The sequence below is a fragment of the Paucisalibacillus globulus DSM 18846 genome, from assembly GCF_000482485.1.
In the GTDB taxonomy this organism is placed as follows: domain Bacteria; phylum Bacillota; class Bacilli; order Bacillales; family Amphibacillaceae; genus Ornithinibacillus; species Ornithinibacillus globulus.
The window spans coordinates 1-115343 of the sequence record NZ_AXVK01000020.1; the positions used below are offsets into that span (position 1 = coordinate 1).

124 protein-coding genes, 1 other RNA gene, 2 pseudogenes and 1 riboswitch (1 of these 128 running past the window's edge) are annotated in these 115343 nt (G+C 34.4%); of the genes and pseudogenes, 30 read left to right on the forward strand and 97 right to left on the reverse strand.

Annotated features, from left to right (window positions below; genetic code table 11):
- From K332_RS0105070 to K332_RS0105125, 13 genes and pseudogenes are all read left to right on the forward strand, one after another.
- Positions 1-266: IS3 family transposase (locus tag K332_RS0105070; RefSeq protein WP_026906482.1), on the forward strand; the 266-nt coding region annotated here is incomplete at its 5' end.
- Positions 267-397: 131 nt separating this feature from the next.
- Positions 398-922, forward strand: a complete 525-nt coding sequence (locus K332_RS0105075) for a GrpB family protein (protein WP_026906483.1) — start codon at positions 398-400, stop codon at positions 920-922.
- A 143-nt stretch (positions 923-1065) separates the two neighbouring features.
- Positions 1066-2091 (forward strand): ROK family transcriptional regulator, encoded by a 1026-nt coding sequence (locus K332_RS0105080; RefSeq protein WP_026906484.1) that lies wholly within the window; start codon positions 1066-1068, stop codon positions 2089-2091.
- 30 nt (positions 2092-2121) lie between these two features.
- Complete coding sequence (locus K332_RS0105085) at positions 2122-3330, forward strand: MFS transporter (protein ID WP_026906485.1); 1209 nt, start codon at positions 2122-2124, stop codon at positions 3328-3330.
- A 47-nt stretch (positions 3331-3377) separates the two neighbouring features.
- On the forward strand, positions 3378-3758 hold the full coding sequence (locus K332_RS0105090) for a VOC family protein (protein WP_026906486.1): 381 nt from the start codon (positions 3378-3380) through the stop codon (positions 3756-3758).
- A gap of 95 nt (positions 3759-3853) precedes the next feature.
- The gene (locus K332_RS0105095) at positions 3854-4411 is read left to right on the forward strand and encodes a sugar O-acetyltransferase (protein ID WP_026906487.1); all 558 of its coding nucleotides are present in this window, start codon (positions 3854-3856) and stop codon (positions 4409-4411) included.
- Positions 4412-4585: 174 nt separating this feature from the next.
- The gene (locus K332_RS0105100) at positions 4586-5155 is read left to right on the forward strand and encodes a DUF2087 domain-containing protein (RefSeq protein ID WP_026906488.1); all 570 of its coding nucleotides are present in this window, start codon (positions 4586-4588) and stop codon (positions 5153-5155) included.
- 109 nt (positions 5156-5264) lie between these two features.
- Positions 5265-6491, forward strand: coding sequence for an MFS transporter (locus K332_RS0105105; protein WP_026906489.1), 1227 nt, complete (start codon positions 5265-5267; stop codon positions 6489-6491).
- A gap of 174 nt (positions 6492-6665) precedes the next feature.
- Positions 6666-7102, forward strand: a pseudogene (locus K332_RS21940) (NUDIX hydrolase).
- 230 nt (positions 7103-7332) lie between these two features.
- The gene (locus K332_RS0105115) at positions 7333-8583 is read left to right on the forward strand and encodes an MDR family MFS transporter (protein ID WP_026906490.1); all 1251 of its coding nucleotides are present in this window, start codon (positions 7333-7335) and stop codon (positions 8581-8583) included.
- Positions 8584-8785: 202 nt separating this feature from the next.
- Complete coding sequence (locus K332_RS24165; protein WP_281170904.1) at positions 8786-9010, forward strand: hypothetical protein; 225 nt, start codon at positions 8786-8788, stop codon at positions 9008-9010.
- A gap of 309 nt (positions 9011-9319) precedes the next feature.
- Entirely contained in the window at positions 9320-10117 is a 798-nt protein-coding gene (locus K332_RS0105120; RefSeq protein ID WP_026906491.1) for an LAGLIDADG family homing endonuclease, read from the forward strand.
- Between the two features lie 22 nt (positions 10118-10139).
- Positions 10140-10511 (forward strand): hypothetical protein, encoded by a 372-nt coding sequence (locus K332_RS0105125; protein WP_026906492.1) that lies wholly within the window; start codon positions 10140-10142, stop codon positions 10509-10511.
- Positions 10512-10680: 169 nt separating this feature from the next.
- On the opposite strand, the gene K332_RS0105130 is transcribed toward K332_RS0105125, so the two are convergent.
- On the reverse strand, positions 10681-11748 hold the full coding sequence (locus K332_RS0105130; protein WP_026906493.1) for a citrate/2-methylcitrate synthase: 1068 nt from the start codon (positions 11746-11748) through the stop codon (positions 10681-10683).
- Between the two features lie 110 nt (positions 11749-11858).
- Between K332_RS0105130 and K332_RS0105135 the strand changes: the two genes are divergently transcribed.
- From K332_RS0105135 to modB, 3 genes are all read left to right on the forward strand, one after another.
- Positions 11859-12737, forward strand: a complete 879-nt coding sequence (locus K332_RS0105135) for a LysR family transcriptional regulator (protein WP_026906494.1) — start codon at positions 11859-11861, stop codon at positions 12735-12737.
- 76 nt (positions 12738-12813) lie between these two features.
- A complete protein-coding gene (gene modA / locus K332_RS0105140) occupies positions 12814-13599 on the forward strand; it encodes a molybdate ABC transporter substrate-binding protein (protein ID WP_026906495.1) in 786 nt (261 codons plus the stop codon).
- Positions 13580-14260: a molybdate ABC transporter permease subunit gene (gene modB / locus K332_RS0105145; RefSeq protein WP_156914143.1), complete on the forward strand. Its 681-nt coding sequence runs from the start codon at positions 13580-13582 to the stop codon at positions 14258-14260. Before modA ends, modB begins: the two co-directional genes overlap by 20 nt.
- A gap of 79 nt (positions 14261-14339) precedes the next feature.
- On the opposite strand, the gene K332_RS0105150 is transcribed toward modB, so the two are convergent.
- A complete protein-coding gene (locus tag K332_RS0105150; RefSeq protein WP_026906497.1) occupies positions 14340-14915 on the reverse strand; it encodes a DUF4256 domain-containing protein in 576 nt (191 codons plus the stop codon).
- A gap of 294 nt (positions 14916-15209) precedes the next feature.
- Positions 15210-16742 (reverse strand): FAD-dependent oxidoreductase, encoded by a 1533-nt coding sequence (locus K332_RS0105155; RefSeq protein WP_026906498.1) that lies wholly within the window; start codon positions 16740-16742, stop codon positions 15210-15212.
- A gap of 124 nt (positions 16743-16866) precedes the next feature.
- Between K332_RS0105155 and K332_RS0105160 the strand changes: the two genes are divergently transcribed.
- Positions 16867-17139 carry an acylphosphatase gene (locus K332_RS0105160; RefSeq protein WP_026906499.1) on the forward strand — a complete coding sequence of 91 codons (273 nt, stop codon included), beginning with the start codon at positions 16867-16869 and terminating at the stop codon, positions 17137-17139.
- Positions 17140-17178: 39 nt separating this feature from the next.
- Here K332_RS0105160 and K332_RS0105165 read toward each other — a convergent pair whose 3' ends face one another.
- The 7 genes from K332_RS0105165 to K332_RS0105200 form a co-directional block, all read right to left on the reverse strand.
- Positions 17179-17418 carry a ferredoxin family protein gene (locus tag K332_RS0105165; protein WP_026906500.1) on the reverse strand — a complete coding sequence of 80 codons (240 nt, stop codon included), beginning with the start codon at positions 17416-17418 and terminating at the stop codon, positions 17179-17181.
- A gap of 328 nt (positions 17419-17746) precedes the next feature.
- Positions 17747-19117, reverse strand: a complete 1371-nt coding sequence (gdhA, locus tag K332_RS0105175) for an NADP-specific glutamate dehydrogenase (protein ID WP_026906501.1) — start codon at positions 19115-19117, stop codon at positions 17747-17749.
- Between the two features lie 388 nt (positions 19118-19505).
- Positions 19506-19709: a DUF6501 family protein gene (locus K332_RS0105180; protein WP_026906502.1), complete on the reverse strand. Its 204-nt coding sequence runs from the start codon at positions 19707-19709 to the stop codon at positions 19506-19508.
- Positions 19710-19751: 42 nt separating this feature from the next.
- Positions 19752-20705 (reverse strand): peptide-methionine (S)-S-oxide reductase MsrA, encoded by a 954-nt coding sequence (msrA, locus tag K332_RS0105185; protein WP_156914144.1) that lies wholly within the window; start codon positions 20703-20705, stop codon positions 19752-19754.
- Positions 20706-20777: 72 nt separating this feature from the next.
- Complete coding sequence (gene vrrA / locus K332_RS23195; protein WP_169727348.1) at positions 20778-21230, reverse strand: VrrA/YqfQ family protein; 453 nt, start codon at positions 21228-21230, stop codon at positions 20778-20780.
- 198 nt (positions 21231-21428) lie between these two features.
- A complete protein-coding gene (locus K332_RS0105195) occupies positions 21429-24542 on the reverse strand; it encodes an AAA family ATPase (protein ID WP_026906504.1) in 3114 nt (1037 codons plus the stop codon).
- Position 24543: 1 nt separating this feature from the next.
- Positions 24544-25695 (reverse strand): exonuclease SbcCD subunit D, encoded by a 1152-nt coding sequence (locus K332_RS0105200; RefSeq protein ID WP_026906505.1) that lies wholly within the window; start codon positions 25693-25695, stop codon positions 24544-24546.
- Between the two features lie 200 nt (positions 25696-25895).
- On the opposite strand from K332_RS0105200, the gene K332_RS0105205 reads away from it, so the two are divergent.
- Complete coding sequence (locus tag K332_RS0105205) at positions 25896-26216, forward strand: YolD-like family protein (RefSeq protein WP_051359354.1); 321 nt, start codon at positions 25896-25898, stop codon at positions 26214-26216.
- 49 nt (positions 26217-26265) lie between these two features.
- On the opposite strand, the gene K332_RS0105210 is transcribed toward K332_RS0105205, so the two are convergent.
- The 6 genes from K332_RS0105210 to K332_RS0105235 all read right to left on the reverse strand — a co-directional run bounded on the left by K332_RS0105210 (position 26266) and on the right by K332_RS0105235 (position 29709).
- The gene (locus K332_RS0105210) at positions 26266-26487 is read right to left on the reverse strand and encodes a YozE family protein (RefSeq protein ID WP_026906507.1); all 222 of its coding nucleotides are present in this window, start codon (positions 26485-26487) and stop codon (positions 26266-26268) included.
- Positions 26488-26588: 101 nt separating this feature from the next.
- Positions 26589-27326 carry a twin-arginine translocase subunit TatC gene (gene tatC / locus K332_RS0105215; RefSeq protein WP_026906508.1) on the reverse strand — a complete coding sequence of 246 codons (738 nt, stop codon included), beginning with the start codon at positions 27324-27326 and terminating at the stop codon, positions 26589-26591.
- 324 nt (positions 27327-27650) lie between these two features.
- Complete coding sequence (locus tag K332_RS0105220) at positions 27651-27857, reverse strand: twin-arginine translocase TatA/TatE family subunit (protein ID WP_211237403.1); 207 nt, start codon at positions 27855-27857, stop codon at positions 27651-27653.
- A gap of 20 nt (positions 27858-27877) precedes the next feature.
- Positions 27878-28081: a twin-arginine translocase TatA/TatE family subunit gene (locus tag K332_RS0105225; protein WP_026906510.1), complete on the reverse strand. Its 204-nt coding sequence runs from the start codon at positions 28079-28081 to the stop codon at positions 27878-27880.
- A 158-nt stretch (positions 28082-28239) separates the two neighbouring features.
- Positions 28240-28740 (reverse strand): dihydrofolate reductase, encoded by a 501-nt coding sequence (locus tag K332_RS0105230; RefSeq protein ID WP_026906511.1) that lies wholly within the window; start codon positions 28738-28740, stop codon positions 28240-28242.
- 12 nt (positions 28741-28752) lie between these two features.
- Positions 28753-29709: a thymidylate synthase gene (locus K332_RS0105235; RefSeq protein WP_026906512.1), complete on the reverse strand. Its 957-nt coding sequence runs from the start codon at positions 29707-29709 to the stop codon at positions 28753-28755.
- A 135-nt stretch (positions 29710-29844) separates the two neighbouring features.
- Here K332_RS0105235 and K332_RS0105240 point away from each other — a divergent pair, with 135 nt between their 5' ends.
- Complete coding sequence (locus K332_RS0105240; protein WP_026906513.1) at positions 29845-30843, forward strand: C40 family peptidase; 999 nt, start codon at positions 29845-29847, stop codon at positions 30841-30843.
- Positions 30844-30950: 107 nt separating this feature from the next.
- Here K332_RS0105240 and K332_RS0105245 read toward each other — a convergent pair whose 3' ends face one another.
- From K332_RS0105245 to K332_RS0105255, 3 genes are all read right to left on the reverse strand, one after another.
- Entirely contained in the window at positions 30951-31235 is a 285-nt protein-coding gene (locus K332_RS0105245) for a hypothetical protein (protein WP_026906514.1), read from the reverse strand.
- A gap of 286 nt (positions 31236-31521) precedes the next feature.
- Complete coding sequence (locus tag K332_RS0105250) at positions 31522-32115, reverse strand: HD domain-containing protein (protein WP_026906515.1); 594 nt, start codon at positions 32113-32115, stop codon at positions 31522-31524.
- A complete protein-coding gene (locus K332_RS0105255) occupies positions 32115-33785 on the reverse strand; it encodes a formate--tetrahydrofolate ligase (protein ID WP_026906516.1) in 1671 nt (556 codons plus the stop codon). Before K332_RS0105255 ends, K332_RS0105250 begins: the two co-directional genes overlap by 1 nt.
- 346 nt (positions 33786-34131) lie before the next feature.
- Between K332_RS0105255 and K332_RS0105260 the strand changes: the two genes are divergently transcribed.
- A complete protein-coding gene (locus tag K332_RS0105260) occupies positions 34132-34332 on the forward strand; it encodes a cold-shock protein (RefSeq protein ID WP_026906517.1) in 201 nt (66 codons plus the stop codon).
- 101 nt (positions 34333-34433) lie between these two features.
- Here the strand turns inward: K332_RS0105260 and K332_RS0105265 are convergent, their stop codons facing one another.
- The gene (locus K332_RS0105265; RefSeq protein WP_026906518.1) at positions 34434-34952 is read right to left on the reverse strand and encodes an isoprenylcysteine carboxyl methyltransferase family protein; all 519 of its coding nucleotides are present in this window, start codon (positions 34950-34952) and stop codon (positions 34434-34436) included.
- Positions 34952-36037: a type III polyketide synthase gene (locus tag K332_RS0105270; RefSeq protein WP_026906519.1), complete on the reverse strand. Its 1086-nt coding sequence runs from the start codon at positions 36035-36037 to the stop codon at positions 34952-34954. Before K332_RS0105270 ends, K332_RS0105265 begins: the two co-directional genes overlap by 1 nt.
- Before the next feature lie 242 nt (positions 36038-36279).
- On the opposite strand from K332_RS0105270, the gene K332_RS0105275 reads away from it, so the two are divergent.
- From K332_RS0105275 to K332_RS0105285, 3 genes are read left to right on the forward strand one after another with little or no spacing between them, the layout of a single operon-like run.
- Positions 36280-36417, forward strand: coding sequence for a cytochrome c oxidase subunit 2A (locus K332_RS0105275; protein WP_026906520.1), 138 nt, complete (start codon positions 36280-36282; stop codon positions 36415-36417).
- A gap of 28 nt (positions 36418-36445) precedes the next feature.
- Positions 36446-36949 carry a cytochrome c oxidase subunit II gene (locus K332_RS0105280; RefSeq protein ID WP_026906521.1) on the forward strand — a complete coding sequence of 168 codons (504 nt, stop codon included), beginning with the start codon at positions 36446-36448 and terminating at the stop codon, positions 36947-36949.
- Complete coding sequence (locus tag K332_RS0105285; protein ID WP_036688160.1) at positions 36949-38637, forward strand: b(o/a)3-type cytochrome-c oxidase subunit 1; 1689 nt, start codon at positions 36949-36951, stop codon at positions 38635-38637. Before K332_RS0105280 ends, K332_RS0105285 begins: the two co-directional genes overlap by 1 nt.
- A gap of 553 nt (positions 38638-39190) precedes the next feature.
- Here the strand turns inward: K332_RS0105285 and K332_RS0105295 are convergent.
- The 7 genes from K332_RS0105295 to K332_RS0105320 form a co-directional block, all read right to left on the reverse strand.
- The gene (locus K332_RS0105295) at positions 39191-40687 is read right to left on the reverse strand and encodes a carboxypeptidase M32 (protein ID WP_036688161.1); all 1497 of its coding nucleotides are present in this window, start codon (positions 40685-40687) and stop codon (positions 39191-39193) included.
- A gap of 2 nt (positions 40688-40689) precedes the next feature.
- Positions 40690-41829 carry a THUMP domain-containing class I SAM-dependent RNA methyltransferase gene (locus tag K332_RS0105300; RefSeq protein ID WP_026906524.1) on the reverse strand — a complete coding sequence of 380 codons (1140 nt, stop codon included), beginning with the start codon at positions 41827-41829 and terminating at the stop codon, positions 40690-40692.
- Positions 41830-42044: 215 nt separating this feature from the next.
- Positions 42045-42423, reverse strand: an RNA gene (rnpB, locus tag K332_RS23540) — RNase P RNA component class B.
- A gap of 60 nt (positions 42424-42483) precedes the next feature.
- Positions 42484-42795: a cell division regulator GpsB gene (gene gpsB, locus K332_RS0105305; protein WP_026906525.1), complete on the reverse strand. Its 312-nt coding sequence runs from the start codon at positions 42793-42795 to the stop codon at positions 42484-42486.
- Between the two features lie 154 nt (positions 42796-42949).
- Positions 42950-43348: a cytidine deaminase gene (locus tag K332_RS0105310; protein ID WP_026906526.1), complete on the reverse strand. Its 399-nt coding sequence runs from the start codon at positions 43346-43348 to the stop codon at positions 42950-42952.
- Positions 43349-43419: 71 nt separating this feature from the next.
- Positions 43420-43770 (reverse strand): DUF1798 family protein, encoded by a 351-nt coding sequence (locus tag K332_RS0105315; protein WP_026906527.1) that lies wholly within the window; start codon positions 43768-43770, stop codon positions 43420-43422.
- A gap of 105 nt (positions 43771-43875) precedes the next feature.
- Complete coding sequence (locus tag K332_RS0105320) at positions 43876-44082, reverse strand: hypothetical protein (protein WP_026906528.1); 207 nt, start codon at positions 44080-44082, stop codon at positions 43876-43878.
- 139 nt (positions 44083-44221) lie between these two features.
- Here K332_RS0105320 and K332_RS24270 point away from each other — a divergent pair, with 139 nt between their 5' ends.
- The gene (locus tag K332_RS24270) at positions 44222-44323 is read left to right on the forward strand and encodes a spore protein (RefSeq protein ID WP_211237404.1); all 102 of its coding nucleotides are present in this window, start codon (positions 44222-44224) and stop codon (positions 44321-44323) included.
- A gap of 67 nt (positions 44324-44390) precedes the next feature.
- Here K332_RS24270 and K332_RS0105330 read toward each other — a convergent pair whose 3' ends face one another.
- Complete coding sequence (locus K332_RS0105330; protein WP_026906529.1) at positions 44391-45341, reverse strand: DUF2515 family protein; 951 nt, start codon at positions 45339-45341, stop codon at positions 44391-44393.
- A gap of 106 nt (positions 45342-45447) precedes the next feature.
- On the opposite strand from K332_RS0105330, the gene recU reads away from it, so the two are divergent.
- Together recU and K332_RS21950 are read left to right on the forward strand one after the other, a co-directional pair.
- The gene (recU, locus tag K332_RS0105335; protein ID WP_026906530.1) at positions 45448-46044 is read left to right on the forward strand and encodes a Holliday junction resolvase RecU; all 597 of its coding nucleotides are present in this window, start codon (positions 45448-45450) and stop codon (positions 46042-46044) included.
- An 88-nt stretch (positions 46045-46132) separates the two neighbouring features.
- On the forward strand, positions 46133-48823 hold the full coding sequence (locus K332_RS21950) for a PBP1A family penicillin-binding protein (RefSeq protein ID WP_051359355.1): 2691 nt from the start codon (positions 46133-46135) through the stop codon (positions 48821-48823).
- A 287-nt stretch (positions 48824-49110) separates the two neighbouring features.
- On the opposite strand, the gene nth is transcribed toward K332_RS21950, so the two are convergent.
- From nth to K332_RS0105405, 12 genes are all read right to left on the reverse strand, one after another.
- Positions 49111-49773 (reverse strand): endonuclease III, encoded by a 663-nt coding sequence (nth, locus tag K332_RS0105345; RefSeq protein ID WP_026906531.1) that lies wholly within the window; start codon positions 49771-49773, stop codon positions 49111-49113.
- A complete protein-coding gene (locus tag K332_RS0105350) occupies positions 49773-50459 on the reverse strand; it encodes a DnaD domain-containing protein (RefSeq protein WP_026906532.1) in 687 nt (228 codons plus the stop codon). Before K332_RS0105350 ends, nth begins: the two co-directional genes overlap by 1 nt.
- 114 nt (positions 50460-50573) lie before the next feature.
- Positions 50574-51866: an asparagine--tRNA ligase gene (gene asnS, locus K332_RS0105355; RefSeq protein WP_026906533.1), complete on the reverse strand. Its 1293-nt coding sequence runs from the start codon at positions 51864-51866 to the stop codon at positions 50574-50576.
- Positions 51867-51912: 46 nt separating this feature from the next.
- Positions 51913-53097 (reverse strand): pyridoxal phosphate-dependent aminotransferase, encoded by a 1185-nt coding sequence (locus K332_RS0105360; protein WP_026906534.1) that lies wholly within the window; start codon positions 53095-53097, stop codon positions 51913-51915.
- A gap of 15 nt (positions 53098-53112) precedes the next feature.
- Positions 53113-53634, reverse strand: a complete 522-nt coding sequence (locus K332_RS0105365; protein ID WP_026906535.1) for a cell wall elongation regulator TseB-like domain-containing protein — start codon at positions 53632-53634, stop codon at positions 53113-53115.
- Between the two features lie 434 nt (positions 53635-54068).
- Complete coding sequence (gene dinG / locus K332_RS0105375; RefSeq protein WP_026906536.1) at positions 54069-56849, reverse strand: ATP-dependent DNA helicase DinG; 2781 nt, start codon at positions 56847-56849, stop codon at positions 54069-54071.
- Between the two features lie 50 nt (positions 56850-56899).
- Positions 56900-57898 (reverse strand): biotin--[acetyl-CoA-carboxylase] ligase, encoded by a 999-nt coding sequence (locus K332_RS0105380; RefSeq protein WP_026906537.1) that lies wholly within the window; start codon positions 57896-57898, stop codon positions 56900-56902.
- The gene (locus K332_RS0105385) at positions 57874-59076 is read right to left on the reverse strand and encodes a CCA tRNA nucleotidyltransferase (RefSeq protein WP_036688163.1); all 1203 of its coding nucleotides are present in this window, start codon (positions 59074-59076) and stop codon (positions 57874-57876) included. The genes K332_RS0105380 and K332_RS0105385 overlap by 25 nt, the downstream gene beginning before the upstream one ends.
- A gap of 60 nt (positions 59077-59136) precedes the next feature.
- Positions 59137-60258, reverse strand: a complete 1122-nt coding sequence (gene bshA / locus K332_RS0105390; protein ID WP_026906539.1) for an N-acetyl-alpha-D-glucosaminyl L-malate synthase BshA — start codon at positions 60256-60258, stop codon at positions 59137-59139.
- Complete coding sequence (mgsA, locus tag K332_RS0105395; RefSeq protein WP_026906540.1) at positions 60255-60671, reverse strand: methylglyoxal synthase; 417 nt, start codon at positions 60669-60671, stop codon at positions 60255-60257. Before mgsA ends, bshA begins: the two co-directional genes overlap by 4 nt.
- A gap of 17 nt (positions 60672-60688) precedes the next feature.
- The gene (gene dapB, locus K332_RS0105400) at positions 60689-61477 is read right to left on the reverse strand and encodes a 4-hydroxy-tetrahydrodipicolinate reductase (RefSeq protein ID WP_026906541.1); all 789 of its coding nucleotides are present in this window, start codon (positions 61475-61477) and stop codon (positions 60689-60691) included.
- 3 nt (positions 61478-61480) lie between these two features.
- Positions 61481-61828 (reverse strand): nucleotide pyrophosphohydrolase, encoded by a 348-nt coding sequence (locus K332_RS0105405; RefSeq protein ID WP_036688166.1) that lies wholly within the window; start codon positions 61826-61828, stop codon positions 61481-61483.
- A gap of 212 nt (positions 61829-62040) precedes the next feature.
- Here K332_RS0105405 and K332_RS0105410 point away from each other — a divergent pair, with 212 nt between their 5' ends.
- Positions 62041-62913 carry a YitT family protein gene (locus K332_RS0105410; protein ID WP_026906543.1) on the forward strand — a complete coding sequence of 291 codons (873 nt, stop codon included), beginning with the start codon at positions 62041-62043 and terminating at the stop codon, positions 62911-62913.
- 636 nt (positions 62914-63549) lie between these two features.
- Here K332_RS0105410 and K332_RS0105415 read toward each other — a convergent pair.
- The 34 genes from K332_RS0105415 to prsW all read right to left on the reverse strand — a co-directional run bounded on the left by K332_RS0105415 (position 63550) and on the right by prsW (position 92546).
- The gene (locus K332_RS0105415) at positions 63550-64233 is read right to left on the reverse strand and encodes a zinc metallopeptidase (protein ID WP_026906544.1); all 684 of its coding nucleotides are present in this window, start codon (positions 64231-64233) and stop codon (positions 63550-63552) included.
- A 68-nt stretch (positions 64234-64301) separates the two neighbouring features.
- Positions 64302-64577 (reverse strand): sporulation protein YpjB, encoded by a 276-nt coding sequence (locus K332_RS0105420; RefSeq protein ID WP_169727349.1) that lies wholly within the window; start codon positions 64575-64577, stop codon positions 64302-64304.
- A gap of 53 nt (positions 64578-64630) precedes the next feature.
- On the reverse strand, positions 64631-65212 hold the full coding sequence (gene lhaT, locus K332_RS0105425; protein WP_026906546.1) for a lipoprotein heptaprenylglyceryl N-acetyltransferase LhaT: 582 nt from the start codon (positions 65210-65212) through the stop codon (positions 64631-64633).
- Positions 65213-65294: 82 nt separating this feature from the next.
- Entirely contained in the window at positions 65295-66080 is a 786-nt protein-coding gene (locus tag K332_RS0105430) for a menaquinol-cytochrome c reductase cytochrome b/c subunit (RefSeq protein WP_026906547.1), read from the reverse strand.
- A gap of 16 nt (positions 66081-66096) precedes the next feature.
- The gene (qcrB, locus tag K332_RS0105435) at positions 66097-66771 is read right to left on the reverse strand and encodes a menaquinol-cytochrome c reductase cytochrome b subunit (protein ID WP_026906548.1); all 675 of its coding nucleotides are present in this window, start codon (positions 66769-66771) and stop codon (positions 66097-66099) included.
- Between the two features lie 6 nt (positions 66772-66777).
- The gene (locus K332_RS0105440) at positions 66778-67293 is read right to left on the reverse strand and encodes a QcrA and Rieske domain-containing protein (protein ID WP_026906549.1); all 516 of its coding nucleotides are present in this window, start codon (positions 67291-67293) and stop codon (positions 66778-66780) included.
- Between the two features lie 138 nt (positions 67294-67431).
- On the reverse strand, positions 67432-67890 hold the full coding sequence (locus K332_RS0105445; protein WP_026906550.1) for a DUF2487 family protein: 459 nt from the start codon (positions 67888-67890) through the stop codon (positions 67432-67434).
- 92 nt (positions 67891-67982) lie between these two features.
- Complete coding sequence (locus tag K332_RS0105450; RefSeq protein ID WP_026906551.1) at positions 67983-68558, reverse strand: ReoY family proteolytic degradation factor; 576 nt, start codon at positions 68556-68558, stop codon at positions 67983-67985.
- 32 nt (positions 68559-68590) lie between these two features.
- The gene (locus K332_RS0105455; RefSeq protein WP_026906552.1) at positions 68591-69838 is read right to left on the reverse strand and encodes a tetratricopeptide repeat protein; all 1248 of its coding nucleotides are present in this window, start codon (positions 69836-69838) and stop codon (positions 68591-68593) included.
- Between the two features lie 38 nt (positions 69839-69876).
- Positions 69877-71172 (reverse strand): 3-phosphoshikimate 1-carboxyvinyltransferase, encoded by a 1296-nt coding sequence (gene aroA, locus K332_RS0105460; RefSeq protein ID WP_026906553.1) that lies wholly within the window; start codon positions 71170-71172, stop codon positions 69877-69879.
- A complete protein-coding gene (gene aroB, locus K332_RS0105465; RefSeq protein ID WP_026906554.1) occupies positions 71173-72252 on the reverse strand; it encodes a 3-dehydroquinate synthase in 1080 nt (359 codons plus the stop codon).
- On the reverse strand, positions 72253-73419 hold the full coding sequence (gene aroC / locus K332_RS0105470) for a chorismate synthase (RefSeq protein WP_026906555.1): 1167 nt from the start codon (positions 73417-73419) through the stop codon (positions 72253-72255). It abuts the gene before it with no gap.
- Positions 73420-73550: 131 nt separating this feature from the next.
- Positions 73551-74327: a CheR family methyltransferase gene (locus K332_RS0105475; RefSeq protein ID WP_026906556.1), complete on the reverse strand. Its 777-nt coding sequence runs from the start codon at positions 74325-74327 to the stop codon at positions 73551-73553.
- A gap of 259 nt (positions 74328-74586) precedes the next feature.
- The gene (gene ndk / locus K332_RS0105480; RefSeq protein ID WP_026906557.1) at positions 74587-75033 is read right to left on the reverse strand and encodes a nucleoside-diphosphate kinase; all 447 of its coding nucleotides are present in this window, start codon (positions 75031-75033) and stop codon (positions 74587-74589) included.
- 83 nt (positions 75034-75116) lie between these two features.
- On the reverse strand, positions 75117-76088 hold the full coding sequence (hepT, locus tag K332_RS0105485) for a heptaprenyl diphosphate synthase component II (protein ID WP_026906558.1): 972 nt from the start codon (positions 76086-76088) through the stop codon (positions 75117-75119).
- A gap of 36 nt (positions 76089-76124) precedes the next feature.
- Positions 76125-76829, reverse strand: a complete 705-nt coding sequence (gene menG / locus K332_RS0105490) for a demethylmenaquinone methyltransferase (RefSeq protein WP_026906559.1) — start codon at positions 76827-76829, stop codon at positions 76125-76127.
- Position 76830: 1 nt separating this feature from the next.
- A complete protein-coding gene (locus K332_RS21955; RefSeq protein WP_169727350.1) occupies positions 76831-77514 on the reverse strand; it encodes a heptaprenyl diphosphate synthase component 1 in 684 nt (227 codons plus the stop codon).
- Positions 77515-77663: 149 nt separating this feature from the next.
- Complete coding sequence (gene mtrB, locus K332_RS0105500; RefSeq protein ID WP_026906560.1) at positions 77664-77879, reverse strand: trp RNA-binding attenuation protein MtrB; 216 nt, start codon at positions 77877-77879, stop codon at positions 77664-77666.
- A 187-nt stretch (positions 77880-78066) separates the two neighbouring features.
- Positions 78067-78339: an HU family DNA-binding protein gene (locus K332_RS0105505; RefSeq protein WP_036688170.1), complete on the reverse strand. Its 273-nt coding sequence runs from the start codon at positions 78337-78339 to the stop codon at positions 78067-78069.
- 569 nt (positions 78340-78908) lie between these two features.
- Positions 78909-80387, reverse strand: coding sequence for a stage IV sporulation protein A (spoIVA, locus tag K332_RS0105510; RefSeq protein WP_026906562.1), 1479 nt, complete (start codon positions 80385-80387; stop codon positions 78909-78911).
- A 223-nt stretch (positions 80388-80610) separates the two neighbouring features.
- The gene (locus tag K332_RS0105515; protein WP_026906563.1) at positions 80611-81330 is read right to left on the reverse strand and encodes a hypothetical protein; all 720 of its coding nucleotides are present in this window, start codon (positions 81328-81330) and stop codon (positions 80611-80613) included.
- 19 nt (positions 81331-81349) lie between these two features.
- The gene (locus tag K332_RS0105520) at positions 81350-81547 is read right to left on the reverse strand and encodes a DUF2768 domain-containing protein (protein WP_026906564.1); all 198 of its coding nucleotides are present in this window, start codon (positions 81545-81547) and stop codon (positions 81350-81352) included.
- Between the two features lie 410 nt (positions 81548-81957).
- The gene (locus K332_RS0105525; RefSeq protein WP_026906565.1) at positions 81958-82218 is read right to left on the reverse strand and encodes a stage VI sporulation protein F; all 261 of its coding nucleotides are present in this window, start codon (positions 82216-82218) and stop codon (positions 81958-81960) included.
- A gap of 61 nt (positions 82219-82279) precedes the next feature.
- Positions 82280-83317 (reverse strand): NAD(P)H-dependent glycerol-3-phosphate dehydrogenase, encoded by a 1038-nt coding sequence (locus K332_RS0105530; RefSeq protein ID WP_026906566.1) that lies wholly within the window; start codon positions 83315-83317, stop codon positions 82280-82282.
- Between the two features lie 12 nt (positions 83318-83329).
- On the reverse strand, positions 83330-84640 hold the full coding sequence (der, locus tag K332_RS0105535; protein ID WP_026906567.1) for a ribosome biogenesis GTPase Der: 1311 nt from the start codon (positions 84638-84640) through the stop codon (positions 83330-83332).
- 76 nt (positions 84641-84716) lie between these two features.
- Positions 84717-84902, reverse strand: coding sequence for a capping complex subunit for YIEGIA (locus K332_RS0105540; RefSeq protein WP_026906568.1), 186 nt, complete (start codon positions 84900-84902; stop codon positions 84717-84719).
- 3 nt (positions 84903-84905) lie between these two features.
- Positions 84906-85796 carry a YIEGIA family protein gene (locus K332_RS0105545; RefSeq protein ID WP_026906569.1) on the reverse strand — a complete coding sequence of 297 codons (891 nt, stop codon included), beginning with the start codon at positions 85794-85796 and terminating at the stop codon, positions 84906-84908.
- A gap of 63 nt (positions 85797-85859) precedes the next feature.
- Positions 85860-86441, reverse strand: a complete 582-nt coding sequence (locus K332_RS0105550; RefSeq protein ID WP_026906570.1) for a YphA family membrane protein — start codon at positions 86439-86441, stop codon at positions 85860-85862.
- 102 nt (positions 86442-86543) lie between these two features.
- On the reverse strand, positions 86544-87677 hold the full coding sequence (gene rpsA / locus K332_RS0105555) for a 30S ribosomal protein S1 (protein WP_026906571.1): 1134 nt from the start codon (positions 87675-87677) through the stop codon (positions 86544-86546).
- A 229-nt stretch (positions 87678-87906) separates the two neighbouring features.
- Positions 87907-88578: a (d)CMP kinase gene (gene cmk / locus K332_RS0105560; RefSeq protein ID WP_026906572.1), complete on the reverse strand. Its 672-nt coding sequence runs from the start codon at positions 88576-88578 to the stop codon at positions 87907-87909.
- A 63-nt stretch (positions 88579-88641) separates the two neighbouring features.
- Positions 88642-89304 carry a flagellar brake protein gene (locus K332_RS0105565; RefSeq protein WP_036688174.1) on the reverse strand — a complete coding sequence of 221 codons (663 nt, stop codon included), beginning with the start codon at positions 89302-89304 and terminating at the stop codon, positions 88642-88644.
- A gap of 93 nt (positions 89305-89397) precedes the next feature.
- Positions 89398-90738 carry a germination protein YpeB gene (gene ypeB, locus K332_RS0105570; protein WP_026906574.1) on the reverse strand — a complete coding sequence of 447 codons (1341 nt, stop codon included), beginning with the start codon at positions 90736-90738 and terminating at the stop codon, positions 89398-89400.
- A gap of 12 nt (positions 90739-90750) precedes the next feature.
- Entirely contained in the window at positions 90751-91683 is a 933-nt protein-coding gene (gene sleB / locus K332_RS0105575; protein ID WP_026906575.1) for a spore cortex-lytic enzyme, read from the reverse strand.
- 227 nt (positions 91684-91910) lie between these two features.
- Positions 91911-92546, reverse strand: coding sequence for a glutamic-type intramembrane protease PrsW (prsW, locus tag K332_RS0105580; RefSeq protein ID WP_026906576.1), 636 nt, complete (start codon positions 92544-92546; stop codon positions 91911-91913).
- A gap of 138 nt (positions 92547-92684) precedes the next feature.
- Here prsW and K332_RS0105585 point away from each other — a divergent pair, with 138 nt between their 5' ends.
- Complete coding sequence (locus tag K332_RS0105585) at positions 92685-93656, forward strand: asparaginase (RefSeq protein WP_026906577.1); 972 nt, start codon at positions 92685-92687, stop codon at positions 93654-93656.
- Between the two features lie 78 nt (positions 93657-93734).
- Here K332_RS0105585 and K332_RS0105590 read toward each other — a convergent pair whose 3' ends face one another.
- The 7 genes from K332_RS0105590 to K332_RS21960 all read right to left on the reverse strand — a co-directional run bounded on the left by K332_RS0105590 (position 93735) and on the right by K332_RS21960 (position 101270).
- Positions 93735-94715, reverse strand: a complete 981-nt coding sequence (locus K332_RS0105590; RefSeq protein WP_026906578.1) for a YpdA family putative bacillithiol disulfide reductase — start codon at positions 94713-94715, stop codon at positions 93735-93737.
- A 511-nt stretch (positions 94716-95226) separates the two neighbouring features.
- Positions 95227-96510, reverse strand: a complete 1284-nt coding sequence (locus K332_RS0105595; protein ID WP_026906579.1) for a Glu/Leu/Phe/Val family dehydrogenase — start codon at positions 96508-96510, stop codon at positions 95227-95229.
- Positions 96511-96681: 171 nt separating this feature from the next.
- Positions 96682-97263: a genetic competence negative regulator gene (locus K332_RS0105600; protein ID WP_026906580.1), complete on the reverse strand. Its 582-nt coding sequence runs from the start codon at positions 97261-97263 to the stop codon at positions 96682-96684.
- Between the two features lie 502 nt (positions 97264-97765).
- Positions 97766-98101, reverse strand: coding sequence for a hypothetical protein (locus K332_RS0105605; RefSeq protein ID WP_026906581.1), 336 nt, complete (start codon positions 98099-98101; stop codon positions 97766-97768).
- 1 nt (position 98102) lies between these two features.
- Positions 98103-98678, reverse strand: a complete 576-nt coding sequence (locus K332_RS0105610; RefSeq protein ID WP_051359357.1) for a CPBP family intramembrane glutamic endopeptidase — start codon at positions 98676-98678, stop codon at positions 98103-98105.
- On the reverse strand, positions 98675-100210 hold the full coding sequence (locus K332_RS0105615) for a RecQ family ATP-dependent DNA helicase (protein WP_026906583.1): 1536 nt from the start codon (positions 100208-100210) through the stop codon (positions 98675-98677). The genes K332_RS0105610 and K332_RS0105615 overlap by 4 nt, the downstream gene beginning before the upstream one ends.
- Complete coding sequence (locus K332_RS21960; protein ID WP_051359358.1) at positions 100203-101270, reverse strand: YpbB family protein; 1068 nt, start codon at positions 101268-101270, stop codon at positions 100203-100205. The genes K332_RS0105615 and K332_RS21960 overlap by 8 nt, the downstream gene beginning before the upstream one ends.
- 134 nt (positions 101271-101404) lie before the next feature.
- On the opposite strand from K332_RS21960, the gene K332_RS0105625 reads away from it, so the two are divergent.
- Positions 101405-101659, forward strand: coding sequence for a ferredoxin (locus tag K332_RS0105625; protein ID WP_026906584.1), 255 nt, complete (start codon positions 101405-101407; stop codon positions 101657-101659).
- 18 nt (positions 101660-101677) lie between these two features.
- On the opposite strand, the gene K332_RS0105630 is transcribed toward K332_RS0105625, so the two are convergent.
- From K332_RS0105630 to K332_RS0105690, 13 genes are all read right to left on the reverse strand, one after another.
- Positions 101678-102187, reverse strand: coding sequence for an ECF transporter S component (locus K332_RS0105630; RefSeq protein WP_026906585.1), 510 nt, complete (start codon positions 102185-102187; stop codon positions 101678-101680).
- A 5-nt stretch (positions 102188-102192) separates the two neighbouring features.
- Complete coding sequence (locus K332_RS0105635) at positions 102193-102627, reverse strand: DUF4430 domain-containing protein (RefSeq protein WP_036688178.1); 435 nt, start codon at positions 102625-102627, stop codon at positions 102193-102195.
- A 159-nt stretch (positions 102628-102786) separates the two neighbouring features.
- Positions 102787-102966, reverse strand: a riboswitch (cobalamin riboswitch).
- Between the two features lie 48 nt (positions 102967-103014).
- Positions 103015-104784: an ATP-binding protein gene (locus tag K332_RS0105640; protein WP_026906587.1), complete on the reverse strand. Its 1770-nt coding sequence runs from the start codon at positions 104782-104784 to the stop codon at positions 103015-103017.
- Entirely contained in the window at positions 104784-105494 is a 711-nt protein-coding gene (locus K332_RS0105645) for a response regulator transcription factor (protein WP_026906588.1), read from the reverse strand. The genes K332_RS0105640 and K332_RS0105645 overlap by 1 nt, the downstream gene beginning before the upstream one ends.
- A 179-nt stretch (positions 105495-105673) precedes the next feature.
- Positions 105674-106867 (reverse strand): c-type cytochrome biogenesis protein CcsB, encoded by a 1194-nt coding sequence (gene ccsB / locus K332_RS0105650; RefSeq protein WP_026906589.1) that lies wholly within the window; start codon positions 106865-106867, stop codon positions 105674-105676.
- 21 nt (positions 106868-106888) lie between these two features.
- Entirely contained in the window at positions 106889-108607 is a 1719-nt protein-coding gene (gene resB / locus K332_RS0105655) for a cytochrome c biogenesis protein ResB (RefSeq protein ID WP_026906590.1), read from the reverse strand.
- Between the two features lie 17 nt (positions 108608-108624).
- Complete coding sequence (resA, locus tag K332_RS0105660) at positions 108625-109203, reverse strand: thiol-disulfide oxidoreductase ResA (protein ID WP_026906591.1); 579 nt, start codon at positions 109201-109203, stop codon at positions 108625-108627.
- 51 nt (positions 109204-109254) lie between these two features.
- Complete coding sequence (locus K332_RS0105665; RefSeq protein ID WP_026906592.1) at positions 109255-109998, reverse strand: pseudouridine synthase; 744 nt, start codon at positions 109996-109998, stop codon at positions 109255-109257.
- A 99-nt stretch (positions 109999-110097) separates the two neighbouring features.
- A complete protein-coding gene (locus K332_RS0105670) occupies positions 110098-110628 on the reverse strand; it encodes a spore maturation protein (RefSeq protein WP_026906593.1) in 531 nt (176 codons plus the stop codon).
- Position 110629: 1 nt separating this feature from the next.
- Positions 110630-111214 carry a nucleoside recognition domain-containing protein gene (locus K332_RS0105675; RefSeq protein ID WP_026906594.1) on the reverse strand — a complete coding sequence of 195 codons (585 nt, stop codon included), beginning with the start codon at positions 111212-111214 and terminating at the stop codon, positions 110630-110632.
- Position 111215: 1 nt separating this feature from the next.
- Positions 111216-112316 carry a D-alanyl-D-alanine carboxypeptidase family protein gene (locus K332_RS24670; RefSeq protein ID WP_026906595.1) on the reverse strand — a complete coding sequence of 367 codons (1101 nt, stop codon included), beginning with the start codon at positions 112314-112316 and terminating at the stop codon, positions 111216-111218.
- 402 nt (positions 112317-112718) lie between these two features.
- Positions 112719-113309: an SMC-Scp complex subunit ScpB gene (scpB, locus tag K332_RS0105685; RefSeq protein ID WP_026906596.1), complete on the reverse strand. Its 591-nt coding sequence runs from the start codon at positions 113307-113309 to the stop codon at positions 112719-112721.
- Positions 113305-114048: a segregation/condensation protein A gene (locus K332_RS0105690; RefSeq protein WP_026906597.1), complete on the reverse strand. Its 744-nt coding sequence runs from the start codon at positions 114046-114048 to the stop codon at positions 113305-113307. The genes scpB and K332_RS0105690 overlap by 5 nt, the downstream gene beginning before the upstream one ends.
- A 157-nt stretch (positions 114049-114205) precedes the next feature.
- Here K332_RS0105690 and K332_RS23545 point away from each other — a divergent pair, with 157 nt between their 5' ends.
- Positions 114206-114295 (forward strand): YjcZ family sporulation protein, encoded by a 90-nt coding sequence (locus K332_RS23545; protein ID WP_084287759.1) that lies wholly within the window; start codon positions 114206-114208, stop codon positions 114293-114295.
- 130 nt (positions 114296-114425) lie between these two features.
- Here K332_RS23545 and K332_RS21965 read toward each other — a convergent pair.
- Together K332_RS21965 and K332_RS0105705 are read right to left on the reverse strand one after the other, a co-directional pair.
- Positions 114426-114792: pseudogene (locus K332_RS21965) on the reverse strand (GNAT family N-acetyltransferase).
- Between the two features lie 314 nt (positions 114793-115106).
- On the reverse strand, positions 115107-115343 hold the 3' portion of the coding sequence (locus K332_RS0105705) for a site-2 protease family protein (RefSeq protein WP_026906598.1). The gene runs 225 nt beyond the window's last position; only the last 237 of its 462 coding nucleotides appear in the window; its start codon lies beyond the right edge, outside the window — the gene reads right to left on this strand; the stop codon is at positions 115107-115109.

A 115343-nucleotide genomic window follows, 5' to 3' on the forward strand; every position in this document is an offset into this window, starting at 1 on the left:
AATACACCTCACATGGATTTAAACGGAGGATTGATGAAGCAAAAATGACACACAGTATGTCTCGTGTAGGTAAATGCATTGATAACGGTCCAATGGAATCGTTTTGGGGGACGCTGAAATGTGAGAAGTATTATTTACATAGGTATGAGACTTTTGAGGAACTTAAAAAAGCAATAGATGAGTACATCTACTTCTACAACAATGAAAGATATCAAGAACGATTAAACGGCCTTAGCCCTAATGAATACAGAGCTAAAGCCGCTTAAGTCCTTTTTTATTATTTCCACTGTCTACTTGACAGGGGGCAGTTCATTATTCGGTCGCTTTTTCTTATATTTATCATTATTATTAGTAGTGGTAACTTGTAGAGCCCATTTACTTTAAAGGAGGACTTATGATGAAAGTTAGACTTACAGACTTTAGTCAAAAGTGGATAGAATTATTTCAGGCAGAGGCAGAATTTCTAAAGAATATTTTCGGTGATGAAGTAATTCAGTTTGAACATTTTGGAAGTACCTCTGTTCGAGGATTAAAGGCAAAACCCGTAATTGATATGATGGCTATTGTTAAAGACATCCATATCATTGATACGTTTAATGAAAAGATGCTATCACTTGGTTATGATGTTGCTGGGAAATGGGGCATTAAAGGTAGAAGGTTGTTTCGAAAAGGAGGAATTAACAGAACACATCATATTCATTTTTATCAAGTAGACAACCCCGAAATAAAACGCCATTTAATTTTTCGCGATTATCTTCGTTTACACCCAGAAGAAGTAGCAACGTATAGTAGTTTTAAAGTAGAACTTGCTCAACGATTTGAAACCACGAGTGAATATAGCCCTGCCAAAAAAGACTTTGTAAAGGAGCTAGAAAAGAGAGCACTCGATTGGCACAGAAAACGAAGTGAAAATGCCACCTAAATTGAACAGTTCATATACAGATTGTTTTCCCTAAAATTATATGATATGGTGTAAACACAACTTATTAAATAACTTTAATAAGTTATTTATTTAGCACTTATTAAAATCCTTTAATAAGTCTGTTTTTATAGGAGGTGTATGACTTGGAACCAGGTATTAACTCAAAAAAAAAGGCGATCCTTAGCGGCATCCGGAAATCTCTTTTAGAACTTGGTAGTGCAACAAAAGTTGAACTCAGTGATAAATTAGCAATCAGTTTTCCAACCATTAGTAAGTTTCTAACACAAATGGAGAGGGACGGAGAAATTACCTCAGTTGGACTAGATGAGTCTAGTGGAGGAAGAAGAGCTAAAAGGTATACTTATAATCCAGAACATATGCTTGGACTAGCTATTTTTTTAGAAAATAACGAGACTAATTTTACTATTTTTAATTGTTTAGGAGAAGTAAAGGAACAGGGAAGCGGTCCAAGTGTACTGGTGGATGATGGATTAGAATTATTAACCAAACATATTGAAAAAATCATAACTACATATCCAAAGATTTATTCGATTGCAATAGGAGTTCCTGGGTCCGTTGACAATGGTCGAATATTTTTCATACCAGGCTACGAACAGTTCCATCACGTGGATTTAAAGGGATATTTTGAGAACTACTTTTCTTTACCTGTAACCGTTGAGAATGATATGAATGCTGCGGTTCTTGGATTCAACAATAGTAGAAGAATGAAAGAAAATCAATCTACAATCTATTTGTATTTGGGTCAAAATGGTCCCGGCGCTGGTTTTATGATTAATGGTGACGTAGTAAGAGGGAGTACCTTTTTTGCTGGAGAGGTTTCATTTATTCCACAGTATAATAACAAAAACTTCCGTCAAGCTTTAGAACGTGAAAATGGACCAAAGTCAGTAGCCATTAAAACGGATAAACAGATTGATGCAATTAGTAGATTAGTAGCCTCTTTTGTCGCTATCATTAATCCACATACTATCATTTTTAGTAGGGATGAAATAGAAGAGAAGTCATTAAATAAAATTTCAGTGGGTAGCACGAAATATATCCCGACAGAACATCTTCCAGAGCTGACAATCAGTGATTGGAAGCAAGATTATTTATATGGATTACAAAGTCTTGGACTCGATCTCATGTTGAATGAAACAATTGATTAATCAAAATACACGAATAGACGAGGTTATTATATGACAACATTCCTATTAATTATTATTTATTTGGCTTTTATCAGCTTAGGTTTACCTGATTCCTTACTTGGTGCAGCGTGGCCAGTTATGCAATCGGATATCGGGGCACCACTTGAGACTGGCGGTATCCTTTTTATGACGATTTCAGCTGGTACCATTATTTCTAGTTTAATTAGTGGAAAAGTACTTAAAAAGTTTGGGACTGGTAAAGTTACATTTGTTAGTGTTCTAATGACTGCTACTGCTTTATTAGGATTTTATTTTGCTCCATCGGTTGCTTGGTTAATCGTATGTGCTATTCCGCTTGGATTAGGAGCAGGCGCTATCGATGCAGGATTAAATGACTATGTTGCTACTAACTATAAGGCACACCATATGAGTTGGTTACATTGTTTTTGGGGTGTTGGAGCTACGCTTGGACCAATCATTATGGCACAGTTTATTTTAGAAGGAAATGCTTGGAGAAATGGATATTTTGTTATTGCTGGTATTCAGTTTGCATTAGTTTTTATCCTACTCTTTACATTACCTTTATGGAAAAAAGTGAAAAACAGCTCCAATACTCCTTTAGATGAGGAAACTGAATCAAAAGATGATGAAGATGATACGGATATAAAACCTTTACAAGTAAAGGGTGTAAAATTGGCTCTTGTATCCTTCTTATTTTATTGTAGTGTTGAAGCAACAATGAACCTTTGGGGAGCTAGTTTCTTGGTAGAAATCAAAGGGATAAGCCCTGCAACCGCTGCCGGCTGGGTATCTTTTTACTTCGCTGGGATAACAATTGGTAGATTGATAACTGGTTTTGTTACTTTTAAAACAACGAACCGAACACTTATTCGCTCAGGGCAAATTATCGCATTAACTGGTGCTATTATACTACTATTACCTTTACCAACTACATTCTCACTTATTGGCTTTATTATCGTTGGACTTGGGTTAGCACCAATATTTCCTTCTATGTTGCATGAAACGCCAACAAGATTTGGTAAAAGACATTCACAAACCATCATGGGCTATCAAATGGCTGTAGCTTATACAGGCACAACATTCATGCCACCGCTCATTGGGTTCTTTGCATCTCAATCAACCATAGCGATATTCCCAATTTGTATCGTTATTTTTGTTATAGCAATGCTTCTAAGCTCAGAGAAGTTGAATAAATTACTAAAGGATAAGGCTTTAATAAAAAGTACAACAGCAAATTAATTGTTTAAAGTATGGACAAACTAATAAAAGGGAGAGTACTAGATATGATGAGCATTGAACATGTGGCAATTTGGGTTAGAGATATGGAAGCTATGAAGACTTTTTATGAAGTATACTTCCAAGCAAAAACGAACGCAAAGTATCATAATAAAGATAAAGAATTCGAATCTTATTTTCTAACATTCGATGGAGGTGCGCGTTTAGAAATCATGCGTAAGTCTGGTATCGATAACCCTCAACAGAGTGAATCGATTGGTTGGGCTCATATCGCAATTTCTTTAGGTAGCAAGGAGTCTGTTAACCAAAAAACAACCCAATTAGTAAATGATGGTTATCATCTTGTTAGTGGACCTCGTTTAACTGGAGATGGGTATTACGAAAGTGTGGTAGAAGATCCAGAAGGTAATCTTCTTGAATTAACCGTGTAATCAAATAGTATGAAATCTCATTACTACAGTTCAATGACATAAATAGATAGCTAGATTTTTATATATTATTTATCACTCGGAAAGTAGGTCATAAAATGAAAACAGAAAAGGAAAAAATGTTGGCAGGAGAAATGTACAACCCTGCTGACCCAGTACTATTAAAGGATCGTGAGGAAGCAAGACGGAAAGTTAGGATATATAATCAGACATTAGAAACAGAATCAGAAAAGCGATTAAAGTTATTAAAGGAATTACTTGGTTCAACAGGAGAAAACATGTCTATGGAACCAAATATAAGATTCGATTATGGCTACAATACACATGTAGGCGAAAACTTTTACGCAAACTTTGACTGCACTATTTTAGATGTTTGTGAAGTGCGTTTTGGGGATAATTGTATGTTAGCTCCTGGGGTACAAATTTATACAGCGACACATCCAATTCATCCTGCTGAACGTAATTCTGGCAAAGAATATGCGAAACCAATTACCTTTGGAGATAATGTTTGGATAGGAGGAAGTGCAATAATTAACCCTGGAGTTACAGTGGGGAACAATGTTGTTATCGCGTCAGGAGCAGTAGTAACGAAAAACATACCAGATAATGTTGTAGTAGGTGGAAATCCTGCAAGAATTATTAAGGAAATTGATTGATAGCTATATTAGAAAAGGATTATACTACTACGAACGAATACTGAGTCTAAAAGGTAATCATTAATTTTGATTATCTTTTTTGTTTGTCTAAAATTACTATTCGAACAATTACCTATTGTTATATATATCTAATTAGATTATAATCTAATTAGATAATCTTTGGAGGTATCATTCATGCAATTAGATCGGATTGTAAATTTTCATAAAACGGTTGGGGATAAAACAAGGATTAAGATTATTGCTTTACTTCAGGATGGACCGTTACACGGGCAAGCACTGGCAGGAAAACTCGGATTAACACCACCGACAATTTCGTATCATGTTACAAAATTAAGAGAAATTGACATTATTTATCAGCGACGTGATAAAAACACGATTTACTTTCATTTAAATGAAAAGAAGCTTGAATCGTTGGCTCATGCGATTTTAAAGATTGGAGGAGAAGAAATGAATTCGTTAGAAATTTCCAATGAAGACAAATATAAAATCATTACTAATTTCTTTGATGATAATGGTAGACTGAAAAATATACCAGCACAACGTAAGAAAAAGCTGGTAGTGCTAGAGCATCTTGTAAAAGGCTTAAAAATTGGTCAAATTTATCAAGAAAAAGAGATAAATGAATATATTAAGCAATTTCATGAAGATTATGCAACCATACGACGAGAATTCATCATGTGTTATTTTATGACTAGGCAAAATGGAGAGTATGAATTAAATCCAAAGGAGATGTGGTTGATTTAAGTAATACATTATAGAACAATTTCAACCATCCATGACTTCTTGGTTCTAGTCAGTCATGGATTTCCTTACGACTACTAATTAGATAACAATCAAAGTAGGTGAGTAAGTTATGAATAACTGGATAGCCTGGAAGCAAGAGAAAAATTATCAAAAGTTGTTTTGGGCGGCTACAGTAAGTGGAATCGGAAATAGATTTACGCAAGTAGCAACACTTGCGTTATTATATCAAGTGACTGGTTCAAGCTCTGTAATTGGAATTTTCTTTGCCATACGCTTCATTCCTTTTTTATTGGTGGCTCCTATTGGGGGAATGCTTGCTGATCGATTTTCGAAAAAAAAATTATTAATAACAATTGATTTAATTCGAGTTCCATTTGCTATTGCTCCAATTTTCGTTCAAGGATCAGAACATATATGGATTATTTTTAGTAGTGCCTTTTGTTTAGCCTTAGGAGAAGCATTATATTCTCCGACCAGAATGGCATCGATACCAGCAATGGTTAAGCAGGATAAATTACTGTATGTTAACGCAATAGAACAGATTATGGTTGGTGGAGTACTTGTATTAGGTTCAAGTTCTGGTGGTTTGATTTCCTATTTATTTGGATTACATATTCCTTTTCTTTTGGATGGCGCAAGTTTTCTATTTTCTGCCTTACTCTTATCAAAGATTTCTCTACCAACAATAGTCGAAAGCAAAGTAAACTTTCGTAAGATACATTTCCATAGGACGTCGACCAATAAACTGATATTAGGATCCTCTGCATTAATCACATTTTTGATTATCGAATTGACTATGCCACTTGCTAATGGCATTGATAATGTGCTGATGAGTGTTTATGCGCTTGATATTTTTCAATTGGGAGAGTTAGGTGTCGGATTGATTTATGCCTTTTTAGGATTGGGCTTTGTATTAAGTTCCTTTCTATCTAATTTTCTTAAGAAAAAGTTAGTTACACTTATTGTTATTTTCATAGCACTAGAGGGGATAGGCCATCTATTATTAAGTGTGGTTCCGACGTTTACTCTAGCATTGCTAGCTGTATTGTTCATTACATTTGTTGGAGGGATAAGTAATATCTGCTTATCTACCATTACGATGAAAATCGTTCCAACATCCATGCATGGTACATTTTTCGGTTTAACAACCATGGTATCCAATTCCTCTTTAGGTATTTCGATGGGAATAGCAGGATTACTATTAGAGATTTTTGAGCCACGGGTATTAAGTTTATTTGTGGGAATAACCTATTTACTATTTACGATTATCTATGCCATTTTACTTTTGCAGATTGATTTACTTGTTGAAAAGAGGAATCTAAGAAGGGCCTTGTAGTTATTCCTTGAAACTTGAAGAGATGCTTGAAGTTAATAGAATTATATATTATTTTTAGTGTAAACGTATTTCATAATAAATAGTTTCTAAATATTAGCAAGAACCCAAAGTAATATTTAAGTAATCTTTTGATAAATATTTAAAGATTACTAGACTCAAGGGAGGGAATGAAAGATGAAAAGAGTAGATGTAGCTTATGTACTTATTTACGATGACCATGGAGAAAATATATTAATGGTGAAAAACAAGGGAAATGGCCCTCGTACTACACACTTCCAGGTGGGGCAGTAGAAGTTGGAGAAACACTTGAAGAAGCAGCAATCCGTGAAGTTAAAGAAGAGACTGGGTTAAACGTAGAAATAGAAGGAGTTTTCGCGGTAAGTGAAGCATTTATGGAAGAAAGAGGTCACCATGCGATTTTTTTTACGTTTAAAGGAAGAATTATTGACGGTCAAATAGAGATAGCTTTTCCGGAAGAAATTGAAGAAGTCATCTGGATGGATGCTGAAGAAGCATTAAAATATGCCTACATACCAAGTAAAGTAGGTGTGGATATAAACAATATATCAATGATACCTTATATTATCAGAGGAAAAGTTATTCATAAATAAAACAAATAGCTCCTCTGCCAGCAGTGGTAGGGGAGCTATTTGTTTTATATTTTTCAACGATAAGAATGTACGTTCTGTTTATATGACAATTAAATTAAAGTTGTCTTTTAACAAATCTTTATAATATTAGTATAAATGATTTTTAAATATAAGTCTATATTTTCCGAAAAAAATATTTTATTGTTAAGTATACCTGAAGAGGAAACCAACGTATGAGGAGAAATGTAACTTTGAAATGGTTAACATGGGATATCAATTTAAAAACTAGGCTTTTTGGAGAAACATTATTTAACATGTTGTTTTGGATGTATTTCCCATTTCTTACGATTTATTTTAGCGAGGAATTGGGATTGGTCGAAGCTGGTATTATGATGACTGCACCATCCATAATTAGTATAGTTGGTGGAATGATTGGGGGCTATATAGCTGATCAATTCGGAAGACGTAAAATAATGTTAGTGGGATCATTTATACAGACAACATTCTTTGCATTGTTTGCACTTTCTTTTTCACCTTGGCTAGATTATGTAGCATTCATCGGTATTAGTCTTGGAAAATCTTTCTATCGACCTGCTAGTTCTGCGATGGTAGCTGATCTTGTACCTGATAAAGAAAGGCGTAGTGTGTTTGCAACCTTCGCCTCAGCAAATAATCTCGGGGCAGTTTTTGGTCCAATCATAGGTGCAGTTTTATTTTTTCAATATCGTAGCGAGCTTTTATGGACTTGTACTGCAGTTACGTTTCTTTATTCAGTTGCCATTTTGTTTATTATTAAGGAAACTATGCCGAAGCAAGAGAGGGAGGAGGTACCAAGCAAAACACTGGCTACGGTTGTAAAATTACAGTTTATCAATTACTTTATCATACTTAAAGATAAGGTGTTCTTTCTTTACATACTCGGAGGTATCTTTATAACTGTTTCAATCATGCAATTGGATCTTTATTTAGCTATATATGTTAGGAATTTCGTACCTGCTCAGGAACTGATTTCAATAGGCAATTGGTCAATCATGCTAAGTAGCGAGGAAGTCTTTGGTTGGATGATTGGATTAAATGGACTTTTGTTTGTTTTATGTATCATTCCTATTACTAAGATACTTGAAAAGTGGAGCGATCGAAATTCACTCATACTCGCAGCTTGCTTATCTGGAATTGGTATGTTCTTAGTTGGCTTTACAACAAGTGCGTGGTTACTTTTTGTGTTAACAATCATTTTAACGATTGGCGAGATCATACATGGTCCAGTTGTGCAAAACTTTGTAAGCAAGTATGCACCAATTAATGCACGAGGGCAATATATGGCAGCATCTAATCTTCAATATTCTTTGGGTAGGTTTATTGCTCCTTTATCTGTTATACTATCGGTTTCGTTTACTCCAGTTTTGATTTTTGGTTTTATAATGTTCTGTGCTTTGGTTAGTGCATTTGTTTATGTATTAATGTTTAGAAATATTCCAGAGAACAAGACTGCGAACCTTTAAAATAAGCATAAAATTCCCGCAATTCTCTTGAACACAAACGCTGGTTCTTATAATGAATATTAAATGATGTTAATATAATGATGAACAAGAGCGGAATCTCTTTTAGAGAAATGAAAAATCTTCTTGGTATATCTGGATGCGCAATACATAAGGAAACAATCTACTGGCCAACCACGAAAATACAAAGGATATTGAAAATGGCATTAATGAACGTGATAAAAAACCAATAAGCGCAACGGCACTTAACTTTATGGGTGAAAATTCAAAGGGAATATTTATTATCCTTAATACACCTGGGAGGCTATGGTTCTTTTCTGATAAAATATCTGCCGTATATCCACTAGAAATAATTACTTCAAATCATGGTAAAGTCTTGGTTAATTCAGACGGAATAGTTGATATCTTTGTATCCGAAAATATACTATAATCAATACGTGAAACAGAGGATTGCTACATAAAGGATTAAATCCGGTAGTGAAAGTATTTTCTCATCAACTTCACTTTACCAAAATCAAGTAATGTGCTATATTATCACTATGGAACATTTGTTCTAACTAATTATGGGGAAGTCGTTGTGGAAATAAAAATCAATTTATAAACATTAAATCATGATTTTCTTTGACCGCACGGAACAGTGTTATTAGATGGCCAATTAAGGATTATTTAAATCATATACTATAACAGATATTTATTTCATATGCTCAATAAAATTAATTTATTATAAAGGAGCAATATTATGCCTCGAAATGCTGGTGTAACAGATGATATGATTATTAAGTTATATAAGAGTGGTATGCCGTTTAAGGAAATGATACCTATTATCGGTTTATCTGATCGGGCAATTCGAAATGTATTGTATAAGCACAGTGTGGAAATGAATCGAGAACAATCTTCAGGTCGACCACGTGTACATAAAGTAAATGAAAACTTCTTTAAAACCTGGTCCCATGAAATGGCGTGGGTTTTGGGATTGTTTATAACTGACGGTCATGTCAAAGAAAATACCCATAGCGTATCTTTATCACAAAAACACGATGGAATTCTAAAAGTTGTTGCAAATTACATGAATGCAGATTATATATTGGCACCTTTTGGTGAAACAATGAAGACACCAACTTTATTAATAAATTCCAAAGAAATTAAACAAGACTTGGAGACATTAGGTGTAACTACAAAGAAATCCTTTAAACTACCTTTTCCAAATGTACCAGAAAATTATTTACCTTCTTTTATAAGAGGAGTAATTGATGGGGATGGCTGGGTTCAAAAAACTGGGTACGTAATGAATGTCACAACAGCAAGTATTCACTTTGCCCAAGGCCTTGAATCGACTTTTCATTCATGGTTATTACCCTCAAATATAACAAGTACAACCACGGATAAAGGAAGAACAATATATCGAGTGTGGGTTAAAGGAAAATACACCCTTCCAAAGTTAGCAAAAATCATATACAAGGATGCATCATCTGATAATTTCAATCAGCAAAAAAAGGAACGCATGACACAAAGAATTGACGAAATACAGGATTTATAGTTTTTGTTAGGTGGGATATCAAATGTGGAAAAAAGTAAATGGTCAATTAATTCATACTACCGATACATCTAGGGTCAAATTTAGGACAAATATTAGTAAAAGAACCTTAGATCATTTAGAAAGTTTAGCGAAACAATATAATACACATATAAATTATCTAATTGAGAATGGATTGGAAAATCTTATTTCAGTAGGATATATTTCTTATAATAAAAAAATGAGACCAAAAGACCGAATTCAATACAAAACAACTTACAATGATAAATTATTAGCAAGAGTTAAAGTGTTTGCTATTCAAAATGAACTAAACATCAATGATATTATAGAATGTAGTGTAGATCATATTAACCTCGAAACTATTAAAGATAGACATTATAAACATAGGGTAGAATAAACCTATGTTTATAATACTCCATTACAACGCCCCGAACATAATATATATTATAGGAAGTTAAACCAAAAACAACTAAATTCGTCTCATATTACAAGTTTACTCTAGATAGTGAGACAAAACACAAAAATCGCTATAAAAAAATGTTAACTATTTTATAGCGATTTTATTTTTATTGGCCAATATAAATTGCGTTTGGTCTAAAAATTGTGTTGTTATTTAATTGTTCAATTGCATGTGCACACCAGCCAACAATTCGACTTGAGCTAAATATTGCAGTAAATAAAGCTTCATCAAGATCTAACGTTTTCATTATTGCAGCTGCATAATATTCAACATTTGTATAAATCTTTTGATCTGGTTTGACTTCATTTAAAATTTGTATGGTTTCTAATTCCGTTTGTAATGCTAATTCTATCCAATCTGGTAATTTATCCATCTTCATTAGCATATTTTTTAATGCTAATGCTCGTGGATCAACCGTTTTATACACTCGATGTCCAAATCCCATAATTCGTTCTTTATTTTTCAATTTCATGTGAATCACATCACTTATGGCGTCTTTGGTAGTAATTTCTTCTAAAAGTGCAATGACACCAGATGGTGCACCTCCGTGTAATGGGCCTTTCATTGTTCCTAATGCACTTGTTATAGCCGAGATTAAATCACTTTCTGTTGAGATGGTTACTCTCGCTGCAAATGTTGAGGCATTTAGTCCATGTTCCATAGTAAGAATTAAGTACGTTTCCAGTATTTTCGCATGTGTAGGATTTGTATTTCCAGTAAGCATGTAAATAAAATTATCTACATGATTTAATGATTCATTAGGTTGAATTTCATCCAAATGGTTAATTTGTCTATAACGATATGCTATGACTGTTGGAAATACTGCAATGAGCCGTTCAGCTATGGAATTAATATACCCGTTAGCATGACAATTCGCTGATATTACAGTTCTTAATACATCCATTAAGGACATTTCTTTTGGTAAGAACTGAAGTATTTTTTCAATATGGTTAGGTAAATTACGATGTTTTTTTAATTTATTGTTAAAATTCTCTCTCATTTCCTCATCCGGAATCTCTCCATAAATAAGAAAATAGGCAATTTCTTCAAATGAATACATCTCAACTAATTTTTGAATGTCAATTCCTCTATATGTTAAAACTCCTTTTTCACCATCAATATTACTCAATAACGTTTGTACAGCTGTTACCCCTTTTAACCCTGGTATGAACATCTTCCCCACTCTCCTTCCCTTTGACACTATTATAAAACAGTTAAAATATTATTAAAATTTAATAATATTTACTATAATAATAAATAATCCTTATTAATGAGGTGAATCTGTTGGATTTAAGAACAATAAAAACCTTTCTACTAGCAGCTGAATACGAAAATTACCGTGAAGTTGCAGAAAAGCTGTATATCACCCAACCCGCTATTTCCTTTCAAATGAAGCAATTAGAAAAGGAATTAGGTGGGCAATTATTTGTTAAAGATGGTAGAAATATAGTATTAACGGAATTTGGAAGGATGTTTTATCGTGAAGCTTTAGAAATAAATACACAATATGAAATGAGCATCCATCGAATGAATCAATTTAAGCAAGGGTTTAATAAGTTAGTACGAATTGCTATTTCGCCCATGCTAGCAGACACAATTTTACCGACAGTTTTGCGTAGGTATATGAGTATCCATCCTCATGTTGAATTAACCATTCAGGTGATGGAATCAAAAGATATAACAGAGCAAGTAGAAAATGGTTTCGTTGATGTTGGATTATCTTGTCTTCCTGGTTCAAGCTTGATCCATACTATTCAATTCCATGAAGAAGATGTCTCTTTAATAGTAAGACATGATGGATATGATCTTGAATCTGGCCCGGTACTTGATGTAATTGAAATCCTTGAAAACAATATCGTTTTCACCGACAACCATCCTTTCTACTGGGGAGATTTAAAAGAAAAGCTTACAGCAATTATTCCTGCCTTAAGAATGATGAAGGTTAATCAATCGTACATAACAAAAAGATTTGTATTGGAAGGTATGGGGGTTAGTTTTTTGCCTAAATCTAGCATTAATAAAGAATTATTAGAAGGTAGATTACTAGAAGTTCCCGTTGATATTATCGATATTCCCAAAGCCGGTATGTATTTTGTATATAAGAATAAGCAGCAATTTGATCCAGAATTGATGAACTTTATATCCTCCTTTCATTTTAGCTAAGGAAGTTATTCGGTAATAGTACATGGATTATAGTAAAATAAAAATAGATTTATACTTTTATTATTGAGGTGTGTGCATGAGAATTTATTCAAAAACGTTAATTCTGTTATTACTTTTTCTTATTGTGATGACTGGTTGCTCTTCTGATAAAAAATTAGAAGCGAATAAGACGGTTGAATTAACCATATCAGCAGCAGCCAGCTTGAAAGAAGCATTGGAAAAAATACAAGTAGAATTTGAATTGGATCATCCTGATGTTAAATTAACATATAACTTTGGAAGTTCCGGATCCTTGAAACAACAAATTACACAAGGAGCCCCAGTGGATCTATTCTTCTCTGCAGCAGAAGATAAGTTTAATGAACTAGTTGATGAAGGATTTATTGCTAAGGAAGAAGGGGTAACATTCCTTGAGAATGAATTAGTATTGGTTGTCCCTTCCGAAAACACGAGTGAAATTACTAGACTTGAAGACTTAATACATCATAATATTGATCATATTTCCATAGGTATTCCTGAAACGGTTCCTGCTGGAAAATATGCGAAAGAGTCACTGATTTACCAGAATTTATGGGCAGATTTAAGGTCAAAAATTGTCCCTGCTAAAGATGTTCGCCAAGTACTGTCTTATGTTGAAACAGCAAATGTTGCAGCAGGCATTGTTTATCATACCGATGCACTTATTTCTAATAAGGTTACTATTATTACTACTATTGATTCATCAACGCATACACCTATTCATTACCCAGTAGGCATTATTAACAAGACTAAAAATTATGAGGCAGCTAAAGAATTTTATAATTATTTACAAAATGATAAAGCTATAGGAGTTTTTAAAGAATATGGATTCATTACTAAATAAGTTAATATCAGAAGAATTTTTAAGTCCAATAGTCTTATCTTTAAAAATTGCCTTTGTCTCTGGCATGATTGTCATCGTGTTAGGAACATTAATAGGAAATTATTTTGCTAGGAATACGTTTAAAGGAAAAGCATTTGTAGAAACGATTATTATGCTACCAATGGTACTTCCCCCTACTGTTGTTGGTTTCTTTTTAATTGTACTATTCGGGAAAAATAGTTTTGCTGGTCGAATGATTGAATGGCTATTTAATCAGCCAATTATATTTACATGGTGGGCTGCTGTTATTGCATCAGCAGTGGTTGCATTTCCTCTAATGTATCAGTCGGCGAAATCTGCCTTTCAAGCGATCAATACTGACATTGAAGAAGCTGCCAGACTAGATGGTGCAAACGAATGGAAAGTATTTCTGTTTGTTTCCATCCCCCTCGCATCTCGGGTTCTGATTGCAGGTTCTATCTTGAGTTTCGCTCGAGCACTCGGGGAATTCGGTGCTACATTAATGTTTGCAGGAAACATTCCAGGGGAAACCCAAACAATCCCAACTGCAATTTACATAGCTATCGATTCTGGGAATATGACCCTTGCTTGGATGTGGGTTATTTCGATCGTAATCATTTCTTTCCTCATGTTATTATTTATTCGGAGTAAGGAAGACTAGCATTTCTAATCAACATTAAAAGGGCTAATTTCTCAGTGTTTTACTATGAAACTAGCCCTTTACTATGTAATTGTTATGTTTAAACTCTTAGGGAGCCACGGAATCCCCTGGAACCGTAATAGGATTCTGCACCGTTGTGATATACAAATACATGCCCGAAACGATAATCACAATAAAGGGCACCTCCGAGTTTTCTAATTTCAGAAGGAGTTTGCACCCAAGTCGACGTTTTGGCATCAAAGTTTTCTATTTCCTGCAATTTTCTATATTGCTCTTCTGTTAATATTTCAATACCCATGTCATTCGCCATATTCATCGCACTGTTTTCTGGTTTATGTTTCTTTCTAGCTTCCAGAGCTTCACGATCATAACAAAGACTTCTACGACCTTTAGGACTTTCTTTTGAACAATCATAAAATATGTATTCGTCCTTCTCTTTGTCATATCCAATAACATCTGGTTCACCCTCGGTTCTTTCCATTTCATTTAGTGACCACAGTTTTTCAGTATTAGCTTCCAATTTTGTATGGACTTTTTCCCATTCAAGACTCTCATGCCGATGCATATTTTTCCCAAAACGGACCTTCAGAATTTCTAATAATTCATCACGTTGTTCTGGCAACAATTCTTTTTTGCGGTCTATATTATTTGTCATGTTGTATCCTCCTTTTTAGGTTCATAATTTGTTAATGATAATTTTTATATCAATTGTGTACTTTTAAATCATATAATTCTGAATAAGTAAAATCAACCATTCTACTACCATTCTGCATCGATAATCTATATTTATTTGGAGCTTTCCAAAATTAGATTCCATTATATTATTCAATCTTTATCTACTATAGCTCTTTCATAAAACATAAAAATGACTATCTAATTAGTTTGATAGTCATTTTTATGTTTACTTGTGACAAGACATTATTTAGAAAAACTACTTCTTTTATTCCCTTTATTTTTCTAAATCAACCTGCTCTAACGGTCTCTTTGCTGGCCCTTCCATTACCTCTCCAGTATAAGAAAACCTTGAACCATGACATGGACAATCCCACGTTCTTTCCCCTGAATTCCATTCCACTTCACAGCCCATATGTGTACAAGTGGTGTCTACAGCATGATACTTATCTTCTTTATCCTTATAAACCCCCGTTCTTTTTCCATTTATTCGGGTAACGGTAGCCTCGTCTGCGGACAAAGCTTTAATATTATTATCTGTAAACTCTAATTTTCCTTTAATTAGATGTTTTGCTACATCTGCATTAGTCCGTACAAATTTACGTAAAGACGGATCTGCTTGGAACCGTGATGGTGTGTACAGGTCTGCATATGGGCTATTTTTTTCAGATATTAAATCGGTTAGAATCTTTGCTGCAACAATTCCATTGGACATACCCCATTTTCTAAAGCCAGTTGCTACAAACACCGCTTCCTCAGCTTCTGAAACACGACCAATATACGGGAGTTTATCCAATGTTGTTAAGTCCTGTGTGGACCACCGGTATAATACTTCTTCAATCCCAAGATGTTCTTCCGCAAAATCCAATAATGCTTGATAGTGCTCGATTGTAGATTTACCTTGGCCAGTTTTATGCTTTTCCCCTACAATAATCCATACTTCCTCCCCGTCTAACATTGCGGAACGAAGTGATCTGGTAGGGGTCTCAGCTGAAATATACATTCCACCCGGAAATTTCTTTTTTGCTTTGATAGCTAAGGCATATGCCCTTTCTGCATACATTCTCGTTGGATAGAACCCTTGTCCATCGTAAAATGGAAAGTGTGAGGCCTCTATGATATATCGACAAACAATTCGATGTCCTTCCCTTGTTATAATCGCTGGATGTTTATTATACTCAACATCAATTGCGGTAGTATTCTCAAATATCAGTGCGCCATTTTTCATACTTTCCTCAGCAAGCACTTTTAGAAATTTTAATGGATGAAATTGAGCTTGATTTTTCATAATCAAAGCTTTTTTGTGCGGTACCTGTAATGAAACGGAATCCGTTAATTCACCTTCAATATCAAGTTGATCGTATGCCTTTTTCTCATTTTCCAACTGTGTTATGTATTCATCTGAATTTGTGTAGATAACTGCATCCTGTTCACTGAAGTCACAGTCAATATTCAATTCCTGAATAGTTTTTTCAATAAATGCTTTCGCTTCCATTTGGGCATGAAAGTATAATTTCGTCTTATCTTCTCCAAAATGTTTAATGAATTCATCATAAATAATATCATGCTGGGCGGTAATCTTTGCTGTGGTATGTCCAGTAGTTCCATTTAAAATTACCCCTGCATCAATTAGTGCTACCTTAACGTTCTGTTTGGACAGTAAGTAGGCAGCAGTAATTCCTACTATCCCCCCTCCGACTATTCCAACATCCGCTTTTATTGACTCTTCCAATTTTGGAAAACTAGGAAAATCAATATTATCACGCCAATATGGTTCCGGAAACTGTGGTAATTCTTTTGGTTCAGCCATATCTTTCACTCCTTATAGAACTGCTTAAACGTTCAATATGTCATAATGAAAATATCATTTATCAGTATTTCCCATGGAACGTGTAAATATTTGAAAACTACTTAAAATATACTGGGGTGAGGAATTGAATCTTCATATAATAGTTAATGGTCGAGTTCAAGGGGTTGGTTTTCGCTTTACTACAAAACAAAAAGCGATAGATTATGATTTAAAGGGCTGGGTCAAGAATTTATCAAATGGGAGTGTTGAGTTAGAAATAGAAGGAAATGATCTCCAAGTTGAAGATTTTTTATCGGAGTTAAAAGAGGGATTCAATCCTTTTATAAAGGTAAATGAGGTACATATAATAAAAGAGGCTGCTGGACATAAGGGCTATAAAAACTTTGAAATAAGATAATAAAATCGCTACCCCAACTGTAGGTAGCGATTACTAGTTTTATCGTTCTTCAAAAAACTTGCGATTTAATAGGATATATTCATTTTCTTCTTCCGGAACTTCATCTTCCATGAAGATTGCTTCCACCGGACAAACTGCTTCACAAGCTCCACAATCAATACAAATATCCGGATCTATATAAAACATATCTTCCCCTTCTTCTATACAATCAACAGGGCAAACTTCTACACATTCGCCTGCCTTTTCTGTTTTACAAGGCGATGTAATTACAAATGCCATGTAAGACCCTCCTCTATTTAAAAATTTAAAACCATCTATCACTATATACCATAATATAGCAATTATACTACAAAACCATCTATATTGTTCAAGCAATTACAGTTAGATTCACCTTTTTTCATATTTTTCATACGACTAACCAATTACCTTTTATTAGGGGGCTAATGTAAAATTTATGTTCGCAGTGGTGATCCGTTGTAATGTTAAAGCCATTTATATCATGTACCACTCACTTTACTTCATCATTCATTCCCCTACAATTAAGAATGGATTAGCAAATATGAAAGGAGCTTGAAATTCAAGCTCCTAAGTTAATTTAAACAAAAAGTTAAATGACACCTTGTTCAATCATGGCATCAGCTACTCGAATGAAACCAACTATATTTGCACCAACGACCAAATTACCAGGATAGCCATATTCATTTGCTGCTTCCATACTTTTTTTATAGATGTTTTTCATAATAACCTTAAGTTTTTCATCAACCTCTTCTTGACTCCAGAAAACACGGGCACTATTCTGGGCCATTTCTAAAGACGAAACAGCAACCCCACCAGCATTTGCAGCTTTTGCCGGAGCAAAAAGGACCTTATGAGTTATAAATTCATCAATTGCTTCCAGTGTCGATGGCATATTGGCACCTTCACCAACTACTTTAACCCCATTGGCTATTAATAGTTTTGCAGATTCTAGGTTAAGTTCGTTCTGCGTAGCACATGGTAATGCAATATCACAAGGAATCATCCATATTCCTTTGCAGCCAGAAACATACATAGCCTCTGGATGAAATTTCACATATTCTTTAATACGTTTATATTCGATTTCTTTTAACCGCTTTACTGTATCAAGATTTATTCCATTCGGATCATATATATAACCACTTGAGTCACTACATGCTACGACATTTGCTCCAAGCTCTTTTGCTTTTTCTATTGCATGAATCGAAACATTACCAGAACCAGATACAACTACAGTACGCCCTCTAAAACTTAATCCTTTTTCTTTGAGCATTTCTTCAACAAAGTATACTAGCCCATACCCAGTTGCTTCTTTACGGCCTAAGCTACCACCTGAATCTATCCCTTTACCTGTTAATACTCCAGCTTCATAGGCACCTTTTAGCTTTTTATACTGACCAAATAAATATCCAATTTCTTTGGCACCAACACCAATATCACCCGCAGGAACATCCATATCAGGACCAATATGCTTGCTTAGTTCTGTCATAAAGCTTTGGCAAAAACGCATTATTTCCATATCCGACTTTCCTTTTGGTTCAAAGTCGGAACCACCTTTTCCGCCACCAATAAATTGACCTGTTAATGCATTTTTAAAAATTTGTTCAAATCCCAAAAACTTAATGATACTAGCATTCACGGATGGATGGAATCTGAGCCCGCCTTTATAAGGGCCAATTGCACTATTATATTGAACACGAAAACCACGATTAACTTGAACTGTACCTTCGTCGTCTACCCATGGAACCCGGAAAGTAATAAACCTTTCTGGTTCTACCATACGATCAAGTACTCTTAATTTTATATATGTAGGATTTTTCACAAGTACTGGTACTAAAGAATCAAACACCTCTTTTACAGCCTGATGAAATTCGTCTTCATTAGGATTTCGTGTTTTTACCATTTCATATAAATGATTAACATAGTTTCTAACATTCTCTGTTTCTAATTCAAGAACATGCAACGTAATCAACTCCAATGTAATTATTAGCAGAATAAGAAAATTATTTCTGACATAATAAATATAAAACTGAAAATTATTGAATTATTATTTTATACTTATTTAAAAGAAGCATATTTCTATTAATTGTAGATTATAAAGGGGAATTATTTTTTCCTCAGTAAGCCTAGCGAAAAAAATAATATTAAATAAAATTCTATCATAGAATAATGAATTTTCAAATCGAAAAGTTAGAAAAACTCACATTAGAAACATTATTATAGATTCTGTTAACTTTTCTATCTGTTTGTATAAGTTTTAAACTTTTTTAACTAAAAAAGAAAAACCGATCTATTATAGATCGGTTTTTGATTCAACATGTAACAAGTTTCTTGGTCAGACAAGATTTACTCTACACTTCTTTAAAATAATCTTTTCTAAATCCTGCTATTCGATTACTATCATCGAAAATAAAGTAAAATTCATCTGTCTCATTCTTAACATCGTATACTGTGCCAGGTGTTAATTTATTATCTACTACAAATTTCTTCGCATTAGCATGTACACACTCGATTCGTTTTAACGTTGAATTATTCTCCCACTTCAAATGCATCATAATGTTTTCCTCCTTAGTTTACATAATATTATTATGGTAAACTCAATTAAATAATTTTAATAAGTTTCCATAACCTTCTTCATCCATTTTTTCTTTTGGAACAAAACGCATAGCTGCCGAGTTCATACAATAGCGTAATCCACCCTGGTCTTTAGGTCCATCTTCAAATACATGTCCCAAATGGGAATCAGCAGTTCTACTTCTTATTTCTGTTCGAATCATGCCATGTGAAGTATCAAGTTCTTCTACAACTTCATATGCGTCAATTGGTTTCGTAAAGCTTGGCCAACCACAACCTGCATCATATTTATCCCTAGACGAGAACAATGGTTTACCAGAGACCCGATCAACATAAATTCCTTCGTCCTCCGTATCCCAGTATTCATTTTGAAATGGACGCTCGGTACCTTTTTCTTGAGTTACATGATATTGAAGTGGTGTGAGCTTATCTTTAAGGTCGGATTTATCCATTTTCCAATTACTTTGAATAAAATCCTGCCTGCCAGAGCCTTTTTTATAAAGGCGGTAATGGAATGATTGTTTTTTATAATAATCTTGATGTGATTCCTCCGCTTCATAAAAAGGCATTGCAGGAAGTATTTTCGTTACAATCGGCTTGGAAAACTTTCCGCTTTCAGCTAATGCTTGTTTAGATTTTTCCGCTTTTTGTTTTTGCTCCTCGGTATGGTAGAAAATAGCGGTTTGATATGATTCACCACGATCATTAAACTGCCCACCAGGATCTGTCGGATCAATTTGTTGCCAAAATGTATCTAGTAATTGTTCATAAGTCATAATGTTAGGATTGAAAACAATTTGTACTGCTTCCACATGCCCTGTAGTATTGGAACAGACTTGTTCATACGTTGGATTTTCAACATGTCCACCTGTATAACCTGAAACAACCCTTTCAACGCCCGGTCTTGTATCAAAAGGCTCAACCATACACCAAAAGCAACCACCTGCAAATGTTGCTTTTTCTAATTGATTTATCATATACATACCTCCAATTATTCCCACTATAACTCATTTTTTACTTTTTAATAGGAAAAATCAAGTATACAGCTTTTAGAAAAATAACTTTGGTATAGATTGCCCATCTTTTGTTCGTTTAACAGACGATTCAGACTCATAATGTGGTTCTGAGCTTGAGAATGACTCTAGGCTTAAACTTTCAAGCTCTCCGCTTTCTTTTGATTCACCTGTACTTTCTAAATCTTTAAATGCCTTCATCATCCGGTACATTGCAGGTAAATTTCGGACTAGTGGTCCATATTGTTTAACAATTGGAGCAGCTGTATCTACTACTCGTAGCATCTGCTGAACCCCATTTAATGTTTTCGATAAGCCATCAACACCCTTTGTTGCCATTTGACCTACATTTTGATTTTGACCCATGAATTGTTGAAGCATTCCTGTTATCGGATTACTTCGCGTTGGCATTTGTTGATACCCTTGACTGGGAAACATAAAATCATTACGTGACATCATTTGTGATTGTCTCCGTGTTGGGAATATCATACATCCATCCCTCATTTCATTATTTATATCTAGTTCATTGTACGTATTGCCTTTTAAAGCGTGTAGGCTAACCAAACATAATATCTGAAATGATCAGTTATATTTCCCGGGTAACCGCAAGAAACAACAATGTTCACACGATTTTATGCGATTATTGACGAAACAACAGATTTCTTGCATTTCATGGAGCGAAAATAATTATTTTCCATAGGTAAAGGCTAAACTTGAACCCCTGTGTGATGGTGTGATTGTTAATTTTGTATGAATTTCATTCTTTAGTGCAGGTACATGGGAAATAATTCCTAGTAATCGATTGCTTTCCTGTAAATCTTTTAAACAATCAATGGCTTGTTGTAAGGAGACTTCATCCAATGTCCCAAATCCTTCATCGATAAACAATGTATCAAGCTGTACACCACCAGCATGTGCTTGTACAACATCTGCAAGCCCTAGTGCTAAGCTAAGTGCTGCTTTAAATCCTTCACCACCAGATAATGTCTTTACTGATCTCGTAATTCCAGTATGGTGGTCCATAACCTCAAGATCAAGCCCACTTTGAGCACCACGTTTGGCGACTTCTCCGCTTCGAATTAATTGGTACCGATGATCAGTCATCCGGTCTAAACGAATGTTTGCTTGTAATAATATTTCATCAAGGAAAGAAGCCAGTACATACCGTTCAAAGGATAATCGTAAAGCATTATTTCCACTAGATAAATCAGCTAAACTACCAACAATATAGTAGTCTTCTTCTAGCTCCTTCACCTTCTCCATGACTTCTGATAAACGCTTTAAGGTACCTTCATCATGTTTAATTTTCGTATTTAAAGATAGTAGTAATTCTTGTGTTTTTTGTAATTCATTTTTATATAAGATGACCCCGGCTTCAATCTCAGCTAAATCTACTCTTTTCACTTCTGCTAACTGCTCTTTAAGTTGTTCTAATCGATAGCTAATTCGCTTACTATTTGTTTCGTATGCTTCGATTTCTTCTTCCATTTGTTTTTGGGTATCTACTGGTAATTTTGCTTTGTCATAATCCTTAAGGCTACTGAACCCGTTATCCTGTATAGCGGTATGATACGTATGATTTTGTAATTCATAATTTACCTTTGTTTCTTTTTCAAACTCCTGCTGTTGCTCTAAAACAGTTGTTTGTTTTTGTAACAATTCATTAGTCTTTTCATAAGAAGTTTTTAACTTCTCCCATTCTTGGATGATTTGTTTATATTGTTTTTCTTTTCCCTCTAAAGAAATAGTGAATGCTTTAGGATCCTTAACATCTTTCGGCAACTGCTTCTCAATTTGAGCTATAATTGCTTCTGTTCGTGCTAACTCTTCCTTACATTCTTGTGTTCTTTTTGAAATTAAATCAATCGTTTGTTTTAATGCTTTATTCTTTGTTTGTACAGTATCTTTTTCTCTTTGAATCGATTCTATTTCCTTTTGCTTAATACTTATTCCATTCAATTTTTCCTTCAAGCTTCGAATCTCATTATCAACATTCATGACATAGGATTGGACAGTTTCAATATTAAAATTAGCAAAACTAACCTTCAATTCATCTTGGATTTTATCGACAACACTTCGTTGTGTTTGACCATTTGTTTTATGATCAACAAATTCTAGTTGGACATATTCAAATTCTACCTTTTTCTTTTGAATAAGTACTTTGAGCTGCTCTAATTCCTGAAAATTACCACTGGTCGCCTCTGGGAAAGCTTTTTCAGGATGATGTGTTGAACCACATACGGGACAAGGTTCACCGGTTACTAGTTGATTAGCAAGCACACTTGCATACTGTTCCTTCTGAGCCAAGTCTAACACATCATATTTTTCTTCCAAGCTCTTGATTTCGTCTTGTTTCTCTTTATACAGCTGCTTAGCAACTGCATATTGTTTCCTTAGTCTAATAAGCTTGCTGTGCTCTAACTGAAAATCGGATAATCTTTTCTTTATTTCCTCTTGTTTTCCTAATGCTTCTTTTGTTTCATAGAATGCCTTAGTAAGTGTACTTTCATTTGCAAGCAACTTTTCAAAATTAGCTATTTTAAATTCATTATTCTTAAGGTCTATTTCAACTGCATGAAGCTCATTATTATCTCTTTCCTTCTTTAACTTCAGGCTTTCTGCTTTTTTCTTTAATTCCAAATAAGCATTTACTTGTTCCAGTTGTTTTCTTGCTTGAGTTATTTCTTCTTTTAAGTTTTCACGATCCCGCTCTTTATTTGCGGCATCTTGATACTTTGTTTTAATCGTCTCAAAATCTTTTTCAATTTGTCTTAGAAGCTGTTCTTGTTTGTGCAATCGCTCTGCTTGCGTATTCCATTCTAATTTTCTAGCATTACTCTGGTCTTCTAACGGTATAATTTGCTGAGCAATTTTTGCTTGTTGAAGTCTTTCTTTTTTGAGAGTAATTGAATCTTTTGTTCCTTCTAATCGTTTATTCTCATGAAGTAAGAGTTCTTGTTCCTTGAATTTCTCTTCTACGATGCTCATCTTTCGTAGTTTCTCTTCAATCTGAGTTATCTTCTCTTGTTGTTTTTCCTTTGCTCCTAGTTGTTCTGCTTGTTCTTTCTTTGTTTCATCTATTTCTATCTTTAACTTTTCAAGTAGATTTTCATTCGTATCATTCTCTAATACTTCACTGTGATTCCATTCAACCTTCGAAAACTCATATTGGATATCCGTATCATGCTTCTTAATTGCAACTTCTAATTGCTTCGATTGCACCTTTAATTCATCCGTCATTTTTTCATAAAAGTGTGTTCGGAATATTTTTTGTAGAATTACTTCACGTTCCCTACTATTCTCAGAGATGAGCTTCCGGAATTCCCCTTGGGGTATTAAAACCATTTTTCGAAATTGCTCATAATCAAATCCTAATCTTTCTTCTATCGTTTCATTTACATCCTTAATTCGGGAAGATATCAATTGTTGCTTACCATTAATAATCTCATACAAAACAGCTTTTGCGGGTTCTTCAGTAAATCCTTCGCCACGCTCTTTTCTTTTCTGTTGTTTAGGATTACGGATAATCTCATAAATAATATTATTTAAAGCAAAACGGAATGCTACTTCAGTCGGTTCATCAATAGCAGCAAAGTGACTTCTCAAGGAATCCTGGTCACGGTCAGATCCACTCGCTCTACCATATAATGCGTAACAAATTGCATCAAAAATGGTTGTTTTCCCCGCTCCCGTTGGACCTGTGATGAGAAAGATAGATTCATCACCTAACATCTCAAAATCAATAACCTGCTTCTCTAGATAAGGACCAAAAGCAGTTAAACCAAGTTTAATGGCACGCATCCTATTCCCCTCTTTCCTTTGTAATGACGCTTGATATAGTCTTCACTATATACTCCATTCTTTTATCATCAATTTCTTCTTCTGTTATTTCTTTGTAAAAAGAAGCAAATAATTCTGTGTGTGACTGTGTTTGCTTTTGACGGATTTGCTGTAAATCCAATAAACTTTTAGTAGTAGAGAATCCAACACGTTCTAATCGTAAAATGTTTGGATAAATCTTTCGTAGCTTGTACATAGGATCCATAATTTGGCCTTTATCCAATAGTCGTATATGCAGATAATCATCCTGCCCTTCAACAGGTTGATCCATTAACTCTTGAAAATACCCCTCTACAACACGCATATCATGTTTTGGTACTAATGGGATATAATCCAGTTTACAATTTCCTTTCTCATCCAGTTCAATTATTGCAACTGACTTTTTATGATTAGCTTCAGAGAAGGAATATTTCAAAATGGATCCACTATACCGGACAACATCCCGCTTAATTCGTTGAGGTTGATGAAGATGTCCTAAGGCAACATAGACAAAATCATCGAATAGGCTCGCATCCACATATGGAGACCCACCAATCATGGAAAGTCGTTCTTCAGATTCAGATTCCATTCCACCAGCAACGAATGCATGTCCAACAAATATATGTCTTTCACTCATATCATTATTATCTTTAATATAATTGATTACAGCTTCCATCGCAGATTGATGGGAATTTATAGTATTATCAGCAAAAAGTTCCTTTGCTTCAGCTGGTTCAATATATGGGACTAGGTGGAAATATACCGGTCCGTGTTCATCTTCTATAACAACTGGTTTTAAGCTTCTACTCAATTTAGTTTCAATAAAAAGTTGTTGTGCTCGGAATAATTCTGTGCCAAATTCTAATCGCTCTGGGCTATCATGGTTGCCTGAGATGGCTACTACTGGAATCTTAATTTCTGTTATAAGGGTTGTTAATACACGGTTTAGCAAATCCACCGCTTCTTTCGGTGGTACAGCCCGGTCATACAAATCCCCGGCTATTACTAACACATCTGGTTTCTCTGTTCGTATGATATCTAGTAATTGGCTTAGAATATAATCCTGTTCTTCCGTCATATGAACACTATTAACAATCTTTCCTAGATGCCAATCGGCAGTATGCAATATTTTCATGATACTTCCCCCTTTTTTAAATATGTGTTGTTGTTTATTAAAGAAATGTTAATTGAATGTATACAGGATACGTTCTTAATTACAAGTTAAATCCAGTATCGTTTCTTTCTTAATTTTATCATGAATTTTCTTCCTAAAGTATAATGAATTCTTGATAAACAAACAAGTGTTCGTATATAATAATAACGAGGTGATCAATAGTGCATGACAGAGGGTCAATTAAATGGACATCATTAATGCTTCCAGAACATGTCGAGTTATTGAAAAGAATATGGAGTGAAGATAAAAAGGTAGTAAAGCCCTGCCTAGATGAGCAAGAACTTGAAGTATTAAACAATCAAATACTTGAGGCATATCATCAAAAACAACTTATACAGATTAAATATTTTCAGGATAATCGGCTGCTTGAAATATATGGAATGGTTAAAAAAATTGATCCATTTAATCAACTAATTTTAGTAAAAGATTCAACAAAAGTTGTAGAATCTATTCCGTTTACAACTATATATGAGGTTATTTAAGTAAATAAGGGTCTACCGCTTTATTATTAATCAGTAGACCCTCTCCAAATTATTCTTTTTCTTTTAAAAGATATTCATCCCATAACGAATCAAAAACCGATAACGCATTAGTAAATGGGCTATTCCATTCTAAATACTCACTAATCTCGTGATAGCTAGTAGACTGCTTTGGAAAATTATGATCTCCAAACATCCAATCTGCTAGTATACTTTCATCATCTGGTTTCTTTTTTCCACGATAGGTCATCATAAAATGGTAAAATGAACGCATATTAACACCTCAAAACGTAAAAATCTAACTCACGCGTATGATATTGGCTAACGAAGATTAGTTGAATTACACTTAAATCCCTGTATATCAATCATGATTTTTTAAGAATTCTCTCGTTTGCTTTTTCTTTTTACCGTCCAACTTGATAACTGAATACTAAATTCAAACAAAAGAATCAATGGGATAATTATCATAATATCAGATACGAAATCTGGTGGAGTTAAGGAAACACCAATAACAACTAGAATGAAATAAGAAACTTTCCTTGCTTTTTTCAATAGAGCTGGGTTTAAAATTCCAATCCTCGTTAGAAACATAACAACAACTGGTAATTCAAAAACAATACTTACCGGAAGTACAATATTGAAAAGTAACGTAAAGTATTGAGCAATTCCGTAAGTTTCAGTCGCACCAAGATTTTGATTAAGAGAGCTCATAAAATGTAGAACCATTGGAAATAGAATAAAAAAGCTAAAGGAAACCCCTATAAGTAATAGCAAAAGCGAGCTAGGTATATAGATAAATGTAGCTCTGGCTTCTTTAGGGGTCAAACCTGGTTTAATAAATGCCCATATTTCATAAATCAAAACCGGAAGTGTAAAAACAATAGCAACTAAAAACGAGCATTTCAAATAAATCATAAATCCATCTGTAAATGTAAATACATTCCACTCAACATCATTGGGAAACGTATAACTTTTTATGAAGTCCAAAATGATTGGTGACACAACGTAACCAATAATAAATGATAAAATAAAAACAAAAGCAATAATTAATAGTCTTTTTCTAAGTTCAGTTAAATGCTCTACAAATGACATTTCTGTATTTGTTTTGGCCATAGCAACAACGCCCTTTCAGAGTACCATAAGGATATTAAGGGGATAAGGTGGTACGTATGTAAAACAGTATCTTATTTTTAACGCAATGGATTTATGTTATAAACTAGAAACACAATACTATTGAATGTTCAAAAGTATTGTGCATGATGGTAACGTCCTTATAATGTTAATAGTTTCAAAGACAGCACATAATTGTTAAGTATCAAAAGACAGGAAAAATATATTACTTGCTGCTACTTTAATTGCCCAGCGAAACAAGTACGCAAGTTTTTTTCTATTCTTAACAGAAAAGAAGATGCAAGGTTAAGAACCTTACACCTTTCCTTAATCATTTTTTATAGTTGTTTTCATTTCATTAGTTGATTGTTCTTGATTGTTGTTATCCTCTGAAACAATATCCTTTGCAGCATTACGAAATTCACGTAAAGAACCGCCAAAGGCTTTTCCAATTTCCGGTAATTTTGAAGGACCAAAAACGACTAATGCAACAATCAAAATTAAGATTAAACCCGGGACACCAATACCACCCATGATTGTTCACTCCAAAAGATTTATTTATTATCTTTCCCTTTTGCAACATCTTTAGTATCTTTTATTTCATCCACCACATCATCCGTTAAATCCTTCGTAGAATTCTTGAATTCACGTAATGTCTGTCCAGCAGCTTTACCAATCTCTGGAAGCTTTTTCGGACCAAAAATAACTAGAGCGATAACTAGTATTAAAATTAACCCTGGAATTCCAATTTGTGCCATATTAACACCTTCTTCTATCTAATTAATGATATTATAGAGCAAAACATAAACAATTCATATGTAACCAAGAAAACTATCACAAAAAGTTCAAAAATAATAAAGATGGTTCCTTAAAGAACCACCTTTATTTTATCAGTTTATATTACATTATACAACCTTCAAGACATCCACTTAATTCGATTGTATTGGCTAAAGTAATAATCATAAGGATTTTTTTCATTCTCGATTCCTTTTTCTCGAGAAACTTCTTTCCAGTATTCTAGTGAAAAGTCTGGAAAAAACACATCTCCCTCGAATTCCTCATCAATCAAGGTTATGTACATTCGGTCAGCATGTGGCAGAATTTGTTCAAATACCCCACCACCACCAATCACAAATAATTCCTCATCTGGATATTGTTTATTCCAGTTTAATATAGTATCTACTTCATGAATTAATTCAACGCCTGATGGAAGCTCAATTTCCTTGCGGCTTAATACAACATTTCTTCTGTTAGGAAGTGCTCTACCAATAGAGTCAAATGTCTTTCTCCCCATAATTATCGTATTACCAGTAGTCATTTCTTTAAAGAACTTTAGATCATTGGGTAAATGCCAAGGCAAATCATTATTAGCACCAATGACTCGATTCCTGTCCATTGCAAAAAGTAAAGATATCATCTCATTTCCCCCTTATACTGCAATTGGAGCCTTAATAGTAGGGTGTGGATCATAGCCTATGATTTCAAAATCACTTAATTCAAAATCAAAAATAGATTCTTTTTCTTTATTTAACTGAAGCTTTGGCAAAGCGCGAATATCTCGTCCCATTTGAATGTTTACTTGATCCACATGATTAGAATAAATATGGGCATCCCCGAAAGTGTGGACAAATTCTCCAACCTGAAGACCAGTTTCATGGGCAATTAAATGTGTTAGTAGTGCATAACTAGCAATATTAAAAGGTACACCTAAGAAAACATCTGCACTACGCTGATATAGCTGACAAGAAAGCTTACCGTCAGCAACATAAAATTGGAATAAGGTATGGCAAGGTGGTAAAGCCATATTGGGAACATCTTCTGGATTCCATGCTGATACAATATGTCTACGTGAGTTGGGATTGTTACGAATATCTTCAATAACATCTTTTAATTGATCAATTGTTTCATTTTGCGATGTTTTCCATGATCGCCACTGCTTACCATATACAGAACCTAAGTCTCCAAATTTTTGAGCAAAAACATCATCTTCTAGAATGTTTTTCTTAAATATTTCCATTTGCTCTTCATATATACGTTTAAAATCCGGATCAATTTGTGAACGATTACCAAAATCTTTCATATCGGGACCCGTATATTCATCACCTTCTACCCATTGTTTAAAGGCCCATTCATTCCAAATATTATTGTTATTCTCTAGCAAGTAACGAATATTTGTATCTCCTTTAATAAACCATAGAAGCTCACTTGCTACTAAACGGAAGGGAACTCTCTTCGTTGTTAGCAGTGGAAATCCTTCTTGTAAGTTAAAACGCATTTGGTGACCAAACACGGAATATGTACCTGTATTCGTTCTATCACCACGTTCAGTGCCATTAGATAAGATGTGGTTACATAGGTTAAGGTATGCTTGTTCTCCTGTTACCATTAGGCTTCTCCCCCATTTTTTCATAGTGTTTTAATTGTATCATAATAATATTGTAATATAATCGTAATTCATAAAACCATTATAAATGCAATAAATCTAGTTAACAAGAGCCAAACTGAAAGGGGATTTTTGCTCATGTTAAATGGAACCGTTGAAAATGTAGCAAAAAATACACTTTTATATAGTTTCGTATTAAGCCAGCCATTTGCTGTATATGCTGGTGCATATCCAGTATTTGAGAATAAAACATTACTAGAGGCAGAGCAATTGGAGTATGGTGATCATGGTGAAGCAGTACGAATTTTACAATATAAATTAAATGAACTAGATTACTATGATGATAATGTTGATGGCGAACTTGGTGTTTTAACAGAACATGCTATTAAAAAGTTCCAACGCGATCACGATATAACAATTACTGGGCAAGCAGATAAAGAAACGATTGTTGCCTTAATTGAAATAGATATTAATCGCAATATTAAAAGATTAGAGAATTTATCAGATTCTGTTTATCCAGGATTACAAAGTGAAGAAGTTAAAATCATTCAAGAATCTCTACAGTACTTCGGATACTATGAAGGGGAAATTGACGGGATGTATGGACCTTTAACAAAAAAGGCTGTAGAGATTGCAGAAGAAAAACATGATATCGACTTTTTGGATCATGCTCCACAAGAATCACTTTACACCATGTATAACTCTGAAAAAGAGCAAACAGCTTCCAATGTACAAACAGAATCAACGTCTAATGTTAAGAATGTTAAAGTAAATGCAAATTATTCTAGTATGATCCAAACTGCATATGCTCAAGTTGGTACCCCTTATGTATGGGGGGGAACATCTCCAGGTGGTTTTGATTGTAGTGGATTTTTGCAATATGTATATAGTTCAAATGGTGTTACAATCCCACGAACAGTAAGTGATATCTGGAATTTCGCAGCTCCTATTGATACACTCTCCGTTGGAGATTTAGTATTCTATCAAACCTACAAACCAGGACCATCTCACGCTGGTATTTATATAGGGAATGGACAATTCATTCATGCCGGTTTAGATGGTGTGGAAGTAAGTAATATGTCCGAACCTTATTGGGAAACAAGATACTTAGGGGCGAAGCGGATTAGTGGGAGCTAAGATTAAAAATAATATTACACATACAAAACAAAAAACAAGGAACGATGAGTCACTCTTAAGTTCCTTGTTTTAAATTTTTTAAAAGGAATGCCACTTATATCCAATTATTATTCAAAAAAATCTTCTATATAATTGTGCTTCCCAATTAATTCGAATTGACTACTACTATCATTATATTCCATAATCATTATCTCTCCATGGTAACCTGAAGAATTGTCTGTATCTACAATTGCTATTCTATTTTCACCTAATGGTACTACTGTTTCTCCACCTTCTAGTGATGATGGAAAATTTGGTTGATGATAAGTTGGGTATTCAGGTGCAGGTTTTAATACAATGAAGATCAGGCAAATTAAAATACCGAGTAATATCTTACTATTATCGAATTTCATACCACAAACTCCCCCTACTAATTAGCCACTTCTAAATAGTTTCTTCCCCCTGGCTTTTAAAACATTAAGATAGTGGTAATTTCTTTGAAAAACTCTCATTATAGGAACATCGATGTAACTACCTCACTCATATTATTCCGTAAGAGACTTCATGTAGCTCTTACGAGAAGACTGCTCTTTTAAGATAATCTTGCCATACGATCAGCATTGACATCTATAAGTTTTTCTTTCCTAACTACTAAGAAAAGCAAGTAATACCCCGATATACATTACTTGCTTTATATTACTAATCCCATTCGTTAAAAAATTGTTCTAAATAGGTCTCTACAAAAGCATGTCTTTTTTCTGCCAATTGCTTTGCACCATGTGTATGTAAAGTATCCTTAAGGGTCAAAATCTTGTCATAGAAATGCTGGATGGATGTTCCTTCTTTTTTCCGATGATGATAAATTAACCGTCCCTTAGCCCCACCATACGCAAAAGTTCGAGCAATTCCAATCGCTCCAATTGCATCTATTCTATCAGCATCTTGAATAATTTTTCCTTCAAGTGTTTCAGGGACTTTCCCTTTACTAAAGGAAACATTTTCGATTGCACGATGAATATCATGAATTTGTTTTTCAGTTAAATGAATAGTTGTTAGAAACTCGTCCATCGATTCCAAGGCTTGTTTTGAATCCGAAAATAATTTATAATCACCAACATCATGGAGCCAGGCTCCAGCAGTGCAGATAAAATAATCTGCATCTTCTTCTATAGCAATTTGACTAGCTAGTTTGGCTACACGCTTTAGATGAAAAAAATCATGTCCACTTGAATCTTTACTGAAAAGTTCATGACAATATGTCCTAATAGCCTTAAGTTGTTCTATTTGTTCCATTAAAACAACCCTACAATCTTCCCAGTTTCTGTTACATCCATGTTTAATGCTGCAGGTTTTTTGGGAAGACCTGGCATTGTCATAATATCTCCTGTTAATGCCACGATAAATCCAGCTCCGATTGATGGACGGAATTCTCGTATGGTAATATTAAATCCAGTTGGCCTACCGAGTAATGCTGGATTATCCGATAAAGAATATTGTGTTTTCGCCATACACACCGGTAACTTATCCCAACCTTGCTTTTCAAAGAAAGCAAGTTGTTTTTTTGCTTTTGAGGAAAATTCAACACCTTGACCACCGTATACATTTTGTACAATTTTTTCTATCTTTGCTTCAATAGAATCATCTAGATCATATACATGCTTAAAATTCTTTTCTTTTATTTCAATGGTATGAACAATTTTTTCGGCAAGTTCGATTCCGCCTTCTCCACCTTTTGCCCATACATCCGTTAATGCAACCTCATAGTCCTTTTCCTCACACCATGCTTTAATATATTCCACTTCATTCGGTGTATCAGTAGGGAATTTATTGATAGCGATGACAAATGGTAAACCAAACTGCTCTATGGTCTCAATATGCTTTTGAAGGTTCTCCATTCCGAGTTTTAATGCATCTATATTCTCCTCGGTTAGATCATCCTTTGAAACACCACCGTTCATTTTAAGAGCACGAATGGTGGCGACAATCACAACCGCAGCTGTGTCAATATCACCAGCTCTTGTTTTAATATCAAGAAACTTCTCTGCGCCTAAGTCAGCACCAAATCCCGCTTCTGTTACAACATATTCTCCTAACTTTGCAGCTGTTTTGGTTGCGATAATACTATTACAACCATGTGCAATATTAGCAAAAGGTCCACCGTGAATAATTGCAGGCGTATTCTCAATTGTTTGTACTAGGTTTGGCTTAATTGCATCTTTAAGTAGTAAGGTTAATGCACCTTCCACTTTTAAATCCCGAACATATACAGGCTCTTCTTGATATGTATATCCAATCATTATATTAGAAATCCTAGTTTTTAAATCCTCAAGATCCTTGGATAAGCAAAGGATTGCCATTATTTCGGAAGCAACAGTAATGTTGAATCCATCTTCCCTCGGAACACCACGTAATGGCCCACCAAGTCCAACAACGATTTGTCTAAGTGCACGATCATTGACATCCATTACACGTTTAAATTCGATTCTTCGAGGATCAATGTTTAATACATTCCCTTGGTGTATATGGTTGTCAATCAATGCAGCTAGAACATTATTGGCACTTGTTATAGCATGTAGGTCGCCAGTAAAGTGTAGATTAATATCTTCCATAGGTAATACTTGTGAGTATCCCCCACCAGCAGCACCACCTTTAATTCCCATAACTGGCCCAAGTGAAGGTTCTCTTAAAGCTATTATTGCCTTTTTGCCAATTTTATTTAGTGCTTGTCCAAGACCAACTGTAACGGTTGATTTTCCTTCCCCAGCCGGTGTTGGGCTAATTGCAGTGACTAGAATGACTTTCCCATTTGGTTTATCAGCCATTTTTTTCAGTAGTTTATCGGATAATTTTGCTTTCGTATGTCCGTATGGTTCAAAATCCTCATTAGTTAAACCTAAATTCTCAGCTATTTCATTAATTGGTTTTAAAGTTGCTTGTTGTGCTATTTCAATATCTGTTTTCATTTCTCTTCTTCCCTTCCTTATTTATAGGTACTCGAAAAATTGTACATGATACATAAATCAATATAAAATAAACATACTAAGATTATACAATGAATGTCTGTATATTAACAGATACATTGGATGATTCTGCATATTTCACAATATGAAACTTGACTGTATATTTAAAATAAGCTATAGTTGACACAAGCAAAGAAGATTTATGGATCATTAAGAAATGGTGGCTTCGATATGAAAGAAGTGGGTTACGTATGATCCAATCTTTCTGTCTGAGCTGCCTTTTTTGATACTCATTTTTCTGATTTGTATTAACACGTTTTACGTGAAGTTTTTAGGAGGATTAATTTACATGGAAAACGGAGTAGTAAAATGGTTTAACGCAGAAAAAGGTTATGGTTTTATTTCTGTTGAAGGTGGAAACGATGTGTTTGTACACTATTCAGCAATTCAAGGCGAGGGTTTTAAATCTTTAGAAGAAGGCCAAGAAGTAACTTTTGATATCGTCGAAGGTGAACGTGGTCCACAAGCATCTAATGTAGTCAAAAAATAAAAAACATATATGTAGAACGGTAATCGCAACTGATTACCGTTTTTTTTGATATATTAACGTATTATCTTTCCACTTTCATGCGAGAACTTACATATTCACTGTTATATTTTTGGTATGGAAGCCAAAGCCTTTTCTTCCGCTGGTATCCGAATTCTAAGTAGAATAATATGCAATATAGGAAATAAGATCGCGGAAAAATAAGCACCAAATAACATCGGAATAATGAACAATTCAACTGCAACAATAATATAGTTAGGATGTTTAACATACTTATAAGGACCCTTTTTAATAAGCGCAACCCGTGGTAGAACGATAATTTTTGTATTCCAAAACCGACCTAAGGAATAGATACACCAAAATCGTGCAAGTTGAGCAGCCACAAATACTACAAAGTATAAATAATTAAAACCAACATCTAACGTATTACCTTTCATAAACACCTCAACAATTACACATAAGAAGAACAACGTATGCAAATATATAAACCATTTATAATGTTCTCCTCCTGCTTCTATGCCTCCTCTTTCCTTCATCCATTTTTCGTTATTTTTTGCAATGACAAGTTCCACAAGTCTTTGACCGATGATAAATATAATCAAAATCCAAGCCCACAGTTCCATTATTCATCCCACTCCAGTAATAATATTTCCGAACTAAAACCTGGTCCCAATGCGGTTATAACTCCTTTAGTTCCTAATTTCATATCTTTTTCTAACCATTTAAACAAGACATACTGAACAGTTGCTGATGACATATTCCCATGGTCACGAAGTATTTCAGCAGAATAATGTAGCTTTTCCGTTGAAATATGTAAAGCTTCCACCATAGCGTCTAATACTTTTTTTCCTCCAGGATGAGAAATGAATGCATCAATTATATCTATACTCAACCCCTCTTGTTGCAGAAACTTTTGCATATGATTTTTCCAAATAGTGTGGACTAAAGCAGGTATGCTTTTTGAGAATATCACTTCAAAACCAGTATTAATAATCTTCCAACCCATTACATTTGTACTATCCTTTTCCGTATATGAACTGTAGCTTTTAATTAATGGTAACGGCTTTATTAAAGACTTCCTATATATAGATTCTTCCCCAATAAGTAATAATGCGCTCACACCATCTCCAAACAATGCAGTCCCAATCAAGTTACTTTTCTTTTGGTCTCCTTTTTGAAAAGTTAAACTACAAATTTCACAATTAATTAGTATGGCTACTTTAGTTGGATTTGCTTTTAACCAATTGTATACACGAGATAAGCCAATTGCCCCACCCGCACATCCAAGTCCCCAAAGTGGCATTCTTTCAACATTCTCACGAAAAGGTCGTTCATTTATTAAATAGGTATCTATAGATGGTGTCGATATACCTGTACTAGATACAAATGCAAGTAAGTCTATATCTTCATATGTTACCTCTTCAGAAAGGAAGGTATTTTTTAAACATTCATCCATCGCATTCAATGTGTAATGGATTGCATTCTGATGATATAAGTCATTCCTTTCTTCAAAGCTATGTTCCACTAAAAACCAGTCCTGTGGTACAACAAATTGTCTTTTCTCAATTGCTGCATTATCAAATACAGGCAACAACCGTGATACTTCTCTTTCTGAATAACTAAATATATTTTGTACTAAATCTTTGATTCTATTTTGCTCTATTTCATATATTGGAATTCCTTTTCCAACTGAACATATAATTGCCATTTTCTCACCTATATAATATTTATTTTAGCTTTAGTTTGTGGACGTTTTCATAATTTATTACTATTTTTTACATATTTCTGCCACAAATAAAATAACCATTTTCCGTTCAAAGCCAGCTATTTCAATACTTACAGCCTACTATTGAACAAAAAATGAACGTTTGGTTTTATGTGTTTTTCCCACTGGTAATTTGTGTATTATGAAGTTGAACCAACAATTACACAGAAAAGGGAGGATCTCTAATGCGAAAACAAGAAGTTAAAAAAGCATCTGAGAAAGATAAGCCCGATTTAAAAGGAACTTTTGTTTCTGTAATGCTTTTAGGCGTCTTTATCATTATTACTTGGTTTGGCGCATTTGCATTATTTATTTCAAGGTAAGTTCAACTAAAAGGAGCGTGAAGAAACTATGCATTTGCATAAGTATGAAAAAATTTGGTTAATATTTGGTACTGGTTCATTGGTCGTATTTCTACTTATTGTCGGTTATGGAGCTTTTTGGCAAGGTACCCACCCTCAAAGTCATGGGGTTACAATCGATACGAACAATATTGAATCTAATGAAGCTTTTAAACCAGAAAATTTAGGGTTAACAAAAGTAGAAGAGGATAAATACATTGTCAACATCGCAGCTAGTGCCTTTTTCTATGACCTTGGTAAGGATGAAGATGGTAAATCCGTAAAAACCATCCGTATTCCAAAGGGCTCTACAGTATTATGGCAAGCAGCTACAAAAGATGTCGTTCACGGATTTCATGTTGCTGGGACTAATGTCAACATGATGGTTGAACCAGGTTATGTAAGTAGCATTGAAACGGTAATGGATAAGCCTGGTACTTATACAATTGTTTGTAACGAGTATTGTGGAATTGGGCATCACATGATGTATGCCACAGTGGAGGTGTATGAATAATGCAATTAGCCAAAAAAGAGACAGTATCAAAAACATCCGTTCAAGCATTACCCATTTCTAAACCTGAATCTAGACTTTATATGTCATTTATTTCTGTTGCATTTATTTCTTTACTAATAGGTGGATTAATGGGTTTACTTCAAGTACTAGTTCGTTCCGGTACGTTTACCTTACCAGCAGGGATTGATTATTATCAAGTTCTTACTGTCCACGGTGTTATTTTAGGTCTCGTATTGACTACTTATTTTATTATTGGTTTCCATTTCTCCTTAATGGGAAAAACTGTTGGTATTTCGTTAAAACAACGTAAAGTAGCTTGGATTGCATTCTGGATTATGGTAATTGGTACAGTCATGACTGCTGTAACAATTCTGTATGGTGAAGCAAGTGTACTCTATACATTTTATGCCCCACTGAGAGCTCATCCAGCATTTTACATTGGTTTAGCATTAGTTATCGTTGGTAGCTGGGTTGCTGGATTTGTTAACTGGCATCAATTAAAAGTATGGAAAAAAGCACATCCTGGTGAAAAATCACCTCTATTAGCATTTATGGTTACTATTAATACGGTAATGTGGTTTATTGCTTCATTAGGAGTTGCTGTAGCAGTTTTAATTCAATTTATACCTTGGTCACTTGGTTATGCAGAAACAATCAATGTATTATTAAGTAGAACATTATTCTGGTATTTTGGGCATCCACTAGTTTATTTCTGGTTATTACCTGCTTATATGGCGTGGTACGCAATTATTCCGAAAATAATTGGTGGAAAACTATTTAGTGATTCCCTAGCTAGAATGTCATTTGTATTATTCTTATTCTTCTCCATTCCAGTCGGATTTCACCATCAATTAACAGAACCAGGTATTGATCCTACTTGGAAGTTTATTCAAGTTACATTAACAATGATGGTTGTCATTCCAAGTTTAATGACTGCATTCTCTTTGTTTGCAACATTCGAAATAACTGGTCGTCGTAAAGGTGCCAAAGGATTATTTGGATGGTTTAAGAAGTTACCATGGAAAGATGTTCGTTTCCTAGCACCATTTATCGGTATGTTAGCATTTATTCCTGGAGGTGCTGGTGGTATCATTAACGCTTCCCACCAAATGAACTCGTTAATTCACAATACAATTTGGGTTACTGGACATTTCCACTTAACAGTAGCAACAACTGTTATGCTGACTTTCTTTGGAATTAGTTATTGGTTGATTCCACACTTAAGAGGTAGAAAATTAACACCTCAAATTAACCGTTTAGGCATTATTCAAGCTATCATTTGGACAGTCGGTATGACTATCATGTCTGGTGCAATGCATATCCAAGGCTTGCTAGGAGCACCAAGACGTTCTTCATACTCTGAGTATGGCGGCGGTGAGCAAGTTACAGAATGGATTGGCTACCAAATGGCACAAGCTATCGGTGGAACTATTCTATTTATCGGTATCCTACTAATGGTCTACATCTTCATTAAATTAACATTCTTCGCTCCAAAAGGTGTGGAAGAATTTCCAATTGCTGAGGAAGAAGAAGATGCCGAAGCAACACCTGCTTGGTTTGAAAATTGGAAATTATGGATTGGTATTACAATTGCTTTAATCTTAGTTGCTTATACTGTTCCAGTTATTGATATTATTCAACATTCACCTACAGGATCTGTTCCTTTTGACTTTCCTATAGGTAGATAAACAATAAACAAGGAGTGACCGAATATGGCCACTCCTTGTTTATTGTTAAAATATCTGAAATGTTATTGTTACATTATTTGTATAGACTGTGCGGTAACTACTACATATTGCCGTTCGAATTTAATGAATGGAGTAGATGAACTGCTATACTACCGCTCCGGCAGAATACTCCGCTTTCCACGGGCACGGCCTCAGCCTCCTCGCGGAAAGTTCACCGCTGCGGGGTCTTCGGACACGTGCTATTCCCGTAGGAGTCTCCGTATTCTGCCTGCGCTAGTTTGGGTTTTCTTTTTATTACTTGTATTCGAACATATTTATCAGTAGTTAATTTTAATAATTTCTGATTCACTACACTAGCTCTGGAAATACACGGAGACTTCTATGGGAGGACAGGCATAGGTGAGACCCCGCAACGCGAAGCGCGAGGAGGCTCAACAGCCGCCCATGGAAAGCGCAGTGTATTTCCGGAGCGGGTTTGATGCACTACCAAAGATAATTAGTTACCACACAGTTTCCTTCAACGCGAAAGAAAAATAGCTGGCTTTACGAATATTTAGAATTGGTATATATCTTGATATTTTGTTGTTAAATATTTAACTAAGTAATCTGGGTTTAGTCCTTCTCCTGTTACATCATGTAAGATATCAAGAGGCTTTTTCATTTTTCCATATTGATGAATATTGTCTGTCATCCAGTTGCGAATTGAGGAAAAGTCTCCGGATCTAATTACTTTTTCAATATCCACTTTTTCACGCATTTTGTGTTCGAATTGTGCTGCATACATATACCCTAAAGCATACGAAGGAAAATAACCGAAATCTCCTCCAGCCCAGTGGATATCTTGCAAAACGCCTTCCCTATCGGATGTAGGTTTTATACCAAGGTATTCCCCCATTTTCTCATTCCATAGATGAGGTAAGTCTTTCACTTCAATTTCACTATTGATTAGTGCTTTTTCAAGTTCATATCGAACCATAATATGAAGCGGATAAGTTAATTCGTCTGCTTCAATTCGGATAAATGATGGTTTTACTTCGTTTACTGCATGATAAAAATCCTGTAGTGGTATTTTGTTAAAATGGCTTGGTGCATATTTCTTAAATAAATCATAATGTGATTCCCAGAAAATTTTATTTCTACCTAAAAAGTTCTCCCAGAATAAGGATTGAGATTCATGTATTCCCATTGATGTACCACTTGCTAAAGGTGTTCCTTCTAACTTTTTATCAATGTTTTGTTCGTAAAGTGCATGTCCAGCTTCATGAATGATACCAAATACTGCCATACGGAAGTCCTGTTCATCATAACGTGTTGTAATCCGCACATCATTTAAATTTACTGTAATTTCAAAAGGATGAATGGTGTCGTCTAACCGACCAGCATCCCAGTCATAACCCATACGATTTAAAATATCTACCGATAGAGCCTTTTGACTGTCTTTTGGAAAATATGTACTTAACAGAGTAGTATCAGGTCTTACTGAACTTGCCTCAATTTTTTCCAGTAATGCAGTTAGTGATTTACGTACTTTTGGAAATACTTCGTCTAATGTCTTGACTGTTACTCCTGGTTCATAATTATTAAGTAATGCATCATAAATATTTTCTTTATATCCCCAGTAATTGGCAAACTTTTTGTTATAGTCCACCAGCTTTTCTAAATATGGTTGAAACATAGCAAAGTCCGCTTTCTCCCTAGCTTCCTGCCATACTGCTTCACCTTTAGACTGTAACATGACATATTCTTTGAATTCTACTTCAGGAATTTTTCTGTTTTTTTCATAGGTCTCTTCACACTCTAATACTGACTTTTGGATAACTTCATCCTGTGTTTGACCTTTTAATTCATCAATAAATCCCTTTATTTCATTTGATACTTGCATTTGATGTAGTTTTTGAGAAAGGTATCCTACTACCTCTGATCGTTGTTCTACACCTTTCTTAGGAATCTTCGTGCGTAAATCCCATTGAATTAATGTGATTGCTTCACGTAAAGCATTTTGTTCTTTCAAATATTCTAAGAAAGCTTTTTCTGTTTTTGCCAAACTCATGCTTATTCTCCCCTTATTTTCTTGCCAAAATATTGATAATAATCAACTTTTATAAACCCATTGAATAACTTTCTCTTTTTAGTGGCGGTTTGTCCATAATACTTTTCGAAAGCTTCGTAGGCTGTTAATGCATAAACACTCCATGACGGATGGTTCTTCATTACATGACCAAAATCTTTGTAGATAGCTTCTACTGCTTCCTCATCACCAATACGTTGACCATAGGGTGGGTTTGCGATGATATAGCCATTATCTTTTTTAATAGATAAATCCTTTACTTGCATTTGCTTCCACGTAATTAACTCACCAAGTCCTGCTTCTAAGCTATTACCTTTAGCAATGTCTATCATTTTATGGTCAATGTCACTACCAATAATCTCAATTTTTTGATCATAGTTTGCTAAGTCTTCAGCCTCTTGAAATGCATCATCCCAATGTTTGGAACGAATAAAGCTCCAATCCTCCGAGTCAAATTCACGATTAAATCCTGGAGCGATATTTTGTCCGATTAATGCAGCTTCGATTGGAATAGTTCCAGAACCACAGAACGGATCTACTAGCGTGTATTCAGGTTTCCAATTGGTTAGTAATACTAATGCTGCAGCCATTGTCTCTTTAAGTGGGGCTTCCCCCTGTCCTACACGATAACCTCTTTTATGTAGTCCCACACCTGATGTGTCAATCGTAAGTAAGGCAATATCCTTTAATAGTGATACTTCTATCTTGTACATGGCACCTGTTTCAGGCATTTTTGAAACCATACCGTATTTCCTCTTTAAACGCTCAGCTATTGCCTTTTTTACAATCTTTTGACAGTCAGGAACACTGTATAATGTCGATTTAACTGATTTTCCAGATACAGGAAACTGGCCATCCTCACTAACATAATGCTCCCACGGAAGAGCTTTTGTTCCTTCAAAAAGCTCATCGAACGTTGTTGCCTTAAATTCGCCAACAACTAATCTTACGCGGTCTGCTGTTCTTAACCATAAATTACATCTAGGTATTGCTGATACTGGTGCTTCAAATATTACTTTACCATTATCAACTTGAACCTCATATCCAAGGTTTCTTACTTCATCAGCGACGACAGCTTCTAATCCCATCGCGGCAGTTGCAATTAATTTAATATGTTTTGACATGAAAAAAGTCCCTTCAGCTTTGATTGTACAATAAAAATAGTTTACCACACTTTAGCGATAATACTTAGAAAAACAAACACATTCGCTCTGTTCTTTGCGGATGTGTTTGTTTTTCTATACTTGTGGAAAGTTTTAAAGCTTTTCAACAAAATAAAATAACCTTTCTGCATTTAAATACAGAAAGGTTGTTTATTCGTATATTGGACCTCTGAATACTCGATAAGCCATGTTCTGTACCATTGTACTCCAAACGGTGGTCAGCCTCGTACCCAGGTTGTAATCATCTATCTACAGGTAAATTACCTGTCCCTTGTTCGGTTCTAGTTCCCTACTAAAGGATGCCCCTACCATAATTTGGGTTGCTCACTCGCGGGGTTTACCTCGTTCCACCTAAAATGTTTCCATTTTAGCTCCGTCACTGTGGCACTTTCAAGGATAGAATTCCATATCCAAAAAGGACTTAGGAACTTCACCTGCCGTTAGCCCTTAAGACTACCTTGACTTATGAATTCGTCAAGCACGAACACTACAAACATCTCAGTCTGTGTGAGCATGGACTTTCCTCTGCAGTGTATGCAGCGATTACATGAGTATTCAATTCCTAACATCCATTATAACATAACTAGTCTAAATTTACATTGTAAAATATTAGTATTATGAATCTGCATTTGCATATTTACTTCCAAATACAGCCTTTTCTAAATTAGAGAGCCGCTTCAATACGTCATAATTAACCTGTTGTGGCATTGGATTAGAAGATCTTGTTCTTCCTTGGCTCTCGCTTGACTTTTTAAGTTTTGCAATCTCTTGCTTTAAGCGATCAATTTCTTGGCCAAATGCCTCATAGTCTTGAATGACAATATCTAAAAATTCATCAACTTCTTCTTGATTATACCCTCTCATTGCCGTTTTAAAATCTTTTTCAAGAATCTCTTTACTACCTAATTGAATTCGATTATTCATCATTTTCTTCACCCCATATAATTCTATTTCATTTTATTTTCTTGATGTCCTAAGTTTAATATGAAACAAGTTAATTTACTATATGTACATCATCCATTTTTTATTATAGCAAAAAAGTAAGGAGCTGGACAATCCGCTCCTTACTTATTATTATCACTTATTTTTCCATATCCGATTTTTGAAATGAAAATGGGAGTAATTCTTCCATTCTAACTGTCATTGTATTGTCATTTAAATTTGTTAAATGTATATTCATTTTAGAATCAAAAAACTCACTCATTACTTGGCGACAAGACCCACATGGTGGAACAGGACGTTCTGTATCTGCAACGACAGCTAGTTCTATAAATTCTGTTTCACCTTCTGAAATTGCTTTAAAAATTGCTACCCTTTCCGCACATAATGATACAGGGTATGCCGCATTCTCAATGTTGCAACCTGTATATATTTTCCCTGACTTCGTTAATAACGCAGCACCTACTTTAAATTTTGAATATGGAACATAAGCTTGTTCTCTTATTTCGATTGCTTTATTAATGAGCTCCTGATTAGACATAAGCCTTTCCCCCTATCGATGTTTGGAAGCAAATTATATTAAAAATAGTCAGAATTGTAAAGCTTGAACACTTATTCTAAAGCTCTTATTAATTGATCAAAAACATATTGAACAGATTGATTTAATTCCATATAGCGCCTTCTTCTAACATCAATATAATAACTATGCATTAGTAGTAGTTCCATATTTTCTCTGGTAGAAACAATTTGATTCGGATGTACACTTATCTTACTCTCTTTTATTATCTTTAATGCAAGTTCTTCCCATTTTGAAAGTAACTCATAGATTGGCGAAGTTTTTTCCTTTACCATTTCGAAATATTCTTTATCACGACGATCCTCTGGGGGATTATTTTGCTCAAAACGGTCTTTAAGTTGTTGCAAATATTCTTTTAATTGATTTGTATATTCAATAAGTAACATCGTAACGCCTCTATTCATCCTATATATAGTTATATATTATCATGTTAAGATGATTTAGGCATTTATTCACACTTATACTATAGTACCCCAAATACATTAGGGAATTTAATCATTTAAGGTATTAATTGTTTCAACTAGTTGCTGGATTTCTCTATTTTGTTTTCTATATAGTTCTTGAATATAGTTATCTACTTTTATAGTTAGTTTTTGTTCGGCAATACGTGCGATATCATTGAGTTTGTATAGAGCTTCTTCAAAATCTTTACGATATACTCCATGACTATCTTTTTCCTTCAATAATGCAAGTCCCATAATAACTCACCCCAATTAAGTAATGTTATTCTATATTTCTTCATACAAAGTTATATGTCCTTCATGTTCGACAAAACTAGTGTTTAAACTCATTATTTTTCAAGTTTTAGACAAACTAAAAGTAAAGGAGGTCTACAAGATGAAAGACAAACAGAAGAACAAACAAAAAGAAGTATTAAATGGTAAAACTCTTAAAGATGGAGATAAGAAATTAAACGGTCCAAACCGACCTTCTACTTGAGTAAAAAGGATGCCATAGGTAAAGTTTCCCTCCTGGCATCCTTTTTTATTTTTTAATAGTAAATATTCTAGTGTAAGATACTTTTCACATGATGATACGCATATAAAAGGTTACGCTTACGATAAAATGATTCCCCTATTTCCTTTACTTCACCATCAAATGGATAAAACCACTGCTTCTTCATACCCCCGAATTTATACCAATCTAAACGAATAGTATCTTGATGGTCTATTATTGGATAGACCGTCCGTAACATTGGACCTTTAGGGAAATCAATGGGTAATATTTTTTCATAATCTTTTCTAGAACCCGTATGTTCTACCTTAAGAATAAATTCCATTAAGGTTGGGTATATATCAGAGTGGAATATTTGCTTAGCGAGATTTTTACCTAATGTTATGCGATTTGTTATATTCGTGAATCCGTGTACAAAGGAACCATATAACCTTCCTGTACTAGTGGGAAGAAGAACAGCGTTTAACATCAAACTATTTTGTATTAAGTATGAGAAACTAAAAAATACTTTCTTCTTAAAATATGGTTGTGAAATGACAGGACGCTGGATTACATTTTGTTCATTAATAATTAATGCAATCATAAGTCGCTCCCTATCTTTTGATTTAATAAAAATCTCCCATTCTTTCTTCATAAAAGCTGAGACATGGAATTTATCTAATAAATCAAGCAAAAGCACACCATTATTAAGATATAATTCATAAAGTAATAATTGTGGATATGCGTCAGAAAAAATAAGCCAATTAGCTCGTTCGTATAACATAAATAACTGTCTACGTTCAATATCACTAAGCAGTTTTTTATAAGAAGGTAAATATAAGTCTGTCATATTCCAACCAGCATTGCGAGAAACAATACTTGCGACTATTGCCCACTTAATTTCTGGGTACTTCATAAAAAAATGTTGGTAAGCTTTCGTTCTAGAAATGTTATCAATATTATACTTCCTAGTTTTATTTATTATATAATAGAGATAGTCCTGTTCTTGCCAGTTTATATTCATAAAGAATTCCTACCTTACATTTGTGATTATTTTATAATTTTTACCTTTAAAGTAACACTGTAGGCGTTTTTTCTGATATGATACTGATTATGCTAGGAGGCATTGTATGAATTATCCTAACGGAAAACGGTCGCTGACTATCAACAATAAGCTGACAAATCAATCTTTTTCAAATCGTGGTATGACCTTAGAGGAAGATATTAACCAGACGAACCAGTATTACTTAGATACAGATCATGCTCTTATTCACAAAAAACCAACACCGATTCAAATTGTAAAAGTAAATTACCCAAAGCGAAGTGCTGCTGTTATAACGGAAGCATATTTCAAACAAGCTTCCACCACTGATTATAATGGACTCTATCGTAATCGGTATATAGACTTTGAGGCTAAGGAAACAAAGAATAAAACATCCTTTCCTTTAGCCAACATTCATGAGCACCAGATAACTCATATGGAAGCTGTCATAAAACATGGTGGTATTTGCTTTATGATTATCCGATTTGCTATTCATAATGAGACATATTATGTGGAAGCGGAAAAATTGTTTCCCTATTGGTATGAAAAGGCAGCGGATGGTAGAAAATCAATACCATACGATCATATTAAGCAAATAGGATATTTAATACCTTTTAAATATCAAACTAGAGTAGACTATCTATCCATTATTGATCAACTTTATTTTAAGCAGGAAGAAAAGTAGAACAAATACTTTTACCTGCATGGAACTAGGAAATACGGATAAAATTCATTCCGTAAGCCAAGTTTACTAAGATTGGAGGTAGTGAGAAATGGCAGAAAATCGCCAAACTCGCACTGCGCGAAGAAAACAAAAAAAATCAAAAAAGAAACCTATGTGGAAAAAAATATTTTTAGGCCTAGTATTATTTTTACTTGTTATCGGTTTAGGAGTAGCTGGACTATTCACCTATTATATTGCCACGGCTCCAGATATTGATGCATCCTTATTATCCGATCCTTACTCTTCAAAATTTTATGATATAGATGGAGATATTTTTGCTGACCTTGGTGATGCAAAACGGACAAAGATTGAATACGGAGATCTTCCTGATGTGTTAATTGATGCAGTTATCGCGACCGAAGATGCAAGGTTTTTCAAACATCCAGGAATTGATATAAGACGCATCGGCGGAGCTATAATTGGTAATATTCGGAACGGTTTTGGCTCTGAAGGAGCAAGTACCATTACCCAGCAGTTAGTAGAAAAATCCTTCCTAACTAATGAAAAGAAAATGAAGGTAAAGGTTCAAGAACAATGGCTCGCGCTTCAATTAGAGAGGGATTATTCGAAAGAACAAATCTTAGAGATGTACCTAAATAAAATTTATTACGGTGCAGGTGCACACGGTGTTGCTAAGGCAGCAGAAACGTATTTTGGGAAAACTGATTTACATGATCTAACATTGCCAGAGGCCGCAATCTTAGCGGGATTACCACAACGTCCATCTGCTTATGATCCGTTTAAAAACCCGGATTTAACAAAGGGTAGAATGGAAACTGTTTTAAAATTAATGGTTCGTCATGATAAAATAACCCAAGAACAAGCGGATGAAGCTCTGAAAGTTGATATTACTTCATTACTAGTAGAAGATCGTCCTGAATCAACTCCATATGATGCGTTCATACAACAAGTTGAGAAAGAAGTAGAAGCCAAATTAGATGGTGCAGACATTTATTCGGATGGGTTGAAGATCTACACTACCTTAGATAAGAACGCACAAGATTATGTCGAGCTTTTATTGTCTGACTCAGAAAATAATCCGGTTAATTTCCCTAACGAAGATTTACATGCTGGACTTGTTGTTCTTGATACCAAATCTGGTGCAATAAGGGCTATTGGTGGAGATAGAAACTATCAAAATGGATGGAATTATGCTATTCAGGGTGGTAGCCAAGCTGGATCAGCGTTTAAACCAATTGTTGCTTATGGCCCAGCTATTGAATACAATAAAATGTCCACTTATCATCAAATAAATGATGATAAACCATTTGAAATCGCTGGTACTGATCAAGCAGTCCGTAATTGGAATAGAAAATATCAAGGTTGGATGACTTCCCGATATGCACTTCAAGAATCACTTAACGTACCAGCAGTTAAAACATTATTAGAAGTTGGTTATGAAAACTCACAGAAATTTGCAAACAACTTAGGTATTGAGTTTGCTAATGGGAAACCAGAGTTAACGGATGCAATTGGTGGTCACGAAACAAACGTAAACCCACTCCAACTTGCTAGTGCGTATCAACCTTTTGGAAATGAAGGAATGCGTTATGAAGCATATTCAGTTACAAAAGTGGAATTTCCAGACGGTCGGACAGTCGATCTTACACCACAACCAGAGTCTGCAATGTCGGATTATACAGCCTATATGATGTCGGACATGTTAAAAACCGCATTATCACAAGGTTCTTCTGGTGGCCCAGCTCGAATTTCTGGTTTACCTGTTGCAGCAAAAACAGGAACAACTAACTTGAAAGATGTCGAAGGTTCGAAAGACTCATGGATTGCTGGATATACGACAAATTATACAACTGCGATTTGGGTCGGTTATGATGAAGGCAAGCGAACAATGAATGATGAAAAATATATGGCCCATTCTCTCTTTAAGCAGCTTATGACCAAATTACATGAGGGAATTGAAACTCCCGATTTTAAAAGACCTGATACTGTAGTGGAAGTAGCGGTAGAAAAAGGTTCCAATCCTGCGGCCTTGCCGAGTGAATTTACTCCTAAGTCTGAAATCGTAACGGAACTATTTGTAAAAGGTACAGAACCAACAAAGACATCGGAGAAATACGATAAAATAGATCCAGTAAAAGACTTAAAAGCTAAATATAATAAGGAAAATAAATCAATACTCGTAAATTGGAAGTATGATTCCGAAGATGATGTTAATTTCGAAGTTTCCTCTAGTGTCGATGGTGGTCAAATGCAAGTCCTCTCTTCTACTGCTGATAAGGAAATGGAGATTACGGAAGTATCACCTGGATCTGAATATACTATTCAGGTAGTTGTTATTAGCAACGAGGATGAGGAAAATCGTAGTGAACCACAAACAGTTTCCATTAAGGTAGATGAGGAAGAAGAGGAAGAAGAAAATTCTCCTATCAACCCTGTTGATGGTTTGACTGCTGTATTTGACCAGAATAAGTCTATCATTGATGTTTCATGGGATTATAATGGACCTCCTGCTTCTTTTGAAGTTGTCGTTGAAGGTCCACAAGGTGGTACACAACATGTTCAATCTAAAGGTATTGAAATTAATGGTAACTTTGAAGCTGGGCAAGTATATACCATCCATGTAACGGCTGTTGGCCAACAAGGTGGTAATGAAGGTTCTCGCTCAGAAACGAGAAGTACCTCAGTTGAAATACCCGGAGTAGTAAGTACTGAACCAGATCCGGGAGATGAGGAAGAATCAACTGATCCTGGTATACCAGGAGATGAAGAAGAAGAATAAATCTATAAAAAAAAGAAATCCGAACTATATTTCAAAATAATCTTTTGAATTAGTTCGGATTTTTTATTTTGACTTGTGAATATACTTGATAGTTAATTATAAACAGTGCGGTAACTAATTGTAGCGCATCATACCAGCTCCGTGTATTTCCGGAGCTGGTTAAGTGGAACAGAAATTATTGAAATCAATTTGTTGAAAATACATTTCAAAACAATACTCAAAAAAGAAAACCAATACAAGCGTAGGCAGAATACGGAGACTCCTCGTTACCGCACATTTTCTATCGACTACGCATTTACTGTTTCTTGTTTTTTCATACGTTTCTGTCCTTCCCTACATACTTCAAGTAGTGGGCATTCTGGGCAATTTGGATTTCGCGCTTTACAATGATAACGTCCAAAAAAGATTAACCGATGGTGTGTAACACTCCACTCTTCCCTTGGAACTTTTCGCATTAAGGTTTCTTCCACTTCAACAACAGAATCTTTCCATCGACAAATCCCAAGTCTTTTCGATACACGTTCCACATGTGTATCAACTGCAATAGCGGGTTCACCAAAAGCAACTGAAGCAACAACATTTGCCGTCTTTCTTCCCACCCCAGCTAATTTTACTAATTCCTCTTTAGAGCTCGGTACATCTCCATTGTACTCGTCAATAAGTACCCTACATAGTTTTTGAATGTTTTTAGCTTTATTCCGGTATAATCCGATTGACTTGATATCATATTGGAGTTCTTCAAGGCTAACTGCTAAATAATCTTCTGGAGTCTTATATTTTTTAAACAAGTCCTTTGTAACTTTATTTACTAATGCATCAGTACATTGTGCAGATAATAAAACTGCAATGACAAGTTCAAATGGATTATCATGAACTAATTCACAATCTGCATCAGGAAACATCTCCCCAATTTCATCAAGACAAAATCTAATTTGTTTCTTATTTAACATTAGTCCTCTCCCTCTAGCCAATTATAATAAAATGATGTATCTCTCTTTTTATTAGTATTGCTTATTTGTTTAGTTGCCTGATTATCATGAAATCTCTTGGAAGCAAGCCGAGCTTGTTCAACAGTATGAATCCCCTTCTTCTTCCATTCTCTTAATATGCGGTCCATATATTTAAAATTTAATTTGGCCATCAATACTGATTCACGGAGTGCAGCTTTTATTAATGCTGGAGAAATTTGATCTTCGTCTAGCCATACATTTACCGTTTCAATCTCAAAAGGTGATAATGGTCTTCCAAATTCCTGTTCAAACAAAATAAATAGTGTACCATCTTCTGTTTCTTTTCTTATTTCTACAACTGGTTGAAAAAGTTTCTCCCATAATGGTTCAAGCGAATACGCTTCACTTAATTGATGTTGGCTATTTTCTGTCCTTTCAATTTTTAACAGGTTTTTTTGAATTAACTTTCTAAGAATTACAGAACATTCTTTCTCATCAATTGTTAGGACAGCAGTTAGCTCTTCCAACGTTGGAAAACTATTGCCCTTGGAAATCGAACGATGTATCAGTATTACTGTCATTAATTCTATTTCATTAAGACCAAGAGATTTATAGGAAATTAATAATTCATTGGGTATAATTATTTGATTGTATAAAACATCTTGAAATGATAGTTGTTTTTTCATATTGTGTGCACCTCCTATCTAGTATAGCATGATTACGACTTATTTCTATTATATTCGACTATATAATAAGGCTGTCTCAATATATATTATGAGACAGCCTTAAATCAATTCTTATTATGGATATAAACGATTTAACAATCTTGGGAATGGGATGGTTTCCCGAACGTGTTCAACACCAGATATCCACGCTACTGTACGTTCTAGGCCAAGACCAAAACCGGAGTGTGGAACACTTCCATATTGACTTAGTTCTAGATACCACTTATAAGCAGGTCCAGTAAGCCCATGTTCTTCATAGCGTTGTTTCATTAAATCTAAGTCATCAATTCTTTGTGATCCACCTATAATCTCACCATAACCTTCAGGTGCAATTAAATCTGCACAAAGAACAACATCATCTCTGTTTGGATCTGGCTTCATGTAGAATGCTTTAATGTCTTTAGGCCAGTTGGTAATAAATACTGGCATATCAAAGTCTTCAGCAATTGCAGTTTCATGTGGAGCACCAAAGTCCTCGCCCCATTCGATATCTGTAAATCCTTTTTCTTTTAATAAGGCAATCGCATCATCATAAGAAATTCTCGGGAATGGTGCTTTTACTTTTTCAAGTTTAGCAGTATCCCTATCCAATACACCAAGCTCTAGCTTACAATTTTTAAGTACCGATTGAACAACATGACTTACATAATTCTCTTGTATTTCTAAGCTTTCTGCATGTTCTACAAATGCCATTTCCGGTTCAATCATCCAAAACTCAATTAAATGTCTTCGTGTTTTAGATTTTTCAGCACGGAACGTTGGACCAAATGAAAATACTTTACCAAACGCCATCGCTGCCGCTTCCATATATAATTGTCCACTTTGTGATAGATATGCATCTTCATCGAAATACTTTGTATGGAAAAGTTCTGTTGTCCCCTCTGCAGATGATCCTGTTAAAATAGGTGGGTCAATTTTCACGTATCCATTGTCATTGAAGAACTCGTATGTTGCACGGATAATTTCATTTCTAATTTTCATAACCGCATGCTGTTTCTTAGAACGCAACCATAGATGACGATGATCCATTAAAAATTCTGTTCCGTGATCTTTAGGAGTGATTGGATAATCAACCGCTTCATGAATTAGTTCAATACTTTCTACTTGCATTTCAAAACCAAATGGTGAGCGTGAATCTTCTACAATAGTACCTGTAACATACACTGAAGATTCCTGAGACATATTTTTTGCTAATTGGAATGTCTCTTCACTAACCTCACTCTTCACTACTACTCCTTGTATAAAGCCTGTTCCATCCCGTAATTGTAAAAAGGCAATTTTTCCACTTGAACGTTTATTTGCGAGCCATGCTCCGATAGTTACTTTTTCACCTAAAGACTTAGGTACTTGTGCAATTGTTGTTTTCAACGATATAACCTCCATTAGTAAATAATTTACTTCGTTAGTACAATTTCTATTTCGTATTATTTTCTACAAAGCGAAGGATACGGCTAGCAGCTTCAACTAATTGTTCTTTTGAAATAGCGTAGGACAAACGAATATAATCAGGTGTTCCAAAGCCAGAACCCGGAACAACTGCAACCTTTTCTTCTTCCAATAATGCTTGAACCCAATCATCAACAGAATTAAAGCCATTAAGGCTAGCAGTTTCTTTTACATTTGGAAACAGATAAAAAGCTCCCTGTGGCTTCTTACATGTTACACCTGGTATCTTAACGATTAAATCATATAATGCATTTAGTCTTTCTGCAAATACTTTGCGCATTTCCACAGTTGGATCAGTTTCAGCCTGGTATGCGGCAAGTGCTGCATATTGTGCAATTGAAGTTGGATTCGATGTTGAATGAGACGCTAAATTTGTCATTGCTTTTATAATGTTTAGTGGTCCTGCAGCATAACCAATTCTCCAACCAGTCATCGCATGTGACTTGGATACTCCATTTATCAAAACGGTCTGAGCTTTTAGCTCAGCAGATAGTTGCGCTACGGAAAAATGTTTTTCATCTGTATAAATCAGTTTTTCATAAATTTCATCTGAAATAATTAAAATGTTGTGTTCTAAACAAACTTCTCCTAAAGCGCTAAGTTCTTTTTCACTATACATCATTCCAGTTGGGTTACTAGGTGAGTTAATTATTACTGCTTTTGTCCTTTCTGTAATCGCTAATTTAAGCTCTTCTGACGAAATTTTAAAATCATTCTCTTCTTTACCTTCTACATAAATTGGCTTACCACCAGCAAGTTTAATTTGCTCAGGATAACTAACCCAATAAGGCGTTGGTACAATTACCTCGTCATCTTCATTTAAAATAACTTGAAATAGTGTATATAAAGCATGTTTGGCACCAGAAGTGACGATAATCTGATTCATATCATAGGAAAGACTATTATCAGTCATCAACTTATCAATTATAGCTTGCTTCAGCTCATTAATACCACCAGCTGGGGTATATTTTGTCCTACCCTGTTCCATCGCATTTTTTGCAGCTTGCAAAATATAATCTGGAGTATTAAAATCAGGTTCTCCTGCCCCCAGACCAATCACGTCATAACCTTTAAGTTTCAATTCCTTCGCTTTAGCAGTAATTGCTAAGGTGGTAGAAGGAGTCAATGTTTTTACCCTATTTGCAATCTCCATTTACAATTCCCTCACTTAATCAAACATTTTTATAAAGCGAAATTCCTCATATTTGATACCATCAAATATGGAAACATAATTTAAAACATAACGATTTGCTTCGTCATAATAAGTAATTTCCCATAGGGCATTACCCTTAATAATAGCAGGGACAATATCAACTAGCTCACAATTCACACATTCATCCATCCAATTTGCTAATACAGTATCATATGGTAAAATCTCATTTTGATTAACAATAGTTAGTTTCTCTTCATCACCTTCTGGTACAAAAACAATCAGACCTTCATCCGCCTTTGTTTTACCAATAACAACATGATAGAGAGCTTCATCTTGATACCTTAATGTCTCCTCAATATCAACTAAATCAGTTTCTTCTAAAACCCGTTGTTCTGCATTGGAGAAACCATTTGTTTTACTTTTTTGAATATCTGAATATAAAAAGACTAAATAGATAAAAATCGCAATAAGAATAAGAATTATCCCAAGTAAAATCCATTTTGCTAAGGACGGTAATCGAAAATCTCTCCTATGCATGGTAATGTGTTGGAATACTACCAACTTCTTTCTTTATTTTGAAATTGCAATTATGTATTAATCGTAAAACACCTTGTATTACCATACTTTTACCCTCCATTTTTCTATACATGACAAATTACTTCTATTCTTATCAATTATTGCTAAACATACTTACCATATTCGCTGTCTATACTAAGTTTACGTTGAACTTAAATAAGATGAAACACCTACATTATACCAAGCAAATCTTGATTTTTGTTTTGTTTTTATTTATTTCAACCAAATAATTCTAAACACCATACCATCTTACTTAACTGATGCTTCTGCATCAGTTCTTTTTTTGTAAGTCATGACCATGGACCGAATACAACACTTCACTTTTCCGTGCATTCGGTCCACCATGTGCAAAGTATGACGTTAAATTACACTTATATAAAAAGAGCCAATAGTATTTAAAACCATTCTTTCGCTTTATCCATTAGTTTCGTTGTTGTGTCAAAAGCTATTGGTACTTTCGGTATGGATTCAGTGAAATATTTTCCATATGATGATTTTATAATTCGTGCATCACATATAAAAACGATACCTCTATCATTTGTGGAACGAATAAGTCTCCCAAATCCTTGCTTAAAACGAATAACAGCATTCGGTAATGCAAGATCGTAAAAAGCATTTCCACCATTAGTTTTCATATCCGTTGCTTTTGCCTCATAAACAGGATGATTCGGTGGTTGGAAAGGGAGTCTTACAATCATCAAACAGGATAAATCATCACCAGGAATATCGACACCTTCCCAAAAGGAACTGGTGCCAAGAAGGATCGACTGATCGAACGTTTGAAAATTCTTTTTTAACCTTTCCCTACTACCGCTTGATATACCTTGTGCAATGAGCACAAATTTATCATTTTCCATTATTTCTTTTAGTAAATAATATGATTTTTTTAGCATATCATAGGATGTGAATAACACCAACATCCTTCCATTCGTTATTTCAGCAAGAGATAATATGGACTCACATGTTGCTGCAATAAAATCATCCGTATTTCCATAGTTAATATCAGGGAAGTCACTCGGTACTAAGACCCTCACCTGTTCAAGGTAAGAGAAAGGTGATGGTATCTTTTTCGTAGATAACCTTTCATTTGGTATACCAACTCTTTTTTGGATAAAATTAAAAGAATTCTTCATTGTAAGTGTTGCACTTGTTAAAATGACACTTTCTTTCACATCAAAAAAGTTCTTTTGTAGAATCGATGACACATTTACAGGCTCACTATACAAGTAAACTGCATTTTTGGCCCCGTATGCTTCAATCTCAATCCACTTTACCTCTTCGGAATCATTATCCATTAAAAATAGCTGCTCTAATCCATCTATAAACGACTGCAATATCTCAATACGCAGTTCTGCCTCATCTTTTGCATCCTTATCCAATAAATACCCGCTTATTAAGGTTAATGAATGGATCATATCACGAATATACAAAATTTGCCTTGTTGCCATTTCTTTTATTAGATTCCAGCTCTTTGCAACTTCTTTCTTTTCCTCGAATCGGTACTGAATTCGCCCAACATCACTAAGAACCTTCTGTATACCACTTTTATTTAATACATACTGAAAAATTGTCCGAAACAAATCATCTAATTCATATTTCGATAATGTTAGTAGGTCATTCCAGCGTTGTTTCATGCTGGTTTCTTCTATTGTAGAATCAAATTTCAAGCTATCCAACCATTTTCCTTCTCCAAAAGCACCAATTTGATTGAATAAATGTTGCATATTCACATAATCTAATTTTAATCCATAGTGCTTAGAAGCTGTTTCCTCTAAATGATGCGCCTCGTCAATAATCGCCTTTTCATAACTTGGCAAAAATTGATAATCATTAAAGATATCTGTGCATAAAAGTGCATGATTCGTAATGATTATGTCAGCTAATTGTGCATTTCTTCTGGCCTTTTGATAATACGAGTATTTGAACCATGGAGACGAAGGATCTGCTTGTCCCTCTGTGTCTGCTGATACTCTTTTATAGAAAATTTGTCCATGAGATGGTAAATGTAATTCATCGATATCACCTGTCTCTGTTTCTAATAGCCATACAAGCATCATAGCTTTTGTCAGTGCAGTATCATAATTATCATTTTGCCCCGCATATAGTTCATTTGCAAACTTTTCAATACTAATATAATGCTGTTTTCCCTTTAGTAAGGCAACCTTAAATGGAACCGTAACAAGATTCTGTATTAAGGGAATTTCTTCTTCCAGTAATTGTGACTGTAACTGTGTTGTATACGTGCTAATTACAAGTTTTTTATTCGATTTAACCGCTTCATAAATGCTTGGAATTAGATACGCTAAAGACTTTCCAGTACCTGTTTCTGCTTCGATTAGAGCGTGTTTGTTTGCTTGAAAAGAATCGAATATTTCCTCTGACATGATCCTTTGACCATTTCTCTTTTCATAATTCGTCATATTGGACTCCATTGTTCCATTTTCTTCATAAATAGAATCCAAGTATTCACCAAATGAAGATGTAAGAGTAACAGTCTCTCGTTTTTTTGGTGAAACATTCCGAAAGGCCAATCCTTTATAACTTGTAAATTCTGAATCAGCTACCGAAAACGCTAATACATCTAACTGATGATTTAATAACTCAAACAAATCTGATTTTAACATTTTTTCAACTTTTATAAGTTGTTCGATTGTCTCAAAAGGTAAAGCAGCAATTTTATCTTTTAGCTTTAAAAATAGTTTAGCTGTGACAAAAGCATCGGATAGTGCCCTATGTGGGTTTTTATGTTCAATATGAAGATATTCTGCTAATATACCTAATTTATAACCTGGAGCATGCGGATATAAGATCCTAGTAAGTTCTACCGTATCGAGTACTAGATTGTTCAACCTAGGCATTCCAATTGCAGATAACTCTTTATTTAAAAAACCTAAATCAAATGGTACATTATGTGCAATTAAATAACTATTATCAAGTAACTTAACAATCTCTTCTGCTACTTCAGAAAAAAGTGGTGCATCTGCTACATCCTCATCTTTAATACCAGTTAATTTTGTAATAAACGGTGGTATAGACTTGCCTGGATACATCATTGTGGAAAATTCATCAACAATTTCATTATTTTCAATCACAACCATACCCACTTCGATAATTTTATCTTGGCTTGTGCTTGAGTTCCCTGTTGTTTCTAAATCCAAGACAACAAATCGATTCATTTCATCACCACCCTTGCCTCACATTAATTATGTTGATTGTAAAAATAACATTACTTACTATTTTCATTATTATAGAACCAATCAATCTCACCTGAATAAATTCTTTTGACTTCCCCATCATTATATTTAGCAAGTAGTGCACCATCATCCGCAATACCCATTAATATGGCATCTTGTACAGTTTGGAAAGTTTTTATTTTAGTTCTCTCACCTAATCGATAACCATAGCTTTCCCATCTTTCTTTAATAATGGGAAAACCATGATTACAATATTCTTCGTAAGTCTTTTCAAATGTAATAAGTATGTCCTGGATTAAATTCGTGACATCTAGAATTCTTCCAGTTTGAATCATTAAGGATGTTGCCTTTGATTGTATATCATCTGGAATTTCTTCTAACTTTTGATTGACATTCATTCCAATCCCGATGACGATATATTGGATACGATCCTGTTCTGCTTGCATTTCTGTTAATATACCTGAAACCTTTTTATCTTGTATGATAATGTCATTTGGCCATTTAATTTTTGTATCTAAATCTAGATTATTTTTTATAACATCAGCTAATACTGTAGCTGTAAGGAGGGTCAACTGTGGTGCTAAATATGGTAAGATTGTCGGTCTTAATATAATACTTAACCAAATACCTTTGTTTTTAGCACTATACCACTCTCTATTTAATCTTCCTCTTCCAGCAGTTTGTTCATCAGCAATAACAACTGTGCCATGTGGGGCATTGTTCATTGCTAATTGATGAGCAATAACTTGTGTCGAGCTTGTAGTTTCTTTATGTATGATTGATTTTCCAAGCCACTTCGTTTCTAGTCCCCATTGTACAGTATTTTCACTAACCTTACCTGGAGATTGTATAATTCGATATCCTTTATTACGCTTTGCCTCGATAACATAGCCATCTTTTTCTAATTCCTTCATATGCTTCCAAATAGCACTCCTGGAAATTTTCAGTTGTTCAGAAATCTCCTGTCCTGAAATAAAGTTATCGTCATTAGTTGATAAAACTTGTATTATTTTACTACGGGTGGATTCCATTTTATCCAGTCCTTTAAAATTGTTTTCTTGTTTTCAATGTTCCCTTGAATTACTAGCTCTTCCATTTTTATTAAAAGTTCTTGAATCCACGGGCCTTTTTTCTTATCGGGAAATAGTTTTATTATATCATTTCCATCAATATCTAGGTCCTTTTTAGACAAAATGACTAGATTTTTTCTAAGTTTTATTAATTCTTCCTCTTTAACTTTTTGAGAAAATAGAATTTCAGTAATACGAGAAAAGGCCATATAAAAGTCTGGTAAAAGTTTATAAGCTAGCATGTTATTTAACCCGTTAATGGTATAATAAGTAATTGCTTCATTTAATTGTATAGCTTCATTTAATACTCTGTTCGAGCATTTCCATCCTTTAGAAATTGTTCGAACATCCATTTTAGGTTCTGTTCGATGTATAAGACAAATTACTTCCGACAAAGTATGGACTGGTCGGATTGTTTCACTTAATTTTTTTAGAACTTGATAGTCTTTTAACACAGGCAGATGCTTCTCAATTCTTAGGTCTGTCAAATATATTAATCCTGCTTTAACGTAATTTCCAGCAAATAGTTTTTGTAATTCTGCAGTTATCCTTTCTACAGCTAACCCTTCAACAGCAGGTTTAACATCCCGAATTGCGCTAAGTGTATCATTTTCTATCTTGAAACCTAATTGACTCGAAAAACGAATTGCACGTAAAATTCGTAATGGGTCTTCTTTTAAGCGATCCATTCCATCTCCAACTGTTCGCAGTAGTCCATTTTGTAAATCCTCTTGACCATGAAATAAATCAATAATCTTACCGTACTTATCCATTGCTAAGGCATTCACCGTAAAGTCTCGTCGTGCCAAGTCCTGATCAATTTTATCAATAAACTGAACAGAGTCAGGATGTCTACCATCTGAGTAATCACTTTCAACTCGAAATGTGGTTACTTCATAGGAAACTTTATTATGTCTGACAATTACAGTCCCATGTTCAATCCCAACAGGTATTACTTGGTCAAAGATTGTTTGAATTTTATCCGGAGTCGCAGAAGTGGTAATATCAATATCGCCAATAGACCGTTTTAACAATAAGTCTCGAACACAGCCTCCTACAAAATAGGCCTGATGACCCGCTTGTTCTATTTTTTCAATAATATAAAGTGCATCTTGAAAAGGCTTTGTAAATTGGCACATAGCCACACCTCAGGTCTTATTTAGTAGTTAAGAAATAAATAAAAGCAAATACGATTGATTTTAATCGCGTAGCACTTCCATATACAAATCAGTATATTGCTTTAATATAATTGTGGAGTGAAAATTCTGTTTAACATGTTGAACAGCATTAGTCGAAAACTCTTTCATCATGTTATCATTTGACAAGAGTCTTTTTGCAAACCGTGCGGCTCCTTCTATATCGCCTAATTCAACAATAAACCCTGTATCCTCTTGAATAACCTCAGGTATTCCACCAACATTTGTCCCAATACAAGGTACTTCACAGGCCATACCTTCTAAAAGAACTAGGCCGAAGCTTTCTTTTTCTGACATAAGTAAATTTAAATCAGAAATCGATAGAAGATCACTAATATTTTTTTGTTTACCGAGGAATAGAACATCCTCTTGGAGTCCTAGCTTATCAACTAATTGAAATGTATTGGAGTACTCTGGTCCGTCCCCAACCAGTAATAATTTCGATTTTATATCATCCCGTATCAATTTAAATGTATGGACAATATCATCCAGTCTCTTCACTTTACGGAAATTAGAAATATGAATAATGACTTTCTCTTCTTCTTCGATTCCATACTGGGCTTTTATATGGGTTAAATCTTTTTTATAATACTCCTCTTCATTAACAAAATTATATATAACTCGAATATCTTTTTCTACTTCTATCATTGACTTTGTTTGCCTTACCAAATCTTCAGATACAGCAGTTACAGCATCGGATTTTTCAATACCATATTTAATCATCCTTTTAAACGTATTGTCAATTCCAAGCACCGTTATATCTGTTCCATGAAGGGTAGTAACAATTTTCACATCATGTTTCGCCATATCTCGTGCAAGAATTGCGCATACTGCATGAGGCAAGGCATAATGTACATGTAGAATATCTAATTCTTCTCTGTCTATCACTTCAGCCATTTTTGTTGCCAAGGCTAAATCATATGGGGGATACTGGAAAACTGGATAATGACTTACTTCAACCTCGTGATAATAAATATTTGGATACACTCGGTTTAACCGAAATGGCAAACCAGAAGTTATAAAATGAATTTCATATCCTTCTTCAGCTAGTAACATACCCAACTCTGTTGCTATAACGCCTGACCCACCTACAGTTGGATAACATGTGATTCCTATTTTTTTCATTTTCCCTTATCTCTTCTCTCTTTTAAAACTTGTCTCCAATCCATAACTCCTTGTTTTAGTCCATGAATGAAAATCTCAGCTGAACTTAGGTTGGTAGCTAGTGGAATTTGATGAACATCACAAAGCCTAATTAGCGCACTCACGTCAGGCTCATGTGGCTGTGCGGTTAATGGGTCACGGAAAAATATTACCATATCCATCTCATTATTAGCTATCATTGCACCTATTTGCTGATCACCGCCTAAAGGACCTGATTGAAACCTATGAATAGAAAGTCCAGTTTCCTCCATTATCTTTTTACCTGTGGTACCTGTTGCAAACAATTTATGTTTTTGCAATACATGCTTATAAGCAATTGCAAAATTGATGATTGTAGGTTTCTTGTTGTCATGGGCAATTAATGCTACGTTCATAAAGCTACCTCCCATTATTAATCTAAATCAAGAACGTTTTCTAATCCATAAACAAATCCTTCTAATCGCAATACTTGATTAACGGATAATTTGATTCCTTCCATAAAAGACTTTCTGTTCATGGAATCATGTTTTATCGTTAATATTTGACCTTCTCCACCAAAAATAACTTCTTGATGTGCCATTAACCCAGGTAAGCGTAAACTATGAATATGAATACCATCATCTTCTGCACCCCTAGCACCTTTTAAAATTTCTACTTCTTCATGAGCACCTTGCCTTTTACTTTCTCGAACTGTTTTAATTAATTCAGCCGTTTTGATAGCAGTACCGGATGGTGCATCAACCTTCTTATCATGATGTTTTTCGATAATTTCAATATCAGGAAAATATTTTGAAGCAATTTTCGAGAAATGCATCATAAGAATAGCTCCTATTGCAAAGTTCGGTGCAATGATACATCCTGTCTCGTATTCACTAGCAACTTGATTAATCTCTTTAAGTTGGTTAGCTGAAAATCCTGTTGTTCCGACGACACAACGAATCTTTTTTTCTAACGCCATCATAATATGATTATAACTTGCTTCAGGAACACTTAAGTCAATAAGAACATCAGCATCAGAATCATAAAAGGCTTCCTCTGGGTTTTTAAAAACTGGAATACCCTTTTCAGCTAGTGATGGGATTCCATTCTCTACTCGATCAATACAACCAACTAATTCAAAATTGGGCTCTTCTAGGACCATATTGATTGCCTCACTACCCATCCGTCCTCGTGGTCCGGCAATAACAATCTTAACACTCATTGGTTACTCCTCCTGGTGAGTTACTTTTTTTGTCCATCTATCCTTGTCCCTTGTTTCGAATTTCATCATCGATTTATTAAAGGAGTCAGAAAGATCTATTTGTAAAGAATTAGCTATGCAAGTGATAACAAAGACAATGTCACCTAATTCGTCTTCAATTGTATTCGCATCCTCAGTAGCCTTTTTTGGTTTCTCACCATGGACGTGATTTACTTCACGGGCAAGCTCCCCTACTTCTTCTGTTAACCTGGCCATTAAGGCAAGCGGAGAAAAGTAACCTTCCTTATACTGACTTATATAGTTATCTACACGTTCTTGAATTTCCTTGGTTGTTAATGCTTTCGTATTAATGATTCATCCGACTCCTTTACCTAGTTTATTCTTTAATGTTAGCGAATAGCGGTTTATTTGACAAATTATTTAGTTGAAAGCTTCGATTCGTGACTTTCTTCTATTGAAGTACTTCAAATTGTCTAGGTAAAACATTGTTCTCTATTAGCAAATTGATTATAATTAGAAAGGCATGTTTAACCTGGTGTTCAATACATAATTGGAGGTACAGCATGATTTTTGGATTAAAAGTTAAAAATATCATATTTATTTTACTTGGAGCTGCAATATTTTCATTTGGAATCGTTCATTTTAATATGCAACATAACTTAGGAGAAGGTGGATTCACAGGAATCACGTTAATTTTGTTCTTTGCATTTAAATGGGATCCTGCTATCACTAATATTATTTTAAACATTCCAATTCTCCTTATTGGATGGAAATTTCTAGGTAGGAATACATTCATCTACACAATTATTGGGACATTATCTGTGTCTTTATTCCTGAGCCTATTCCAAATAAATCCTTTCGAGATACATTTGGAACAGGATATGTTTCTTGTATCATTATTTGCCGGTGTATTTATTGGAGTCGGGCTTGGTATTGTATTCCGTTATGGTGGTACAACAGGTGGTGTAGATATTATTGCAAGAATTGTACATAAGTACGTAGGATGGAGTATGGGTAAAACAATGTTTATGTTTGACTTTCTTGTTATTGCTACATCCATTTTCACTATTCTTGAACTTTCGCAAGGTATGTACACACTAGTTGCTGTATACGTTGGTGCAAGAGTAATTGATTTCATTCAAGAAGGGGCCTATACCGCTAGAGGTGCAACTATAATTTCTTCCAGAAGTGATGAAATCGCACAGGAAATTCTTAAGAAAATGGACCGAGGAGTAACTGTTTTAGATGGTAGAGGTAGTTTTACTGGTGAAAAGCGAGATGTACTATACTGTGTTGTTGGTAAAAATGAAATTGTAAAACTTAAAAACATCATCAACTCTATAGATCCACACGCATTTGTAGCCGTAGGAGCTGTTCATGATGTTTTAGGAGAAGGATTTACCTTAGATGAAAATAAAAATCCGATAGGTGATTAAAACTTGTATTACACACTTTTATTAAAAACTAGGAAGTACTAAAACTTAAATGTACCATTCAAATGGTGAACTACAAGATAAATTGAGTTTTGTTTCGTGTAATTACATTTTAATAAGTAGTTTGTTATAAACTGTGCGGTAACTATTGTTATACTTCGACTATGAACTTAAGGAAGGTAACTGCTGCTATACTACCGCTCCGGCAGAATACTCCGCTTTCCACGGGCACGGCCTCAGCCTCCTCGCGGAAAGTTCACCGCTGCGGGGTCTTCGGACACGCGCTATTCCCGTAGGAGTCTCCGTATTCTGCCTGCGCTAGTTAGAGTTTTCAATTTACGGATTGTTTGTAACATATTTTTTCAGTAATTAAGTACAAAAATTCTATTTCACTACCAGCGTAGGAAATACATGGAGACTCCTGCGGGAGGCTCACCAGCCGCCCGCGGAAAGCGGAGTGTATTTCCGGAGCGGGGTTAGACGCCCAACTTAAATTCCTAAGTAAAGTTACCGCGCAGTTTCTATCTAGCTTGCAATAACACCACCAAAGAAAAAAAATCCGAACCTATTCGAATTCTCTTAGTAGAATTTCGAATTTTGGTTCGGATTTATCTTTTGGCTTAGTTGCTTTAACTCTGATTAATCTTGATTACTAGCAACAATCATTAGAATAAATCGAATTAGTTCCGCGACAGCAACTAAAGCAGCTGCTACATAAGTCATTGCTGCAGCATTTAACACTTTTTTCGTGTCACGCTCTTCATTGTTACGAATAACACCAGTTGAAACTAGCTGTGCCATCGCACGATTTGAAGCATCGAACTCGACAGGTAAGGTCACTAATTGGAATAATACAGCACCTGCAAAGAAAATAACCCCAATAGTTGCTAATCCTGTCATATTTAATAATAATCCAGCAAGAATTAGAAAGAAAGAAATATTAGAACCAAAGTTAGCTACTGGAACTAATGCACTTCTAAATCTCAAAAATGCATAGGATTCTGCATCTTGGATAGCATGTCCAACTTCATGGGCTGCAACTGCAGATGATGCCATGGAATGACCATGATAAATACCAGTAGAAAGTCTGACAACTTTCTTTCTTGGATCATAATGATCTGTTAGCATCCCTTTTGTTTCTTGAATTTCAACATTATAAAGTCCATTATCATCTAATATTTTCCGAGCAACTTGTGCTCCTGTCATCATAGATGATGTTGATACTTTTGAATATTTTTTATACGTGCTTTTTACTCTTGATTGTGCCCAAAGCGGGATAATCATAAGTAAAGCTATATAAATTATATATGAACCTAAACCCATTCTCTGTATTCCTCCATGTGATGAAATTTAATGTGTCCTTATAGTCAATTTTAGTCAAATTATCCTACTCAGTCAATTGTTATGTCGTTATCCTTCGATTGATTATTGTTCTTCTCACCTATATATTTTCTCCAACTTACATAAGTTAATGTACTAGCAATTATCCCACCGACAATTACTAATAACCAATAAAAGGGAAACACTTCATCGTCTCCCTTTTCTTGTCCCTTTATCTTAGCACTTACGACCTCGCCTATGATTGCTTCTATAACGAAAAATAATATAATCCCTATAATTAACAAATAGATAATTTTAAGAAATGGTACTTTTTTTATAGAGATCACCTCACCAATCATAATCTCTATAAATGTATGAATGGTTTTTTAATTATATTCCGTTATAAGCTCGGCTTATTTTTAGGGCTTATCGTTATTTTATAAGCAATAAATATAGATACTATACTAAGCCAAAAAGTAAAATAACCTATCTCGTTCATATAGTCGGTTAGCGAAGAATAAATCGGCATCATTCCAAACACATAATCAATAACATCATTATGTAATGTCCATACAGCCGCAATAATAATATGTATCATTTTTATTTTATAGAATGGAGCATAGAGAAGTCCCTGAATTGCCATAGCTGCATGAGAAACAATTAACATATATGCCCCGGGTGGTAAACTACCATTGACAGCTAATGTTAATAAATTCATGACCACAGCCCATACCCCATATTTAAATAAGGTAATAATAGCAAGCGCCTCTATTAACGGAAAATGTTTCTTAAACATGAAAAATAATAAAAAGATTGTAAAAAACAAACTTGCAGTAGGACTATCCGGTACAAAAATCAGAAAAATATCAGGAGTTTTTTCTAATTGCCAGCCATACCAATCATAGCCATAAATAGTACCTAAGAGGTTGATGACAAATAATAGTACTAGGAAGCGTTTATCCATTAAAATTGCTTTCAACATATATTTAATTTTTGTCCTCCTCCTTCCCTGAAGAAAAAGCACCTTTACCAATAAGGCAAAGGTGCTTTTTATGGCTTTTAGATTATTCTGCAGCCGCTTCGTTTACAGTTAAAATAAAGTCAACGAGTTGTTCTAATTCTTCATCACTACCTGTGAAAATACCAGCAGGCATTCCACCTTCAGTACCTTCTCTAGCAATGACACCGATTTCTTCTGCTGTATGTTCAGTACCTATAAGTGACGGTCCAGCAGCTCCGCCAGCTAATGCATCACCATGACAAGACAGACAGCTTGCTTCATATAATCCGTATCCTTCATGGGATGTATCTATTTCCACTGAATTTGGTGGAGTAGGTTGATCCATTGCAGCACGTTCTTCCCAATTAACGTGAGACGCAGATGTGTAAGTTAACCAAACTGTAGAAGCTAAAGCTAACAACATCATAATTACAGCAATCGGACGTTGATGTGGGCGACGACCTGGACCATTATCTAAGAATGGTGCAAGAAGTAATGCTCCAAATGCAATCCCTGGAATACCTATCATACCTAAAAGTATATAATCTCCACTTGCAAATTTATATTTTAATAATTCATACAAAAACAAGAAATACCAGTCTGGTAAAGGTATAAACGATGAATTCGTCGGATCAGCTAATCCCCCTAATGGAGAAGGATGAGCCAATGTTAAACACATAAATCCTACTAAAAAAACAGAACCAGCCAACCACTCTTTTAATAAAAAGTTGGGCCAAAAAGCTTCTGTTCTACCAGGATATTCAGAATAATCTTTCGGTATCCTAGATAGTGTACGATCTGCGGAAATACGGGAATCTCCAACAAATTTCATTCCTTTTCCCTTTTTCATAGCTTTCCCCTCCTTTTTATAGTGGTCCCGAAATACCCTGTCTACGGATTAAGATGAAGTGAACAGCTAATAGAGCAAATAATGCTGCTGGTAAAAAGAAGACATGAATTGCAAAGAAACGAGTTAACGTTTGTGCCCCTACAATTTCGTCATCACCAGCAAGTAAAACCTTCAGTTCATCACCAATAATAGGTACTTGCTCAGCCATTTGAAGTCCAACTTGAGTAGCAAAGTATGCTTTGTTATCCCAAGGTAGTAGATAACCAGTGAAACCTAAACCAAGCATGATAAAGAAGATTAATACTCCTACCATCCAGTTTAATTCACGTGGCTTCTTATATGCTCCTTGGAAGAACACTCTTAAAGTATGTAATAAAAGCATGACGATAACTACACTAGCACCCCAGTGGTGCATTCCCCGAACAATTTGTCCATGGGCAACTTCAGATTGCAAGTAGTAAACAGATCTCCAAGCGTTTTCAATATCTGGAACATAGTACATCGTTAAGAACATACCAGATAAAATTTGAATAACTACCACGAAAAATGTTAACCCACCAAAACAATAAACAAAAGCAGAAAAATGATGCGCAGGGTTTACATGCTCTGGTACTTCATGGTCAGCAATATCGCGCCAAATAGGCGTAATATCAACACGCTCATCAATCCAGTCATAAATTTTCTGTAGCATAAATCGTTACGCCCCCTTTCTTGATATTGCTTTTCCTAGATAAAGAATTCCATTTTCCACTTTTTGCTCATATGTAGCAAGTGGCGCCAATGGTGGTGTTCCAGGAACGTTTACACCATCCTTGGTATAGCGTCCATCATGACATGGGCAGAAAAACTCGTTCGGATGACTCTCATTACCTTCCCAAGATACAACACATCCTAAATGTGTACATACTGGGGAAAGAGCAATAATGTCACCTTTATCATCCTTATAGACCCATGCAGACCTACCAGGTTTGGACTCATACCAACCATCTACTTGTTCAATTTGCCAATCGACACGTTGAGGTGTTGTAGTGATATCTTCAACGGCTAGACCAACATTTACAAAGTCTCCATCACTTGATGTTGACTTTAAAACAGGGTCGACTGCCATTCTGAGCATCGGCGCAAGCATACCAGCTGCCATAAAACCACCAACACCAGTTAGTGTATAATTAAGAAATTGACGACGGGATACTTGTTGCTTCTCTTCGCTCATGATTTTCCCCCCTCTTCACAATAATCACGGACAATAATTTTAATCAGATTACTAGGACATTACCATGATAGCGCAAACTTACTGCTCGGTCAATAAATATCCATTTTTGTTCTGAAAGATTTCACTTTTTAATTAATATCACCAGTAACTACGTATAAGTTCTACAACATCTGATACTTGACCTCTTATCATTTGCCTCATTTCATCCGAATTAGGGTCATCTGCCTGGAATCCTGGGACCCACAAAAGATTAGCCTGTAAGTCTTTTTCAAACCGTTTCCATCCTGAATCAAATGTTAAGATAAATACATGTTCAAATGGCTGCTTTTGTATTTCTTCGTTCCAACTATTTAATCGCTTCGCTTCTTCCAATTTATCTCCGTATTCCAAATAATAATAATTTGGAATCAATAGTACTCTTCCAGATAATTCTTTTTCAATTTCTGTCGCAAAGATCGATAAAACTTCTCTTTTAGAAGTACTTTTACTCAGATTTGATTCTTGGGATAATTGAAAGGGTAGAATTGGAATGATAGCGGTGTCAATAAATTCTTTTGACCCGACATATACACCCATATCCCTTTTAGTCCATTGCATTATGTAGTCACCTCTTAATAGTATTTACCAAGATTAGCAAATTAATAATAATTACCATGTAAATGTTACGCATGAACACAAAAAAAATCAACCTATTGCTCTTGCAAGGTAGGTTGACTTAACATTTTTGCCTCGAGGATTCGAAGCTCTTTTACTAATTTATTAAATTCCTCTCGGTTCTCTTCATCTAAAGACCGATCAATTTTAACTAATAATTGCTTTTTTTGAAATTCATATAGTGAACGTTCCAAAAGAATAGATGCATTTTCTTTATCTTGTTGGGTAATCATATACTCATCGGGAACAAAGGGGTTTTCCTCTAAAACTGCAGCATACATATGATTTTGGTTTGCATTATTAAAATTTAGTTGAATATACAGAGATTCATGTTGATTTAAACGAATATCATGAAATGCTTTTTCTGCATCTGTTGTCACCAAGTGGTTTTTATAAAACCGAAAAGGAACTTCTTTTGAACACTGAGTTGTAATAATTACGCTTCTCAAACAAAATTTCGCATCATGTACAAAATGAACATTTTCTAATATTTCGTGATGATTTATTAAATAGTTTAAGATCCATACACTTTCTCTTTTTTTCAACTGGTAATTATTTAGAAACCACTGTAAAAAAATCTTTTTATCTTTAACTGATACAGGTGCTTGCATAGAGTTAACTACCTCCTCCCTACTGCCAAAATTCACATTTGTTTCAAGCGATTAACATATTCTATTATTTCATCATCTTGAGGATCATCTTGTAAATATGCAGTAAATACTTTAATTGCTTCGCCAGTCCTCCCTTCTTCCATTAAGAAGTATCCGTATTCTTTTAAGAAGTCATTATCATGTTGTAAGCTATTATATGCTTCCCTGTAATGATTTAATGCATCATTATATGATTCAATTTCATTATATGCTCGTGCTAATTCCCAATCATATAATGGATCATCCCCGCCAATTTCTTTCACTACAGTAATTAATTCAATGATATCATCCTGTCTATCTTTTTCTTTCAATATTTCAATTAAAAATAAAACTGCTTCTTTATAATCCGCATCTAAATTAACAGCTTCACGTATATAGTTTTCGGTTTGTTCCTCATGACCTAATTGATGCGCTAAACTTCCGGCAAGAAAGTACAACTCTTTATTAAATTCATCCATCTTGATTCCTTTTAATGCCGTTTCATATGCCTCTTGAATTCTTTCTTCTGCTTCATACACTTTAGCTAGTTGAATGTAAGCCGTATGATAATATGGATCTTCTTCAATTAATTCATTCCATATATTAATAGCGATATCATTCCTGTCCGCTTCATAAGCAGTAAAACCGTATTTAAATAATGTGTCTGGATTTTTACTAGTCGTTTTTTCGTAAAAGTTAAGTGCAAGCTCAAATTCTCCAACATTTAAATACGATTCTGCTAATCTTTCATGAATTGGAATTTCTGGTACGTCCATTCTCACAGACTTCTCGTAAAATGTTATTGCTCGTTTGAAATCACCTGAAGAATAATAAAGTTCTCCAAGAGCTAAATCTATAATTGGTTCCGACGGATTTAATTCTTTTGCATATTGAAGTTTTTGTTCTGCAACTTCATATAGCCCTTGTGCCTGATAAAGATCAGCGAGTGAGACTAGCGCTTGTAAATATGCTTCATCATTCTTAGGAATAGAATTTAGTAAGTCAATCGCATCTTCATCCCTCTGTTGTTCAATATAAATATCAGTTAATAATATTTTAAGTTCACTTTCATCAGGATAATTAGCTAATAATTGGCTTAAAATAGTTTCTGCTTCTAGTAGAAACCCCCAATTCATATAAAACGAAGCATATCCAAATAGTTCATTATCTGTTGCATGTTCTATATGACGATTAATAAGGTCTATTGCTTGATCAACTTGGTCATCTTCCATGAATCTATTAGCTTCTTCTAAAATAGACATATTCAAAATCCTTTCCGTTTAACATTCGACGTTGCTCATTATATATCCTTTTGAATGATGCTATTTAGATCATCCATAAAATTAGGATAAGAAATAGAAATCGATGCTAGCTCATCAATGTTTACATTATCCTTTGTAATGAGGGAAGCTATTACTGCCATCATTGCAATACGGTGATCATGATACGACATGACCGTTCCTCCAATTAATGGTGTTTTCCCTTCAATCACCATACCATCGTCTGTTGCTTCGATGCGTGCACCTAATTTAGATAATACTTCAACAATAGCATTAATCCTATCTGTTTCCTTAACCCTTAATTCTTCTGCATTCCGAATTATAGTTTTCCCTTCGGCCTGTGTAGCAAGTAATGCAATAATTGGAATTTCATCGATAAGTCTTGGAATTATCTCCCCTTCTATTGTAATGCCTTTTAAGGGACTGTGTGTAACTTGAATATCACCAATTAATTCTCCTGCATTTTTAGTTTCTCTGAGAATGGAAACATTTGCCCCCATTCTTTCCAATACTTCTAAAAAACCTGCCCTAGTACTATTTAAACCAACATTATTAATAACTAGCCTGCTACCTGGAATTATTGCTGCAGCTGTTAACAAGAATGCCGCTGAAGAAATATCCCCAGGTACATAAATATTTGTAGCTTTAAGTTCATCGCTATTCTCAACTTCAATTTCATTATCAGTTATTTTAATAGTAGCACCGAATGCTTGAAGCATATTTTCGGTGTGGTTTCTAGTAGGATAATTTTCAATTACCTTCGTTTTACCCTTTGCCCCTATCCCAGCTAATAATATGGCTGATTTTACTTGTGCGCTATTAACAGGCATATTATAGGTTATCCCATGTAAATTTCCTCCATTAAGAGCTAATGGAAGATAACTAGTTTTCTTTCTACCTATAAAATCCCCACCCATTTCTTGCAAAGGAATAATTACTCGATCCATGGGACGTTTAGTTAGTGACTGGTCTCCATAAACAAATGAAGAAAATGGTAAACTCGCAAGTAATCCTAACATTAATCTAGCTGTTGTACCTGAATTTCCAAAATAGATAGGCTCTATAGGCTCCTTTAGGTTGTCTTTTCCTTTTCCTTCAATTTTGATTGTTGAACCACATTTCTCTATGTTAACACTCATTTTCCGAAACGTGTCGACTGTGCGCATACAATCTTCACCTTCTAAAAAATTTTCAATTATTGTAGTTCCATTAGCAATAGAACCAAGTATAACCGCACGATGCGAAATAGATTTATCGCCAGGTACTTCTACTACGCCAGAAATTCGTATAGATGGTTGTAATGGTAGAGTTTCCACCTATTTCACCTCTTTCATCTCTTCACATATAAAGGCAGTAAGATAGTCTTTTAATTTCAAATCATCAATTGAAAGAACAACCGGTTCCATTAGGTTTTGTAGGAGAACCATTTGAATTTGTTTATTTGTAGTTTTTTTATCACGTTTCATTAAATCGAACAAGTCGTTAATCATTTCAGCTGGTACAGTTAATGGATAACCATTTTTCATAAGCCATATTTTAATACGATGAATTGGGAGATTAGTGTTCAGTTCTCTTTCACTAACAAATAGTGCAAATAATATACCTATTGCTACTGCTTCTCCGTGAGTTAGAACTCCATATCCAAACCTTACTTCTAAGGCATGCCCCAATGTATGTCCCAGATTTAAAAACATACGTCTTCCACTTTCTTTTTCATCCTGTTCAACGATTTCCGCTTTTATCTTAATTCCACTCTCCAGGAAAAATGCCAAATCCACATCCTGAAATTTTGGTAAGGATGTATGAAGTAACCTATCCAATAAATCTATATCAGCCAGCATTGCTTCTTTTATAAGTTCTGCATAGCCTGAACGTATTTCTCTTTCCGGTAAGGTTTTAAGAGTATCCATATCATAAAGCACAAGTGTAGGTGGATAGAAGCTACCAATTAAATTTTTACCACTTTCATGATTAATTGCTACCTTACCACCAACACTACTGTCGTGTGCAAGTATGGTAGTTGGAACCTGAATATAATCAATTCCACGCATAAATGTTGCTGCAACAAATCCTGCTAAGTCACCAATTACTCCCCCACCCAAAGCGATGATAAGTGATTTTCGATCAAGTCCATAATTAATTGCTTTTGTAAGAAGATTATAATAAGAAGTAATGCCTTTTGTCGCTTCTCCAGCATGAACAACTTCCACAAAAACTGGTAGTCCATGGAAACCATTAATGATATCATCTACATATAAATTTGCAACATTTGTATCTGTAATAACAAGGATAGAAGAATAACTTTTCGTTAAAAAATCCCCAACACGATGCCGTATCTCTTTCCCTATAATAATATCATAGGATTGAATCGTTGAATCGACATGAATAGTTTTCATTTAGAAACCCCTTATTTCTTCACGATATTGGTAGATAGCTTCTTTTAGTACAGAGAAACGATCATGCGGAAATTGTTCAAGTAGTGCTCTTGCTAGTTCAAACGCAACAACATGTTCCATGACAACTGCTGCAGCAGGAACAGCACATGCGTCCGACCGCTCTACACTAGCTTGAAAAGTTTCCTTTGTTTCTATATCTACACTTTTTAACGGCTTCATTAAAGTTGGGATAGGCTTCATTACTCCTTTTACAATGATAGGCATTCCAGTGGTCATTCCACCTTCAAAACCACCTAAACGATTGGAATTACGAAAATATCCAATTTCTTCGTTCCAGCTTATTTCATCATGGACCTCACTACCATTTCGTCTAGCGGCCTCAAATCCGATACCGAACTCTACTCCTTTATATGCATTTATGCTGACAACAGCTCCAGCAATTCGGCTGTCTAATTTTCGGTCATAGTGAACATAAGATCCAATTCCCGCAGGCATACCTTCAACATAAACCTCCGTTACACCACCAAGAGAATCACCATTTTTTTTCGCAAAATCAATTCTATCCATCATTAGCTTTTCTGCTTTTTTATCCAATGTTCGAACAGGAGAATCTTCTGAAATTTCTTGTCTATCCTTTATAGTTAATGTTGTGTTTTCTTCTGCGTGAATACCACCAATTTCTTTTACATATCCACAAATCTCGATACCTAAATGGAGGAGCATTGTTTTAGCAACTGCACCTGCTGCAACTCTAGCTGCCGTTTCACGAGCAGATGAACGTTCTAGAACATTACGCATATCGCGGTGTCCATATTTTAAGGCACCATTTAAATCAGCATGTCCGGGTCTCGGTCTAGTAACAACCCTTCTTAAAGAAGCAGTGTCATCTATAGGATCTTCTCCCATTATATCGGTCCAATGCTTAAAATCGTCATTATGTATAACTAAAGAAATAGGTGACCCTAACGTATAGCCATGTCGAACACCACTTGTTATTTCAACTAAGTCTTTCTCGATTTGCATTCGTTTACCCCGACCATAGCCCTTTTGTCTCCTGAGTAGTGATTCATTTATATTTTCTTTTATTAAAGGCATTTGCGCAGGAATTCCTTCTATTATCGTTGTTAATTGTTTTCCATGTGATTCACCTGCTGTTAAATAGCGCATGATTGTCCTCCTTTAATCCATTTCCTCTATATACAACATGTTTTAGTAAATAGCTTTATATTATTAGTATAAACTAATTAACCTCTAAAACAGAAAAAAATGCTCTCTATCTGTATGATAAGAGCATTCTTTTATTGATTTGTTTTTTGATAGAAAAAAGTATCAAGTAACTTTATTCCATATTTATTTGGACTAAAAATTTGCTCAGTACTTCCAACAAATAAAACACCATTATTCGAAAGAGAACTTGAGAAGTTATTATAGATTTTATCTTTCGCTTGATCTGTGAAATATATCAATACATTTCTACAAATGATTAAATCTACTTGAGTGGGATACGTATCTTCAAGCAAATTATGTTTTTTAAAAGTCACTTTACTTTTAATAGCAGAGTCAACTTCAAATTGACTACCATTTCTATTGAAATACTTAGCTTTTAGATTAGCTGGTAATTCTTTTAAAGCTTGTTCTAGATAAAGCCCTTGTTTCGCTTTTTCTAGTACTTTTTCATCAATATCAGTTGCTAGTATTTTAGTTTTCACATCTGGAAAATGTTCTTTTAATAAAATTGCTATACTATAAGGTTCTTCGCCCGTTGAGCAGGCAGCACTCCAAATCGATAGCTCTTTTGTATTAGTTTTTATTAATGGGATGATAATATCCTTTAATACATCCCAACGCTTAGGATTTCTATAGAATTCTGAAACATTAATTGTGATTCTATCTACGAATTCATGTAAAAGATCAATATCCTTGTTGATTGCATTAAAATATGTGATGAAATCCTGGTAGCCTCTTTTTTCTCGTAGTGAAGTTAGCCTTCTTTTCATTTGGGCTTCTTTATATTGTTGTAAATCAATTCCTAGCTTGGTATAGACTTTCTCAGTAAATAAATGGTAATCATCCAACATCTGTTTCTCCTCTTATCTATCATAATGAAGTCCGTAGATCAATACACACTAGACTTTCTTTTTAATATAGGAGTCAATAAGTGATTCCCGACTTTCTTCGCTCACTGTAGATCTCGCTATTTCCTATACTTCCAATGGAAATTCTGTACATTTTCTGCTCAATATCTAATTATAATCAACTTTGCATTCAAGTTACAAACAAAATGTATAAAATATAAAATACCTCCATTATTCAAATGGAGGCGTTTGTTTAATATTAGTAAATCCAAACTTTATCTTGTTTATCATAGCCAACTAATTCTTTTTTATCAAAGAACAAGTTAATCTCTCTTTCAGCACTTTCAGGTGAGTCAGAACCATGGATAACGTTCTTACCAACTGTTACTCCATAATCACCTCTAACCGTTCCAGGAGCGGCTTCTGCTGGATTTGTTTTACCCATCATTTCACGAGCTGTTTTTATAACATTTTCACCTTCCCAAACCATCGCAAAAACAGGTCCAGAAGTGATAAAGTCAACTAGTTCACCAAAGAATGGACGTTCTTTATGTTCACCATAGTGCTCACTTGCTAACTCATCAGTGATTTGCATTAATTTTGCTCCTACTAATTTAAAGCCTTTTCTTTCGAAGCGATTTACTACTTCACCTACTAGATTTCTTTGTACGCCGTCTGGTTTAACCATTAAAAATGTTTTTTCCACGTTTACACCTCGTTTAAGTATATCGAATATGATTATGTAACCGTTTTAATTCTATCAAATTTTCTTAAAAATAACAATAAATTCTATTGTTTTCTCTTTCCGATATATTTCGCAATTTGTTCTAATGAGATTTTCGCTTTATTATTTGGGAAATCTTTCAGTGCAAGAAAAGCCTTTCTTAAATAACGCTCACTAATTACATAGGACATTTCGATAGCATTAGTCTCTTTTAATGCACGAATTACGTTATCCATTTGTTCTTTCGTAACCTGTTCAGGGCTTTTAAAAGTATTTCTTAATAATAGATTAAATTCATCATTTTCCATTGCAAATAATACTGGTAATGTTATATTGCCTTGAAATAAATCATTGCCTGCAGGTTTTCCAAGTTGCTCTGCAGATGAAGTAAAATCAAGAATATCATCGATTATTTGATAACTCATTCCGATATAATAACCATAGTGGTATAAACTGTTAATTTCTTTTTGTGATAAACCAGAAGTCATTGCCCCTAGTTTGCAACTTGATGCCAGCAACAAAGCAGTTTTTCGTTTAATTCTTCTAAAATAAGTTTTAATATTTTGATCCCAATTAAACTTCTCTTTAATTTGTTCTATTTCACCTAAACTCACTTCAACCAATGCTTCTGAAAGTGTTTTATGTATGTCAGGATTGGGGATTTGAGTTATTGTTTCTAATGCACGGGCTAATATATAATCACCGGTATACATTGCCACACGGTTGCCATATTGTTTTTTTATTGTTGGCTTTCCCCTTCTTAATGACGCGTCGTCAATGACGTCATCATGAACAAGAGTTGCCATATGTATTAATTCTAAGGAAACAGCAACATTTATTACTTGTTCCATATCAACCTTACCAAATTGGCTAGACAACAAAACAAAGACAGGTCGAATACGTTTTCCTCCTGCCTTTAGCAATTGAGTAGATGCTTCTCTTAGAACGGGATGGTTGGCCTGTATTGTCTCCATTAAGGATGATTCAATTAAGTCCAAGTCCTTCTTTAGGTAGTTATATGTTTTTGGTAATTTCATGTGATTCACCTTTTGTTTTGTACAAACTAATAAGAATTATTTAATTCCCATATGCATGGCAGCTACTCCGCCAGTATAACTTTTAACTTTCACACTGGAAAATCCAGCATCAGTAAACATTTTCTTTAATGTAAGTTTGTCTGGAAAATCTCTAGTTGATTCATTTAACCAAGCATATTCTTCATAACTTTTAGCAAAAATCCTACCGAACAACGGCATGATAAAACGGAAATAGAAGAAATATAATTGCTTGAACCCAAACATAGTTGGCTGAGAAGTTTCTAAACAAACAACTTTTCCACCTGGCTTAACTACACGATACATTTCCTGAAGTACAGTCATATAATCAGGTACATTTCTAAGTCCAAATCCAATGGTAACAAAATCAAAGGAATTATCCTCAAATGGCAACTCCATTGCGTTTCCATGGACAAATGATAGTTGTTCATAGTTGTAATCATTGTTTTTCTCCACTGCAACAGATAACATATTCTGGCTAAAATCAAGTCCGATTACTTTTCCAGTATGTCCAACTACTTCAGCAAGTGAAATAGACCAATCTCCTGTGCCACAACAGACATCTAATGCTGATGCACCGTTTGATACATTCATTTGCTTCATTACATCTTTTCTCCAGGATTTATGTCTTTGAAAAGAAATGATAGAATTCATCGTATCATATTTGTCATATATTTTTTCGAATACATGGTGTACTCGTTCTTCTTTTGTTTTTTCTTGCATCTTATTCCATCTCCGAAGAGGTATGTTGATAGATAATGGAGTCAAGTAATGGAGTAAAATCTTGTTTTTGACGTTCAGAAAGTTTATCTATCATACCTTTTGTTTTATTTACTTGCTTTTCAAGAATGCTTTGTTTATCTTGATCAAAAGAATGATAAGAATTATTTATTATTTCATTGATTAGTAATATTTCTTCAATCACATGGATATCTTGATTTACTTGAGTTTTGTCAGCAATATATTTAATAAGCAACGAATGAATTTGTTTACGAGTTTCTAAATAAACTTCAAGTGACTCGTTTTCCAAATAATAAAGGTTCATTTTCAATTCATTGATCTGTTTAATTGCAGTTGCAAGTAATGTGATATATTCTCGTTCTTCTATATCCGCCAACAAGGAATAATATAATCCACTATAGTAATCACCAGCTAATACGGATAATTGACTATCAACGCCAATAGAAGTACCGCTATCCTCAAAATCATCAGGAATTTTCTCATGTATATCTAATGCAATTTGAACAAGCATTGTTGAAATAATTAGCTGCTCTTTTACATTAGGGGCTAATACTGTTTTATTTAAAATATAATGAAGAAAGTAGAGTTTATATTCATCAATCTCAGGTTTATGGATATATCTTAACAGGAAAGAATGCTGAATCTTCTCTTCAATCTGTAGCCTCAATTGTTGTATTTCCCTCTCCATAGCAAGCAATATAATCACCTTAGCCCTTCAAGCCTTAATGTCACCTAAGTCATTATAACATATTTATTTATGTACGATAGTCTAAAAGTTGGATTATATGTATTTGAGTTATTGTTATAATTTTCCGGTTAATTATTGCTTACTTCACCATGGCTTGTTTGAATGATTGCTTTCCCTCTAACTTTCACTGCTGAGGTATGCTCTGTGAATTGAGCTATCATTATTTCACCTTTATCCAGCTTTTCGGAATGATGAAACTTTGTATCTGAACCTCTAGTCAATCCAATAACATTTACACCATCTTCAAGAGCTTTTATGACGAAAAAGTCAGTGTTATTATTCATATTTTTCACTCCTTCGTATAGTACTAATAGTATTATCGCATTTAAAAAGTAATATTAGAAAAACCCATATTCACCCAAGTATAGTTAAAACTTAGTTTTTCTATAGTGCAGATAGTTTAATTACTTTCCTAACTACGAAAAAGAAAAAAGGGTGCGTATGAACGCACCCTTTAACCCTATGTACGTATTATTTTACGCTGTCTTTAAGGGCTTTACCTGGTTTGAAAGCAGGAACTTTACTTGCAGGGATTTCGATTTCTTCCCCAGTTTGTGGGTTACGACCTTTACGTGCAGAACGTTCACGTACTTCGAAATTACCGAAACCGATTAATTGTACTTTTTCACCATTTTTAAGTGAATCCATGACAGCTTCGAAAACTGCATCAACAGCTTTTGTAGCATCTTTTTTAGAAAGTTCGCTCTTTTCAGCAACAGCATTTACTAAATCCGTTTTATTCATGACATTCACCTCCTCCCAAAAAAGAATAGGGTCACATTGGTACAAATATTATCTCTTATCATTTGTTAACCAATTTACCAACTTTTATACTCGAATGCCCCTATAATCAATAGGGACAAGGCTAATATTAAACGAGATTCCTTTAAAATTCAACAAAAAGTTACTATTTTTTTATATTTTATGCGATTTTGCGTTGAAAACACTTAAATCACTGCCATTTTTTGGTAAAGAAAGGGCTATCATACAAGAGCCTTATACATAGCTATTCGATACATTTATCAATATTCCTTCTTAATTTTTAATTTAAATATAAAAAGCTGATTCCGTATAGTTAGCTGCGATTAACTTTTTTATTGATGGAAAATGCGTAGAAACTTAAAGTTATAACTAATTTTACAAATCATGCGACCGATTCGAGAAAATATGAGCCCTGTCACACACATCATGCGACCGAATCAAGAAAACATAGACCTTATTACTGCGCATTCTATAAAAGTTGTATGCTTAACAATAATCTATTAGAAAACAACACAATGAAATAAACAGCAGCCGTTTAGCTGCTGTTTATTTTATAAAATGATAGCTATTAATCCACCAGAGCCTTCATTAATAATTCTCTCTAGTGTTTCTTTAAGCTTATAACGTGCGTTTTCAGGCATTAGAGATATCTTTGCTTGAATACCTTCCCTTACAATAGAGCTAAGTGATCTACCGAATATGTCAGATTCCCAAATTGATAATGGATCTTCTTCAAAGTCTTGCATTAAGTATCTCACTAATTCTTCACTTTGTTTCTCTGTACCAATGATTGGAGCAAATTCTGACTCAACCTCTACTCTAATCATGTGAATAGAAGGAGCAACTGCTTTCAGCCTAACTCCAAACCTTGATCCTTGACGAATAATTTCCGGTTCTTCCAGTTCCATATCCTCCAAGGTAGGCGCCGCAATACCATATCCCGTCTGCTTAACCATTTGTAAAGCACTCGCAACTTGATCAAATTGTCTCTTTGCATAAGAAAAGTCCTGCATTAATTCTAATAAATGATCCTTACCTCTTATTTCAACCCCAACAATCTCCTTCAATACTTGATCATATAGGTAATCTGGGGCGTGTAAATCAATTTCCGCAATACCTTCGCCCATTTCCATACCAGCAAGATTTGCTTTGTCAATATAATCATAGTCTGCAAAATTACCTACTATACTATCTACATCACGTAATCTTTTTATATCTTTAACTGTTGATTGAATTGCTTCTTGGTAGCTTTCTTTTAACCAATGCTCGTCATTCAACACCATTACCCAGCTAGGAAGATTAACATTAACCTCTAACACAGGGAATTCATAAAGTGCCTCACGTAGCACATTGTACACGTCATGCTCTGTCATTGACTCAACACTCATTGCCAATACAGGAATATCATATTGTTCAGATAGCTCTTGTCTTAACAATTCTGTTTGCTGACTTGTTGGATGGACAGAGTTGACCACCATAATGAACGGTTTACCAACCTCTTTTAACTCTTCGATTACTTTAGCCTCAGCCTCAACGTAATCGCCGCGTTCGATGTCACCAAAAGAACCATCTGTTGTTACGACAACACCAATTGTAGAATGTTCTTGTATTACCTTTCTTGTTCCAATTTCTGCTGCATCATGAAAAGGAATAGGTTCCTCATACCAAGGGGTATTGATCATTCTTGGTCCGTTCTCATCTTCAAACCCTTTTGCTCCTTCCACTGCATATCCTACACAATCTACTAGTCTAATATTGACATCTAGTCCTTCATCTACTTTTACATTTACTGCTTGATTAGGTATAAACTTAGGTTCGGTTGTCATAATAGTTTTACCTGCTGCACTTTGCGGTAGTTCATCTTGTGCTCTTGCTCTTTCACTTTCTTCTTCAATGTTTGGAAGCACAACTAGTTCCATAAACTTTTTTATGAATGTTGATTTTCCTGTCCGAACAGCTCCAACAATACCTAGGTATATATCACCGTTCGTACGTTTCGAAATATCTTTAAAAATATCTACCTTTTTCAAACGATCCCCTCCCGATCACTACAATATTAAATGAACAAACTACGAATAATTGACATTACAATTCTATGATGTTGTCCTATCAGATTATGACTTAATATATGCAAAAGAATTAAAATAAATGATTATTTCAATTTCCGTAGTCCGGTATTTTTTAATCACCCCTATTAATGCAATAAAAAACCCCTGCAACAAATATATGCTGCAAGGGAATAATTATGAGAATTTATTGAACCATGAACACTGGCTCATTGTCTTTAATTGTTGTCGGTAATGAATATGCTGGTAAGAAAGGTGTATTTTCTGCTAATAGAAAACGAATATCGTCACCTTCTTTAAAGTTATGTTCATATTCTTTTAGAGCATTGTTCAAATCTATACGATAGTCTACGTAGATATTACCTTCAGTATCCATAACAATTGGAAGTAATGCTTCTGAATACGGGCTTTCTATGACTAATGGGTCATCTATACCTATTTTTTCATAATCAATGGTATAAATATCGGTACCTATCTTTTCACCAAATGGTGGGTAGAGATTTTTATCGCGATACGAATTAATTAATAAAAGAACATTCCTTAGCTCATTTGTAATTCGTAAATCGATTAATTTAACTTGTGGATTTGTTTCAGGATTAAGAATGGCATACTGGTAGATACCACCATTCTCATAGGCATTTCCTGGTAACTCAGTAAGGCTGCCCTGTTCTTTCAAAAGATTAAAATCAATTAAATATTTTTCAAAAATAGGAGTGTCATTTGGCTTCGTACGAATTGGTAGTAAGCCATCAGTACGTTCCTGATAATCCCCTACGGCAGATTGTACCATATCAAGTTGGGCTTGATTAGGGGGTTGATTTTTCTCGAGTTCATTACTGGGATATGCACATGCACTTAAAAATAATAACAGAGCGGTAATTGCAACTAATTTATATGTATGCCTCATGTATTAAACCTCCATTAGCCTATAAAGTTGGCCCACTGAATACGATATAAAGTATAATAATGCCTCCCAAAAATAAGCTAACATATGCTATTAAAGAAACGATTATAGAAAAGAACCCTTTCAGCTTATGTCTGCTTAATAAAATAAGACCAATTGCTAGTATTAGTAATCCCATTCCAGCAATAGAGATCCACATCTTAAGCATTGATTCTGACATTTTTTCACCTCTAAATCTATTTGTCCATATTTATGCAATCGTTATTATATCATACGGAAGGAGAATGGGCATTTAAAATAAGGTTTTCTAAGAATTTTTTTCTATATACCGTTAAAATTAAAGTATTTTTATAATGATGCACTGAATCCATAAAGTCTACTTGAAAAAGGTAAATCATCTTTCCTAAGTTCGATATACCGTTTTAGACTGTGTTAGCAACCCATTAAGACGAATTAAATTGGTGAGAACATCAACAAAAAAAGCAAAATAAAAAAATCCAGGATGAAGAGGGGCCTTCTTCATCCTGGGTTGACTAAATAAACCCTTAGCAGACTCTATCTATGAATGCTTGTGCGTTTTATTTTATGCGAGTAGACACGAGGTTGTATCCTCACCTGCCCAGCCTGACGTTATTTTTTAAATAACTGATTCAGCGAGTTAAGGTCCGTTGGAACTTTGTTTCCGGTAATAGACTTAACTAATTTGTCTTCTTTCTCTCTAGAGAGGGGCTTATTTGCCATCTTAGCTAACTGTCTAACCAACCTTCGAACGGTTTTTTCATCTGAAAAATCAGCACTTTTTACTGAATCAGCAACTTTATATATTTCGCTTGGACTAATACCTACACCTTGCTGAATTTTGTCAAAAGGATTGTTACTTTTATTGCTCACACGCTCGCCTCCTTGCAAGAATTACTTCAACATAGTATATGCAAGGAATATTTGCTTTGTGTTAGCGAGCATATCGGTTCTTTAATAAAGATGCCAAATCATCCATTTCCTCCCGTTTGTCCCGGTTCATCAACTGTTCCACAACTTCTTTTGGCTTTTTATTATTATAAACAATATCATATATTCCATTTGTAATCGGCATTTCTACATTCTCGTCTTTCGCGAATTGGTAAGCTGCCTCTGCGGTACGTACACCTTCTACAACCATTCCCATATGCTCAAGAACATCTTCTAGATTCTTACCTTTTCCTAGTAAATTACCCGCTCGCCAATTACGACTATGTACACTCGTACATGTAACAATTAAGTCACCAACACCTGGCAACCCAAGAAAACTTAATGGATTAGCACCTAAATAGGTTCCAAGTCTTGTAATCTCAGCAAGTCCTCTTGTCATAAGAGCTGCCTTTGCATTGTCACCGAACCCAAGTCCGTCTGAAATTCCAGCACCTAATGCAATAATATTTTTTAATGCACCACCAAGCTCGATACCAATCACATCGTTACTTGTATAAACACGAAACACTTCGTTAAAGAATAGATCCTGTGCTTTTTTTGCATTTTCTTCATTTATTGATGCAACCGTAACAGTTGTTGGCTGTCGTTGACCAACTTCTTCTGCGTGGCTAGGACCAGATAGGACAACGATATCATCATAAACAATACTTTCCATTTCTTCATCAATCATTTGAGAAACTCGCTTCAGAGTACCGGGTTCAATGCCTTTCGTTGCATGTATGATAGTTGGCTTATGTTTAAGAATCCCATCCAGTTCATGACAAACCTCACGAATTGCCTTTGTTGGCACCACAATTAGGATGGCATCCACCTCATGAATCGCTTCTTCCATATTATAAAAAGCTTTTATTTTTTCTGGAATCATAATTTCTAAATAATGCTCATTTTTATGGATTGAATTAATTGTGTCAGCTTGTTCTTTACGATGAGTCCACAGGCGAACATCGTGTCCATTATCAGCTAATACAATACTTAAAGCAGTTCCCCAACTTCCTGCACCCAAAACAGCTATTTTTTTCAAAATATATCCCCCCTATGATCGTCTACGAGCCAAGATTTTTATTGGTGTTCCAACAAACCCAAATGCATCCCTAATCTTATTTTCAAGAAAACGCTTATATGAAAAATGCATTAATTCCGGGTCATTGACAAAGATAACAAATGCTGGAGGCTTAACTGCAACTTGTGTGGCATATAAAACCTTCAATCTTTGTCCTTTTACTGTTGGAGTTGGATTCATAGCTATAGCATCCATAATTACATCATTCAACACATTGGTAGCTATTCGTTTTGCATGACTATCGCTCGCAGTTTGTACCACAGGAAGTAATGTATGTATACGTTTCTTTGTTTTCGCAGACAAGAAAACTATTGGAGCATAATCTAAAAATTGAAAATGCGCTCTAATCTTCTCTTCAAATTCTTTCATAGTCTTTTCATTTGTTTCAACAGTGTCCCACTTATTGACTACAATTACAATTCCGCGTCCAGCATCATGTGCATATCCTGCGATTTTTTTATCCTGTTCTCTTATTCCGGTATCTGCATCGATTAAAACCAAAACAACGTCTGAACGATCAATCGCTCTAAGTGCTCGGAGAACACTATATTTTTCTGTGGACTCATATACCTTACCACGTTTACGCATTCCGGCAGTGTCAATAATTACATAGTCCTGACCATCTTTAGTTAACTTAGTGTCAATTGCATCTCGTGTCGTACCTTCTATATCACTTACAATGACACGCTCTTCATTTAATAAAGCATTTACCAAAGATGACTTCCCAACATTTGGTCTACCAATTAAACTAAAGTATATAGTGTCCTCGTCTACTTCTTCTTGCTCAAGTTTTGGAAAATGACTCACCACTTCATCCAATAAGTCTCCAAGGCCAAGTCCATGTGAACCAGAAATAGGGAATGGTTCTCCGAAACCTAAAGAATAGTATTCATAGATTTCATTACGCATTTCTGGATTATCAACCTTGTTTACAGCAAGTACAATTGGTTTATTAGATTTGAATAATAGCTTAGCTACTTCTTCGTCTGCAGCAGTTATACCTTCCTTTGCATTCACGATAAAAACAATTACATCCGCTTCATCGATTGCAATTTCTGCTTGCTGACGCATTTGAATTAGTAGTGGCTCATCCCCGATTTCAATACCACCTGTATCAATTAGGTCAAAATTAGTATTAAGCCACTCCGCTTGTGAATAAATGCGATCTCTCGTTACACCAGGTATATCTTCAACAATTGAAATTCTTTCGCCCACTAGTCTATTAAAAATGGTAGATTTACCAACATTTGGTCGACCAACTATGGCAACAACAGCTTTCCTCATCGAAAGGTACATCCTCTCTTACATTCATTTAATTAACTTTATCTATTCTAGCAAAAGATACCATTCTTAACAATTATTAATGTTTAACAATGATAAATAATTCATCACTTAATGCGTGAGCTATACCATCAATAATTGCTTCTAAATTAGCTGCTACTTTTTGTAATTCGTCAAAATCATTGCAAATAAAAATAGGAGCTCCACCAGCTACCTTTTCTTTATTAGTTGTAATAATTGCTAATACCGATTTTTCAATAACCATAACTTAGTTTGCCTCCCTATTACGGACATCCGATTTAGAAGGCATTCTAATTGCCGTTTCCAAAACAGGTACTGCACCAATAATTTGAATTGCTTTTTCTCTATCTCTTATTTGAGGTAATATAAAGACTGCGATTCTCCCATCATCTAAGTCACGCTTAATTAATGGAACTAATGCAGGCGTTCCTGAATCTCGGAATACACCAAGAGAAACTGATACATCATGTAATATGGCCTGTCTTTGCCCCAAATGGGCAATCGTGTTTACAACATTTAAATTTTTTGGTATTAATACAAATCCCATACCATATTTCAAAATTTCCTCTTGTCTTTCTGGTAATCCAATATTCATAATATAAATATTGTCTACGTATAGTCCCGCACCATCAAAATGTGGAGGAGCATACTCAATATCAACGAGATCCTTAATTGTACTACCACTTTGTAAAACCTTACTAATAATTAGACAAATAATCGCACCAATAATAGCCATGTATACATTCCAAATTAAATAAAACAATGTACCCACAAATGCGGTTAAAATAACTAAATAATTTCTGCTTTCAAACGATATTGCGATTCCCTCAATATACGCTTTTCCTCTTGATACAAGTTCGAAATCATCAATTTCCGATAATGTATTTCTTTCCATATTTCTTACTTCACGAAATTGTGTTGCCGCGACAGTCAAAAATGTTACAGCAGTAAAGTTCATTTCCATAATGGCAGGTACTGCGACTGCGCCTAGAGAAGCAGCAATAAATCCTAGTGCAACATGAATTATTTTGCCATGTAAATATGTAGGATATTGTCTATAATCTGTTCGTAACATCATCATTCTTCCAATAGTACCTACTACGACACCGAATACTATCGGCATTGTGTATTCATTCATTAAGGACACCTCATATGTTATTAGTTAAACGTAAAAATGTGAGAATTTTCATCAGAAAAAGTGTTAAATTTTACTAATAGTAAAAGAAAATAGCACTTTATTTTTAGCCTTTCGTATTAATTCAATTGTGATTAATATGATTAAGCAAACAAATAGTGTATCTAAAAACTCAAAATCTCCTATTGTCTGTATAATCGAATAATTGGATAGCAATACGCTGTATACAAACTCTCCACTACATAAACCGATAATGTTAATTGCTAACCGGTTAAGAAAGTGTTTATTAACCATCATGGTTAATAGAACACAAATGATGGGAATGATTATTAATCTTGGCATAAAAAGCCAAACAGGGGCGTTTGTCTCCCAAATTAACAAACTCGTGAAACCGACCATAATTGTAATTGCAGAAAATATTTGTAGTATTTTATGTTGTAAGGTTCCAAGAAAAATAAAACCTCCAAATAAAATGAATAAATAAGATAATGAAATCTCAAATAAATTAATCGAAATATATAGATTAGAAAAGATAATGGTTAACAAAATCCAAATAGCCAAAAAAGTTCTTCCTTTTTCCTTAGGTAATAAAAACGTAACGATTACCCATAAAAGCCAACAAAACCAATAAAAGTATATTCCTTCCATAAATGTTCACCCACCATCTTTTATTATTGCTATGAACATGTTTTTTTAAACAAAAAAACCCCTTTCTTTATCAGAAAGGGGTTTTTAACATCCAATTTAAGCTTATTGCTTAAATTTATTTAGTTTATCACCAATTAAATCACCAAGATGGAAACTAGATTGTTCCTCATCTCTTTCGTATTGTTTAAATTCTTTTGCTTCCTCTTCCGCTTCTAGTTCTCTAATGCTTAATGACATTCTTTCTTCTGATTCATTAATATCTAGAACTTTAACTCTAACTGTTTGACCAACCTCTAACACTTCATGCGGAGAACCAATATGACGATTTGCAATTTGTGAAATATGCACTAATCCTTCTACACCAGGTAGTACTTCTATAAAAGCACCAAAATTTACTAATCGTTTAACTTTACCGTCAACTGCTTGACCAGGCTTAAGTTGCTCTTCAACATTTTCCCATGGTCCTGGCAGTACTTTCTTTCTAGATAATGCAATTCGCTCATTATCACGGTCAACAGATAGCACTACTACTTTGATTTTATCTCCTTCAGAAACCATTTCTGAAGCATTACTTACATGATCATGTGATAGTTGAGAGATGTGTACTAACCCATCAACACCACCGATATCAACGAAAACACCAAAATCAGTTAGACGTTGAACAGTACCTTCAATTACTTGTCCTTCTTCAATTGATTGTAGTAATTGAGATTTCTTGTTCGCTTGTTCCTCTTCCACAATAGCACGATGGGATAAAATTACCCGGTTTTTTTCTTGATCTAATTCTACAATTTTAACAGAAAGTATTCTATCTTGATATTCTGAAAAGTCATCGACATAGTGTGCTTCTACTAGTGAAGCTGGCATAAATCCACGAATTCCAACATCAGCTACTAGCCCACCTTTAACAACTTCTTTAATTTGAACATCAAAAACTTCACCAGATTGAAATTTTGCTTCTAATTCTCCCCATGCAAGTTCAGAATCCACTACTTTTTTAGACAGAACAACCTCGTCATCTTCTAACTTCTTGATAACTAAAGAAAGTTTGTCACCTTCTTTAACTACTTCATTTGGGGTTTCAATATGCAAATTGGATAATTCACTTATTGGAATAATTCCCTCTGTTTTATAGCCGATATCAACTAAAACATGTTTATCCTCAACCTTAACAACTGTTCCTGATACCTTATCCCCAACTTGTAAGTTTAAATTTTCTTGATTTGTTTCACTCATTTCTATTCCTCCTTAACCAAAACAAAAGTAAAAAATATAAAATTGCTTGGCGTTCTCTCTCAGCAAATACTAAAGCCGACTTGTACAGACGGATCATTTTATACTTTTCAACCTGCTGATTTCAGAAAAAACTCTCTTTTTATAACTTCTAATATTTACAAATATTTGTCAAGTAATTGTTATCATAAATATTGGTAATATATGAAAAAACATTCTTAACCTACAGAAATCAGTTAAACTTTTTTACTTCAATAAGTATTTGTTCTGCAACTCCCTTAATAGATAGTGAAGTTGTATCAATCTCTATTGCATCAGAAGCTTTAACTAGTGGAGAAGCTGCTCTTTCAGAATCAATTAGATCCCGCTTCTCAATCTCTTTTTTTAATTCTTCTAAGTTAGACGAGAAACCTTTACTTAAATTCTCGACATGTCTTCTTTTTGCTCTTTCTTCTACTGTTGCTATTAGAAAAATCTTCACTTCTGCATCTGGAATAACCTTCGTACCAATGTCGCGTCCATCCATGACGACCCCACGCTCTTTGGCTAATCTTTGTTGTCTATAAACCATCTCATCTCTTACTTTTGAATGTTGAGCCACATAGGAAACATTATTGGTTACCTCTTTTGAACGTATTGCTAACGTTACATCTTGGTTATCGAGAAGAACACGTTGTCCTTCATCACTTTGAATTAATGTAATCTCTGTTGAATCTAGCAATTTCCCAAGCGCTTCTTCATCATGAACATCAATCGCTTCTTCCAATGCTTTTAAAGTTATTGCACGGTACATGGCACCAGTGTCAATGTAAATGTAGTTTAATTCATTTGCCACAATTTTTGCTACTGTACTCTTCCCAGCAGCAGCTGGGCCATCAATAGCAATTGCAATCTTATTTGCCATAAAAATATCATTCCTCTCATGTCAATCCAAACTTGCTATATTATAATACCATCATTATCTCTTCTAATGAAGTTCCTTTTGTCTAGCTTCTCTTTGTTTTTCAAAACAATAACGAATAATTACTTGTACATCCTGATCATTTTGTTCTATGAATTTAATCGATGCAATATTTGCACCTGATTCTCGCTCGATAAAGCGTACTACTTCACCGGGTAAATGAAGATAATGATACTCTCCAGAGTGCATTGGAAGGACAAGGTAAATAGTTAACATTTCACCGTCCACTAAACGAAATCCTTTTGGTACTACAACGGAAAGACCACCACCACTTAAATCAAAGGTCACAGTCGCAAAAGTTGTTAATTTATTTTCGTTACTATGTATAGCAACATCTACTGCTGTTTCAATGCGGACATATTGCCTTCGTTGAATCCTTTCTATTTGTTCATCATTCGGCAGCATTAATGCTAGAGTGGGGATTTTTCCATTCTTCTTATCCATTACCTCTGTTTTAAAACGGTATACAGATTGATCCTCACCTAAATATTCAGCAGCCATTTTTGTACCAATTCGAATAGCCGCTGTTGTTCTTTTAGTTTTTAAATGTACAGGATAATCGATATATATATAGTTTTTATTTTTATCAATTATTTTACTACGATATTTTTCAACAGAATCATATTCGATGCTATAGGTCTCAATAGTTAAAAAATCGCCAATTTTCATGTTAATCCCCCATATATCTCTTTGAAGTAAAAGTTGATATATCCATTATCACAAAAAAACAAAAAAAGGGAAAGGGCAAAAGCCTTTCCCAAACTAAATCCCTGCGTAATTTATTTCTTTTCCATTAAGTTTCTCCACTTTTTCTTCCGTACCATCCATGGCATTGATAAAGATACGATACGTATCATCACCTAATATTCCTAGGAATTCATATGTCAATACTTCTTCCCCTAAGTCATTAGTAATAACAGCTAAAAATTCTTCTTGTATTCCCACACTAGGGTTCACAAAGTCTCTTGCTTCTTTAGAACTTAAAGTAGGCTCTGGAATATCGCGTTTATGATGGTTTAGAAAATAATTATTCGCTGTTAAGCCAAGTATATCACCATTATCAAGGGCAACCTTAACCTCTATCGCATCAGCAAAAACTCTAACTCCATTTTGATTATAGATAAATGTGTATATACCTATATTTCCATATTCACTACTATTCAGTAATTCCATATTTTCAAAGTCATGTTTTTGAATATATTCTTCTGCTTTTTTATAACCTTCATTTAAACTTATTGTCTTATTATTAACAGGTCTATCAACAAGTAGTGTAATTGGATGTCCACCTTTTTGGGTGAGATCAAGATATGCACTCTTATTTTCATCTTCATAAGATATACTGTACAGTGGAATATCAGCTCCATCTCCTGTACCTGTTATTCTAAGGTCCTGTGTTTGTTTAATATTAAATATACCTTTACTATATTCTAATGCCTTTTCTTCACTTATCTCTTTTCCATCAATATTTTCATATTGATGGTCTTCGGAGGAGGTGCCAGATATAGATGAATCCACATTCCCTTCTGAAAAACCTTCAATTTTTTTCTCAACGGTTTTAAAGCCATCAATAATGGTGTTATCTGCTTGTTCATCCTCTGTCGCTAATGCTAATTGAACATCCATCCAGCGTAAATTATTTTCCATTGCAGTATGTTGAACTTGTCTTAACTCATCCTTTATTTCACCAGCTTGTGTATAAAGATTCTCCAAAGTTTCTAACTCTTTGTCTGACAACGGATCCTTCTTTAAATCACGGATTGCCGTTCGATAGGTAAATTCACCAATATTCGACAAAAACTCCTCTGTTTTATTGAAAGGTAATAAGGTCAATGGAAGTTGCCCTACATTAGATAAAGAATCTGAAGTTAATCGCCAAATCTCTGCAAGTTGCGGAGATAATCGTTCTCTCGAGTTCATTGCAATGGCAGTACCGATTTTATCGTGCATTAAATCAATATTGTACGTTAATTCATGAAAAGCACGCTGGTACGTATTTTCTGCTTGTATTAAAATTGCATTTTTTTCTTGATGCTCCTTATAGCCCCAGGCGGCAGTTCCAGCTACCCCAATGGCTAATGCAACAATTGCTATCCAACGCATCATAATCTATCACCTCTATTTACAAAAGATATGCTTTCCAATACGTTTAATTTGTGGTCTACCCCAAATCCAGCTAGATGTTGCAGTATCTGGATTGAAGTAATAAATCGCGTTACCAGTAGGATCCCAACCATTAATAGCATCCAAGACTGCTTCTTTCGCCTTTTCATTCGGTGTGAGCCAGATTTGACCATCGGCAACAGCTGTGAAAGCTCTTGGCTCAAAAATTACCCCTGCAACCGTATTTGGGAAGCTAGAGCTTTCTACACGATTTAGAATTACCGCTGCGACTGCTACCTGTCCTTCATAAGGCTCCCCTCTGGACTCACCATACACAGCATTAGCCATTAGTTCTATATCATTTTGCGAGAAACCTTGTGGCACATTTACAGCTGCCGTATTTCTCTCCGGTGTAGCTGCAGTATTATTATCGGTATTCTGACTCTGCCCTCCCTGATTCTGGGCTCCTTGGCCTTGGCTACCTTGTTGTGTTCCTTGTTGTGGAGCAGCTTTACTACCACCTGTTCCACTTTTCCCACTAGTACCTTTTTTCGACTTTGTTTGTTGGGATAATGGTGTACCACCGTAGTACGTAAAATCATTTCCTTGAGCAATTTGCGTATGGACCCATTTTCCATCAAACTTACTTGCGTCTACTAACTTTTGCCTAGTCTTCAATCCCGCAAGTCCATCAATATCTAACCCAAAATCTTTTTGGAAATTACGTAACGACCAATACGTCCCCCATCCAAATACACCATCAATTTTCCCTTTGTAATACCCGATATACTGCAATCTTGCCTGCAGTTCGATAACATCATCGCCTACCGAACCACGTTGTATAATCTGATTCGTAAAGGCATCTACTTCTTTAGGATTATAAGTTTCTTGAAGTCCTATTGCCACTAGACATATAATAATGATAAAGATGTATTTTTTTATTCTCATATGGATACCTCTCACTTTCTTGATTATCTAGTAGTATCTATTTTTCGATGAAACACCTAATTTATGCATACTAATCTAGATTACCAACAAAAAAGCAATAAGGTTAGAAAACTTGCATTCGCTCATTACCAAGAGAATATGTTATTTTTTCTATATTTGTAGAAGGTTTTTGTAAATTTCTAACTACAAAAAGAAAAAGAGACCATTATAGTCTCTTTAAAAGGTTATTAATTAGCACTAGCTATTTTCATACGGTGTAATCCAAAGAACCAGAGTATAATCATAAATGGAATAACAAATGATGCCCAGTTTTCTTCTACAGAACCTAAAATAAAATTATAAAGTCCATGAAGTGTAATCGGAATAACCAAAGCTAAAGCAATATTCAAAATTCTATTTTCCGAGTTCATTTTTGCCTTACCAAAATAATAGCCCATGATTACACCAAATAAAGCATGAGAAGATACTGGAAAAATCGCTCTAGAAAAAGCATACTCTATTCCATTAACAAATAAGTAGAGGATATTTTCAATGGTTGCAAATCCTAAACTGATAGATACAGCATACACGATGCCGTCATAGTGCGCATCAAATTCTGTATGCTGAAAAATAACATATAAAAAAATAAACCATTTAAAAAATTCTTCTAAGAATGCTACAACAAAAAAAGCTTGCACAAATAAATTTCCTATTTGATCACTAGTAAAAGCATATTGGATGAACATAATTGGAAAAACCAGCAAACAACCATAGATAAATGTTCGAATAATTAATGGGATTGGCTCCGTAATTTTGTCCTTCAAATAGAAGAATGACATAAGTGCAAGAGCAGGAGCAACCCCTGCAGAAATAATTCCCAACATAATAAAACCTTCCCCTTTGACTATTACAATCGTACCATTTTACAACAAGAATGAACATACATTATTTTAAATATTAGGGGTACGAGTATGGTTTGGGGAAAATTATAAATTCTAATACGAGAAAAGTAGGTGTGCATTTTGAAAAAAATAATAATCATACATACGGGTGGAACAATATCCATGCTTGAAAATAAGGATACAGGAGAGATACATACTACGTCTGACCACCCTTTATCTAATATACCTTATGATTTCGGTACTACTATTATGGTTGATGAACATATTGCATTTTCTTTACCATCACCACACATTACACCAAGTCATATGCTTTCACTTGCAAAAACAATAGATAATTTTCTAGTTGAATATGATGGTATTGTAGTAACGCATGGCACAGATACATTAGAAGAAACTGCTTATTTCTTAGATTTAGTACTAGATACAGAAAAACCTGTTATTTTAACTGGTGCCATGCGGTCTAGTAATGAAATTGGATCTGATGCTTTGTATAACCTTATTAGTTCTATACGTGTGGCACTCTCTTCTGATGCTTATTCAAAAGGGGTTCTAGTTGTAATGAATGATGAAATCCATAGCGCAATTAATGTTACAAAGACCTCTACTAGTAATATTGCAACATTCCAAAGTCCACAATATGGTCCTATTGGGATTATCACAAAGGAATCAATTATTTTTCATCATCAATTAGTAACCAGAACAACGTATCCAGTAGAAAATATTTCAAAGCGAGTATTTTTATTGAAGGCATACGCAGGGATGGACAGCAAATTGTTTGAATTGATTCATGTTGGTAACCCAGATGGTCTGATTATTGAGGGACTTGGACAAGGAAACTTACCAAAAGAAACTATACCTGCAATTCAAAAGTTATTAAAGGATAATATCCCAATTGTATTGGTCTCAAGAAGCTTTCGAGGAACTGTTGGACCAACTTATGCTTACGAAGGTGGCGGTAAACAATTAAAGGATATGGGTGTTATATTTACAAATGGGTTAACCGGTCCTAAGGCAAGGTTAAAGTTATTAATTGCACTAGAGAATAACGCAGATTATATGATTTTACGGGATATCTTTGAAAAAGAGTTTTAAATTACACTATAAGGGCATCTGCATACGTGTGCAGTGCCCTTATTTTCTAATTAATATTGAATAAATTTCCTTTTCTCATTAATCAATACGATCTGCTATAGTGTTAGCAATTTTCCCTCCATGAAATCTTCCATTTTCTATAAATATTTCATTGTTATTATTCCCCGCTGCAACTACACCCGCTACAAATACATTTTTAATATTCGTTTCGTATGTTTCCTCATTATAAATAGGTTTACCATTCTCGTGATTAAACTGAACGCCAATTTCCTTAATTAAATCAAAATTCGGACGATATCCAGTCATTGCAAAAACAAAGTCATTATCAATAATATATTCCTTGTCATTGACTTTATAATATACATGGTCATCTGTAATTTTTGTCACATGCGCATTAAATTCCATTTGAATAATGTCTTTACGAACTAAAGAATCAAAATCTGGTAGAATCCACGGTTTTATACTAGTAGAATACTTGTCCCCTCGATAAAGGACCGTAATATTCGCTCCAGCTTTATGAAGTTCTAAAGCTGCGTCAACTGCTGAATTTTTCCCACCGATGACTACAATATTTTTGTTATAGTATGAGTGTCCTTCTTTAAAATAGTGCATAACTTTTTCTAACTGTTCACCAGGAATATTCATATAGTTTGGTTGATCATAGTACCCAGTTGCTATAATGACATGCTTTGAATAGTATTCTTCTTTCCCACCAGAGAAATGCTCGGTAGTAATGACAAATTCATTGTTCACTTTCCTTAGTGATGTTACTAATTCATAGGCATGAACCCGTAATTGCATTCTTTTAGCTACGTTGCGATAGTATGCTAAAGCCTGATTTCTTACTGGCTTTTGTCTTTCAGTAATAAAAGGAATTTCTCCAATTTCAAGTTTTTCACTTGAACTAAAGAATGTTTGATGTGTTGGATAATTATATATCGAATTTACAATATTTCCTTTTTCAATTAGTAAAGCGTCAATACCTTTTTCTTTCAGTGCTATAGCACTTGCAAGCCCACATGGACCTGCCCCAATAATGATGACTTTCTCTTTATGCATTTTCTCGCACATCCTTTATAAAAATGAACTGAATTTAAACTGTTGTTAATTATACAATTTGTATAAACTGTGCGGTAACTAGGGACTTTGTGTGGAGCAACTAACCCGCGGGGCAAATATACTTCGCTGATGTAGATTAACAGCACTTATGACTGAAAACATGTGATAAAACAATCTTCATTTAGAAAGCTACTACTAGCGCAGGCAGAATACGGAGACTCCTCGAAAATAAAAACCTATTTTCTTCGTGCGATGTCTTGCTACCGAAGCCTTCCTTGGGACTGCGATTACTCGCCCCACCGAAAACATTTGTCCTACGGGAATAGCACGAGTCCGAAGACCCCGCAGCGGTGTCTTAGCACTACACTAACCTCTTATTAAAGTTACCGCACAGTTTCAATCAAGAGTCAAATAAATTGCAATTGCCATTGTGAAAACCGCCAGAAATTAAAAACTCTTATCATACGTATATGATAAGAGTTTTGAGTCATTTTTTCCAATAAACTGACCTCTATACCCATCCTCGGAAACGAGATGCTTCAGCCATTTTTCTTACACCAACCATATATGCTGAAAGTCGCATATCAACTTTCCTGGTTTGTGCTGTTTCATAGATTGTATTAAAGGACTTAACCATTGTTTTAAGTAGCTTTTCTTCAATTTCTTCCTCTGACCAATAATAACCTTGGTTATTTTGCACCCATTCAAAGTAAGAAACTGTCACTCCACCAGCAGAAGCAAGTACATCAGGTACTAACAAGATTCCTCTTTCCGTTAATATCTTAGTTGCTTCTGTTGTAGTTGGTCCGTTTGCGGCTTCTACAACGATTGACGCTTTAATATTATGTGCGTTTTCTTTAGTAATTTGGTTCTCTACCGCTGCAGGAACTAAAATGTCACATTCACTTTCTAATAATTCTTTATTAGTAATCGTATTATTGAATAATTTAGTTACAGTTCCAAAACTATCACGTCGATCAAGTAAGTAATCAATATCTAATCCTTCTGGGTCATAAAGTGCGCCATAAGCATCAGAAATTCCTACCACAATTGCACCCTCATCGTGTAAAAACTTAGATAAGAAGCTACCAGCATTACCAAATCCTTGTACAATCACTTTTGCACCTTTAACACTTAGATTACGCTTTTTGGCTGCTTCATTAATACAAATTGTAACACCTTTTGCCGTTGCAGATTCTCTACCATGAGACCCGCCTAGAACAATTGGTTTTCCTGTGATAAAGCCAGGGCTATTAAATTCATCCATTCTACTGTATTCATCCATCATCCATGCCATAATCTGTGAATTTGTGAATACGTCTGGAGCAGGAATATCTTTTGTTGGTCCAACAATTTGACTAATTGCTCTTACATAACCACGGCTCAGTGCCTCTAGTTCACGGAAAGACATTTCACGCGGATCACAGATAATTCCACCTTTACCACCACCATATGGTAAATCCACAATACCTGCTTTTAAACTCATCCAAATGGATAAAGCCTTTACTTCATTCTCAGTAACATCTGGGTGGAATCTTATTCCCCCTTTAGTTGGTCCAACTGCATCATTGTGTTGTGCACGATATCCAGTGAAGATTTTTGTCGAACCGTCATCCATACGGATAGGAATCCTTACCGTCATCATACGAAGAGGCTCTTTTAATAACTCGTAAACTTCATCAGGGTAACCCAACTTCTCCAGTGCGTTTTTTATTGTAGCTTGAGTTGAACTTAGAACATCATCCAATTGATTATTTCTCTCTTTGGTAGTATCTGCTGCTTTATCGGCCACCATGAATTTACCTCCTAAAAAACTTATAAATATTTATAATAGCTATTCTCAGAGATTAGTATACACTTTAAATACAAATATGCAATACAAAACCCTTATGAAATTTCAAAAAAATGAAAGCGCTTCATACTTCCTTAGTATTATATTATTTAATTCTTTATTCATACCTTGGTCCTAATCATTAAAAGCCTTCATAATTGTTTGTATTGCATCTGTTTCGATGATTACTTTACCATATTCTTTTAATCGGAAAGAGGTAACTATGCTTGGACTAGCAAATTCAGACATTAATGCAATTATATTTTCCTTATTATTACCATTCAATTCATCACGATTTAGTAACATATAATATCTACTCCCCATATAAAATATCTGTCCACCATTCACGGAAAGCGTATTTAAATAGGAACTTAGTTGAATAATATGTTCGAAGTCATCAAATGAAAAAATTAATTCTTTGCTCTCATCTAGTGTCACTTTCATTTCAATGAAATCCTCATCCCAATCTATATTATCAAAGTTTTGAGTAACTATGACATGCATTCCCTGTGCTTGCATTAAATATACTTGGACGTACAACTTTCCTTCAAGTTCAAAACCAAGCTCGGAACTTGCTTCATACATTACGTCTGTAAAAAGATTTTGGATGCTTGACGCATCCGATAAAAACTCCTCTTTATTAAATCCCCGTTCTACCAGATCGTCAAAAGTCAAAAATATTGTAAATTGACTACTGGACACCCTTTCGATTCGCACATAGCATCCTCCTCAAAATAACAAATAAAATCAAATACTCAGGGAATGACCCATTTTCGACCTAAAACGGTTAATTTCTTTTTATTAGTATATGCTGTTTTAAAAATTGTTGAACGATAAACAACCTTATTCTTATTAACTTTATGTATCAGATTTCTGATTGTATTATATTTGAAGTGGGTCAGAATACACTTCATGTTTAGTATGTGTATTCCGACCCTTCTGTATATAGTCAATACCATTGTTCTTTGAAAACTAGATATAGGAGGTTGTGACAAGTAGTGCTTTGTCACGTAAAATATCTAAGCTTTAAAGCAAAACTACTCAGGCGAAGAAAAAAGGGTTCACTAAAATAGTGAAAGTCGAACTTAGTAGCCTAAAAGTAGTCCTAAAGGTGTTCGCCAATAGGATATCAGCGGTGGGTTTACCGCCACTTGTAGTCAATGTACGTATGCATCAACCCAGAAGCTTTTTCATGACTTCAGTTATAAGAGGGTCCTAACTAGATAGTTAATACTAGGTCTCCATAAAATAATAGCATCCCGATAACCGTCAGTAGTAAAACTACAACGATGATTAATCTAATGAATGGTCTACTTAGTTTAACGTGTGTTCTATTTTTCTTTTGGCTGTGTACTTCTTTTCTAGGGGGAAGATTTAATACATCCATTGTTTTTTCATCATATTCCTCTTGATTAAGTGCTTCATCATTCATAATGAGATTTTGTTCATTATCGAAACCAGGCTTTTTCTCTTCAACATTATGGTTGTTTACCTCTTGAAGAAGTTCTCTTAGTTCTTTTGCTTGATCATTGCTATCTGTTTTTACATCTTCCATCTTAGTCACCCCATATCTTAAAACGAATAACTAACCCTAACAAAAAGTCTACAATAAAATGTGCTGTAATCGATACAAGTAAATTACCAGTAAATTCATAAATATAACCAATAAGAAAACTAATGAAAAGTACTGATATTAAAAGTACTGGCTTTTTTAAGTAACGAATATGGAACAAGGCAAAAATGAGACTTGCTGTTACATAACCAAAAGTCGTTTGAATAATCCCTCGAAACAGTAATTCCTCGGAGAACGCTATTAAAAGTGTCAATGCAAAAATTTTTGGAAGTGATATATTAGAAAATATTCGCTGATTTATTCCACCATCATCATAATACTTTTTGGGTAATAAGGAGATCATTATGAGGTCAAGAGCTACAATAACGATTCCCGGTAGAATACCAAGATAAACAATTTCTTTTATGTCGAATTGGAATAAGTTTGTCCACTTCATTAGACTATCAAATAATAGTAGACTAACTATGAATGAAATTAATAAAAATAGCACTTGAGTATAGATAACTGACTTTCTTAATTCCTCGTCAGTAAGCTGCTTAATAATTTCACTCTGCTTCATTTGGATTCCCCTACTACTAACAAATGTTTCAGCTTCTTCTCCCATGTTGGAATTGTTACATGCCTTTTTGTTTGTTCTGGTTTGAAATCTTGCAAACGGATCCCACAATTACTACAACATAGCTCTTCTACCTTGGTATGACCATTTTGAAATTTTATATAGAGTCCATTCCTTAAACAGGTATTTGAATGTATCCAATTCAACATTTCGTTTAGCTTCGCTTGTTTTAAAAATAATCGTTCATCGCGAATGTTTTTTATATATTTAAATGATTCATCTAATTTACTTTCATCATATTTTAAACCATTTTCAATCTTTATGCCATGTTTTTCTAATTGGGATGAAATAAAACGCCATTGTACTTCACTTATTTCAAAAATCGTCTGTATCTCCACTATTTCAGTAGGAAGAGTTTTTTTTGCACCTCTATACGCAAGTAATAATTGATGAGCCCGAATCAAATCTTTATCAGAAGGTAATTCACTTTCTATCATTTGTTGTGGTAAAAAAGAGTCTTGCCTACAGTATAACAGGATACTAATACTTGGATTACCGTCTCTTCCTGCTCTACCAATCTCTTGAATATACGATTCTATTTGACCTGGAAAATGATAATGAAATACAAAACGGATATTATTTTTATTGATTCCCATACCAAATGCACTTGTACAACAAATGACATCTATTTGATCATTCATAAATTGTTGTTGTATAGCAACGCGGTCCATTTGTTCCATGCCACCATGGTAAAAGGCTATTCGATGTTCTGGCAGTCTCTCTGATAAGAGATGCGATACATTCTCTGTAGCATTCTTACTTGAAAAATAGATAAGAGTAGGAACATGATGCACGGATAGAACACTAGTAATTATGTCTAGTTTTTCTTCGTTATTCATTACTTCTTGAATAGTTAATGCAATATTACTGCGATCCATCGGGAATATATGCTTATTCATTGGGCGCCCAAGGGATTTAATAATGTCATCTTGTACTTCCTTTGTGGCTGTTGCACTTAAAGCAAGTACCGGTGGATCACCTATTTGGCGGATTACCGTATTTAATTTCTGGTAATCGGGACGAAATTCGTGGCCCCACTGAGATATACAGTGCGCTTCATCGACTACAAATAAAGATATTGTAATCTTACTCAAATAGAACTGTAATTCCTTCTGTTGCAACATTTCAGGTGATATATAAATTAATTTATATCGATGTAAAGACTTAATTATTTGTTTCCTTTTATCATAATCTAGAAAACTATTCAGAGCGACTACTTCTTTGAAATTCATTGCTTTTAATTCCTTGACTTGATCCATCATTAACGAGATAAGTGGAGAAACAACGATTGTAACGCCTCTTAATATTCGAGCCGGTAACTGATAGCATATCGATTTTCCAGTTCCAGTAGGAAGAATCCCTAAAACATCCTTACTATCTAATACATCAGAAATAATTTCCTTTTGACCAACTCTAAATTCAGAATATCCAAAATAAGTTTCTAACTTCTTTTCTAAAGATAGTGTTTTAGACATGAATTTCATCCTCCGGTAAAAGTTCCTTTAACCTCGCTAATATAAGCCTTATCTGAAAATAACTAATAGAAGAGCTACAATTTTCTTTAATGGTTTTCAATTTAAACGTCTTATTCAATTGAATAGCTGTAATAATAGCTTCTTGTTCTTCCTGATTTACAAAAGATTGAATTTGTAAGTTATGATCATATAATGCGATTTCAACAATATGATCATAGATTGTATTTAATTTCAAATTTCGTATTTCTGCGATTTGTTCGATGCTTAACTGTTGCTTTAATAATTGATAGGTTTGGTTTGCCGTATTAGTTATAAACTTTTGTTGATCAAAATCTCTTATTATTTGACTCAAAATACTGTAATTTTCTCTGTTTTGATTAATTAAGGTAATAAGTAGATGTGTAATTCCTGTTAAAAATAATAAGGCATCATCTGTTGATTGATTATATTTCTTTGCTAATTGATCCATGCTTAACCCGTAATACTGATACCCACTTAATCTATCAACAAAAAAGTCTGCTTCTTCTTGTTTAATATGGGTAAATAATTGATAGAGCTCTTGATAAAGTTGCTCTACAATATTTGTCTGATTATGATAGCGATAAAAATCTTTTACCCATTTCGTTACTTCCTGATTATCCACGATTGGAATAAATGCATAATTATTTACTAAAATATTGGAATAGGTTTGCACCAATAAATATAATCTTTCCCTAAATATCTTATCTTTTCCAGAAAAGGATAGTCCATTTAAATTACTAAAAAGTGGTGTTTCTTGAAAAAGTACTAGTCTCTCTTTTCCAAACCTAGTAACATGGTATCCTTCTTCCTGTTCCAATTTCTTAATCAAACCCTGTTCCAACATGCTACGAATAATGTCTATAAAGTGATCCCTAGTTAGTGATACATGAACACCGTAATATTTTTCAAGTTGAAATATCCTTGCATCGTATACAGATTGAATGGACTTCTTTCCTGTGATAAGATGGTAGATTCCAAAAATAGATCTATTTGATTTTATTTGTGTTAAACAGTCTAAAATAATTCCTTCAACATACATTTTATTGACTCCTCATTCAAACCTACCTCTATCATATCATTTTAGGAGGAGTTGAATTATATTTTTTTTCATTTTAAAATAGAATAGAATAGAGCACCAATTTAACTAGATTGAAAATAAGGAGAAACAACATAATGAGAGTTAAATACACAATAGTTGATAAAGAGACTTGTATTGCATGTGGTGCTTGTGGGGTAACTTGTCCGTTCATTTTTGATTATGATGAAGATGGCCTAGCGCTTGTTACAATAGATGATAATACCGGTAATAAGGAAATTCCAGAAGAGTTTGAAGATGATGTGCTTGACGCCTATGAAGGATGTCCAAGTGACTCCATCAAAATAGCCGTAGAACCTTTCAATGGAAATCCAACTAAATACGAGGAATAATAATTGAACACCAACTGTTTAGTTGGTGTTCAAATGATTTTGTATATACTTATTAAACACATAGGATATGGTTGGATATAGTAATATCATGAAGACAACATTACCTAATGCATGACTTGTATCAAATGGTAAACCCGCTAAATAATAGGCTATGAAACCTTGACCCGTTATTTGGTAATTAGTTAAAGAAACAACAAATCCATATAGATAACCACTAAAGACGGAAAAAATAATAACAACATAAAATGGAATGTTTTTTATCGTCTTCCCCATTATCCCACTAATTATCCCAATAAGCCCCCAGGATATGATTTGCCAAATTGTCCAGATACCAGTTCCTAATACCATGTTTGATAAAAAAGTTACCAATACAGCAAGTAAAACACCAGCAACTGGTCCTAAAAATATGCCACCCAAAATGATAACTGAAGTTACGGGTTGAACGTTTGGTATGAAACTTACAGCAATCCTTCCAACTATAGCTAATGTTGCTAGTAACGCGAGTAGTGTAATCTTATAAATGTTCAACTAACTCAATCCCATGATTGAAGATCAAAATTAACAATGTCTCCATTTTTCAGCTCTACTTCTGCTGCTCCTACCCCTGACATTTCACCATTTACGGACAGAGCCCAAAACATGGATTCTGCTTCATCTGCTATCGTACCATCAATAGAAATAATATAGCCAGGTTCTTTTTCTTCAATGTCAAAGTTCTCTTTCATGACATCTAATAATATATCTCCTTCTTCAATGACAACTTCCTTCTCTTCTAACGTCTCGGCTTCTTTATCTTTCGTTAATGTTACGGTAATAGTTGTTTTCTCTTGTTGTTCAATCGTTTCATTTGTAGAATTGTTATTTTCTTGATTTTGATTTGCATTATTGGATGAATCCTCATTTCCACAAGCTACTAGTATAGTTAATACAGTTAAAACAGCTACCAATTTTAATAACAATGATTTCAATATTATCTCCTCCAATTATGTAAAATTTGAGAATGGGAGTATGAAAAAAAGAGTTAACCCCGTAACTAGTTAACTCTTTCGACAGTCTGTAACCAATAAAAAGCTAATATAGCTATTTTATGTACTAGATTGTCTCAATTGTCCTATCCTCGGGATCATTGATACAAATGATAATAGGCAGGTCTACTGACTTATGACTAAAACCTACTTTAAGCCCTTCCCATAGAATTCATCTACAGTGGTTTCGCTTATTTCGTTATCACTTACAGTTGCGAGGACAGTTCTAGATTCTCACTAGATTCCCTTTTAAGTAAAATACACCTATCTCATTAATTTTGTATTCAATTCTAATAAATATAGTAACACACAATTATTAAAAAACAAGGATTATTTATTTTGGTCTCTTGGTAACATAAAGTTAAATGTAGTACCGATATTTAGTTTACTCTTCACGGAAATAGTACCTTTATGCCCTGTTATAATATTTTTTGCTATAGATAAACCAAGTCCCGTTCCTTTAACCTGTTTGTTTCTAAGCCTTGACTTATCAGCTTTATAAAAGCGCTCGAAGACAAATGGTAAATCCTCTTCTGGTATACCGCTTCCACTATCCTCCACTGAAACAGCAAATCCATTTTCATTATTAGTAACCAATACTTTAACAAATCCGTTTTCAGTCGTATGCCGAATCGCATTATCAATAAGATTTGTGAATACTTGTTCTATACGATCTGGGTCAAAATGAGCAAATTCTTCTTGAATATTTTTTGTAAGAGTTAAGTCAATATTATTATCTTCAGCAATTCCTTTGAATTTCCGATAAATTCGTTCTACATATGGAATAACTTGAACTTTTTCTGTATTTAGTGTTAAATGACCAGCTTCCATACTGGCTAAATCTAAAAGTTCATTTACCAAGCGACTTAATCGTAGAGACTCTTCATAAATAATTTGTGCTAGTTCATTTTTTTCTTCTTTACTTTCAGCTATGTCGTCTACAATAGCTTCACTATATCCTTGTAACATTGCAATCGGAGTACGTAATTCATGAGATACATTTGCAATAAAGTCTTTACGCAATTTATCTAACCTTCGTTCTTCCGTCATATCACGTATTACCGCAACAGCCCCACGAATATACGATTGATCATAAAGTGGAGTCATAATCATTACCCAAGTTCTACCTTGTATTGTTATTTCCTCCATAACCTCTTTTTCGCCCTCAATTACTTGTTGAAGAAATTCATATAATTCCTTTGGTAACTTGCGTGGTCCATCTATATTTGAAATATTCTTTTCAAAATTCCAATCCTCAATAAGCATATCAGCCGGATAATTTGTAGCAGTAATATCACCACTTCGACTTAGTGTAATCACACCATCAGCCATTGAATTTACAATACTCGAAAGTTGTTCTTTTTCTTGGCGCAAAGCATTTATATGGAACTTTAGTTGTCTTCCCATATGGTTGAATGCCATTGCTAACTCACCGATTTCATCATGTGTCAAAATCGGAACCTTTGTATTAAACTCTCCCCTAGTTAAATCAAAAGCTGCTTCTCGCATTTTAATTAATGGGGAGGTTATACGTGTTGATAAAAAGAATGCGAAAATAGTAGTAAGTATTATCGAAACAGCTGCTGCTCCTAAAATAATTTTGGTTGTTTCTGCCTTTGTTTTATCAACAATAGAAAGTGATTGGTAAACAAATACTGCTGCATCAGTATTTGGAACAGGTACTCCAACTGACATCATACCTTGTTCTTGATTAGAGATATCATGATGTTTATTAATTGGTTTGTTTGCTGAAATGACCTCTGAACTATTAGAATGGTCAATAAACCACTGTTCATCTATATCCGATAAATGAAAATCTTCTGTTTTCGAACTCCAAATATCACCATTATTATACTTAATGATAACTTTACTAGCCGGATCTTTAACTCGCTCGGTTGTTTCATAGACTAATGCTGAATCATTATAACTCTCTACCATTACAGAAACCTTTGTTGCTGTTTGTAACAAATCTTCCTCAGCCTCTTGAACGTGAAAATTCTCAAAAAACTCTAATAAAAATATCGTTAATAAAAATAATACAAAAGAAACTAGCAATAAAATTGTTACTGCTAGTTTCCCTACTACACTACGCCAAAACATTATTCATCATCTACCTCAAATTTATATCCAACTCCCCAAACGGTAACAATCATCTTAGCAGCTTTTTTGGAGACGCTATTTAATTTTTCACGTAACCGTTTTACATGGGTATCTACTGTACGTAAGTCACCAAAGAATTCATATTGCCATACATCTTTAAGTAATTGTTCACGATTAAATACTTTGTCAGGTGATTTTGCTAAGTAACAGAGTAATTCGTATTCTTTAGGAGTTAATGCAACTTCTTCTCCATCTGCAGTAACACGATGTGCATCATGATCAATAGTTAAATGTGGAAATACTAATAAATCCCTTGTTTGTGTATTTACATCCTGATTATTGGATGCACCTGTTCTCCGCAATAATGCTTTTACCCGAAGAACAACTTCCCTTGGACTAAATGGTTTAACAATGTAATCATCAGTTCCAACTTCAAATCCTTGCACACGGTTTGTTTCTTCACCTTTTGCAGTAAGCATGATTACTGGTGTATTTTTTTCTTTACGAAGCTCTTCACAGACTTCTATACCATCCATTTCAGGCATCATAATATCTAAAAGAATAACATCATAATTATTTTCTAGTGCCAAACTAAGTCCTTCTGCACCATTTTCGGCTTCTTCTACAATAAAGTCTTCCCGTTCTAAATACATGCGTATTAGTCGGCGGATTCTTTCTTCGTCATCTACAACAAGTACTCTTGTTTCCATGCTTGCTCCCCCTTATACTACTTGTTAGTTTAAGTATAAACCAAGCGAATTAAATTGTATAAGAAAACATGACATTTGTGCGTAAAATGTCATGTTTTCAGAGAAAAAATTTATTGACTTTTAGCCATATCCGGCACGAATACCAAATTACTTATAAAATACTCCAATTTATATTTCTTTTATGCATAAGAATGTAAACCTGCTAATACCAGGTTAACTACTATTAAGTTAAATAGAATTATTCCAAATCCTATAACTGCTAGCCATGCTGACTTTTCACCATGCCAGCCTCTAGATAGTCTTAAGTGTAGGTATGCTGCATAAAAGAACCATGTAATTAATGCCCATGTCTCTTTTGGATCCCAACCCCAGAAGCGTCCCCATGCTTCCTGCGCCCAAATAGCGGCAAAAATCAATCCACCTAATGTGAATACAGGAAAACCAATTGCAACGGAACGGTAATTAATTTCATCCACTAAATCTGGTTTTACATTTTTAAGAAGTGGTTGTATTGTAGCACCTATACGTTTTCTAAGTACTAATCTTGCTATTCCATAGATCAATGTACCAACTATAAATGACCAAATAACACTATTAAATTTCCTACCTGCATCGGCACCATGCATCCATTCTGGAGTGTCAAACCATGGCTTCATTACACCATCCGTTACTAAGGTTCCTTCATACGGTGCGACTATCGCAGGTAGAGTATATTCTGTTTGTGTTGTCTTACCATTTAAATCATATTCAAATGTTGCATTATAATGCATTGCTCCAAATACAGAAGAGACAACTACAAAACCAATAATTAAAAAGATGATATATAATACAATTTCCAGAGAAATAGAACGCACATCACGAACACTTTGGTCTACTCCATGGATTAAATAAATTAAACCCGCAACAAAGCTAATAAATAGAATACCCGAACCTAATGCAACTGTTGTTACATGAATCCATAACCAATGGCTTTGTAAAGATGGCACAAGTGGTGGTATTTCTGTTGGAAATACACTTGCATAAGCAATGAATATAATTGCTATTGGCAATGCGAATAGTCCTAGCATATTTAATCGGTAAATAAACCAAATGATAATAAATGCTAACACTAGACACATACCTAAGAATGTTACAAATTCAAACATATTACTAACTGGAGCATTACCTGAAGCCATCCATCTAGTAATAAAATAAATTACTTGCGTTATAAAACCGATAATAGTTAACGTTATAGCCAACGAACCTGCAATACTAGACTTTCTACGCTCTGCTGTTTTATCTTTAATTGTAAATCCGAAAAAAAATGTAGCAACCAAGTAGAGAATAAATGATGCAAATAGCATCGAACTACTTATTTCTGTTAACCCCTCCATGAGTTGTCCTCCTTAAACGACCTATTCATCTTCCTTTTGATCTTCTACCATGTTTATTGATGTACCCTCAATAGCCTTTTCAATATCCTTTTTAAGACCAAACCAGTTCTTATTCGTATGACCTGCTAATAGGATGCCATTGTTCTTTGGATGAATCCAAATTCTACGGTGTTGCCAATACATCCCTTGAATAACACCAATCATGAAAATAATTGCCCCAAGTACAAATAAAGGTAACGTATAATCTTTCTTTATGCTAAGACCACTTGTGCGATCAAATTGAATAGAATCTATTAATATTTTGTACTGATTATCTTCAGAACCTGGCACGGTTGCTGCAAATGTACCAATTACGTCTGCCATTGGTTTAAGTTCAACAACAGATGTATCAATACCTAAGTTCTCAGCAGAACCAATTACATCTCCAACAAAACTCGTCTCATAATTGTCATTCTCTGGAGTGTATAAATTAAAAATAAATGCAGGGTTATTGGAGTCATTAGTTTTCGATGTGACACCATTCTCAGTCAAACTATAATCAGGATAATATTCTTTAACCTCTACATTAAAACCATTTTCAAGTTCATATTCAGACTTTGGATCAAATAAATCAACTGTAAACTCACCCAATGCTTCAGCTTCAGAATTATTCATTTCATAAACTTTAAAGCTCATTTTGGAGAATTCATTTAATTGATATCCTTGCTGATAAAGGGTATATCCTCCAAACTTAGCTGGTTGATTCATACTAATTTGAAAGTCACCTATTTTTTCTAGATTTTCTTCAGCTCCAATTACTTCAGCGTCCCCGGCTTTATAAATGGTGGCATTTGTCTGGAAGTTACTTGGAATAATCATTCCCTGTTTTGCAATGGCATCTTTAAAACGTTCATCATCTTCTGCATATGTATCAAGGATAAATTCATGATTTTGGATATAATACTCACCGTCTGTTCCAGGAACTACTCGTAGTTCACCTTCCCGAACCCAAACATAATCATCCATGTAAAAGAAAGGAATTGTCCTAATTAATGCTGCAATAAGAATGATGATAAGACCAATATGGTTAACATATGGGCCCCATCTAGAAAATCTACCTTTCTCTGCAACTATATGATTATCTTCCTCTTTAAGACGATAACGGCTCTTTTCAAGATGTTCTTTTACTGCTTGTATTTCTTCATTTGAAACAGTCTCTGTTGAACTGTACAAACGCTGTCTATTAATAAATGTTACATGACGCTTTGCCTTCTGACGTTTTAACGCTCTATACAAAGGTACAAAACGGTCAATACTACAAATGACTAAGGAAACACCAATAGAAGCAATAAGTATTAAATACCACCAGGAACTATATAATTTGTGAAATCCTAATTGATAAAAGATTTTCCCAAATATACCATACGTTTCTTCATAGAATATTGCTGGGTCACGTGAAATGGCATCCGCAGGTATGTATTGCTCAAGTGGAAAGATTGTTCCGATACCAGATGCAATCAATGCGATGACAATTAACCAAACTGCAACTTTAACAGATGAGAAAAAATTCCACACCTTATCTACAATTGTCTTGTTATATGTAGTTGACCTTCTTGCACTACCTTCATAACGCATATTTAATAATTTCTTTTTGTCATTTCCATCTATATATTGATTTGCCTCAATAGGTTTACCACATGCCTCACAAAGGACTGTACCCTCTGGATTCACGTGGCCGCATTCACATTTAATATGTTTCATGAAAATCCCTCTCCGATTTATGATTCAGTTGGCTGAATTTGTTGTAGATACCCCTCAAGTCTTTCAAGTGTAAGTGCACCTTCTACAATTTCAACTATTTCTCCCTCGGGACTAATAAAAAATGTACTTGGAATCGGACCTATCTTATATAAGTCACGAACCTGGTCTTTTGTATCGTGTGGTATAGGAAAAGTCAGGTTATACTGATCGATAAATTTATCGACTACAAATTCAGTTGCATCAAGACTAACTGCGATAATTTCAACACCTTTTTCTTGATACTCTGGGTAAAGTTCTTGCATATATGGCATTTCATCCTTACATGGCTCACACCAAGTACCCCAGAAGTTTAGCATAACACCTTTTCCTTCATAATCGCTTAACCGAACAGTATCTAGTTCATTATAGTTATTAACTTGGTTTAATTGAAAATCTGGTGCAACGTCTCCTGCTTTATAAATAGTTTTATCTGCAGTAATATTGGTAACCAGAGCGTAAACTACCGCAAGTAATAACAATGCCAAGATGACTGAACGAAATATTAATCTATTTTTTCTTTTGTTTTTTTTCATTTCTTTTGCTTGCTCAATACTCACACTTACCACTCCCCGACCAATTATACCATTTTATGGTCAATGAAATTTTGTCTAATCTTCAACAATTTGCGAAGATATGTTTATCATCTGCTTTACCTCTTTTGGTGTGATTTTACGATATTCTCCAACTCGTAAACCATCAAGTGTCAGCATTCCATATCTTTCTCGTTTTAATTTTAATACTGGATAACCTAATTGTTCCATCATTCGACGAACATGTCTGTTTTTTCCTTCTCTCAAGGTTAATTCAATTATAGTTGTATTTTTCTTCTTATCAGTTGAAATAACATGATGATTGTTTACTTTTAAAATATCATTTTTATCTTTGATACCCTTCTTAAGCCTGGACAGTTCCATTTTTGAAGGTATTCCTTTAATTTTAGCTACATAAACCTTTTCAACACCATATTTCGGGTGCATGAGTCTATTAGCAAATTCTCCATCATTGGTTAACAAAAGTATACCTGATGTATCATAATCTAATCTACCAATTGGATATATGCGTTCTTCTATTTCAGGGAAATAATCTGTAACAACTTTTCTTCCTTTGTCATCTTTTACGCTGGAAATAACTCCTCTAGGTTTATATAAGAGATAATGAGCTGGTGGCTCTTTTTCTAATTGAATTCCTTCCACCTCAATTTTATCATCTGGACCAACCTTAGTACCTAATTCAGTTACAACTTTACTATTAACTTTTACTTTCCCTTCAATAATTAGCTTTTCTGCTTTTCTTCTTGAAGTTACACCACTTTTAGCAATTACTTTTTGTAAACGTTCATATGTATTCGACATTGTATCACCAATTTCACACTTATTTTATCATAATAATAGCGTTAACCTCTGGTTAACGCTACCTAAATGCATTTGTTATAATAGTCTGTTAATCATATTCTAACCAAATACTAATGTAACAATAACAATTGCTGCTATTATAGCAACTAAATCCGCTAAAAGTCCAACTTTAAGTGCATAACGCATTTTGCGTATCCCAACAGCTCCAAAGTATACGGTTAATATATATAACGTTGTATCTGTACTTCCCTGCATTGTTGAGGCGAGTCTACCTATAAAAGAATCCGGCCCATGTGTAGAGATAAGTTCTGTTGTCACACCGAGCGCTGCAGAACCAGAAATAGGTTTAATAAGTGCCAATGGAACAATTTCTGGTGGCACACCAAAAAACAGCAGTACAGGTGAAATTAATCCAATGATAGCATCTAGCGCACCTGAACTTCGAAAAATGGAAATTGCCACGATCATTCCTACTAAAAAGGGAAGTAAAGAAAAGGCCATTTTAACCCCTTCTTTTCCTCCCTCAACAAACAATTCATAGGAAGGAACCTTTTTCCAGGTTCCAACTAATAAAACGAGCATGATAAATAATGGGATAATCCACAAACTTACTTGTGAAATGAAAATCATATTACTTCCTCCGTATACTTTGATAATAGAAAATCCTATCAATGATTATCGCACTCATAGTTCCAATTATTGTTGCAAGAATCGTGGTTCCAACAATCTCTGTTGGAGACAAGGAATCATATTGCATACGAATAGCAATAACAGTTGTTGGTATTAATGTTAGACTTGATGTATTGATTGCAAGAAATGTGATCATAGACCTAGATGCAGTATCCGTTCCACTTAACTGTTTCATTTGTTCCATTGCTTTTATTCCCATAGGTGTTGCGGCATTTCCAAGACCAAACATGTTTGCTGTGATATTTGAAAGTATATAGCCAATTGCTGGATGTTCCTTTGGAATTTCCGGAAATAGTTTGACAACAATTGGCCTAAATATTTTAGCTAATCCTCTTAAAATTCCTGCTTCTTCAGCAATTTTCATAATTCCAAGCCAAAATACTAGTACACTAATAAGTCCAATTGATAAAGTAACTGCCTCATTCGCACTCTCAAATATTGCTTTGTTAACCTCGTCCATCGTTCCATTGAACATGGCATAAACAATACCAATAATTGCCATAAAAGCCCAGATTAAATTAACCATATTACCCCATCCTAAATATTTGCTTAAATACTGAAATGAAATCATCAAGGAAGGACGCTTCTTCCGGTTTGTCGTCGTCATATATTGCAATTTCTTTAATTGGTTCATTATTCAAATAATAAATTTGTTTGCCTACTATTTTCTCATTTCCCCAGGGATTTGCCTGTTCAAAAGTACTAATTTCGCTTCGTAACGCCCCTTCTTCTCCATCTTTCAAAGGATACATAGTATCTTCATGGATAAACCCATGAATGTTTTCTTTTGTGCCTAATTCAATATCAATGAATCCTTGACCACCAATCCGCTCCATGTCATATTGTTCAAAACCCCATTCAAACATTTCCATATGGTCGCGCCAATCGTCAGCAGCATTTAAGGTTACAGCAATAAGATCCATTTCATCTTTTGTAGCTGTTGAAACAAGTGTTCTTCCTGTTTGCTTTGTAAAACCTGTTTTACCACCGGTGCAATATTGATAATACACGGTTAATAATTTGTTTTTATTTTTCCAACTATATTCTCTAGATTCAGATTTAAAGGATTTGGCACCGGTAATTTGTTGGAATTTTTCATTTTGCATAGCATATCGCATTAATAATGCCATATCATATGCTGATGAATAGTGTGTATCAGAATCTAACCCATGTGGATTATCAAAGTGCGTATTTGACATACTAAGCCATTTTGCTTTTTCATTCATTAGATAGACAAAACCCTCTTCACTTCCGCCCACATGCTCCGCAATTGTAACTGCAGAATCATTTCCCGATCGTAGCATTAGACCATATACGAGGTCTTCAAGCTTCATTTTTTCACCTTGCTTTAAATAAATCGATGAGCCTTCTGTATATACGGCTTTTTCACTTGCAGTTGCCATTTCTTCCATCTTCCCCGATTCAATGGCAATAATAGCAGTCATGATTTTCGTTATACTTGCTATATTTGATTTCTCATGTGCATTCTTTTCAAATAAAATTCTGCCTGTAGATTGCTCTATTAACACAGCATTGCTAGCAGATACTCCTGGTTCAGCATGTCCAATAATTGGCAATGAAAAGGTAAAAACTAATATAGCAATTAGAGTTTTAGTAAGAAAACGCATTGTTTGTCCTCCCATAATGTGAAACTTCAATCAGTAAGTTGTAGGTATCAACATTAGTTGAACTAATGAAGCTATTAGGACCAGCTAATCCACATAAAAACACTTGCCAGTTTCTTCAAAATTGAATTGAGGTTTATACAGTCCCTTAACCTACGAAAAATCATTTCTGTACATTTTATGCGGAACGTAAATCGATATGAGTAAATCGTACAACCTTTTTTGTAAACAGAACAAATTAACTATTCCCATCTAGTCAAGTTGTTAACTGAAATCGACTACCATTATACTGTATTCAGAAGATTAATTGCGTATTAGCCAAGGATAGATATAATCATGATGGACAAACAAAAAACCCCTACATGGTAGGAGTTTTAGAATAATCGTATATAATTGCTAAATGAATTAATGATTTGGTTCTTCTAGTTGGTTGAAGCGATCAAAGAATAAGTCAGCTTCATCCTCTATCTCATCTTCATCAAAATTGTCAGGTAGCGGAGGAAGTTCTTCGATAGATGTTAATCCAAAATAAGTCAAAAAGTCCTTACTTGTCCCAAAAAGTACAGGACGTCCAACGCCTTCTCTACGTCCAACTTCTTCAATAAGTGATCGCGCAATTAATGTTTGTACCGGACGGTCACTTTTGACACCACGAACTTCATCAATTTCTGAACGGGTAATTGGTTGTCTATACGCAATGATTGCAAGTGTTTCTAATGCAGCCTGAGACATTCTAGAGGACTGTGGTTCTTCTACAAGTCTTTTATAATATTCACTATGCTCTGGTTTAGTTGTTAGATGATATACATCATTAGATTCCATTATGATAATACCACGACTTGCATGTTCATAATCATATTTCAATTCTTCTATTAAATGCTCCACAGCTTTCTCTGAAATTTCCATGATTTTAGCTAGTTCCTTAATGCTAATTCCATCATCTCCGCAAGCAAATAATAGCCCTTCTAAAATGGCTTTTACATTCTTCATTCTAATTTTCATCCCCTGAATAATATACATATAATGTATCAAAATGCTTTGTCTGTTTACACGATACTTGATGAATCTTAATTAATTCTAGAAGCGCCATGAATGTAATTACAATATGGGATTTGGTACGTTCTGTAAATAATTCATCAAAAGAGATACCGTTTTTCTTTGCTAATTTAACTGCACCTAAAACTTCTTCCATACGTTCTTCAATTGGAATTTCTGCTCTTTGTATAGTTGTATCTAATGGTTCTTTCCATTTCTTTCTTTCCATCATTCTAGATAGAGCACCTAGCATATCATAAATAGAAATATCCCCTTGCACAACAACCTTTTCAATATTTAGATTATCAAATATAACAGGAGGCCTAGTATAGGTTTGATGTGCCTCTAATTCCTTTTCCTTGAAGGTTTCTGCAGCTTCTTTAAATTTTCTATATTCAATGAGTCGCTGCATTAATTCTTCCCTAGGGTCTTCCATGTATTCATCATCTTCTACCTCAAGTTCTTGTTTCGGTAAAAGCATTTGGCTTTTAATCGCAAGTAATGTTGCTGCCATTACAAGATATTCGCTAGCAATATTGAGCTCCAGATGCTGCATCGTATGAATGTAATTCATATATTGTTCTGTAATTTGAGAGACAGGTATGTCATAAATATCGATCTCATAATGATTAATTAAATGTAATAATAAATCAAGCGGACCTTCAAATGTATCGATTTTTACTTGATATGCTTGACCCATAATACATTTCGACCCTTTCCTTAGAACATTATTTTGATAAATTTATAATAACCTGTTTTAAACGCCTATACAATGGGGTAGCCACCTACATAAGTTAATAACGTAAGATAAATGTTACCCAAACATTTATGCTAATTAAGTTAAAGGAGGAATTTTAATGGGTGCAGGATATAATGCTGGTGGAGGATTTGCTTTAATTGTAGTATTGTTTATTTTATTAATCATTGTTGGAGCTGCTTGGTTATAATATAGAATTTAATTACAATTGAATTCATCCAACAAAATGACTAACTCAGTAATAAAAATCAGCCCTATCATTTAAGTAGGGCTGGTTTTGTTCTGTCTAGAAATCTTAATTTCTATTGTTACTGAATTCCCTAGTCATCAAGATTACTTTCATGAACGTAATGCTCATAAAAACTCTGTATTGGCTCCTGAGCAATTATCTTATAATTCGAACCATAAAGTTTAGTTATTTCTTGAATCATTTTTTTTACCAATGCCGATATTCCTATGTGAAGGATTTACGGAAATATGTTGAATAATTGCTTTATCACCATCAACTCGTAATCCGATTGCACCAATAACGTCATCAGCTTCTTTCCATAGATAAAGATGCCAATTTGAATTAGCCTCATACTCTTTTATCGTAGTCTGCAATTTTTTCACATCTTTTTCTTCAGGCATAAAAGACAGTAAACCCATTGCAATCTTTTCCGAATTTTTTTTATAGCGATTTAACATAAATACCCCTCATAACATGAATAACTTTTATCTAATAGTTTACTTTTAAATTGGAGTTTGTACTATATTATTGTCCTATTAATCTATATTTGTCAAATTATGTTTAAAAAAACTTGTATTTACATATTTTTAACGAATAAGTTTTTATTCTACAAACAGAAAAGATTGATATACTTTTCCCTACTAAAAAACGAAAATGATCCAATAAAGAAAACCCCAGATAATTCCTATTGATAGTAATGTAACAAATAGTAGGATATTTTTCTTTCGTTGATTCAAAGTTCTCATCCTTCACTATTATTGACAATTTCAACCTACTTGTATACATTTTTCGAAAACAATTCTCTAACAATAATATAGCCATCTGATTCCTGTTTTCCTATTTTAAAAGGAATACAATTAACCAAAAATAGCCAACCATTGTATAACATAAAAAAAAGTATGAATGTATTTGGTAGGTTCATATAAATAAGGTAAAAGATGAATACCATTATTGCATTTAATAATGGCCCTAAAAATGTGATATAAATCATTTCATGAGGCCGATAAAC

Excerpts from the sequence above, each read along its gene's own strand:
- K332_RS0105075 (WP_026906483.1), top strand. The coding sequence starts at position 398 with ATGAAAGTTAGACTTACAGACTTTAGTCAAAAGTGGATAGAATTATTT.
- K332_RS0105085 (WP_026906485.1), top strand. The coding sequence starts at position 2,122 with ATGACAACATTCCTATTAATTATTATTTATTTGGCTTTTATCAGCTTA.
- K332_RS0105090 (WP_026906486.1), top strand. The coding sequence starts at position 3,378 with ATGAGCATTGAACATGTGGCAATTTGGGTTAGAGATATGGAAGCTATG.
- K332_RS0105095 (WP_026906487.1), top strand. The coding sequence starts at position 3,854 with ATGAAAACAGAAAAGGAAAAAATGTTGGCAGGAGAAATGTACAACCCT.
- K332_RS0105100 (WP_026906488.1), top strand. The coding sequence starts at position 4,586 with ATGCAATTAGATCGGATTGTAAATTTTCATAAAACGGTTGGGGATAAA.
- K332_RS0105105 (WP_026906489.1), top strand. The coding sequence starts at position 5,265 with ATGAATAACTGGATAGCCTGGAAGCAAGAGAAAAATTATCAAAAGTTG.
- K332_RS0105120 (WP_026906491.1), top strand. The coding sequence starts at position 9,320 with ATGCCTCGAAATGCTGGTGTAACAGATGATATGATTATTAAGTTATAT.
- K332_RS0105125 (WP_026906492.1), top strand. The coding sequence starts at position 10,140 with ATGTGGAAAAAAGTAAATGGTCAATTAATTCATACTACCGATACATCT.
- K332_RS0105130 (WP_026906493.1), bottom strand. The coding sequence starts at position 11,748 with ATGTTCATACCAGGGTTAAAAGGGGTAACAGCTGTACAAACGTTATTG.
- modA (WP_026906495.1), top strand. The coding sequence starts at position 12,814 with ATGAGAATTTATTCAAAAACGTTAATTCTGTTATTACTTTTTCTTATT.
- modB (WP_156914143.1), top strand. The coding sequence starts at position 13,580 with ATGGATTCATTACTAAATAAGTTAATATCAGAAGAATTTTTAAGTCCA.
- K332_RS0105150 (WP_026906497.1), bottom strand. The coding sequence starts at position 14,915 with ATGACAAATAATATAGACCGCAAAAAAGAATTGTTGCCAGAACAACGT.
- K332_RS0105155 (WP_026906498.1), bottom strand. The coding sequence starts at position 16,742 with ATGGCTGAACCAAAAGAATTACCACAGTTTCCGGAACCATATTGGCGT.
- K332_RS0105165 (WP_026906500.1), bottom strand. The coding sequence starts at position 17,418 with ATGGCATTTGTAATTACATCGCCTTGTAAAACAGAAAAGGCAGGCGAA.
- K332_RS0105180 (WP_026906502.1), bottom strand. The coding sequence starts at position 19,709 with ATGATGCATTTGAAGTGGGAGAATAATTCAACGTTAAAACGAATCGAG.
- msrA (WP_156914144.1), bottom strand. The coding sequence starts at position 20,705 with ATGATAAATCAATTAGAAAAAGCAACATTTGCAGGTGGTTGCTTTTGG.
- vrrA (WP_169727348.1), bottom strand. The coding sequence starts at position 21,230 with ATGATATTCCCAACACGGAGACAATCACAAATGATGTCACGTAATGAT.
- K332_RS0105195 (WP_026906504.1), bottom strand. The coding sequence starts at position 24,542 with ATGCGTGCCATTAAACTTGGTTTAACTGCTTTTGGTCCTTATCTAGAG.
- K332_RS0105200 (WP_026906505.1), bottom strand. The coding sequence starts at position 25,695 with ATGAAAATATTGCATACTGCCGATTGGCATCTAGGAAAGATTGTTAAT.
- K332_RS0105210 (WP_026906507.1), bottom strand. The coding sequence starts at position 26,487 with ATGCGTTCATTTTACCATTTTATGATGACCTATCGTGGAAAAAAGAAA.
- tatC (WP_026906508.1), bottom strand. The coding sequence starts at position 27,326 with ATGGCCAAAACAAATACAGAAATGTCATTTGTAGAGCATTTAACTGAA.
- K332_RS0105220 (WP_211237403.1), bottom strand. The coding sequence starts at position 27,857 with ATGGGTGGTATTGGTGTCCCGGGTTTAATCTTAATTTTGATTGTTGCA.
- K332_RS0105225 (WP_026906510.1), bottom strand. The coding sequence starts at position 28,081 with ATGGCACAAATTGGAATTCCAGGGTTAATTTTAATACTAGTTATCGCT.
- K332_RS0105230 (WP_026906511.1), bottom strand. The coding sequence starts at position 28,740 with ATGATATCTTTACTTTTTGCAATGGACAGGAATCGAGTCATTGGTGCT.
- K332_RS0105235 (WP_026906512.1), bottom strand. The coding sequence starts at position 29,709 with ATGGTAACAGGAGAACAAGCATACCTTAACCTATGTAACCACATCTTA.
- K332_RS0105240 (WP_026906513.1), top strand. The coding sequence starts at position 29,845 with ATGTTAAATGGAACCGTTGAAAATGTAGCAAAAAATACACTTTTATAT.
- K332_RS0105245 (WP_026906514.1), bottom strand. The coding sequence starts at position 31,235 with ATGAAATTCGATAATAGTAAGATATTACTCGGTATTTTAATTTGCCTG.
- K332_RS0105250 (WP_026906515.1), bottom strand. The coding sequence starts at position 32,115 with ATGGAACAAATAGAACAACTTAAGGCTATTAGGACATATTGTCATGAA.
- K332_RS0105255 (WP_026906516.1), bottom strand. The coding sequence starts at position 33,785 with ATGAAAACAGATATTGAAATAGCACAACAAGCAACTTTAAAACCAATT.
- K332_RS0105260 (WP_026906517.1), top strand. The coding sequence starts at position 34,132 with ATGGAAAACGGAGTAGTAAAATGGTTTAACGCAGAAAAAGGTTATGGT.
- K332_RS0105265 (WP_026906518.1), bottom strand. The coding sequence starts at position 34,952 with ATGGAACTGTGGGCTTGGATTTTGATTATATTTATCATCGGTCAAAGA.
- K332_RS0105270 (WP_026906519.1), bottom strand. The coding sequence starts at position 36,037 with ATGGCAATTATATGTTCAGTTGGAAAAGGAATTCCAATATATGAAATA.
- K332_RS0105275 (WP_026906520.1), top strand. The coding sequence starts at position 36,280 with ATGCGAAAACAAGAAGTTAAAAAAGCATCTGAGAAAGATAAGCCCGAT.
- K332_RS0105280 (WP_026906521.1), top strand. The coding sequence starts at position 36,446 with ATGCATTTGCATAAGTATGAAAAAATTTGGTTAATATTTGGTACTGGT.
- K332_RS0105285 (WP_036688160.1), top strand. The coding sequence starts at position 36,949 with ATGCAATTAGCCAAAAAAGAGACAGTATCAAAAACATCCGTTCAAGCA.
- K332_RS0105295 (WP_036688161.1), bottom strand. The coding sequence starts at position 40,687 with ATGAGTTTGGCAAAAACAGAAAAAGCTTTCTTAGAATATTTGAAAGAA.
- K332_RS0105300 (WP_026906524.1), bottom strand. The coding sequence starts at position 41,829 with ATGTCAAAACATATTAAATTAATTGCAACTGCCGCGATGGGATTAGAA.
- gpsB (WP_026906525.1), bottom strand. The coding sequence starts at position 42,795 with ATGATGAATAATCGAATTCAATTAGGTAGTAAAGAGATTCTTGAAAAA.
- K332_RS0105310 (WP_026906526.1), bottom strand. The coding sequence starts at position 43,348 with ATGTCTAATCAGGAGCTCATTAATAAAGCAATCGAAATAAGAGAACAA.
- K332_RS0105315 (WP_026906527.1), bottom strand. The coding sequence starts at position 43,770 with ATGTTACTTATTGAATATACAAATCAATTAAAAGAATATTTGCAACAA.
- K332_RS0105320 (WP_026906528.1), bottom strand. The coding sequence starts at position 44,082 with ATGGGACTTGCATTATTGAAGGAAAAAGATAGTCATGGAGTATATCGT.
- K332_RS24270 (WP_211237404.1), top strand. The coding sequence starts at position 44,222 with ATGAAAGACAAACAGAAGAACAAACAAAAAGAAGTATTAAATGGTAAA.
- K332_RS0105330 (WP_026906529.1), bottom strand. The coding sequence starts at position 45,341 with ATGAATATAAACTGGCAAGAACAGGACTATCTCTATTATATAATAAAT.
- recU (WP_026906530.1), top strand. The coding sequence starts at position 45,448 with ATGAATTATCCTAACGGAAAACGGTCGCTGACTATCAACAATAAGCTG.
- K332_RS21950 (WP_051359355.1), top strand. The coding sequence starts at position 46,133 with ATGGCAGAAAATCGCCAAACTCGCACTGCGCGAAGAAAACAAAAAAAA.
- nth (WP_026906531.1), bottom strand. The coding sequence starts at position 49,773 with ATGTTAAATAAGAAACAAATTAGATTTTGTCTTGATGAAATTGGGGAG.
- K332_RS0105350 (WP_026906532.1), bottom strand. The coding sequence starts at position 50,459 with ATGAAAAAACAACTATCATTTCAAGATGTTTTATACAATCAAATAATT.
- K332_RS0105360 (WP_026906534.1), bottom strand. The coding sequence starts at position 53,097 with ATGGAGATTGCAAATAGGGTAAAAACATTGACTCCTTCTACCACCTTA.
- K332_RS0105365 (WP_026906535.1), bottom strand. The coding sequence starts at position 53,634 with ATGCATAGGAGAGATTTTCGATTACCGTCCTTAGCAAAATGGATTTTA.
- dinG (WP_026906536.1), bottom strand. The coding sequence starts at position 56,849 with ATGAATCGATTTGTTGTCTTGGATTTAGAAACAACAGGGAACTCAAGC.
- K332_RS0105380 (WP_026906537.1), bottom strand. The coding sequence starts at position 57,898 with ATGGAATCCACCCGTAGTAAAATAATACAAGTTTTATCAACTAATGAC.
- K332_RS0105385 (WP_036688163.1), bottom strand. The coding sequence starts at position 59,076 with ATGTGCCAATTTACAAAGCCTTTTCAAGATGCACTTTATATTATTGAA.
- bshA (WP_026906539.1), bottom strand. The coding sequence starts at position 60,258 with ATGAAAAAAATAGGAATCACATGTTATCCAACTGTAGGTGGGTCAGGC.
- mgsA (WP_026906540.1), bottom strand. The coding sequence starts at position 60,671 with ATGAACGTAGCATTAATTGCCCATGACAACAAGAAACCTACAATCATC.
- dapB (WP_026906541.1), bottom strand. The coding sequence starts at position 61,477 with ATGAGTGTTAAGATTGTTATTGCCGGACCACGAGGACGGATGGGTAGT.
- K332_RS0105410 (WP_026906543.1), top strand. The coding sequence starts at position 62,041 with ATGATTTTTGGATTAAAAGTTAAAAATATCATATTTATTTTACTTGGA.
- K332_RS0105415 (WP_026906544.1), bottom strand. The coding sequence starts at position 64,233 with ATGGGTTTAGGTTCATATATAATTTATATAGCTTTACTTATGATTATC.
- lhaT (WP_026906546.1), bottom strand. The coding sequence starts at position 65,212 with ATGTTGAAAGCAATTTTAATGGATAAACGCTTCCTAGTACTATTATTT.
- K332_RS0105430 (WP_026906547.1), bottom strand. The coding sequence starts at position 66,080 with ATGAAAAAGGGAAAAGGAATGAAATTTGTTGGAGATTCCCGTATTTCC.
- qcrB (WP_026906548.1), bottom strand. The coding sequence starts at position 66,771 with ATGCTACAGAAAATTTATGACTGGATTGATGAGCGTGTTGATATTACG.
- K332_RS0105440 (WP_026906549.1), bottom strand. The coding sequence starts at position 67,293 with ATGAGCGAAGAGAAGCAACAAGTATCCCGTCGTCAATTTCTTAATTAT.
- K332_RS0105445 (WP_026906550.1), bottom strand. The coding sequence starts at position 67,890 with ATGCAATGGACTAAAAGGGATATGGGTGTATATGTCGGGTCAAAAGAA.
- K332_RS0105450 (WP_026906551.1), bottom strand. The coding sequence starts at position 68,558 with ATGCAAGCACCTGTATCAGTTAAAGATAAAAAGATTTTTTTACAGTGG.
- K332_RS0105455 (WP_026906552.1), bottom strand. The coding sequence starts at position 69,838 with ATGTCTATTTTAGAAGAAGCTAATAGATTCATGGAAGATGACCAAGTT.
- aroB (WP_026906554.1), bottom strand. The coding sequence starts at position 72,252 with ATGAAAACTATTCATGTCGATTCAACGATTCAATCCTATGATATTATT.
- aroC (WP_026906555.1), bottom strand. The coding sequence starts at position 73,419 with ATGCGCTATTTAACAGCAGGTGAATCACATGGAAAACAATTAACAACG.
- hepT (WP_026906558.1), bottom strand. The coding sequence starts at position 76,088 with ATGAAATTACCAAAAACATATAACTACCTAAAGAAGGACTTGGACTTA.
- menG (WP_026906559.1), bottom strand. The coding sequence starts at position 76,829 with ATGCAAGAAAAAACAAAAGAAGAACGAGTACACCATGTATTCGAAAAA.
- mtrB (WP_026906560.1), bottom strand. The coding sequence starts at position 77,879 with ATGAATAATAACACTGACTTTTTCGTCATAAAAGCTCTTGAAGATGGT.
- K332_RS0105505 (WP_036688170.1), bottom strand. The coding sequence starts at position 78,339 with ATGAATAAAACGGATTTAGTAAATGCTGTTGCTGAAAAGAGCGAACTT.
- K332_RS0105515 (WP_026906563.1), bottom strand. The coding sequence starts at position 81,330 with ATGAGGCATACATATAAATTAGTTGCAATTACCGCTCTGTTATTATTT.
- K332_RS0105520 (WP_026906564.1), bottom strand. The coding sequence starts at position 81,547 with ATGTCAGAATCAATGCTTAAGATGTGGATCTCTATTGCTGGAATGGGA.
- der (WP_026906567.1), bottom strand. The coding sequence starts at position 84,640 with ATGAGGAAAGCTGTTGTTGCCATAGTTGGTCGACCAAATGTTGGTAAA.
- K332_RS0105540 (WP_026906568.1), bottom strand. The coding sequence starts at position 84,902 with ATGGTTATTGAAAAATCGGTATTAGCAATTATTACAACTAATAAAGAA.
- K332_RS0105545 (WP_026906569.1), bottom strand. The coding sequence starts at position 85,796 with ATGAATGAATACACAATGCCGATAGTATTCGGTGTCGTAGTAGGTACT.
- K332_RS0105550 (WP_026906570.1), bottom strand. The coding sequence starts at position 86,441 with ATGGAAGGAATATACTTTTATTGGTTTTGTTGGCTTTTATGGGTAATC.
- rpsA (WP_026906571.1), bottom strand. The coding sequence starts at position 87,677 with ATGAGTGAAACAAATCAAGAAAATTTAAACTTACAAGTTGGGGATAAG.
- cmk (WP_026906572.1), bottom strand. The coding sequence starts at position 88,578 with ATGGCAAATAAGATTGCAATTGCTATTGATGGCCCAGCTGCTGCTGGG.
- K332_RS0105565 (WP_036688174.1), bottom strand. The coding sequence starts at position 89,304 with ATGAAAATTGGCGATTTTTTAACTATTGAGACCTATAGCATCGAATAT.
- ypeB (WP_026906574.1), bottom strand. The coding sequence starts at position 90,738 with ATGATGCGTTGGATAGCAATTGTTGCATTAGCCATTGGGGTAGCTGGA.
- sleB (WP_026906575.1), bottom strand. The coding sequence starts at position 91,683 with ATGAGAATAAAAAAATACATCTTTATCATTATTATATGTCTAGTGGCA.
- prsW (WP_026906576.1), bottom strand. The coding sequence starts at position 92,546 with ATGTTGGGAATTATTTCTGCAGGGGTTGCTCCTGCTCTTGCACTTATG.
- K332_RS0105590 (WP_026906578.1), bottom strand. The coding sequence starts at position 94,715 with ATGCATAAAGAGAAAGTCATCATTATTGGGGCAGGTCCATGTGGGCTT.
- K332_RS0105595 (WP_026906579.1), bottom strand. The coding sequence starts at position 96,510 with ATGGTGGCCGATAAAGCAGCAGATACTACCAAAGAGAGAAATAATCAA.
- K332_RS0105605 (WP_026906581.1), bottom strand. The coding sequence starts at position 98,101 with ATGGAAGATGTAAAAACAGATAGCAATGATCAAGCAAAAGAACTAAGA.
- K332_RS0105610 (WP_051359357.1), bottom strand. The coding sequence starts at position 98,678 with ATGAAGCAGAGTGAAATTATTAAGCAGCTTACTGACGAGGAATTAAGA.
- K332_RS0105615 (WP_026906583.1), bottom strand. The coding sequence starts at position 100,210 with ATGTCTAAAACACTATCTTTAGAAAAGAAGTTAGAAACTTATTTTGGA.
- K332_RS21960 (WP_051359358.1), bottom strand. The coding sequence starts at position 101,270 with ATGTATGTTGAAGGAATTATTTTAGACTGTTTAACACAAATAAAATCA.
- K332_RS0105625 (WP_026906584.1), top strand. The coding sequence starts at position 101,405 with ATGAGAGTTAAATACACAATAGTTGATAAAGAGACTTGTATTGCATGT.
- K332_RS0105640 (WP_026906587.1), bottom strand. The coding sequence starts at position 104,784 with ATGTTTTGGCGTAGTGTAGTAGGGAAACTAGCAGTAACAATTTTATTG.
- K332_RS0105645 (WP_026906588.1), bottom strand. The coding sequence starts at position 105,494 with ATGGAAACAAGAGTACTTGTTGTAGATGACGAAGAAAGAATCCGCCGA.
- ccsB (WP_026906589.1), bottom strand. The coding sequence starts at position 106,867 with ATGGAGGGGTTAACAGAAATAAGTAGTTCGATGCTATTTGCATCATTT.
- resB (WP_026906590.1), bottom strand. The coding sequence starts at position 108,607 with ATGAAACATATTAAATGTGAATGCGGCCACGTGAATCCAGAGGGTACA.
- K332_RS0105665 (WP_026906592.1), bottom strand. The coding sequence starts at position 109,998 with ATGTCGAATACATATGAACGTTTACAAAAAGTAATTGCTAAAAGTGGT.
- K332_RS0105670 (WP_026906593.1), bottom strand. The coding sequence starts at position 110,628 with ATGATTTTCATTTCACAAGTAAGTTTGTGGATTATCCCATTATTTATC.
- K332_RS0105675 (WP_026906594.1), bottom strand. The coding sequence starts at position 111,214 with ATGGTTAATTTAATCTGGGCTTTTATGGCAATTATTGGTATTGTTTAT.
- K332_RS24670 (WP_026906595.1), bottom strand. The coding sequence starts at position 112,316 with ATGCGTTTTCTTACTAAAACTCTAATTGCTATATTAGTTTTTACCTTT.
- K332_RS0105690 (WP_026906597.1), bottom strand. The coding sequence starts at position 114,048 with ATGGGTCAAGCATATCAAGTAAAAATCGATACATTTGAAGGTCCGCTT.
- K332_RS23545 (WP_084287759.1), top strand. The coding sequence starts at position 114,206 with ATGGGTGCAGGATATAATGCTGGTGGAGGATTTGCTTTAATTGTAGTA.